The 113,037-nt window shown below is 66.7% G+C and carries 99 protein-coding genes (1 of these 99 only partly in view); 44 read left to right on the top strand and 55 right to left on the bottom strand.

Annotated elements, in window-relative coordinates:
- Nucleotide 1: 1 nt before the first annotated feature.
- The 3 genes from ACN9MV_RS06360 to ACN9MV_RS06350 all read left to right on the top strand — a co-directional run bounded on the left by ACN9MV_RS06360 (nt 2) and on the right by ACN9MV_RS06350 (nt 3,377).
- Complete coding sequence (locus tag ACN9MV_RS06360) at nt 2-358, top strand: cupin domain-containing protein (protein WP_426391626.1); 357 nt, start codon at nt 2-4, stop codon at nt 356-358.
- A 59-nt stretch (nt 359-417) separates the two neighbouring features.
- A complete protein-coding gene (locus ACN9MV_RS06355) occupies nt 418-1,416 on the top strand; it encodes a Bug family tripartite tricarboxylate transporter substrate binding protein (RefSeq protein WP_426391625.1) in 999 nt (332 codons plus the stop codon).
- A 122-nt stretch (nt 1,417-1,538) separates the two neighbouring features.
- Nucleotides 1,539-3,377 (top strand): phospholipase D-like domain-containing protein, encoded by a 1,839-nt coding sequence (locus tag ACN9MV_RS06350; protein ID WP_426391624.1) that lies wholly within the window; start codon nt 1,539-1,541, stop codon nt 3,375-3,377.
- On the opposite strand, the gene ACN9MV_RS06345 is transcribed toward ACN9MV_RS06350, so the two are convergent.
- Together ACN9MV_RS06345 and ACN9MV_RS06340 are read right to left on the bottom strand one after the other, a co-directional pair.
- On the bottom strand, nt 3,346-3,585 hold the full coding sequence (locus tag ACN9MV_RS06345) for a tautomerase family protein (protein WP_093048411.1): 240 nt from the start codon (nt 3,583-3,585) through the stop codon (nt 3,346-3,348). The genes ACN9MV_RS06350 and ACN9MV_RS06345 overlap by 32 nt on opposite strands.
- 41 nt (nt 3,586-3,626) lie before the next feature.
- Nucleotides 3,627-4,364: an SDR family NAD(P)-dependent oxidoreductase gene (locus ACN9MV_RS06340; protein ID WP_426391623.1), complete on the bottom strand. Its 738-nt coding sequence runs from the start codon at nt 4,362-4,364 to the stop codon at nt 3,627-3,629.
- 144 nt (nt 4,365-4,508) lie between these two features.
- On the opposite strand from ACN9MV_RS06340, the gene ACN9MV_RS06335 reads away from it, so the two are divergent.
- From ACN9MV_RS06335 to groL, 3 genes are all read left to right on the top strand, one after another.
- Nucleotides 4,509-5,459: a LysR substrate-binding domain-containing protein gene (locus tag ACN9MV_RS06335; RefSeq protein WP_426391622.1), complete on the top strand. Its 951-nt coding sequence runs from the start codon at nt 4,509-4,511 to the stop codon at nt 5,457-5,459.
- 176 nt (nt 5,460-5,635) lie between these two features.
- Nucleotides 5,636-5,926 (top strand): co-chaperone GroES, encoded by a 291-nt coding sequence (locus tag ACN9MV_RS06330; RefSeq protein ID WP_007835162.1) that lies wholly within the window; start codon nt 5,636-5,638, stop codon nt 5,924-5,926.
- Between the two features lie 29 nt (nt 5,927-5,955).
- The gene (gene groL / locus ACN9MV_RS06325; protein ID WP_093048403.1) at nt 5,956-7,608 is read left to right on the top strand and encodes a chaperonin GroEL; all 1,653 of its coding nucleotides are present in this window, start codon (nt 5,956-5,958) and stop codon (nt 7,606-7,608) included.
- A gap of 71 nt (nt 7,609-7,679) precedes the next feature.
- Here groL and xylB read toward each other — a convergent pair whose 3' ends face one another.
- From xylB to ACN9MV_RS06270, 11 genes are all read right to left on the bottom strand, one after another.
- Nucleotides 7,680-9,152: a xylulokinase gene (gene xylB, locus ACN9MV_RS06320; RefSeq protein ID WP_426391621.1), complete on the bottom strand. Its 1,473-nt coding sequence runs from the start codon at nt 9,150-9,152 to the stop codon at nt 7,680-7,682.
- Between the two features lie 29 nt (nt 9,153-9,181).
- A complete protein-coding gene (locus ACN9MV_RS06315; protein ID WP_093172560.1) occupies nt 9,182-10,138 on the bottom strand; it encodes an AraC family transcriptional regulator in 957 nt (318 codons plus the stop codon).
- Nucleotides 10,139-10,152: 14 nt separating this feature from the next.
- The gene (locus tag ACN9MV_RS06310) at nt 10,153-11,127 is read right to left on the bottom strand and encodes a carbohydrate kinase family protein (protein ID WP_426391620.1); all 975 of its coding nucleotides are present in this window, start codon (nt 11,125-11,127) and stop codon (nt 10,153-10,155) included.
- A 17-nt stretch (nt 11,128-11,144) separates the two neighbouring features.
- Nucleotides 11,145-11,816, bottom strand: a complete 672-nt coding sequence (locus ACN9MV_RS06305) for a transaldolase family protein (protein ID WP_426391619.1) — start codon at nt 11,814-11,816, stop codon at nt 11,145-11,147.
- Between the two features lies 1 nt (nt 11,817).
- Nucleotides 11,818-12,609: an L-iditol 2-dehydrogenase gene (locus ACN9MV_RS06300; RefSeq protein ID WP_426391618.1), complete on the bottom strand. Its 792-nt coding sequence runs from the start codon at nt 12,607-12,609 to the stop codon at nt 11,818-11,820.
- Nucleotides 12,606-13,994, bottom strand: a complete 1,389-nt coding sequence (gene dalD / locus ACN9MV_RS06295; protein WP_426393149.1) for a D-arabinitol 4-dehydrogenase — start codon at nt 13,992-13,994, stop codon at nt 12,606-12,608. The genes ACN9MV_RS06300 and dalD overlap by 4 nt, the downstream gene beginning before the upstream one ends.
- Nucleotides 13,995-14,076: 82 nt before the next feature.
- Nucleotides 14,077-15,117 (bottom strand): ABC transporter ATP-binding protein, encoded by a 1,041-nt coding sequence (locus ACN9MV_RS06290; protein ID WP_093172563.1) that lies wholly within the window; start codon nt 15,115-15,117, stop codon nt 14,077-14,079.
- 17 nt (nt 15,118-15,134) lie between these two features.
- Complete coding sequence (locus ACN9MV_RS06285; RefSeq protein ID WP_093075940.1) at nt 15,135-15,971, bottom strand: carbohydrate ABC transporter permease; 837 nt, start codon at nt 15,969-15,971, stop codon at nt 15,135-15,137.
- A gap of 13 nt (nt 15,972-15,984) precedes the next feature.
- Complete coding sequence (locus tag ACN9MV_RS06280) at nt 15,985-16,842, bottom strand: carbohydrate ABC transporter permease (protein ID WP_093048382.1); 858 nt, start codon at nt 16,840-16,842, stop codon at nt 15,985-15,987.
- A gap of 148 nt (nt 16,843-16,990) precedes the next feature.
- Entirely contained in the window at nt 16,991-18,301 is a 1,311-nt protein-coding gene (locus ACN9MV_RS06275) for an ABC transporter substrate-binding protein (RefSeq protein ID WP_093048379.1), read from the bottom strand.
- Between the two features lie 175 nt (nt 18,302-18,476).
- Nucleotides 18,477-19,406: a LysR family transcriptional regulator gene (locus tag ACN9MV_RS06270; RefSeq protein WP_176928685.1), complete on the bottom strand. Its 930-nt coding sequence runs from the start codon at nt 19,404-19,406 to the stop codon at nt 18,477-18,479.
- Between the two features lie 92 nt (nt 19,407-19,498).
- Between ACN9MV_RS06270 and ACN9MV_RS06265 the strand changes: the two genes are divergently transcribed.
- Both ACN9MV_RS06265 and ACN9MV_RS06260 read left to right on the top strand, forming a co-directional pair.
- On the top strand, nt 19,499-20,476 hold the full coding sequence (locus tag ACN9MV_RS06265) for a Bug family tripartite tricarboxylate transporter substrate binding protein (RefSeq protein ID WP_093075942.1): 978 nt from the start codon (nt 19,499-19,501) through the stop codon (nt 20,474-20,476).
- Between the two features lie 44 nt (nt 20,477-20,520).
- Complete coding sequence (locus ACN9MV_RS06260; RefSeq protein WP_426391617.1) at nt 20,521-21,582, top strand: 4-hydroxythreonine-4-phosphate dehydrogenase PdxA; 1,062 nt, start codon at nt 20,521-20,523, stop codon at nt 21,580-21,582.
- Between the two features lie 56 nt (nt 21,583-21,638).
- Here ACN9MV_RS06260 and ACN9MV_RS06255 read toward each other — a convergent pair whose 3' ends face one another.
- The 3 genes from ACN9MV_RS06255 to tal all read right to left on the bottom strand — a co-directional run bounded on the left by ACN9MV_RS06255 (nt 21,639) and on the right by tal (nt 24,623).
- Nucleotides 21,639-21,971 carry a DUF805 domain-containing protein gene (locus ACN9MV_RS06255; protein ID WP_093048371.1) on the bottom strand — a complete coding sequence of 111 codons (333 nt, stop codon included), beginning with the start codon at nt 21,969-21,971 and terminating at the stop codon, nt 21,639-21,641.
- Nucleotides 21,972-22,110: 139 nt separating this feature from the next.
- A complete protein-coding gene (pgi, locus tag ACN9MV_RS06250) occupies nt 22,111-23,664 on the bottom strand; it encodes a glucose-6-phosphate isomerase (protein WP_426391616.1) in 1,554 nt (517 codons plus the stop codon).
- A gap of 2 nt (nt 23,665-23,666) precedes the next feature.
- A complete protein-coding gene (gene tal / locus ACN9MV_RS06245; protein WP_093048365.1) occupies nt 23,667-24,623 on the bottom strand; it encodes a transaldolase in 957 nt (318 codons plus the stop codon).
- A gap of 242 nt (nt 24,624-24,865) precedes the next feature.
- On the opposite strand from tal, the gene ACN9MV_RS06240 reads away from it, so the two are divergent.
- Complete coding sequence (locus tag ACN9MV_RS06240; protein WP_093048363.1) at nt 24,866-25,534, top strand: lipocalin family protein; 669 nt, start codon at nt 24,866-24,868, stop codon at nt 25,532-25,534.
- On the opposite strand, the gene ACN9MV_RS06235 is transcribed toward ACN9MV_RS06240, so the two are convergent.
- The 4 genes from ACN9MV_RS06235 to ACN9MV_RS06220 are packed head-to-tail and all read right to left on the bottom strand — an operon-like array spanning nt 25,480 to nt 30,499.
- A complete protein-coding gene (locus tag ACN9MV_RS06235; RefSeq protein ID WP_093048360.1) occupies nt 25,480-26,142 on the bottom strand; it encodes an HAD family hydrolase in 663 nt (220 codons plus the stop codon). The two genes, ACN9MV_RS06240 and ACN9MV_RS06235, sit on opposite strands and share 55 nt — an antisense overlap.
- Nucleotides 26,143-26,154: 12 nt before the next feature.
- Complete coding sequence (locus ACN9MV_RS06230) at nt 26,155-27,207, bottom strand: ABC transporter ATP-binding protein (RefSeq protein ID WP_426391615.1); 1,053 nt, start codon at nt 27,205-27,207, stop codon at nt 26,155-26,157.
- 16 nt (nt 27,208-27,223) lie between these two features.
- Nucleotides 27,224-29,485, bottom strand: coding sequence for an ABC transporter permease (locus ACN9MV_RS06225; protein WP_426391614.1), 2,262 nt, complete (start codon nt 29,483-29,485; stop codon nt 27,224-27,226).
- Nucleotides 29,486-30,499, bottom strand: coding sequence for an ABC transporter substrate-binding protein (locus ACN9MV_RS06220; RefSeq protein WP_097200005.1), 1,014 nt, complete (start codon nt 30,497-30,499; stop codon nt 29,486-29,488).
- Between the two features lie 165 nt (nt 30,500-30,664).
- Between ACN9MV_RS06220 and zwf the strand changes: the two genes are divergently transcribed.
- Entirely contained in the window at nt 30,665-32,137 is a 1,473-nt protein-coding gene (zwf, locus tag ACN9MV_RS06215; RefSeq protein ID WP_093048351.1) for a glucose-6-phosphate dehydrogenase, read from the top strand.
- An 18-nt stretch (nt 32,138-32,155) separates the two neighbouring features.
- Here the strand turns inward: zwf and ygiD are convergent, their stop codons facing one another.
- The 10 genes from ygiD to ACN9MV_RS06165 form a co-directional block, all read right to left on the bottom strand.
- On the bottom strand, nt 32,156-33,076 hold the full coding sequence (ygiD, locus tag ACN9MV_RS06210; RefSeq protein WP_258351053.1) for a 4,5-DOPA dioxygenase extradiol: 921 nt from the start codon (nt 33,074-33,076) through the stop codon (nt 32,156-32,158).
- A gap of 75 nt (nt 33,077-33,151) precedes the next feature.
- Entirely contained in the window at nt 33,152-34,657 is a 1,506-nt protein-coding gene (gene mctP / locus ACN9MV_RS06205; RefSeq protein ID WP_426391613.1) for a monocarboxylate uptake permease MctP, read from the bottom strand.
- On the bottom strand, nt 34,657-34,836 hold the full coding sequence (locus tag ACN9MV_RS06200) for a DUF3311 domain-containing protein (protein WP_093075954.1): 180 nt from the start codon (nt 34,834-34,836) through the stop codon (nt 34,657-34,659). Before ACN9MV_RS06200 ends, mctP begins: the two co-directional genes overlap by 1 nt.
- Before the next feature lie 94 nt (nt 34,837-34,930).
- Complete coding sequence (locus ACN9MV_RS06195; RefSeq protein WP_093075955.1) at nt 34,931-35,926, bottom strand: ABC transporter ATP-binding protein; 996 nt, start codon at nt 35,924-35,926, stop codon at nt 34,931-34,933.
- Complete coding sequence (locus ACN9MV_RS06190) at nt 35,923-36,993, bottom strand: ABC transporter ATP-binding protein (RefSeq protein WP_093075957.1); 1,071 nt, start codon at nt 36,991-36,993, stop codon at nt 35,923-35,925. Before ACN9MV_RS06190 ends, ACN9MV_RS06195 begins: the two co-directional genes overlap by 4 nt.
- Before the next feature lie 25 nt (nt 36,994-37,018).
- Nucleotides 37,019-37,930: an ABC transporter permease gene (locus tag ACN9MV_RS06185; protein ID WP_093048339.1), complete on the bottom strand. Its 912-nt coding sequence runs from the start codon at nt 37,928-37,930 to the stop codon at nt 37,019-37,021.
- Nucleotides 37,931-38,001: 71 nt separating this feature from the next.
- Nucleotides 38,002-39,585: an ABC transporter substrate-binding protein gene (locus ACN9MV_RS06180; protein ID WP_093048336.1), complete on the bottom strand. Its 1,584-nt coding sequence runs from the start codon at nt 39,583-39,585 to the stop codon at nt 38,002-38,004.
- Nucleotides 39,586-39,616: 31 nt separating this feature from the next.
- Entirely contained in the window at nt 39,617-40,888 is a 1,272-nt protein-coding gene (locus tag ACN9MV_RS06175) for a M20 aminoacylase family protein (protein WP_426391612.1), read from the bottom strand.
- 1 nt (nt 40,889) lies between these two features.
- Nucleotides 40,890-41,870, bottom strand: a complete 981-nt coding sequence (locus ACN9MV_RS06170) for an ABC transporter permease (protein WP_093048330.1) — start codon at nt 41,868-41,870, stop codon at nt 40,890-40,892.
- Nucleotides 41,871-42,046: 176 nt separating this feature from the next.
- Entirely contained in the window at nt 42,047-43,309 is a 1,263-nt protein-coding gene (locus tag ACN9MV_RS06165; protein WP_093048327.1) for a porin, read from the bottom strand.
- Nucleotides 43,310-43,591: 282 nt separating this feature from the next.
- Here ACN9MV_RS06165 and coq7 point away from each other — a divergent pair, with 282 nt between their 5' ends.
- Nucleotides 43,592-44,221, top strand: coding sequence for a 2-polyprenyl-3-methyl-6-methoxy-1,4-benzoquinone monooxygenase (gene coq7 / locus ACN9MV_RS06160; RefSeq protein ID WP_307613824.1), 630 nt, complete (start codon nt 43,592-43,594; stop codon nt 44,219-44,221).
- 10 nt (nt 44,222-44,231) lie between these two features.
- Here the strand turns inward: coq7 and ACN9MV_RS06155 are convergent, their stop codons facing one another.
- A complete protein-coding gene (locus ACN9MV_RS06155) occupies nt 44,232-44,681 on the bottom strand; it encodes an OsmC family protein (RefSeq protein ID WP_007834112.1) in 450 nt (149 codons plus the stop codon).
- A gap of 271 nt (nt 44,682-44,952) precedes the next feature.
- Between ACN9MV_RS06155 and ACN9MV_RS06150 the strand changes: the two genes are divergently transcribed.
- On the top strand, nt 44,953-46,140 hold the full coding sequence (locus ACN9MV_RS06150; protein ID WP_093048321.1) for a porin: 1,188 nt from the start codon (nt 44,953-44,955) through the stop codon (nt 46,138-46,140).
- A 106-nt stretch (nt 46,141-46,246) separates the two neighbouring features.
- Here ACN9MV_RS06150 and ACN9MV_RS06145 read toward each other — a convergent pair whose 3' ends face one another.
- Nucleotides 46,247-47,377 carry a hypothetical protein gene (locus ACN9MV_RS06145; protein ID WP_093048317.1) on the bottom strand — a complete coding sequence of 377 codons (1,131 nt, stop codon included), beginning with the start codon at nt 47,375-47,377 and terminating at the stop codon, nt 46,247-46,249.
- A 50-nt stretch (nt 47,378-47,427) separates the two neighbouring features.
- Between ACN9MV_RS06145 and ilvA the strand changes: the two genes are divergently transcribed.
- The gene (gene ilvA / locus ACN9MV_RS06140) at nt 47,428-49,038 is read left to right on the top strand and encodes a threonine ammonia-lyase, biosynthetic (protein ID WP_093048314.1); all 1,611 of its coding nucleotides are present in this window, start codon (nt 47,428-47,430) and stop codon (nt 49,036-49,038) included.
- A 50-nt stretch (nt 49,039-49,088) separates the two neighbouring features.
- On the opposite strand, the gene ACN9MV_RS06135 is transcribed toward ilvA, so the two are convergent.
- Nucleotides 49,089-49,721, bottom strand: coding sequence for a type II secretion system protein N (locus ACN9MV_RS06135; RefSeq protein WP_093048311.1), 633 nt, complete (start codon nt 49,719-49,721; stop codon nt 49,089-49,091).
- A gap of 50 nt (nt 49,722-49,771) precedes the next feature.
- Here ACN9MV_RS06135 and gspG point away from each other — a divergent pair, with 50 nt between their 5' ends.
- The 19 genes from gspG (at nt 49,772) to ACN9MV_RS06040 (ending at nt 72,665) form a co-directional block, all read left to right on the top strand.
- A complete protein-coding gene (gene gspG, locus ACN9MV_RS06130; protein ID WP_093048308.1) occupies nt 49,772-50,212 on the top strand; it encodes a type II secretion system major pseudopilin GspG in 441 nt (146 codons plus the stop codon).
- Nucleotides 50,187-50,699, top strand: a complete 513-nt coding sequence (locus ACN9MV_RS06125; RefSeq protein WP_093048305.1) for a prepilin-type N-terminal cleavage/methylation domain-containing protein — start codon at nt 50,187-50,189, stop codon at nt 50,697-50,699. Before gspG ends, ACN9MV_RS06125 begins: the two co-directional genes overlap by 26 nt.
- Complete coding sequence (gene gspI, locus ACN9MV_RS06120) at nt 50,696-51,079, top strand: type II secretion system minor pseudopilin GspI (RefSeq protein ID WP_093048303.1); 384 nt, start codon at nt 50,696-50,698, stop codon at nt 51,077-51,079. The genes ACN9MV_RS06125 and gspI overlap by 4 nt, the downstream gene beginning before the upstream one ends.
- Nucleotides 51,079-51,765, top strand: a complete 687-nt coding sequence (locus tag ACN9MV_RS06115; protein ID WP_426391611.1) for a prepilin-type N-terminal cleavage/methylation domain-containing protein — start codon at nt 51,079-51,081, stop codon at nt 51,763-51,765. Before gspI ends, ACN9MV_RS06115 begins: the two co-directional genes overlap by 1 nt.
- Nucleotides 51,762-52,748, top strand: a complete 987-nt coding sequence (gene gspK / locus ACN9MV_RS06110) for a type II secretion system minor pseudopilin GspK (RefSeq protein WP_093048298.1) — start codon at nt 51,762-51,764, stop codon at nt 52,746-52,748. Before ACN9MV_RS06115 ends, gspK begins: the two co-directional genes overlap by 4 nt.
- A 126-nt stretch (nt 52,749-52,874) precedes the next feature.
- Nucleotides 52,875-54,086: a type II secretion system protein GspL gene (gene gspL / locus ACN9MV_RS06105; RefSeq protein ID WP_426391610.1), complete on the top strand. Its 1,212-nt coding sequence runs from the start codon at nt 52,875-52,877 to the stop codon at nt 54,084-54,086.
- Nucleotides 54,083-54,631 (top strand): type II secretion system protein GspM, encoded by a 549-nt coding sequence (gspM, locus tag ACN9MV_RS06100; protein ID WP_093075969.1) that lies wholly within the window; start codon nt 54,083-54,085, stop codon nt 54,629-54,631. The genes gspL and gspM overlap by 4 nt, the downstream gene beginning before the upstream one ends.
- A 22-nt stretch (nt 54,632-54,653) precedes the next feature.
- The gene (gene gspN / locus ACN9MV_RS06095) at nt 54,654-55,454 is read left to right on the top strand and encodes a type II secretion system protein N (RefSeq protein WP_426391609.1); all 801 of its coding nucleotides are present in this window, start codon (nt 54,654-54,656) and stop codon (nt 55,452-55,454) included.
- Nucleotides 55,455-55,459: 5 nt separating this feature from the next.
- Nucleotides 55,460-57,760 carry a type II secretion system secretin GspD gene (gene gspD / locus ACN9MV_RS06090; protein WP_354339170.1) on the top strand — a complete coding sequence of 767 codons (2,301 nt, stop codon included), beginning with the start codon at nt 55,460-55,462 and terminating at the stop codon, nt 57,758-57,760.
- Between the two features lie 16 nt (nt 57,761-57,776).
- Nucleotides 57,777-59,168, top strand: a complete 1,392-nt coding sequence (locus tag ACN9MV_RS06085) for a GspE/PulE family protein (protein WP_093048284.1) — start codon at nt 57,777-57,779, stop codon at nt 59,166-59,168.
- A gap of 18 nt (nt 59,169-59,186) precedes the next feature.
- Complete coding sequence (gspF, locus tag ACN9MV_RS06080; protein ID WP_093048281.1) at nt 59,187-60,425, top strand: type II secretion system inner membrane protein GspF; 1,239 nt, start codon at nt 59,187-59,189, stop codon at nt 60,423-60,425.
- Between the two features lie 124 nt (nt 60,426-60,549).
- Entirely contained in the window at nt 60,550-61,449 is a 900-nt protein-coding gene (locus tag ACN9MV_RS06075) for a 5'-nucleotidase (protein ID WP_056509256.1), read from the top strand.
- 201 nt (nt 61,450-61,650) lie between these two features.
- Entirely contained in the window at nt 61,651-61,827 is a 177-nt protein-coding gene (locus ACN9MV_RS06070; RefSeq protein ID WP_177142251.1) for a hypothetical protein, read from the top strand.
- A gap of 20 nt (nt 61,828-61,847) precedes the next feature.
- Nucleotides 61,848-64,133 carry a phosphocholine-specific phospholipase C gene (locus tag ACN9MV_RS06065; protein WP_426391608.1) on the top strand — a complete coding sequence of 762 codons (2,286 nt, stop codon included), beginning with the start codon at nt 61,848-61,850 and terminating at the stop codon, nt 64,131-64,133.
- A 108-nt stretch (nt 64,134-64,241) separates the two neighbouring features.
- Nucleotides 64,242-66,485: a phosphocholine-specific phospholipase C gene (locus ACN9MV_RS06060; RefSeq protein WP_426391607.1), complete on the top strand. Its 2,244-nt coding sequence runs from the start codon at nt 64,242-64,244 to the stop codon at nt 66,483-66,485.
- Nucleotides 66,486-66,612: 127 nt separating this feature from the next.
- The gene (locus tag ACN9MV_RS06055; RefSeq protein WP_179830479.1) at nt 66,613-66,786 is read left to right on the top strand and encodes a hypothetical protein; all 174 of its coding nucleotides are present in this window, start codon (nt 66,613-66,615) and stop codon (nt 66,784-66,786) included.
- Nucleotides 66,787-66,813: 27 nt separating this feature from the next.
- Nucleotides 66,814-69,072, top strand: a complete 2,259-nt coding sequence (locus tag ACN9MV_RS06050; protein ID WP_426391606.1) for a phosphocholine-specific phospholipase C — start codon at nt 66,814-66,816, stop codon at nt 69,070-69,072.
- A gap of 20 nt (nt 69,073-69,092) precedes the next feature.
- Entirely contained in the window at nt 69,093-70,487 is a 1,395-nt protein-coding gene (locus ACN9MV_RS06045; RefSeq protein WP_426391605.1) for an 8-oxoguanine deaminase, read from the top strand.
- Between the two features lie 168 nt (nt 70,488-70,655).
- Nucleotides 70,656-72,665 carry a lipoxygenase family protein gene (locus ACN9MV_RS06040; RefSeq protein WP_426391604.1) on the top strand — a complete coding sequence of 670 codons (2,010 nt, stop codon included), beginning with the start codon at nt 70,656-70,658 and terminating at the stop codon, nt 72,663-72,665.
- An 18-nt stretch (nt 72,666-72,683) separates the two neighbouring features.
- On the opposite strand, the gene ACN9MV_RS06035 is transcribed toward ACN9MV_RS06040, so the two are convergent.
- Genes ACN9MV_RS06035 through ACN9MV_RS06025 form a run of 3 tightly spaced genes read right to left on the bottom strand, consistent with a single transcriptional unit; the run spans nt 72,684 to nt 74,876 of the window.
- Complete coding sequence (locus ACN9MV_RS06035; RefSeq protein WP_426391603.1) at nt 72,684-73,970, bottom strand: c-type cytochrome; 1,287 nt, start codon at nt 73,968-73,970, stop codon at nt 72,684-72,686.
- A gap of 13 nt (nt 73,971-73,983) precedes the next feature.
- Nucleotides 73,984-74,691: a c-type cytochrome gene (locus ACN9MV_RS06030; protein WP_426391602.1), complete on the bottom strand. Its 708-nt coding sequence runs from the start codon at nt 74,689-74,691 to the stop codon at nt 73,984-73,986.
- Nucleotides 74,688-74,876 (bottom strand): DUF2970 domain-containing protein, encoded by a 189-nt coding sequence (locus ACN9MV_RS06025; protein WP_093050271.1) that lies wholly within the window; start codon nt 74,874-74,876, stop codon nt 74,688-74,690. Before ACN9MV_RS06025 ends, ACN9MV_RS06030 begins: the two co-directional genes overlap by 4 nt.
- Nucleotides 74,877-74,975: 99 nt before the next feature.
- On the opposite strand from ACN9MV_RS06025, the gene ACN9MV_RS06020 reads away from it, so the two are divergent.
- Nucleotides 74,976-76,394, top strand: coding sequence for a PLP-dependent aminotransferase family protein (locus ACN9MV_RS06020; protein ID WP_426391601.1), 1,419 nt, complete (start codon nt 74,976-74,978; stop codon nt 76,392-76,394).
- Here ACN9MV_RS06020 and ACN9MV_RS06015 read toward each other — a convergent pair.
- The 6 genes from ACN9MV_RS06015 to ACN9MV_RS05990 form a co-directional block, all read right to left on the bottom strand.
- Complete coding sequence (locus ACN9MV_RS06015) at nt 76,342-77,607, bottom strand: MFS transporter (RefSeq protein ID WP_426391600.1); 1,266 nt, start codon at nt 77,605-77,607, stop codon at nt 76,342-76,344. The genes ACN9MV_RS06020 and ACN9MV_RS06015 overlap by 53 nt on opposite strands.
- Before the next feature lie 301 nt (nt 77,608-77,908).
- Nucleotides 77,909-78,736, bottom strand: coding sequence for a phosphonoacetaldehyde hydrolase (gene phnX, locus ACN9MV_RS06010; protein ID WP_426391599.1), 828 nt, complete (start codon nt 78,734-78,736; stop codon nt 77,909-77,911).
- A 49-nt stretch (nt 78,737-78,785) separates the two neighbouring features.
- Complete coding sequence (locus ACN9MV_RS06005) at nt 78,786-79,925, bottom strand: TIGR03364 family FAD-dependent oxidoreductase (RefSeq protein ID WP_426391598.1); 1,140 nt, start codon at nt 79,923-79,925, stop codon at nt 78,786-78,788.
- Nucleotides 79,922-81,637, bottom strand: coding sequence for a putative 2-aminoethylphosphonate ABC transporter permease subunit (locus tag ACN9MV_RS06000; RefSeq protein WP_093075988.1), 1,716 nt, complete (start codon nt 81,635-81,637; stop codon nt 79,922-79,924). The genes ACN9MV_RS06005 and ACN9MV_RS06000 overlap by 4 nt, the downstream gene beginning before the upstream one ends.
- Nucleotides 81,638-81,639: 2 nt before the next feature.
- Entirely contained in the window at nt 81,640-82,719 is a 1,080-nt protein-coding gene (locus tag ACN9MV_RS05995; protein ID WP_426391597.1) for an ABC transporter ATP-binding protein, read from the bottom strand.
- Between the two features lie 31 nt (nt 82,720-82,750).
- The gene (locus ACN9MV_RS05990; RefSeq protein ID WP_093048250.1) at nt 82,751-83,785 is read right to left on the bottom strand and encodes a putative 2-aminoethylphosphonate ABC transporter substrate-binding protein; all 1,035 of its coding nucleotides are present in this window, start codon (nt 83,783-83,785) and stop codon (nt 82,751-82,753) included.
- Nucleotides 83,786-84,044: 259 nt separating this feature from the next.
- Here ACN9MV_RS05990 and ACN9MV_RS05985 point away from each other — a divergent pair, with 259 nt between their 5' ends.
- Together ACN9MV_RS05985 and ACN9MV_RS05980 are read left to right on the top strand one after the other, a co-directional pair.
- Complete coding sequence (locus tag ACN9MV_RS05985) at nt 84,045-84,605, top strand: phosphonate degradation HD-domain oxygenase (protein WP_093048247.1); 561 nt, start codon at nt 84,045-84,047, stop codon at nt 84,603-84,605.
- Between the two features lie 123 nt (nt 84,606-84,728).
- Nucleotides 84,729-86,522, top strand: a complete 1,794-nt coding sequence (locus ACN9MV_RS05980; protein ID WP_093172640.1) for an ABC transporter ATP-binding protein/permease — start codon at nt 84,729-84,731, stop codon at nt 86,520-86,522.
- Here ACN9MV_RS05980 and queC read toward each other — a convergent pair.
- Nucleotides 86,504-87,208, bottom strand: coding sequence for a 7-cyano-7-deazaguanine synthase QueC (gene queC, locus ACN9MV_RS05975; RefSeq protein ID WP_093048241.1), 705 nt, complete (start codon nt 87,206-87,208; stop codon nt 86,504-86,506). The genes ACN9MV_RS05980 and queC overlap by 19 nt on opposite strands.
- A gap of 84 nt (nt 87,209-87,292) precedes the next feature.
- Between queC and ACN9MV_RS05970 the strand changes: the two genes are divergently transcribed.
- From ACN9MV_RS05970 to ACN9MV_RS05955, 4 genes are all read left to right on the top strand, one after another.
- Nucleotides 87,293-87,703: a DUF2177 family protein gene (locus ACN9MV_RS05970; protein WP_093048239.1), complete on the top strand. Its 411-nt coding sequence runs from the start codon at nt 87,293-87,295 to the stop codon at nt 87,701-87,703.
- Nucleotides 87,704-87,889: 186 nt separating this feature from the next.
- Nucleotides 87,890-89,362, top strand: a complete 1,473-nt coding sequence (locus tag ACN9MV_RS05965; protein WP_426391596.1) for an alkaline phosphatase — start codon at nt 87,890-87,892, stop codon at nt 89,360-89,362.
- Between the two features lie 32 nt (nt 89,363-89,394).
- Entirely contained in the window at nt 89,395-90,927 is a 1,533-nt protein-coding gene (locus ACN9MV_RS05960) for an alkaline phosphatase (protein ID WP_426391595.1), read from the top strand.
- Nucleotides 90,924-91,637: a hypothetical protein gene (locus ACN9MV_RS05955; RefSeq protein ID WP_426391594.1), complete on the top strand. Its 714-nt coding sequence runs from the start codon at nt 90,924-90,926 to the stop codon at nt 91,635-91,637. The genes ACN9MV_RS05960 and ACN9MV_RS05955 overlap by 4 nt, the downstream gene beginning before the upstream one ends.
- 19 nt (nt 91,638-91,656) lie before the next feature.
- Here ACN9MV_RS05955 and ACN9MV_RS05950 read toward each other — a convergent pair whose 3' ends face one another.
- Both ACN9MV_RS05950 and ACN9MV_RS05945 read right to left on the bottom strand, forming a co-directional pair.
- Entirely contained in the window at nt 91,657-92,136 is a 480-nt protein-coding gene (locus ACN9MV_RS05950; RefSeq protein ID WP_307613850.1) for a DUF1854 domain-containing protein, read from the bottom strand.
- Nucleotides 92,133-94,418, bottom strand: coding sequence for an ABC transporter ATP-binding protein (locus tag ACN9MV_RS05945; protein WP_093075997.1), 2,286 nt, complete (start codon nt 94,416-94,418; stop codon nt 92,133-92,135). The genes ACN9MV_RS05950 and ACN9MV_RS05945 overlap by 4 nt, the downstream gene beginning before the upstream one ends.
- A 139-nt stretch (nt 94,419-94,557) precedes the next feature.
- Between ACN9MV_RS05945 and cphA (ACN9MV_RS05940) the strand changes: the two genes are divergently transcribed.
- From cphA (ACN9MV_RS05940) to ACN9MV_RS05920, 5 genes are all read left to right on the top strand, one after another.
- Complete coding sequence (gene cphA, locus ACN9MV_RS05940; protein WP_426391593.1) at nt 94,558-96,795, top strand: cyanophycin synthetase; 2,238 nt, start codon at nt 94,558-94,560, stop codon at nt 96,793-96,795.
- 58 nt (nt 96,796-96,853) lie between these two features.
- Entirely contained in the window at nt 96,854-99,421 is a 2,568-nt protein-coding gene (cphA, locus tag ACN9MV_RS05935; protein WP_093048222.1) for a cyanophycin synthetase, read from the top strand.
- A 151-nt stretch (nt 99,422-99,572) separates the two neighbouring features.
- On the top strand, nt 99,573-99,983 hold the full coding sequence (locus ACN9MV_RS05930) for a hypothetical protein (RefSeq protein WP_093076001.1): 411 nt from the start codon (nt 99,573-99,575) through the stop codon (nt 99,981-99,983).
- Between the two features lie 68 nt (nt 99,984-100,051).
- Nucleotides 100,052-100,543, top strand: coding sequence for a hypothetical protein (locus tag ACN9MV_RS05925; RefSeq protein WP_093048216.1), 492 nt, complete (start codon nt 100,052-100,054; stop codon nt 100,541-100,543).
- A gap of 134 nt (nt 100,544-100,677) precedes the next feature.
- The gene (locus ACN9MV_RS05920; protein ID WP_093048213.1) at nt 100,678-100,950 is read left to right on the top strand and encodes a hypothetical protein; all 273 of its coding nucleotides are present in this window, start codon (nt 100,678-100,680) and stop codon (nt 100,948-100,950) included.
- Between the two features lie 18 nt (nt 100,951-100,968).
- Here ACN9MV_RS05920 and ACN9MV_RS05915 read toward each other — a convergent pair whose 3' ends face one another.
- The 10 genes from ACN9MV_RS05915 to ACN9MV_RS05870 all read right to left on the bottom strand — a co-directional run.
- The gene (locus ACN9MV_RS05915; protein WP_426391592.1) at nt 100,969-101,886 is read right to left on the bottom strand and encodes a dihydrodipicolinate synthase family protein; all 918 of its coding nucleotides are present in this window, start codon (nt 101,884-101,886) and stop codon (nt 100,969-100,971) included.
- A 9-nt stretch (nt 101,887-101,895) separates the two neighbouring features.
- Complete coding sequence (locus ACN9MV_RS05910) at nt 101,896-103,644, bottom strand: IlvD/Edd family dehydratase (RefSeq protein WP_093076004.1); 1,749 nt, start codon at nt 103,642-103,644, stop codon at nt 101,896-101,898.
- A 27-nt stretch (nt 103,645-103,671) separates the two neighbouring features.
- Entirely contained in the window at nt 103,672-104,700 is a 1,029-nt protein-coding gene (yjfF, locus tag ACN9MV_RS05905) for a galactofuranose ABC transporter, permease protein YjfF (RefSeq protein ID WP_426391591.1), read from the bottom strand.
- Complete coding sequence (locus tag ACN9MV_RS05900) at nt 104,697-105,746, bottom strand: ABC transporter permease (protein WP_426391590.1); 1,050 nt, start codon at nt 105,744-105,746, stop codon at nt 104,697-104,699. The genes yjfF and ACN9MV_RS05900 overlap by 4 nt, the downstream gene beginning before the upstream one ends.
- Before the next feature lie 112 nt (nt 105,747-105,858).
- Entirely contained in the window at nt 105,859-107,382 is a 1,524-nt protein-coding gene (locus ACN9MV_RS05895) for a sugar ABC transporter ATP-binding protein (protein WP_426391589.1), read from the bottom strand.
- Between the two features lie 9 nt (nt 107,383-107,391).
- Nucleotides 107,392-108,603, bottom strand: a complete 1,212-nt coding sequence (mmsB, locus tag ACN9MV_RS05890; RefSeq protein ID WP_093076010.1) for a multiple monosaccharide ABC transporter permease — start codon at nt 108,601-108,603, stop codon at nt 107,392-107,394.
- Nucleotides 108,590-110,116 (bottom strand): multiple monosaccharide ABC transporter ATP-binding protein, encoded by a 1,527-nt coding sequence (gene mmsA / locus ACN9MV_RS05885; protein ID WP_093050256.1) that lies wholly within the window; start codon nt 110,114-110,116, stop codon nt 108,590-108,592. Before mmsA ends, mmsB begins: the two co-directional genes overlap by 14 nt.
- A gap of 41 nt (nt 110,117-110,157) precedes the next feature.
- A complete protein-coding gene (chvE, locus tag ACN9MV_RS05880; RefSeq protein ID WP_093048199.1) occupies nt 110,158-111,228 on the bottom strand; it encodes a multiple monosaccharide ABC transporter substrate-binding protein in 1,071 nt (356 codons plus the stop codon).
- Nucleotides 111,229-111,240: 12 nt separating this feature from the next.
- Complete coding sequence (locus ACN9MV_RS05875; protein WP_093048196.1) at nt 111,241-112,206, bottom strand: ABC transporter substrate-binding protein; 966 nt, start codon at nt 112,204-112,206, stop codon at nt 111,241-111,243.
- A 52-nt stretch (nt 112,207-112,258) separates the two neighbouring features.
- Nucleotides 112,259-113,037, bottom strand: the 3' portion of a protein-coding gene (locus ACN9MV_RS05870) for an aldehyde dehydrogenase family protein (RefSeq protein WP_426391588.1). Its footprint extends 676 nt past the window's final position; only the last 779 of its 1,455 coding nucleotides appear in the window; the start codon falls outside the window, past its right edge; the stop codon is at nt 112,259-112,261.

The raw sequence follows: 113,037 nt of genomic DNA, 5'->3' as shown, positions 1-113,037 counted from the left end.
CATGCACGTGACCCGTTTCAACGAAGCGCCGCACTACGAGGCGCCCAACCACTTCGACATGCGTTGCCTGCGCCTGCAGGGCAAGGAAGCCGGGCCCTCCACGCAGATGTGGATGGGCATGAGCCAGATCCTGCCCGGCGGCCACACCGGGCTCGACGGCTCGCCGATGGAAAAGCTCTACCTCGTGCTCGAAGGCCAGCTCCATGTGGTCGGTGAGCTCGACGGTGCGCACCAGGAAGACGTGCTCGAGCAGTACGACAGTTGCCGCTTCGCACCCGGCGAGAAGCGGCAGCTCGAAAACCGCAGCAACCGCCCGGTGCTGGTGGCGTTGGTGATGCCGAACGCGCCACCGGCCTAGCGCTCGCGCCGCCTTCGGTCATTCATTGCTCATCGAACAAATCAACGGAGACAAGACGCATGAAGAACAAGACATTCCCCTGGAGCCGCCGACAGGCACTCACCGTGGCCGCGGCGCTCGCGGCCTGCACGCTGGGCAGCAACGGCGCGCTCGCGCAGGGCGCATGGCCGGGCACGCAGCCGATCAAGCTGGTGGTGCCGTTCACGGCAGGCAGCGGCACCGACATCGTCGCGCGCCTCGTGGCGGAGAAGCTCGGGCCGGCGCTGGGCACGAGCGTGATCGTCGACAACAAGCCCGGCGCGGGCGGAACCCTGGGCGCGGCCATCACGGCCAAGTCACCGGCCAACGGGTACACGCTGCTGGTGCATTCAGCGGGGCACCTTGTGAACCCGTGGATCTACAAGGGCCTGTCGTACGACACGATCAAGGACTTCACTGGCATCACGCCGATGGCGAGCCTGCCCAACGTGCTGGTGACCGCGCCCGCGCATTTCACGAACGTGCAGGACTTGGTCGCGAAGGTCAAGGCAAAGCCGGGCAGCTTCAACTACGGATCGGCTGGCAACGGCTCGGCCACGCACATGAACGCGGAGGTGTTCCGCCTCGCGGCCGGGCTCGATGCGCAGCACGTGCCCTTCCGCGGCACGCCCGAAGCGATGACCGAGGTGATGTCGGGCCGCGTCGACTGGTTCTTCGCGCCGATGGTGTCGGCGCTGCCACTCATCAAGAGCGGCAAGCTGCAGGCGCTGGCCGTGGGAACCGCCCAACGCTCGCCCGCCTTGCCCGATGCCCCGACCACCGTTGAGGCCGGCGTGCCGGGTTCGGCGTATTTGTTCTGGGTCGGCCTCTTCGCCCCGGCAAAGACGCCGCAACCCGTGGTGGAGCGGCTTCAGGCCGAGGTCGCAAAGATCATGGTGTCGCCCGAGCTGAAAGAGCGGCTGGAGAAGCTCGGCGCCGAGCCGTTCACGATGCAGTCGGCACAGTTCAACAAGTTCATCGTCGACGAAACCGCCAAGGCGCAGCAGGTGGTCAAGGCTGCGAGCATCAAGGTGGACTGACACAGAAATACCATTGATGAGCCCGATCGATCCCGCGATACTCCCGCGCGGGAGGCGGCCGTGGCCAGCGCACTCTCGAAGTCGACATCCAATCGGCCGCTACCGGAACGTGGAGGGGACTCATGCAGAACGCCGTGGCTTTCGCCAACAACGAGGTGATCATGGTCGCGTGGAGCTACGGCAAGAAGCCGGATGGCTGCATGGGATTCGCGGTCTACCGCATCGACCAGCACGGCCGTGAGACGCCCCTGCCAGGCCAGGCGAGGTTCAAGGGCATCACACCCAAGAAATGGACCACCGAGGAACTTCCGATCCAGAAGTTCTACTGGAAAGATCCTTACGCGCGTCTCGAAGCCGAGAAGAACAAGAACAGGATCTTCCGCTACAAGATCGTGCCGCTGGAGGGCGCCCCGGGAAAGCTCCAGCCCATGGCGAAGCTGCCGATCCTGCTGACCAACGAGGTGGAGATCACCCCGGTGATCGACGACAAGCTGAGCGTCTACTTCAACCGCGGATTGATCTCCACGCAGCGCGTCGCGCGCGCGCTCGGCTCCAAGGACATGAAGGACTCGCTGATCGAGAAGGTCTTGGACCCCGGCGACAAGAGCAAGCTCCGCGAGAGCCTCTCGGGCGACATGATCGAGGCCATCCAGGAGTTTCTTGCGCGCGCCGACGGCAAGGGCAAGATCTACGCGGCGCTCTACGAACTCAAGGACCCGCAGCTGATCGGCTGGCTCGCAGGGCTGGGCGAACGCCTCCACATCGTCCTGGGCGACTCCAAGGAAGACGAGGAAGTGCTGGGCGAAGACGGCAAACCGGTGAAGGTGACCAGCCCCAAGACCGGCAAGACCAAGATCAAGACCGTGAAGGTCGATGGCAACGAGCAAGCGCGCGAAACCCTGACCGGCACCGCTGCGGAGATTCACAACCGCATCATGTCCAACGGCCATATCGCCCATAACAAGTTCCTGGTCTACGTCGACTCCAAGGGCAAGCCGAAGGCGGTGTTCACCGGCTCCACCAACTGGACGGCCACCGGCCTGTGCACCCAGACCAACAATTCCATCGTCATCGACAACGATGCGCTCGCCAAGCGCTATCTGGCGTACTGGAAAGAGCTCGCCAAGGACACCGACGAGGCCGCGGACGATCCGAAAGCCTTGCAGGGCGCCGCGCTTCGCAAGTGGGCGTCGAAGGGCTCGGCGCTGACACTGGACGACGGCGCGGCGGCTCACAGCTGGTTTTCGCCGAACACGCCGAAGGCGCGCGGCAAGAACCCGGCAACCGAGAAGCGCCCGCCGGACATGGAGGACCTTGCCCAGCTGATCGCGGGCGCCAGCCACTCCGTGCTCTTTCTCGCCTTCTATCCGGGCAGCCCGAGCATCGCGAACTGGACAGCCCAGGCCGCGAGCAAGAACAAGAAGCTGTTCGTGCGCGGATGCGTGACGAACAAGTCGGCCTCGGAAGGCTTCTATTACGAGCTCAAGGGCATGACTCCGCCCGCCAGGAAGAAGGGCGAGAAGAAACCGCCCGTGCTCCAGGATCCGCGTGTTTTCGGAGCTGAGGCGTTCGACTTCAAGGTGCCCGATGGCTGGAAGAAGGAAATCCTCAATGCCGGCTTCGCGATCATTCACGACAAGGTCGTGGTGATCGACCCCTTCGACGACGACTGCGTCGTTGCCACCGGCAGCCACAACCTGGGGCACAAGGCATCGTTCGACAACGACGAGAACCTGCTGATCGTGCGCGGCAACAAGAAGCTTGCGATGGCCTATGCGACCCGCATCCTGGACGTCTACGACCACTTCTCCTCCCGCTTCTGGTTCAAGCAGCTTGGCGGCCAGAAGGACGCGCTGGAACTCAAAAACACGCCGGAGGAATGGCTGGGCAAGTACTACGACAAGAAGGGCCGGCTCAAGAACCCGCAGCTCAAGTTCTGGATGGACGCGGCGGTGCAGTAGCAGCAAGCGTCTGCTCGCGGCGCACCTCGGTGATCGTGCGGCCGTGCTGGCCCCAGTTGTCGGTGTCGTATTCGTCGATCACGACAAAGGTCGAGGCAGGATCCTTGTTCAGGACGCGCACCATCATCTCGGTGGCCTCGGCGATCAGCTGCTTCTTCTGGTCGAGCGTGGTGCCTTCGCGGGTGATTTCGATGCGGATGTAGGGCATGGCGTTCTCCGGGGTTCGTTGTCGATGCTTCGCTGCTTCGCTCACCACTTGCCGGTGCCCATGCCGCCGTCCACGGGCAGCACGATGCCGGTCGTGAAGCTGGCGTCGCTCAGGTAGAGAACCGCGTCGACGATTTCCTGCACCGTGCCGATGCGGCCTGCCGGCTGCAGCGTGTTGAGGAAGCCGTGCATTTCCTTCGTGTACATCGGCGTGTCGACGATGCCCGGCGCCACCGCCGTCACCTGGATGTTGTGCGGCGCCAGTTCCAGCGCCAGCGCCTTCGTCGCCTGGTTGATGCCGCCCTTGATCAGCAGCGGCAGCACGGCCGGCACGGCCTGGTTGGGCTGCGAGGCAAGGCTTGCCGTGATACTGATGATGTGGCCCGCCTTGCGCTCGACCATGTGGCGGACTGCCGCCTGCGACGGATAGACGAAACCCTTCAGGTTGGTGCTCACCAGGGCTTCCAGCTCGTCCGGCGTGTACTGGATGAACGGCTTGGCGTTGAAGAATCCGGCGTTGTTGACGAGCACGTCCACGTGCCCGAAGCGCTCGATGGCACGCCGCACCAGCAGATCGCCGACGACGGGGTCGGCGACGTCGCCGGCAACGCCCAGGAAGTTGTCGGGCGAACCGAGCGACACGGATGCCTGTTGCAGGCGTTCGGCGCTGCGGGCGTTGCCGACGACGTTGTCGCCGCGCTGCAGGTACGCGCCGGCCAGGGCCAGGCCGATGCCGCTCGAGGCGCCGGTGATCACGATCGTCTTGGGTTGGGTCTTCATGATGGTTTCCTTTCGGGTGGTCAAAGCGGAGGCAGTTGGTTCAGGTTCATGGAGGCTCTCGCCTCTGGGATCTACTTTATTGACGCCCTTCAAGTTGATAAAGATGATCTAAGCATCTTTAGTCTTTACTCCATGTAATCAATCATGAATCGCCAGTTCGACGACTTGCTGCTGGGAAGCCTGGAGCTTTTCTGTCTTGCAGCCGAGCAAGAGGGGTTCACCGCCGCAGCCGCCGTTGCGGGCGTGACGCCCGCCGCCGTAAGCAGGACGGTGGGCAGGCTGGAAGAACGCCTCGGCGTGCGCCTCTTCCTGCGCACGACACGGCAGATACGGCTGAGCGAGGCGGGCCAGGCCTATTACGAGCAATGCCGCCAGGCGCTCAACCAGTTGGTGGAGGCCGAACGCCAGGTCAGCGGCCAGCAGATCACGCCAAGCGGCCTGCTGCGGATCAGCGTTCCCACCACCTACGGGCACTACCGGCTGCTGCCGCTGCTGCCGGAGTTCAGGGCGCGCTACCCGGACATCCGGGTCGAGGTTCACGTCAGCAACCGCAACATCGACTTCGCCGCGGAGGGGTACGACCTTGCCGTGCGTGTGCGCGCGCCAGCCGACTCGACCCTGGTTGCTCGCCATCTCGAGGACGCCGAACTCGTGCTCGTCGCAGCCCCGGACTACCTGCGCCGGCACGGGGAACCCCGGACCCTGGACGACCTGCAGACCCACGAATGCATCCAGTTCGAGCTGCCCAGCAGCGGCCGCACCATCCCCTGGCTGTGCCGTCAGGACGGCCAGGACATCGAAATGCTCACCTCCGGCGGCTACGCCTGCTCGGACGACGTCCTGGCCGGGGTTACGCTGGCCCGGCATGGCGCGGGCATCTTCCAGGCCTATCGCTTCGTGGTCGAGGAAGACTTGCGCCAGGGACGACTGGTCGAAGTGCTCAAGCCCTTCGGCGGCCGGTCCCGGCCCTACAACCTGCTGTATCCCAAGCTGCGGTTCGCGCCGCTGCGCGTGCGCACCTTCGTGGACTTCCTGATGGGCCACCGGGCGGATGCGGCGGGCGTGTCTGGCGGCGGCTTGGCGGGCCGGGCGTGAGATCCGTTACGCACCGGCGGCAGCCCCTGTCACTTGAAAGCCCACCGATTGCCCTTATGATTAGCACTCGCTGCTGATGAGTGCTAACAGCCCTCGCTTCCAGTCGATGGGCTGCCGGCCTCCGGTCCGGCACCCGACCACAAACCCGTTTCTTATCCATACATCCAGGAGATGCAATGAAACTTCGTCCTTTGGCCGATCGCGTGATCGTCAAGCGTGTTGACAGCGAAACCAAGACCGCCTCCGGCATCGTCATCCCCGACGCAGCCGCTGAAAAGCCCGATCAGGGTGAAGTCCTGGCCGTGGGCCCGGGCAAGCGCAACGACAAGGGCGAACTGGCCGCACTGACTGTCAAGGTCGGCGACCGCGTCCTGTTCGGCAAGTACAGCGGCCAGACCGTCAAGGTCGGCGGTGACGAATTGCTCGTCATGAAGGAAGACGACCTGTTCGCGGTCGTCGAGAAGTAATTCAAACATCCCATTCGGAGTAAACAAACATGGCAGCAAAAGACGTAGTCTTCGGCGGTGAAGCCCGCGCACGCATGGTCGAGGGTGTCAACATCCTGGCCAACGCAGTCAAGGTGACCCTGGGCCCCAAGGGCCGCAACGTGGTGCTCGAGCGCTCGTTCGGCGCCCCCACCGTCACCAAGGACGGTGTGTCGGTCGCCAAGGAAATCGAACTCAAGGACAAGCTGCAGAACATGGGCGCCCAGCTCGTGAAGGAAGTGGCTTCCAAGACTTCGGACAACGCCGGTGACGGCACCACCACCGCGACCGTGCTGGCACAAGCCATCGTTCGCGAAGGTTTCAAGCTGGTGGCTGCCGGCATGAACCCGATGGACCTGAAGCGCGGCATCGACAAGGCTGTCACGGCCCTGGTCGCCGAGCTGAAGAAGGCTTCCAAGCCCACCACCACGTCGAAGGAAATCGCTCAAGTCGGCTCGATCTCGGCCAACAGCGACGAAACAATCGGCAAGCTCATCGCTGACGCGATGGACAAGGTCGGCAAGGAAGGCGTGATCACTGTCGAAGACGGCAAGTCGCTGGACAGCGAACTCGACGTCGTCGAAGGCATGCAGTTCGACCGCGGCTACCTGTCGCCCTACTTCATCAACAACCCCGAGAAGCAATCGGCGCTGCTCGACAACCCCTTCGTGCTGCTGTTCGACAAGAAGATCAGCAACATCCGTGACCTGCTCCCCACGCTGGAACAAGTCGCCAAGGCTGGCCGTCCGCTGCTGATCATTGCCGAAGAAGTCGAAGGCGAAGCCCTGGCTACGCTGGTCGTGAACACGATCCGCGGCATCCTGAAGGTCGTGGCTGTCAAGGCTCCTGGCTTCGGCGACCGCCGCAAGGCCATGCTGGAAGACATCGCCATCCTGACGGGCGGCAAGGTCATCGCTGAAGAAGTGGGCCTGACGCTCGAAAAGGTGACGCTGGCCGACCTGGGCCAAGCCAAGCGCATCGAAGTGGGCAAGGAAAACACGATCATCATCGACGGCGCCGGTGCCGCTGGCGACATCGAAGCCCGCGTGAAGCAAGTGCGCGTGCAGATCGAAGAAGCCACGAGCGACTACGACCGTGAAAAGCTGCAAGAGCGCGTGGCCAAGCTGGCCGGCGGCGTTGCAGTGATCAAGGTTGGCGCCGCCACCGAAGTCGAAATGAAGGAAAAGAAGGCTCGCGTCGAAGACGCCCTGCACGCTACCCGCGCTGCAGTGGAAGAAGGCGTCGTGGCTGGCGGCGGCGTGGCTCTGCTGCGTGCCAAGCAAGCCGTGGGCGAGTCGGTCAAGGGCGACAACGCTGACCAGGAAGCCGGCATCAAGCTGGTGCTCAAGGCCATCGAAGCTCCCCTGCGCGAAATCGTGAACAACGCCGGCGGCGAAGCCTCGGTGGTGGTGAACGCTGTGCTGGCCGGCAAGGGCAACTACGGCTTCAACGCTGCGAACGACACGTACGGCGACATGCTCGAGCTGGGCATCCTGGACCCGACGAAGGTCACCCGCACCGCACTGCAGAACGCCGCTTCGGTGTCCTCGCTGCTGCTGACGACCGAAGCCATGGTCGCTGACGCGCCCAAGGACGAGTCTGGCGCTGGCGGCGGCATGCCCGACATGGGCGGCATGGGCGGAATGGGCGGCATGGGCATGTAATGCCCGGCTGAGCACTGCTCACCAAAAGAAGAAGGGCCGCGAAAGCGGCCCTTTTTTATTGCCTGTGCCAGTTACTGAAACTGGTCTCGCAGCGCCGCATAGAGCACCTGAAAGCGTGTGTGGCGCGCGCTATGCACAGCGGCTCCTTCGGTCGACGGAATCAACTGCTGCAGCACCGGCGGCAGCTTGCACACCTCGGCCACCGCGCCCCCATCGGCCAGCCACGCCAGCCGCGCTGCCCCCAACGCCCCGCCCGTCTCGCTGCCCGCATAGAGCGTCAGCGGCACCTGGAAGATATCGGCCAGCAACTGGCCCCACCACACGCTGCGTGCACCACCGCCCACCAGCGCCACTTCGCGCAGCGGCATGTCGGCCGGCAGCCGCAGGGTGTCGAAGCCATCGCGCAGCCCGAAGCTCACGCCCTCGACCACGGCGTAGGCGATTTCCGCCGGACCGTGTGCATGCGTCAGCCCGAACAGCACGCCCTGCGCATTGGGGTTGTTGTGCGGCGAGCGTTCGCCCGAGAGATACGGCAGGAACAGCGGGCAGCGCTCGCGCTGCGCCAGCGAGATGGACGCCGCCGCTTCGAGCAGCGCGGCTTCGTCGGCGAACCGGAAGGTCTTTGCCGCCCAACTCACCGCGCTCGCGGCCGAGAGCATTACCGACATCTGGTGCCAGCGCTTCGGCAACGCATGGCAGAAGGCGTGCATCGCCTGCGCGGGGTTCGGCAAGAAGCGGTCGGTCGACACGAAGACCACACCCGATGTGCCGAGCGACACAAAACCCTGCCCCGGCTCGACCAGCCCCATGCCGACCGCGCTGGCCGCGTTATCGCCAGCACCGCCGGCAATCAGCACCGCACCGCCGCCACCCACGCCCCAGCGCGCCGCAAGCTCGGGCTTGAGCTGCGCCGACACCTCGCTGCCCTCGACCAGGCGCGGCATGTGCGCACGCGTGAGCCCGGTGGCAGCGAGCAATTCATCGGACCAGTCGCGCGCACCCACGTCGAGCCACAGCGTGCCGGCCGCGTCCGACATCTCGCTGACCGCCTCGCCGCTGAGCATGAAGCGCAGCCAGTCCTTCGGCAGCAGCACGCGCGCAACGCGGCTGAAAACTTCGGGCTCGTGCTCACGCACCCACAGCAGCTTGGGCGCAGTGAATCCTGGCATCGCCAGGTTGCCCGCGATCTCGCCGAGCCGCGGTACGGCACGCGCAAGCGCTTCGCACTGCGCGCCACTGCGCCCGTCGTTCCAGAGAATCGCGGGGCGCAGCACCTGGCCCGCTTCGTCGAGCAGCGTGGCGCCGTGCATCTGGCCCGACAGGCCGATCGCACGCACCGCCGCAAGCTCTTCGGGATGCGACTTGCCGAGTGCGCGCATCGCCTCTTCGAGCGCATGCCACCACTGCTGCGGCGCCTGCTCCGACCACAACGGTTGCGGCCGTTCGACCGTGAGCGGTGCGCGGGCCACGCCCACGATGCGGTGGTCGTCGGCGAGCAAAAGCGCCTTGAGCTCGGACGTGCCGAGGTCGAGTCCCAGATACAAGATGAGCCCCCTGGTTTTCTGCTGCGTGCTCAGGAAGAGACGCCGCTGCCGAAGCGCGTGTCAGCCTGCCGGCGGAATTCGCTCGGCGTCATGCCCTTGATTTCAAGGAAGCGCCGGTTGAAGTTCGCCACGTTGTTGAAGCCCACCTGGTAGCAGATGTCGGTCACGTAGTGATCGGTCTGCATCAGCAGGTGGCAGGCGCTGTTGATGCGCACGCGGTTGACGAAATCGGTAAAGCTGTTGCCGGTGGAGCGCCTGAAGAAGCGGCTGAAGCGGCTCTCGCTCATGCCCAGCTCGGCCGCCACGTCCGACATCGAGATCGGGTCGGCCATGTTGTTGGTGATGCGGTTGACGATGCCGTTGATCTGGTCGACCTGCGCGTCGCCGTCCGCGCCCTGTGCGCCCTGCATCTGCACGCTCGACAGCAGCCGGTAGTCGGTGCATTGCGCCAGGTCGGCCATGAAGTCGAGGAACAGGCTCAGGCGCCGCACGCCGCGCGCGGCCTTGATGCTGTCCCAGTGCGCCTGCGCGTTCTCCGACATGCCGAAGAATTCGATGCCGTGGCGCGCCCGCTCCAGCAGGTGCATTACCTCGCGCAGCTCGGGAATCTGGGATGCCGCGTGCTCGATGGGCTCGTGTCGGAACTGGATCACCCGGTCGCGTCCCGCGGCGCCGCCTTCGGGCACGTCGAGCGAGATCCAGTTGTGCGGCAGCCGCGGCCCGCACAGCACCAGGTGCCCGGGCTGGAACGGCCCGATCCAGTCGCCGATGAAGGCCTTGCCCGATGTCTCGGTGATCAGGTGCAGCTCGTAGTCTTCATGGAAATGCCATCGCACCAGCGGGCTCGGAAAGCCGTGCGCGAGGCAGCGCACCAGGCCGGTTTCTTCGGGGGTCTCGTAACCCAGCGAGGGGGAACGCGTGAAGTCGCGCTCCAGCTCGGGCTGGCGCTGACGGGGAATCGAACGCTTTCGGGTGGTCGTCGTCATGATGGCAGCCCGGCTCAGGGCCGGGAAGCAGCAGCAACAGCGGTATTTTGTGCCTTCGCCAAGGCGGCGTGAACCGCCTCCAGCGTCGGTGGATCGGCACCCTCGCGGGTGCAGTTGAGGGCGGCGGCGGTGGCGGCAAAGCTCATCACTTCGCGCCATGCGTCGTCGCCCAGCTCGCCGAGCTGCGCCGGCCGCTCCACGCCATGCGCGAGCAGCGACACGGACAACCCGGCCGTGAAGGTGTCTCCCGCGCCGATGGTGTCGACCACGGTGACGCGCGGCGCGGCCACGGTCAACGGCTCGTGCCCCGTGCGCCAGAGCGTTGCGCCGTCGCCGCCGCGCGTGACGATCACGGCGCGCGCGCCGGCCTGCAGGCACTCGGCGGCCAGCGCGTCGACCTGCTGGCCGGGCGCGAGCAGCGCAGCGTCTTCGTCGCTGAGCTTGACCAGGTCGGCCATGGCGAACCAGCCGGTGACGCGCGCGCGGTACGCCGCCATGTCCGTGATCAGGCTGGGCCGTACGTTGGGGTCGAACACGATCACGCAACACTCCCTGCTCGCTGCGACGAGGTCGGTGATGCGCGTGGCGGCCGGGTCCTGCAGCAGCGAGATCGAGCCGAAGTGCAGGAAGCGGCAGTCCGCCGGCAACTGCGGCAGCGGCTCGGGCGCCCAGGTGGCGTCGGCACTGCCGCGTGTATAGAAGGCGTAGCGGTTGGTCTGCGGCGTGCGCTCGACAAAGGCCAGCGTCGAGGGTGCGTTGCTTCGCAGAATGAAGCTGGTGTCCACGCCGTTGCGTTGCAGGAAGCCCATCAGCCGTTCGCCAAAGAGGTCGGTCGACAACTGCGTGAGAAAACCGGTCGGCTGCCCGAGCCGCGCGCAGGCCACCGCGGTGTTGAGCGGCGAGCCGCCCTCGTGCCCGAGAAAAGCCAGGGTGCCCGCCTCGCTGGCGGTGAAATCGATGAGGGCTTCGCCCGTGAGTGCAATGCGCATGGTGTCTGGATTCTGGATCACGGCAAGGCGCGCGCATCGGCCAGGAAGCCGCGTTCGGCGGCCAGCGTGGCGGGATGGTCGAGCAGTTCGGCAAAAAGGCGCGGCGGGACGGTGATGGCCCCCACGCCGAGCCCCAGCAATGAAAGATAAGCCTCGCGCGAGCGGATGCTTGCTACCAGCAGCCGCGTGCCCGACGAGGGCCGCCGTGCGACCAGCGACTGCATCTGCCCGATCAGCGCCAGGCCGTTGATGCCGGAGTCATCGAGCCGCCCGAGGTATGGCGCTGCGTAGGCCGCACCCAGTTGCGCCGCGAAGTGCGCCTGCTCTGGCGCGTACACGGCTGTGAAGGTGACGGGTACGCCTTGCGCGATGAGCCGCGCACCGGCATCGAGGCCCTGGCGCGTGGCGGGAATCTTGATGACCAGTTGGCCGCTGTCGAATTGCGGGAGCAGTGCTTGTGCGTCTTCGAGCATGGCGTCGACTTCGCTCGAATACACCTGCGCCTGGACCTGGCGTGCGCCTAGTTCGATGCAGCGCTTGAGCAGGCCCGGCACTTCGGCGCGGCCGATGCCTGCGCGTTGCAGCAGCGTGGGGTTCGTTGTCACACCGTGCACTACGGGGTGCGGCAGGCAGGCCTGCAGCTCCGTCAGGTCGGCGCTGTCGAGGTACAGGTGGAAGTCTTCGCTCATCTCAGCTCATCACGTTACCGCCATCGACATTCAAAGTCTGCGCCGTGATGTAGCGCGCCTCGTCGCTGGCAAGAAATACCGCCGCCCCCGCGATGTCGCCCGGCACGCCCATGCGCCCGAGAGGCACCGCCAGCCCGACCTGCCGCTTCTTCTCTCCGGGCGGCAGCCCTTCGGCCTTGGCGAACAGGCTGTCGACATGGTCCCACATCGGCGTATCGACCACACCGGGCGCAATGCCATTGACGCGGATGCCGTGCGGCGCCATGGCCAGCGCGGCGCTCTGCGTGTAGCTGATGACGGCCGCCTTGGTCGCGCAGTAGTGCGACACCAGCGCCTCGCCGCGGCGCCCTGCCTGCGATGCCATGTTGATGACCGATGCACCCTGCGTGCCGGCCTCGACCATGTGGCGCAGCACGGCCTGCATCACGAAGAACATACCCTTCACGTTGACCGCGAAGAGCCTGTCGAATGACGCTTCATCGCTGTCGAGCAGCGGCGCCAGGTCGAACACTGCCGCGTTGTTGAACAGCGTGTGGATGGGTCCGAAGGCCACCTGCGCCTCGGCCAGCATGTGCGCGATGGCCTGGGTGTCGGTGACGTCGGCCGCGATGTAGGCGAGCTTGTCGGGGTGATCCTGCTGCAGCGCTCGCACGGCTTCGGGCGCGGCGATGGCGCGATCGATCACGGTGCAGCGCGCGCCTTCGGCGATGCAGGCCTGCGCCACGGCCAGGCCGATGCCGCCGCCCGCGCCGGTCAGCAGCACATGCCGGTCCTGAAGGCGCCCGCTCGTCATGGTCGGCTTTCCGCGGCAACGAAACGCGCAACGCGTTCGGCGGCCCGGCGCACGGCATCGATCAGCCGGGCGTCGGCGGCGATGTTTCCCCACAGGCCCGCGTCCGAGCACAGCGCAGCGACCGGGTCGGCCGCATCGCAGATCGCGTGAGCCACGGCCTCGTCCATGCCCTGGTCCTGATAGGCGTAGGGCAGCGCGCCCTTGTGCCAGCGCTGCAGGAACGCGAGGAACAGCGCCGGCAGCATCGCAACGCTGTCGACGGGCTGGCCCGCCGCCAGGCGCTCACGCACCGTCGGCGCGATGAAGCCCGGAATCTTCGAGAAGCCGTCCGCCGCCACTCGCTGGTTGGTGTCGCGGATGGCGGGGTTGCCGAAGCGGTCGAGCACCACGTCGCGGTACGCCGCGAGGTCGATCGGGCTCGGGCTCAGGCAGGGAATGACGTCGTCGGTGACGTAGTCGAACGCCATCTTGCGGATGGCCGCGTTGTGCGTGCCTTCGTGGATGAAGTTCAGCCCCACCAGCGTGCCCGCCCACGCAATGCAGCTGTGCGTGGCATTGAGGATGCGGATCTTGGCCTCTTCATAGGGCTGCACCGATTCGACCAGCTCCACGCCCACGCGGCCCCAGTCAGGGCGTCCGGCTGCGAAGTTGTCTTCGATGACCCACTGGATGAAGCTCTCGCCGGTAACGGCTGCCGCCTCGTCGCGGCCCGTGGCAGCCTTTACGCGCGCGCGCAGTTCGGGCGGCGGGCGCGGCGTGATGCGGTCGACCATCGCGTTCGGGCAGCGCGTGTTCGCGTTGACCCATGCCAGCAGATCGGCATCGCCCGCCAGCTCGATGAACTCCAGCAGCCCGGCGCGGAAGCGGTCGCCGTTGTGGCGCAGGTTGTCGCAGTTCAGCAGCGTGACCGGACCCGCGTTCGCGGCCTTGCGCGTGCGCAGGATCGCGCAAACTGCGCCGTAGATGGTCACTCCGTCGCCGCCGGCCTCGCCGCGACGCGCGCGTTCGACATCGGCCGCCAGGTCGCTGAACGACAGGTCGAGCTTGCTCTTGTCGTCGAGGTAGTAGCCCGCCTCGGTCACGGTGAACGACACGATGCGTGTTGACGGCGCCGCACCGCGCGCGATCACACCGGCCAGCGAGCGCTCCCACGGCAGCACTTCGCGGATGGCTTCGACCTCTTCGTAGCGGTACTCGCCTGCCGGGGACACGGTTTCGAGCGTGTAGCGCCCGCCCTGCGCCTGCAATGCAGCAACCACATCGGCCATGTCCGGCCGGATGTTGGCGCCCGAGAGCGACCAGCGGGTGTCGCCTGCGTCGATCAGCCGCTGCAGGTACACCGCCTGGTGGGCGCGGTGGAATGAGCCAAGGCCCAGGTGAAGCACCGTGAACTCCGTGAGAGCCGGTGGAATTTGCGCGATGGTCACGGGAATGTCCGTTGAAAAGACGGTAGAAGAAAAATGAAGGTCACGCGGCGACCGAACGGCCTTCGCGGTTGAAGAGATGCAGCACCGACGGGTCGAGCTCCACGGCCACGTCGTCGCCGGCCTGCAGCGGCGTGCGGTCGTTCTGCCGTGCGATGAGCGGCACGCCGCCCACGTCGACGTGGATGAGCGTGTCGGCGCCCAGCGCCTCGATCAGCTCGACGCGGCCCTGCACGTCGCTCACCGGCGCGCCCTGCTTCGGATGCACGCGCAGGCCCTCGGGCCGCACGCCCAGGAAGCCGTCGGCGGGCAGCCTGCCGCCGGTGGCGGCCGAGAAGCTGGGAATGGCATTGGCGGCCACCATGTTCATCGACGGCATGCCGATGAACTGCGCGACGAACTGGTTGGCCGGGTGGTCGTACAGCTCCAGCGGCGTGCCGACCTGCTCGATGAGCCCGTCTTTCAGCACCACCACGCGGTCGGCCAGCGTCATGGCCTCGACTTGGTCGTGCGTCACGTAGATGGTGGTCGCACCGAGTGCGCGGTGAAGCTTGTGGATTTCGACCCGCGTGTTGCCGCGCAGTGCCGCGTCGAGGTTCGACAGCGGCTCGTCGAACAGGAACACCTTGGGCGCGCGCACGATGGCGCGGCCGATGGCCACGCGCTGACGCTGGCCGCCCGACAGGTCCTTGGGCGTGCGGTCGAGGTACTGCGTGAGGTTGAGCGTCTTCGCCGCATGATCGACCTTGGTCTTGATCTCGCTCTTGGACACACCTGCGAGCTTCAGCGCGAACGACATGTTGTCGTACACGCTCATGTGCGGATAGAGCGCGTAGCTCTGGAACACCATCGCAAGGTCGCGCTTGCCCGAAGGCGCCCAGGTGATGTCCTTGCCGTCGAGCAGCAGGTTGCCGCTGGTGATGGGCTCGAGCCCGGCGATCAGCCGCAGCAGCGTCGACTTGCCGCAGCCCGAAGGCCCGACGAAGACTATGAACTCGCCCTTCTGGATCTGCAGGTCGACGCCCTTGATGATGTTGACTTCACCAAAGCTCTTCTTGATGTTCTTGAGTTCGAGGTAGGCCATGAGATGTCTCCCTTTCTTTACTTGACGGCGCCGAAGGTCAGGCCTTGGACGAGTTGCTTCTGGCTGAACCAGCCGAACACGACGATGGGCGCAATGGCCATCAGCGAGGCGGCCGACAACTTGGCCCAGAACAGGCCCTCGGGGCTGGAGTACGAGGCGATCAGCGTGGCCAGCGTGCCGGCCTTGGCGGAGGTGAGGTTCAACGCCCAGAAGGCCTCGTTCCAGCTCAGCACCAGGCACAGAAGGCCGGTCGATGCGAGCCCGCCCACCGACAGCGGCATCACGACGTGGCGGAACTCGGTCCAGAGGTTGGCACCGTCCATGCGCGCGGCCTCCAGGATCTCGGGCGGAATATCTTTGTAGGCGCTGTAGAGCATCCACACCATGATCGGCAGGTTCGACAGCGTGAACACGATGGTCAGCGCGGTGAGCGAATCCAGCATGCCCGCGGTCTGCGCGATCACGTAGATGGGCACCAGCGCGCCCACGGCCGGCATCATCTTGGTGGAGAGCATCCACATCAGGATGTCGCGCGTCTTCTTCGTGCGGAAGAAGGCCATCGAGTACGCGGCGGGCGCCGCGATCAGCAGGCCGAGGATGGTCGAGCCCAGGCTGGTGATGAGCGAGTTGCGCGCGTACAGCAGGTAGTCGCTGCGGCGCTGCACTTCGCTGAAGTTGCCGAGCGTGGGCTCGAAGATGAACAGCGGCGGCACGTGAATGGCCTGCAGCTCAGTCTTGAAGGCCGTGAGGAACAGCCAGCCGAGCGGAAAGAACAGCAGCAGCGTGACGGCCCACGCACCCACTGTGCGAATGGCCTGGGGCAGGAAGTTGCTGGGGGCTTGTTGTTGTTGCATGGCGTGTTGCTCCTCAGTCGAGGTTCTTGCCGATGATCCGGATGAGGAACACGGCCACGATGTTGGCCAGCACCACCGCGAACAGCGCGCCGGCCGAAGCCACGCCCACGTCGAAGTTCATGAGCGACTGCTTGAAGATCATGTAGGTCATGTTCGTGCTCTCGTTGCCCGGGCCGCCATTGGTGGTGATGGCAATCTCGGCGAACACGCTGAGCAGGAAGATCATCTCGATCATGATCACCACCGCCATGGGGCGCGCGAGGTGCGGAATGGTGAGATAGAAGAAGCGCTGGAACGAGCTCGCGCCGTCCATGCGCGCGGCTTCCATCTGCTCGCGGTCGAGCGACTGCAGCGAAGTGATGAAGATCAGGCAGGCAAAAGGCAGCCACTGCCAGGCCACCATGATGATCACCGACAGCAGCGGCACGTCGGTGAGCCAGTCGACCGGCTGTGCGCCGAAGGCACGCCACACGTCGGCCAGCACGCCGTAGATGGGGTTCATCATCATGTGCTTCCACAGCAGCGCATTGACCGCAGGCATGACGAAGAACGGCGAGATCAGCAGCACCCGCACGATGCCGCGCCCCGGAAAGGGCTCGTTCACCAGCAGCGCGAGCAGCACGCCGAACACCACCGTGATGACGATCACGCTGCCGATCAGCAGCAGCGTGTTCCACGTGGCCGGCCAGAAGTCCGGGTCGGTGATGAAGTAGTGAAAGTTCTCGATGCCCGCGAAGGTGCGTTCACCGGGCTGCATGAGGTTGTAGTTGACGAACGAGAAGTACAACGTCATCACGAGCGGCACGATCATCCAGAGGAAGAGCGTGAGCACCGCGGGCGCCATGAGGGCGCGGGGCAGGAGTCTTTTCATGAGGTATCCCTTCTTGTGGTCCCTGGCTCCTTCCCCCGCTGGGGGAAGGCTGGGATGGGGGCTGCCCGATCAGGCGCGGCACCGAACGATGCGCCGCGAGCCCCCACCCCTACCCTCCCCCAGCGAGGGAGGGAGCAAGCCCGAAGACTTACTTGTAGTACCCGGCCTTCTTCATCTCACGCTCGGCTGCGGTCTGCGAAGTCTTCAGCGCCTGGTCCACAGTGACCTTGCCCGACAGCGCCGCGCTCATCTGCTGGCCCACCGCCACGCCGATGGCCTGGAACTCAGGAATGGCCGCGTACTGCACGCCGACGTACGGCGACTTCGGCAAGGTGCTGTCGGTGAGGTTCGCGCTGTCGATCGCCTTCTTCTCTGCAGCGGCGAACTTGGCGACCTTCTGGAACTCGGGGTTCGCATAGGTCGACTTGCGCGTGCCTGTGGGCACCGAGGCCCAGCCGGTTTCCTTGGCCACGAGGTTGATGTATTCCTTGGAGGTGGCCCACTTGATGAACTTCTGCGCCGCGTCGTCCTTGGTCGAGCTGGCCGGAATGGCGAGGTTCCACGACCACAGCCAGTTGGCGCCCTTCGGCGTGGAGGCGGTCGGTGCCTGCGCGAAGGCCACCTTGTCGGCCACCTTCGACTGCTTCGGGTCGCTGATGAACGAGGCCGCGATGGTCGCGTCGACCCAGGCCGCGCACTTGCCTTCGTTGAAGAGGGCAAGGTTCTCGTTGAAGCTGTTGGCCGATGCGCCCGGAGGGCCGTCCTTCTTCATCATGTCGACGTAGAAGGTGATCGCGTCCTTCCAGGCCTTGGTGTCGATCTGCGGCTTCCACTGCATGTCGAACCACTGGCCGCCGTTGGTGTTGACCAGCGTGGTCAGGAAGGCCATGTTGTCGCCCCAGCCCGGCTTGCCGCGCAGGCACATGCCGTACACGCCCGCCTTCGGGTCGTTGGCCTTGTCGGCGAACTCCTTCACCTGCGCCCAGGTCGGCTGGTCGGAGAACTTCACGCCCACCTTGTCGGCCAGGTCCTTGCGGTACATGAGCATCGAGCTCTCGCCATAGAAGGGCGCGGCGTAGAGCTTGCCGTCGGTCGACAGGCCGTCGCGGATGGCGGGCAGCAGATCGTCGATGTCATAGGCGGCATCGGTGGCAATGGGCTTGAGCCAGCCCTTCTTCGACCAGATCGGCGTTTCGTACAGGCCGATGGTCATCACGTCGAACTGGCCGCCCTTGGTGGCGATGTCGGTGGTCACGCGCTGGCGCAGCGTGCCTTCTTCCAGCGTGACCCACTTGAGCTTGATGTCGGGGTTCGCTTTTTCGAAGAAGGGCGTGAGCTTCTGCATCTCGATCATGTGGCCGTTGTTCACGGTCGCGATCACGAGTTCGGTGGCGGCCTGGGACACGACGCCCGAGCCGATGAGTGCGAGGACGAGGCCCGCTTTCAGAAAACGCTTCATGTTGTCTCCTAGAGGTGAGCGACGCCCTCTTGTCGGGTCGCCGTGGCCGGATTCTGGAGAAACGCGCTTGCAGTTTTGGTACTTCGACAGCCACCACCAGTACTTTCATGCACCAGTTGGCTAGTGAATTCCCTAGTTGATGCAATACAGCATGGAAAACAGCATCCCAAAGGCCTCAGGCGCCGCCCAGCAGCTGACGGCGGAACTGTGCGGCCGCCGGCGACAGCGCCCGGTCTTCCCGCGTGATCAGGCAGATCGGCGGCACGCGCACCGGCAGCTCCACCGGCACGGTGCGCAGCACGCCCAATCGGGCGTAGTGGTTGGCCTGCGAGGCGGGCATCACGGCCGCCATATCGGAGTTCTCGAGCAAGGCGGTAATGGCGATGGGCGATGCCGTTTCGATGATGTCGAGCCGGGCCTGGATACCGGCCTCGCGCATCGCCGCCTCGAAGCGCCCGCGCTGCGGCGAGCCCGGCGGCTGCAGCACCCACGACCAGTTCGCCATGCCGGCCAGCGTGACGGTGGCGCGCTCGAACACCGGGTGCGCGGTGCGCACCACGACCACCATCGACTCGCCTAGCAGCGGCACGCTCGCGTACTTCGCCTCGTCATGGCTCTCGGTGAGACGGCCCAGCACGAGATCGACGTCGCCCTGCTCCAGCTGCGCCTGAATCACGTCGCTGGTCTCCACCACCACCGACACGGCCACCTGCGGATGGCGGCGGCGGTACTCCACCAGCGCTGGCGCCAGCAGTTCGGGCACAGCACCCGGCACGCTGCCCACGCGCAGGGCGCCGCTCAGGCCCGAGCGCAGGGCCAGCATCTCCTCGCGGGCGGTGCCGAAGTCGCTGAGCACGCGGCGCGCGTAGCGGATGAGGATGTCGCCGTAGGGCGTGGGCTCCATGCCGCGCGCCAGGCGCTCGAAGAGCTTCTCGCCGAGTGAATCTTCGAGTTGCTGCAGCAGCTTGGTGGCGGCAGGCTGGCTGATGTTCATGGCCTCGGCCGCCCGGCCGAGGTGGCGATGGGCATCGAGCCGGGCCAGCAGCAACAGCTGGCGCGGCCGCACGTGGAGCATCAGCGAGGCATCGGTCAGTCCGGAGGTCATATGCAAAAGTATATGGAGCTTCAGGCTTTTACGATTGGATCGCGAGGGAGAAGCTCCGTACGCTCGGGCTCATTACAAGCAGGAGACACCCGATGAAATTTCCCTCTCTCGCCCGCGCGGCGGGGCTGGCTGCAGCCGCCCTGCTGGCCGTGTCAGCGGCCGGTGCGCAGTCGAGCTACCCCGACAAGCCGATGCGCATCATGGTCGGCGCCTCTCCCGGCGGCGGCACCGACATCCTGGCGCGCGTGCTGGCCGACAAGTTCTCGCCCGCGCTCAAGCAAACCGTGGTGGTCGAGAACCGGCCCGGCGCCTCCAACACCATTGCCGGCGAACTCACCGCCCGCGCGCCGGCCGACGGCGCCACGCTGCTGCTGGCCACCAACACGGCGCAGGCTGTGGCGCCGCACATCCTCAAGCTCAAGTACGACCCGCTCAAAGACCTGCAGCCCGTGGGCCTGGTGGCAGTGATGCCCAACGTGCTGGTGGTGTCGGCCAGCTCGCCCTACAAGTCGGTGAAGGACCTGGTGACGGCCATGGCGGCCAAGCCGGGCGGATTCAAGTACGCCTCGTCGGGCATCGGCAGCACGCAGCACGTGGGCGGCGAGGCCTTCAACCTGGCCACCGGCATGAAGTCGATCCACGTGCCCTACAAGGGCAGCTCGCAGGCGCACATCGACATCATCGCGGGCGAAGTCGACATGATGTTCGACAGCACCTCCTCGGCCATGGGCCAGATCAAGGCCGGCAAGTTCCGCGCATTGGCCGTGAGTGCGCCGCAGCGCTCGCCCGAGCTGCCCGACGTGCCCACGCTGGCCGAGCAGGGCGTCAAGGGCGCCGACGTGTCCACCTGGTACGGCCTCTACGTCACGGCCGGCACGCCGCGCCCCGCGGTCGAGCGGCTGAGCGCCGAGCTCACGCGCACGCTGAAGCTGGCCGACGTGCAGACGCGCATCAAGGCCCTGGGCGGCGAGCCCGGCGCGCTCACCGGCGAGCCCTTCGCGGCAATGAACAAGCAGGAATTCGACCACTACGGCCAGCTCGTGCGCGACGCCAATATCAAGGCCGAATGAACCGGCCCGCTCCCTTTTCATTCAACTCGCATCCGAGCCACACCATGTCCACCACTACCAAGACCTCGAGCGTGATCTCCGCCAAACCCCGCATCGTCGTGCTGCTGGGCGACCCCAGCGGCGTCGGCCCCGAAATGGCCGTGAAGCTGCTGGGGCGCCAGCGCAACCTGGACGCCGCGCGCGTGCTGCTGATTGCCGACCCGATCGTGCTGGCCGCCGGCGAGCGCGCGGCGGGCGTGAAGCTGGACCCGCTGCAGGTCGAGAACCTCGACGCGCTGCGCTTCGAAGACGGCCGCCCCAGCCTGCTCACGCGCGACTGGATGGAGGGCCTTGAGCCGGTGCTGGGTGAGTCGAATGAACAGTCTGGCCGGGCCTCGTTCGAGGCGCTGGAGCTGGCCACGCTGGCGGTGCGGCGCGGGCAGGCCGAAGGCATTCTCTTTGCGCCGCTCAACAAGCATTCGCTGCGCCTGGGCGGCCTCGTGCATGAAGACGAGCTGCGCTACATGCAGGAGCGCTTTGCGGTGACGGGCTTCGTCTGCGAGTTCAATCTCACAGGATCGCTCTGGACCTCGCGCGTGACCTCGCACATTCCGCTGAAGGACGTGGCGAGCCACATCACCGTGGAAGGCGTGAGCGACGCCGTGAAGATCATCGCGTCGGCGCTGCGCCGCGCGGGCGTGGCGCATCCGCGCATCGCGGTGACGGGGCTCAACCCGCACGCGGGCGACGGGGGCTCCATCGGCATGGAAGAAATCGAGATCATCGCGCCCGCCGTCGAACAGCTGCGCGCCGAGGGCTTCGACGCGCGCGGCCCGTTCTCGCCCGACACGGTGTTCATCGGCGCACGGCGCGGCGACGTCGATGCGGTGGTGTCGATGTACCACGACCAGGGCCAGATCGCGATGAAGCTCATGGGCTTCGAGCAGGGCGTGACGCTGCACGGCGGCCTGCCGGTGCCGGTGGCCACGTCGGCCAGCGGCAGCGCCTTCGACATCGCGGGCCAGGGCATTGCGAAGATCGAAGGGCTGCAGCAGGCCTTCGACCTGTGCGTGCGCATGGCGAGCGGCGCGCCGGCGCGCACGGCCGCACAGGCAGTAACTGCGTGAGTCTCTCGGCAGGACCAAACAAAAAGGGCCGCTTGCGCGGCCCTTTTTTTAAAAACTCAGGCGGTCGGTGGTTCGCCGTAGCTGTTCGACTCGGGTTGCGTCGGCTGCACGTAGAAATAGATCAGCACGAGGTTGACGAGCGGAATGAGCGCCAGCAGCAGAAACCAGCCGCTCTTGCCGATGTCGTGCAGGCGGCGCGCTCCCACGGCCAGCGCGGGCAGCAGCAGGGCCAGGGCCGCGATGCCGTACACGAACCGATGGATCAGGCTTGCCACGATGAGAATGACCAGCTGTCCAAGCACGAACCACCAGAACTCCGAGCGCGAGGCGCGCCCGCTGAAATCCACGTACTTGTTCAGACAGGTCTTGACCGCTGTTTGAAAATTCATTGATCGACTCCTCTTGATTGGTCCCAGGGAAATTTCCCCGGGCCATCATATAGATGCGTCTTTCAACGGCAAACTCGGCTAGAAGCGATAGCTGGCCTGCAAACAAACGGGTTATGAATTGGCTTGCCAGCGGCCCGATTCAGCTGCCCAGCCGCTTCAGCAGGCCCGCGGTCGATGCATCGAGCCCCATGACATCGCCCGATGCGAGGCGCGGTTCGATGTCCTTTGCGAGTACCTTGCCGAGCTCCACGCCCCACTGGTCGAAACTGTTGATACCCCACAGCGCACCGCTGGTGAACACGCGGTGCTCGTACATCGCGAGGAAGGCACCCAGCGATTCGGGCGTGAGCTTTTCGAACACGAAGAAGGTGCTCGGCCGGTTGCCCGGAAAGTTCTTGTGGCCGCCCTCGTCGAGCTTGCCCACCATCAGCGCCTGCGCCTGCGCGAGCGCATTGGCCAGCAGCTTGGGGTGATGGCCTTCGAGGTCGTGAGAGGCATCGCGCACCGCCACGAACTCGAGCGGGATCACGTCTGTGCCCTGGTGCAGCATCTGGAAGTAGGCGTGCTGCCCGTTGGTGCCGGGCTCGCCCCACAGCACAGGCGAAGTGCCGAAGGCCACCGGCTTGCCGCTGGCATCGACCTGCTTGCCGTTGCTTTCCATCTCGAGCTGCTGCAGGTAGGCCGGCACACGCTTCAGTGCGCTGTGGTACGGCGCGATGCTGCGGCTCGTGAACTTGTGGAAGTTGCGATACCAGACGTCAAGCAGGCCCAGCCGCACCGGAAGGTTCTGCGCGAGCGGTGCCGTGCGGAAGTGCTCGTCCATTGCATGCGCGCCCGCCAGCAGCCGGCGGAAGCCGTCGGCGCCGATGGCCAGCGCAATCGGCAGGCCGATTGCCGACCACAGCGAATAGCGGCCGCCCACCCAGTCCCAGAAGCCGAAGGTGGTGTCGATGCCGAACTTCTTCGCCGCTTCCACATTGGTGGTGAGCGCCGCGAAGTGGCCCGCGATGTCGGTGCCACCCGATTGCTCGTACCAGCGCTTGGCAGAAAGCGCGTTGGTCATCGTCTCGGCCGTGGTGAAGGTCTTCGAGGCAATGAGGAACAGCGTGTGCTCGGGCGCGAGGCCCTGCAGCACGCCCGCCAGCTCATGGCCGTCGACGTTCGAGACGAAGTGAAAGCGCTTGCCCGGCGCGGCGAATTCGGCCAGCGCCAGCACCGCCATCTGCGGGCCGAGGTCGGAGCCGCCGATACCGATGTTGACCACGTCGGTGATCGTGTGGTCGGTGCGCACCCTCTCGGCATAGGCCAGCATCGCGTCGAGCGTGGCGTGCACTTCGCGCAGCTCGTGCGCGGTCTTCGGGCCGGTCTGCGCATCGGCCGGCGCGCGCAGCAGCGTGTGCAGCACGGCGCGGTCTTCGGTGTTGTTGATGTGCTCGCCGGCGAACATGGCGTCGCGGTGAGCCTCGAGGCCGCACTCGCGGGCCAGCTCGAACAGCAGCTCTTCGGTGCGCGCGTCGATCAGGTTCTTCGACAGGTCGGCGAAGACATACGGCGCCTCCTGGCTGAAGCGGGCGAAGCGGCCTGCGTCGTCGACGAAGGCATGGCGCACGTCGAACTGGCGGCCCGCGATTTCGAAGCTGGACTGCAATTGCGCCCAGGCCGGCGCGCGATCGCAGCGAAGGGTCATGGCCATGTTTACTTGCCGCTTTCCTGCATGAGCTTTTCGAGCTTCACGGCGTCGGCCGCGAAGGCGCGGATGCCTTCGGCGAGCTTCTCGGTGGCCATGGCGTCTTCGTTCAGGGCAAAGCGGAAGCCCGCCTCGTCGTAGCTGACCTTGGCGACGTCGCCGCCAGTTGCAGCCTTGGCGTCGAGCGCGTGCTGCAGCGGCTCGTTGCTGGCGGCCAGCTCGGCCAGCAGCTCGGGGCTGATGGTCAGCAGGTCGCAGCCGGCGAGCGCCTGGATCTGTCCCACATTGCGGAAGCTCGCACCCATGACTTCGGTCTTGATGCCGTGCTGCTTGTAGTAGTTGAAGATTTCGCGCACCGACTTCACGCCGGGGTCGTTCGCGCCAGCGCTCGCAGCCTCGTCCCACTTGGCGCCGGCCGACTTCTTGTACCAGTCGTAGATGCGGCCCACGAAGGGCGAGATGAGCTGCACGCCCGCAGCGCCGCAGGCCACGGCCTGCGCGAACGAGAACAGCAGCGTGAGGTTGGTGCGAATGCCCTTCTGCTCCAGGGCACGCGCCGCCTCGATGCCTTCCCAGGTGGAGGCGACCTTGATGAGCAGGCGCTTTTCGGTGTCGATGCCTTCGGCCTTATAGAGCGCCACGATGCGCTCGCCGCGCGCAATGGTCGCGGCCGTGTCGAAGGACAGGCGGGCGTCGACTTCGGTCGACACGCGGCCCGGGATGATCGAGAGGATTTCGGTGCCGAAGCGCACCAGCAGGCGGTCGATGACCTCGTCGAGCGGCTTGCCCGCGTGCTTCTTCACTGTCTCGTCGAGCAGCGGCCGGTATTCGGGCTTCTGCACGGCCTTGAGGATCAGCGAGGGATTGGTGGTCGCGTCCTGTGGCTTGGAAACGCTGAGCTGCTTGAAGTCACCGGTGTCGGCGACGACGGTGGTCCATTGGCGGAGGGCATCGAGTTGGTTCATGAAATCATTATCCAGTGCGGGTTGTGACAAGTCCTGCACGCAGTTGCGCGTCGGCCGATGTTTTCATGCGCACCGTAGCACGGGTTTTCACGCGGCTCCATCGGCCTGATGCCCGTGTGGTTGTCTCCGCTGTCCGGCCTCCCCGCCCTACACCGCCTGTGGTCCGTGGCTGACGGGCGCGTGCCCGGGCCTTGGCTAGCCTGAGTTTTACGCCGAATGTCTTCATCCCTCAGGAGTGCCTCATGACCCCTCGCACGCGCGCCGACGCCACCACCGTCCGGCCTTTCGACGACCGCCGCACCAGCAACGCGATCGGCGCAATGGCCACGGCCTTCGTCGTGGGCGGCGTGGCCACCTGGTTCGCCATGGACGCGGCGCGCACCGCACGCGCCCGGCCAGCCGGCCCGGCTGACGGCGCACCGCTGATGCGCGCGCCGCTGCAGGTGGTGGCGCCGGTCGATCTGCAGCGCTATGCGGGCATCTGGCACGAGCAGGCCCGCCTGCCGAACCGCTTCCAGAAACAATGCGCCGGCCCCGTCGTCGCCGAATACACCCCGCAGCCTGGGGGTGCCGTGCAGGTGCTCAATCGCTGCGTGCGGGAAGACGGCAACTTCGACGAGGCCGTCGGCGCTGCCCGCGTGGTGCCGGTGGCAGGCCAGCCTGGCGCAGGGCGCCTCCAGGTGCGATTTGCGCCAGCGTGGCTCGGCTGGCTGCCGATGGTCTGGGGCGACTACTGGATCCTGAAGCTCGACCGCGACTATCAGGTTTCGCTGGTCGGCACGCCCGACCGCCAATACCTGTGGGTGCTGTCGCGCGCGCCACGCCTCGACGAGGCCGTGCTGCGCGCGGAACTGGACTACGCCCGCAGCCTGGGGTTCGACACCGACAAGGTGGTGCTCACCGGCAGGTAGCGCTGCAGCTGCGACGGCAGCACGGCCGGCGCGGTGCAATGAATGGCGTGCCAGCCGAAGGCGCGCGCCGCCTCCACGTTGGCGGCCGAATCGTCGATGAACACGGTCTGTGCCGGATCGAGGCGGTAGCGCATCGCCAGCACTTCGTAGATCTCGCGTTCGGGCTTGAGGAACTTCACGTCCCCCGAGAACACGCCGCCGTCGAAGCGCTGCATGAAGGCGTGCTTGCGCTCGATGGCGCGGGCGTACGGCGCGGGCATGTTCGACAGGTAGTACAGGCGCAGCGGCTGGCCGGCTTCGCGGTGGGCGATCAGCTGTTCGAGCATGTCGACCGTGACGCCGATGGGCTCCAGCCGCTCGCCCAGCCCTTCGAGCATGGTGTGAAGCGGCTCGGCCGGCAGCGAAAGCCGCGCCGTCATGCGGGCGATGGCGTCGTCCAGCGTGCGGGTGCCGCAGTCGAAACCCGTCCAGTCGTCGTGATGGAAAAGCGCCCTGCCCAAGGCGGCCGCGGCGGCTTCAGTGGGTGCGTGTTGGGAGAGATGGGCCTGTACCAGCCGTGTGGGCTCCCATGCGAACAGCACGGCGCCCAAGTCGAAAACCACGTTCATGGCGCCATTGTTTCATGCGCCGGGCACCACGCTCACGCCATGGGCTCCCAGGGACAGCGTGGCCTGCGCGCCGGCAGCCAGCGGGCGGGACAGGTCGGTCGACACCACGAAGACCGGCCCCAGGGTGGTGTCGAAGCCGTATTCGTAGAAGCTGCCAAGGTAGGCGGCCTTGCGCAGCGTGGCCGGAAGGCCGTCCGCCGCGCCAATGGCGCCGATCTGCCAGGCTTCGGGCCGCACCGCCACCTTCACCGTGCCGGGCGCCACCGCGTAGCGCGGCTGCAGGCGCAGCGGGCCGAGCGCCACGCTGCCGTCGGCTTGCGCCGTGGCGGGAAACACCATCGCCTCGCCCATGAAACCGGCGACGAACTCGCTCTCGGGCCGCCCGTAGAGTTGCTCGGGCGTGCCGCGCTGGGCGATCACGCCGTGGTCCATCACGATGATCTGGTCGCTCACGGCCAGCGCCTCGCTCTGGTCGTGCGTGACGTAGGCCACCGTGAGCTTCAGCCGCTGCTGCAGCGAGCGGATTTCCTCGCGCATCTCGCGGCGCAGCCGGGCATCGAGGTTCGACAGCGGCTCGTCGAACAGCAGCACCGCCGGTTCGAGCACCAGCGCACGCGCCAGCGCCACGCGCTGCTGCTGGCCGCCCGAAAGCTCGCTGGGCAGGCGCTCGTCGAAGCCGACCAGCCCCACGCCCCGCAGCGCCTCGCGCGCCCGCGACGTGGCCTCGTCTTTCTTCACGCCGCTCATGCGCAGGCCGTAGCTCACGTTCTCGATCACGTTCATGTGCGGGAACAGCGCGTAGCTCTGGAACATCATGCTGACGTTGCGCTCGGCCGGGCCGAGCGTGGTGACGTCTCGCCCGCCCATGAAGATCGAGCCCGCGGTCGGCGATTCGAGCCCCGCGATCATCCGCAGCGTGGTCGTCTTGCCGCAGCCCGAGGGCCCGAGGATGGTGGTGAGCGTGCCCACCGGCACTTCGAAGCTGATGCCCTTGACGGCCAGCGGCGCGTTCTTGTCGGCGCCGTAGCGCTTGGTGACGTTGCGGAATTCGATGCCGTTGCTCATGGATTCTTCTCTCGTTTCAATGCACGGGCGCGGGCACAACCGGCACACCCGCCTTGCGCCGCCCAAGCTTGCGCTCCCCAACCACCCACTGCACCAGCGCAATGGCCAGCGACATCAGGATCATGAGCACCGTGCAGTACGCCAGCGCGATGCCGTAGTCGCCGTTGCCGACGCGGCCGATGATGTAGGTGGTGGCCAACTCGTTCTCCGCCGTGACCAGGAAGATCACCGCGCTCACCGTCGTCATGGCGCGCACGAAGCTGTAGACCAGCGCGGCCACCAGCGCGGGCTTGAGCAGCGGCAGCACCACCTTGAAGAGCGTCTGCGAGGTCGAGGCGCGCAGCATCAGCGAAGCCTCGTCGAGCGAGCGGTCGAGCTGCTTGAAGGCCGCCGTGCCGGCCCGCACGCCCACCGGCAGGTTCCGGAACATGAAGCACAGCACGATGATGAGCCCCGTGCCCGTGAGCTCGAAAGGCGGCACGTTGAAAGCCAGGATGTAGCTCACGCCCAGCACCGTGCCCGGAATCGCAAAGGCCAGCAGCGCGCCGAACTCGAACAGCCCCTGCCCCCTGAACTCGTTGCGCGCCAGCAGCCATGCAATCAGCAGGCCCAGCGCCGCGGTAATGGGCGCCGAGATGCCCGCCAGCTTGAGCGTGGTGATCAGCGAGTTCCACGCCGTACCCGCCCACACCAGCCCGAACTGCCCCCACTCCAGCGCGAAGGCGTTCTTGAAGTGGTTCAGCGTGAAGCTGTAGTCGCGTCCCCAGGTCTGCACGAAGCCGCCCGCGAAGGCGAACAGGTACACCACGGCGGTGAACGCGATCCACGGCAAGGCGATGCAGTAGATGGTGCGGCGCACGCCGTCGGGCAGCGCCATCGCGATGCCTGCGTCGCCCTTGCCGCTCACGGTGGTGTAGTTCTGCTTGCCCAGCACGCCGCGCTGCAGCGCGAACACGCCGAGCGCGAACAGCGTGAGCACCCAGGCCAGCGAGGCCGCACGGCCCTGGTCGTACTGCGCGCCGACGATGGCAAAGAAGATGTCGGTCGACAGCACCGAGAACTGCCCGCCCACCACCACGGGGTTGCCGAAGTCGGCAATGCTCTCGATGAAGCCCACCAGGAAGGCGTTGGCCAGCCCCGGCTTCAAGAGCGGCAGCGTGATGGTGAAGAAGGTGCGGCGGCGGTCGGCGCGCAGCATTTGCGCGGCTTCCTCGAGGCTGGGCGCAATGCCCTGCACCACGCCGCGCATGATCATGAAGGCGATGGGCGTGAACGCGAACAGCTGCGCCACCAGCACGCCCGGCATGCCGTAGAACCAGCGCGTGGGCTCGATGCCGAACACGTTCTCCAGCACCTGGTTGACGATGCCGGCGCGGCCGAACAGCAGGATCAAGCCGAGGCCCACCACGAAGGGCGGCGTGATGATCGGCAGCAGCGCCAGCACCCGCAGCGCGCCCTGCCCGCGCTTGCTGCCGCGCTCGGCCATCAGCGCCATCAGCGTGCCGAGGAAGGTGGTGCCGGCCGCCGCGAGCAGGGCCAGCACCAGCGTGTTCCACGCCACGCCGCAGCGCACGCCGCCGGAGAGGCAGCCAAGGCCCCAGATGCGCTCGGTGAACACGCGCGCGACGAACGCGGTGATCGACCACTGCCCGTCCTCATTGAAGAACGCACCGGACAACGCCTTGCTCACCGGATAGGCAATGAACAGCGCCATCAGCACGCCGCAGCCGATGACCGCGGCAGACACGAACAGGTCGCCCTTGAAGAGGCCCAGCCGCGCAATGCCGAAGGCCGCCAGCAGCACCAGCGCGGTGAGCGCCACGAAGCCGCCCGCGCCGATGCCGAACTGGTTGATGGCCAGCTCGCCGAACTGCGCGTTGAGCGCCGCAAAGCTCCAGCCCCGCGCGCCGATGGCAAAGCCCGTGACGGCAAGCCCGATGGCACCGATCGCGCCGCCCGCCAGCAGCCAGCGCCCTTGTGCCCGCCCCGCCGGCAGCCACGCGCCTACGGCGCACATCACAAGCCCCGCAAGGCCGATGAAGAGCCAGCTGCGGCCCTGCGTAGCCGCCTGCATCAGGCCGTTGGCACCCTCCGCCTGACCGAAGACCTGCGGAACGGCCTCGTACCAGGTGGCATCCTGGATCGCATACCAGGGCAGCAGCAGGTACGCCGCAAAGCCCAGCGCGACCCACGCCCAGATCCAGCGCCGCGAGCGCCGGATGGCAGCCAGCGACGCCGGATTGACCGGCGCGCCTTCAGCGACTGAACGCGCTTCCACTTAGCGCGGCAGCGAATTGACGTCTTTTTCCCAGCGCGCAATCAGGCGGCGGCGTTCGGCGCTGGCACCGTACTTGGCGTAGTCGTAGTTGATGAACTTGATCTTCTTGAAATCGGGAATGCGCGGGTCGAGCTTTGCATTCACGTTGCTCGGCAGCTGGAACTGCTTGTTGGCGGCGCCCAGCTCCTGCGCGGCGGGCGTCAGTGCCCATTCGTAGAACTTCTTGGCGGCGTCGAGGTTGCGCGCGCCCTTGATGATGCTCATGGAGCCGATCTCGGCGCCCGTGCCATCACTCGGCGTGATGGTCTCGACCGGAAAGCCCTGCATCTTCTCGCCAGGGCCATCGTGCACGAAGCTGATGGAGATCGCGGTTTCGCCGCGTGCCACCGCCTTGATCGGACCGGTGCCCGAGCGGGTGTACTGGCCCACATTCTTGTGCAGCGCCTTGAGGTAGTCGAAGGCCTTGTCCTCGCCCATCATCTGCACCAGCGTGGCGATCATGGTGTAGGCCGTGCCGCTCGATGCGGGGTTGGCCACCTGGATGTCGCCCTTGTATTCGGGCTTGAGCAGGTCGGCCCAGGTCTTGGGCACTGGCAGCTTCTTCTTGGCCAGCAGCTCGGGGTTGTAGCCGAAGCCCAGCGGGCCCGAATAGATGCCGACCGTCTTGTAGCCCGACTGCTTGGCCTGCTGCTGGGCCCAGGGATGCAGCTGCGACAGCGTGGGCGACTTGTATTCGAGCGTGAGCCCCTGCTCGGCCGCCTGCAGGTGCGGATCGCCGGTGCCGCCGAACCAGATGTCGGTCTTGGGGTTGTCCTTCTCGGCAATCAGCTGGGCCAGCGCTTCGCCCGAGCCCTTGAGCGCCATGTTGATGCGCACGCCGGTGGTTCGGGCATAGACGGTGGAAATCACGTTGCACCACTCGGCCTGGACCGAGCAGATCACGTTGACGGTCTGGGCCGACGCGGCGGCCGACAGGCCGAGCAGCGCGGCTGCGGTGAGAATCTTGCTCTTCATTGGGTCCCTCCACCTCTGTGCAATAAAAAAAGGCCTCGCGGCCATGGGGCAGCGTAGCTTTAGTACAGGTCTCTCGAATCGGTACAAGTACCATCGCGACTGGCGCATGTCGCATCAGCGACGCATGCAGCCTGCCTCGGCACTCAGACAAAGGAAAGTTTTCTCATGAGCTTCGATCTCGTTCTGTTCGGCGGTACTGGCGATCTCGCGTGGCGCAAGCTGATGCCCGCGCTGTTCCAGGCATTCCGGCACGGCAGTCTGCCACCTGACGGCCGCATCGTCGGCGTGGCGCGGGACGACCTGTCGGACGACCAGTACCGGGAGCTGATCCAGTCGCGCTTCAAGGCGGTCGAAGGCGCCAAGCGGCCTTCGCCGGAGGAATTCGAGAAGTTCGCCTCCATGCTGCACTACCTGCGCATGGACCTCTCGAAGCCCGACGACTATGCCCGCCTGGCGAGCCTGCTCAACCAGCGCGACGCCAAGACGGTGGTGATGTACGTGGCCACGGCGCCCGCGCTCTTCACCCAGGTGGTCGAGCAGATCGCGGCGGCCGGGCTCAACGGTTCCAGGACCCGCATCGTGCTTGAGAAGCCGCTGGGCCACGACCTGGCTTCCAACCGCGCCATCAACTCCGCCGTGGGCAAGGTGCTCGAAGAAAAGCAGGTCTTTCGCATCGACCACTACCTCGGCAAGCCTTCGGTGCAGAACCTGTTCGCCATGCGCTTCGGCAATGCGCTGTTCGAGCCCATCTGGCGCCGCGAGCACATCTCCAACATCCAGATCACCATTGCCGAAGACCTGGGCGTGGAAAAGCGCGGCGCGTTCTACGACCAGACCGGCGCACTGCGCGACATGGTGCAGAACCACGCGCTGCAGCTGCTGTGCGCCGTGGCCATGGAGCCGCCGATCAACTCGCACGCCGACGCCATCCGCGACGAAAAGCTCAAGGTGCTGCGCGCCCTCAAGCCCTGGACGCCCGAGAGCCTGGGCCTGCACACGGTGCGCGGCCAGTACACGGCCGGCACGGCCTACGGCGAGCGGGTGCAGGGCTACCGCGACGAGCCGGGCGTGAACCCGGACAGCCGCACCGAGACCTTCGTGGCGCTGCGCACCGAAATCGCCAACTGGCGCTGGGCCGGCGTGCCCTTCTACATCCGCACCGGCAAGCGGCTGGCTTCGCGCGACGCGCGCATCGAGGTCAACTTCAGGCCCACGCCGCATGCCATCTACCGGGCACCGGCGGGCAACGTCAACAAGCTGGTGATCAACCTGCAGCCCAAGGACGGGCTGGAGCTTCACATGCTCGCGCAGGCGCAGGACAACCGGCAGCGCACCAACGGCAACCAGAGCGCGGCCGCGCAGCTGGCGCCGGTGCAGCTCGACCTCGACTTCGACAAGCGCTTCGGCGCCGAACGCGTGGGCGCCTACGAGCGCCTGCTGCTCGACGTGATCGACGGCCGCCTGAACCTGTTCGTGCGCAGCGACGAGCAGGAAGAAGCATGGCGCTGGGTCGAGCCGCTGATCGACAGCTGGGAATCGGACGGCGGCCCGCGCCCCTATGCGGCTGGCACCTGGGGCCCGAGCGCGTCCAGCGCGATGATTGCGCGCGACGGCTTCGCCTGGGGCGAAGAGCAGTAACGCCTGCCCCGGTCGCGCTCAGCCGAACTGCAGGCAACGCATGCTGAGCGTGCCCGACTGGAATCCCTCGTAGACCGTCTTCGCGCGCTCGCCGCTCCCGGCGGCGCCGAGGGCGTAGAGAAACGGGTAGTAGTGATCGGGCATCGCCACGGCGGTCGATGCGCCTTCCAGCTTCGCGTAGTCGACCAGTGCGCGGTCGTCGCGGCCCGCAAGTGCAGACTTCACCGCATCGTCGAACGACTGCGCCCATGGCCGGCTTGCGCTGGGCCCGTCGGGCGTTCCGCGGTCGGTGGCGCGCAGGTTGTGCACCACGTTGCCGCTGCCCATCACCAGCACGCCCTTGTCGCGCAGCGCGGCGAGGTCGCGGCCCACCGCGTAGTGGAAGGCGGCCGGCTTGTCGTAGTCGATGCTGAGCTGGAACACGGGAATGTCGGCCTTGGGGTACAGGTGCTTCAGCACCGACCACGTGCCGTGGTCGAGGCCCCATTGCTCGGTCGCGATCACCGGCGTCTGCTTCACCACGCCGACGGTCTCCTGGGCAAGCGCGGGGTGACCCGGCGCCGGGTATTCGATGTCGAACAACGCCTGCGGGAAGCCGCCGAAATCGTGGATCGTCTTCGGCTTCGCCTGCATGCCGACACCGGTGGCGCCGCGGCTGAGCCAGTGCGCCGACACGCTGAGGATGGCCGAGGGCCGGGGCAGCTCGCGGCCCCATGCCGAGAGCCGACGCGTGAAGGCGTTGTCGCTGATGGCGTTCATCGGCGAGCCATGGCCGATGAAGATCACCGGCATGCGGCGAGAAGCTCCACCAGCAGGTGCGTCGGCGGCTTGCACGCTGCAGGCCAGCGAGGCCAGCACCGCAGTCGCGCCAAGGGCGGTGCCCATCAGGAAGCCGCGGCGGCCCAGTTCGGAGGTTGCAAGCGTTGTCGTCATTGGCATGGCGGCACTCTGCAACAGTTTTCGGCGCAAGGCGGTGCCTTTGCGCACACTTTTTCGAAGATCGATGGTTCTGGCCTACTTCCTCGCGAGCACAGGCGCCTCGCGCAGCGGCGCTCCCTTGACCACGAGTTGCACCACCACCGCGACCACGATGTTCAACACCAGCGCCGCCAGCCCGGTGTAGAGCGTGTAGCTGCCATCGCCGATCACGAAGGTGTGCACCGGCTTGATGCCGTCCGAGAACGCCAGCCAGCTGCCGCCGAGCAGCCCCACAGCCCAGCCCGCCAGCAGCGCCGGTGCACGGAACCAGCCGAAGAACAGGCCGAACACCACCGCCGGGAAGGTCTGCAGGATCCACAGGCCGCCCAGCAGTTGCAGGTCGAGCGCGAACTGCGTGGGCAGGAACAGGATGAACACCAGCGCCCCCAGCTTGACCACCAGCGACACGATCTTCGCGACCTTGGCCTCGCCCGCCGGCGTGACGTCAGGCCGCACATAGGCCTTCCAGAAATTGCGCGTGAACAGGTTGGCCGCACCGATCGACATCACCGCCGCAGGCACCAGCGCACCGATGGCAATGGCCGCAAACGCGAAGCCCGCGAACCACGACGGGAGCAGCGCATTGAAGAGCGCCGGCACCACGTCGTTGTTGCTCTTCACCGTGAGATGGGCTGCATAGGCCATGTAGCCCAGCAGCGCGATGAGCCCCAGCAGCACCGTGTACGCCGGCAGGAAGACGGCATTCTTGCGGATGGTGTTGGCGCTCTTGGCCGCGAAGATGCCGGTGAGCGTGTGCGGGTACATGAAGGCCGCGAGCGCCGAGCCCAGCGCCAGGCTCGCGTACGGCAGGTACTGCGCCGGCTTGAGCGTGAGCCCCGTCGCGCCGCCCTTGGCCGCGAAGGCATCGCCCGCCGCGTGGAACACGCTGCCGTAGCCGCCGAGCTTCATGGGCACCAGCACCACGGCCACCAGCACCACGATGTAGATCATCAGGTCCTTCACGAACGCGATGAGCGCCGGCGCGCGCAGCCCCGCCGAGTAGGTGTAGAGCGCCAGGATCACGAAGGCCGCCGCCAGCGGCAGCTCGCCCGTGAGCCCCAGCGCCTTGATGACCACCTCCATGCCGACCAGTTGCAGCGCGATGTAGGGCATGGTCGCGACCACGCCGGTCACGGCAATGGCCAGCTCCAGCGCGCGCGAGCCGTAGCGCCCGTACACCACGTCGGCGGCAGTCACGTGCCCGGCCTTGTGCGCGGCATGCCAGAGCTTCGGCATGATGATGAAGACGATCGGGTACACGAGGATGGTGTACGGCAGCGCAAAGAAGCCGTAGGCACCCACGGCGTACACCAGCGCCGGCACGGCGATCACGGTGTAGGCGGTGTAGAAGTCGCCGCCCACCAGGAACCAGGTGATCCAGGTGCCGAAGTTGCGCCCGCCCAGGCCCCACTCGTCGAGGTGCGCGCCCTTGCCCTTGGCGCCGCCGCTCTGCCAGCGCGAGGCCCAGAAGCCCATCACGGTGACCAGTACGAAGAAGAAGACGAAGACCGACAGCGCGGTCCAGTTGATCTGGCCGTCCATCATTCGTCTCCCTCTTCATACCCGCTGCGGTAGACGATCCAGATCAGCAGCGCGGTGATCGGCACCCACAGCAGCTGGTACCAGTAGAAGAAGGGAAAGCCGAACAGCTCCGGCAAGGGGCTGTTGTAGAACGGCAGCCACAGAAGCCCGATGAAGGGCAACAAGAGCAAGGCCCACATGTGCTGTTCTCCTTGGTGTGATTTTTACGAAAGCACCAAGGAGTTATAGACCTGAAGCCGAACACGCGGCGCCGACCCGGATTAAGCGGCCGTGCTAGATGCGGCCCTCCTCGGCCGCATGGCAAGCGACTTGCACGCCCTTGATGCTCAGCAGCTTCGGGCGCTCGGAAGAACAGCGCGCATTCGCATGCGGGCAGCGCGGATGAAAGGCGCAGCCCGTGGGCGGGTTCAGCGGGTTCGGCACTTCGCCCTGCACCGGCGTGCGCTGGCGCCCCGTGTGCTTCATCTGCGGAATGGCATCGAGCAGCATGCGGGTGTATGGATGCTGCGGCGCCGAGAACAGCTTCTGCTTGTCGGCCACCTCGACCAGCCGGCCCAGGTACATCACGCCGACCTGGTCGGCCACGTGGCGCACCACGGCGAGGTTGTGCGAGATGAAGAGATAGGTCAGGCCCTGCTCGCGCTGCAGGTCCTTCATGATGTTGAGCACCTGCGCCTGCACGCTCACGTCGAGCGCCGAGGTGGGCTCGTCGCACACCAGGAACTCGGGCTGCGTGGCGAGCGCGCGCGCAATCGAGATGCGCTGGCGCTGGCCGCCCGAGAACTGGTGCGGGTACTTGCTCATGTCCAGCGGCGAGAGGCCGACCGACTTGAGCAGTTCGCCCACGCGCTCGCGCAGCGCGGCCTTGTCGCTGATGATGTCGTGCTCGCGCAGCGGCTCGCCGATGATGTCTTCCACGATCCAGCGTGGGTTCAGGCTCGCGTAGGGGTCCTGGAAGATCATCTGGATGCGGCGGCGCAGCTTGCGGCCTTCGGGGGTCTTGAACGCGGCGTGCGCGTCCTGTCCGTCGAACTGCAGGCCGCCGCGCGTGGGCGCGTAGAGGCCCACCAGCAGGCGCGCCACGGTGCTTTTGCCGCAGCCCGATTCGCCTACCAACGCCAGCGTCTTGCCGCGCTCGATGGAAAAGCTCACGCCGTCGACCGCGTGCAGCAGCACGCGCGGCTTGCGTTCGAGCACGCGGTTGAGCCAGGGCGGCGAGACGTCGAAGGTGCGAGCGAGGTCGTGCGCGACCACGAGCGGTTCGCTCATCGCGTCACCTCCACGATGGGTTCGGCCGCTTCGGGCGTGGCGCGTTCGCCGGCCGCCAATGCGTCGTGATGCCTTGCCGCAATCTCGGCCTGGCCGGCATGCGGATCGGCCGCATCGTGCAGCCAGCAGGCAGCGCGCGTGGCGCCGGCATGCATGAGCTCGGGCCGCTCGACGAGGCATCGCGCAAAGGTGCGCGGGCAACGCGGGTTATAGGCACAGCCGGTGGGAATGGCGTTGAGCCGCGGCATTGCACCGTCGATCTGGTTGAGCCTCTCGCGGTCGCTCGTCATGTCGGGAATCGATGCCATCAGGCCCGAGGTGTAGGGGTGCGCAGGCTGGTGGATCACTTCGTGCACCGGGCCGATTTCGGCAATGCGGCCGGCATACATCACGGCCACGCGGTCGCAGGTTTCGGCGATCACGCCCATGTCGTGCGTAATCAGCATCACCGCTGCGCCGCGGTCCTTGCAGACCTGCTTGAGCAGTTGGATGATCTGCGCCTGGATCGACACGTCGAGCGCGGTGGTCGGCTCGTCGGCCACGATCAGCTTCGGCTCAGCCGCAAGCGCCAATGCGATCACCACGCGCTGCCGCATGCCACCCGAGAACTGGTGCGGGAAGTGGTCGATGCGCTGCTCGGCGGCGGGAATGCCGGTGTCCTGCAGCAGGCCGATGGCCCGCTTGCGCGCTTCGCTCTCGGTCACGGGCAAGTGGGCGCGAATGGTTTCTATCAGCTGCCGGCCCACGGTGTAGAGCGGGTTCAGCGAAGTCAGCGGGTCCTGGAAGATCGCGCCGATCTTGCGGCCGCGAATGGGCCGCATCGCGTCGAAGCCGAGGTTGTCGATGCGCTGGCCCTCCAGCAGGATCTCGCCGCCGGCCACACGGCCCGGCGGTTCGAGCAGGCCGATGATGGCCGCGCCCGTGAGCGACTTGCCGGCGCCCGATTCGCCCACCACGCCGAGGATTTCGCCGGGCGCGATGTCGAATGAAATGCGGTCGAGCGCACGCAGCGTGCCGCGGCGGTGCGGAAATTCGACGACGAGGTCTTTGACCTGGAGCAGCGTCATGGTGGCGTTCTCCTTATCTTTCTCTTCAGCGCAGACGAGGGTTGAGCGCGTCGCGCAGCCAGTCGCCAAGCAGGTTCACGCTGAGTGCGATCAGCACCAGCATCAGGCCCGGAAACACCGTGATCCACCATTCGCCCGAGAACAGGTACTGGTTGCCGATGCTGATGAGCGTGCCCAGCGAAGGCGAAGTCGGCGGCACGCCGACGCCGAGGAACGACAGCGTGGCCTCGGTGATGATGGCCGTGGCCACCTGGATCGTGGCCAGCACCATCACCGGCCCCATCACGTTGGGCAGCACGTGGCGCAGCATGATGCGCATCGGTGCCACGCCGGTGACGCGCGCGGCCTGCACGTATTCCTTGTTGCGCTCCACCAGCGTGGAACCGCGCACCGTACGCGCGTACTGAACCCAGCCGGTCAGCGAGATGGAAATGATCAGCACGCCGAAGGCGAGCGACTCGTGCGCGCCGGGAAAGAGCGCGCGGCCGACGCCGGCAATGAGCAGCGCCACCAGGATGGGCGGAAACGACAGCATCACGTCGCACACGCGCATGAGGAACGAGTCGAGCCAGCCGCCGAAGAAGCCGGCGAGCAGGCCCAGCACCACGCCGACCGCCACCGACAGCACCACCGACACCAGGCCGACGATCAGCGAGATGCGTGCGCCGTAGATGACGGCCGAGAGAATGTCGCGGCCCTGGTCATCGGTGCCCAGCAGGTACTTGGCCGAACCTTCGGCGCTCCATGCGGGCGGCAGGCGCGCGTCGCTGAGCTCGAGGGTGGCGAGGTCGAAGGGGTTGTGCGGCGACACCCATCCGGCGAACACCGCGCAGACCACGCAGACCAGCGCGATCAGCGCCGCGCCAATGGCCACGGGCGATGTGCGAAAGCTGTAGCCGACATCGCTGTCGAGCCAACGGGCGAGTGTTTTTTTCATCGTGAGGCAAAAGGAATGGGCCCGCAAGAAGCGGGCCCATGGTCAGGCCGCCTTGCGGGCGGCCAGCGGGATCACGGCTTGATGCTCATCCACTTGAAGTACATGAAGTTGTCGGCCAGTTGCACCAGCTCGACCTTCTTGCTCACGCCCCAGGCCAGCGACTGCTGATGCAGCGGCAGGTGGCCGATGTCGTCGGCGTGCATCTTGAACGCCTCCTTGATCAGCTCGTTGCGCTTGGCCTTGTCGCTCTCGGACTGGATCTTCTTGGTCAGCTCGTCGAGCTTGGGGTTGCAGTACGCACCCAGGTTGAACTGGCCGGTGCCCTTGTCGTCGGGGCAGGAGGTGAGCGAGCTCAGCGCGTTGTGCGAGTCGTAGGTGGTCGGGGTCCAGCCCAGCATGTAGAAGCTGGTGTCGCGGCGCAGCACCTTCGGGAAGTAGGTGCCCTTGGTTTCAGCCACGAGATTGATCTTGACGCCGATCTTCGCGAGGTTGGAGGCAACGCTCTGGCAGATCTGGCCGTCGTTCACGTAGCGGTCGTTCGGGCAGTTCAGCGACACCTCGAAGCCGTTCGGATAGCCGGCTTCGGTCAGCAGCTTCTTGGCGGCCTCGACGTCGTAGGGCAAGCGCTTGTCCTGTTCGGCAGTCCAGCCGTTGATGCCGGGGCCGACCAGGAGGCCGGTGGGCTTGGAGGCGCCGCGCATCACGGTCTTCTGGATGCCGACGATGTCGATGGCCTGGTAGAAGGCCTGGCGAACGCGCTTGTCCTTGAACGGGTTCTTGCCCTTGATGTTCGAGTACTGCAGCTCGTCGCGCTTCTGGTCCATGCCCAGGAAGATGGTGCGCATCTCGGGGCCGGTGATCACGCGGGCGTTGGGCGCGGCGTTGATGCGGGCGATGTCCTGCACCGGCACGGGCTCCATCACGTCGACTTCACCCGAGACCAGTGCGGCCACGCGGGTGGCCGGGTTGGCGATGGGCGTGAAGATGATCTCCTGCGCGTTGCCGTCGATCTTGCCCCAGTAGGTGCCGTTGCGCGTGAACACGGTGCGCACGTTGGGCTGGCGTTCGCGCACACGGAACGGGCCGGTGCCGTTGGCCTTGAACGAGGCGGTGTTCTCGATGCCCTTGCGGCGATCCACCGGCTTGGTGGCCTGGTTTTCCTCGCACCACTTCTTGCTCATGATCATGGTGAGCGAGATCACGTCGGGCAGGATGGGGAAGGGGCCGTTGGTTTCGATTTCGACGGCGAGGTCGCCGACCTTGCGCACGGCCTTGATGTCGCTCAGCGTGGCGCGCAAGTCGGAGCCGTCGCCCTGGGCGCGCGCAAAGCTGAACACCACGTCGTCGGCGGAGAACGGGGTGCCGTCGTGGAAGGTCACGCCCTTGCGCAGTTCGAAGCGCCAGACGTTCGGCGAGGTCTGCTTCCAGCTGGTGGCCAGCAGCGGTGCAAGGCTCAGGTCCTTGTTGCGGCCCACGAGGGTTTCATAGACGTTGGCGGTCACGCTCAGCTGTAGCGATTCGTTGAGCGAGTGCGGGTCCAGCGATAGCGCGTCCCCCTGGTTCGCGATGCGGATGGTCTGCGCGCCGGCGACCATGCTGACGGCGCTCAGGGCGCACAAAACGGCGGCCGCAGCCACACTTTTCTTGAAACTCATGGGAACACTCCTCGGGTTGGAATCAAACACATCACGTCGCCGCGGTAGCGGCGGCTCTCCCTGGCTGCGCACCGCGGGTAACGGCAAGCGGCATGCCCTGCTCGATCAGGCCGGCATGCAGCGCGGCGCCAAGCGGCAGGATCTCGTCATTGAAGTCGTAGCGGCTGTTGTGCAGGTAGGCGCCATCGCGCACGTCCTGGCCGATGCGCAGGTAGGCGCCGGCTTTCTTCTGCAGCATGAAAGAGAAGTCTTCGGCGCCCATGCTGGGCTCCATGCTGCGCTCGACATTCTTCGCACCCACCAGCGACTCGGCCACATCGGCCGCGAACATGGCCTCGGGCGCGGTGTTGATGGTGGCGGGGTAGATGCGCTCATATTTGATGCTGGCGCTGGCGCCGAAGCCCGAGGCAATGGCCGCGCACAGCTCGTTCAGCCGCTGCTCGATCTGCGCCTGCACGCGCGCGCTGAAGGTGCGCACGGTGCCGACCAGCGTGGCCTCGCCCGGCACCACGCTCATCGCGCCGAGATCGCCGGCCTGCATCGCGCAGATGCTGATGACGGCGGCGTCGATCGGGCGCACATTGCGCGAGACGATGGTCTGGGCAGCCGTAATGATGTGCGCCGCGACGATCACGGGGTCGACGGTCTGGTAGGCGTGCGCGCCATGGCCGCCCTTGCCCTTGATGCTGATGGTGATGCGGTCGGCCGCGGCCATCATCGCGCCGCGGTTGATGCCGACGGTGCCGGCCGGCATGGCGGGCCAGTTGTGCATCGCGTAGACGGCGTTGACCGGGAAGCGGTCGAACAGGCCGTCCTCGATCATCACGCGCGCGCCGGCGCAGCCCTCTTCGCCGGGCTGGAAGATGAGCACGGCGGTGCCGTCGAAATCGCGCGTCTCGGCCAGGTAGCGCGCGGCGCCGACCAGCATGGCAGTGTGGCCGTCGTGGCCGCAGCCGTGCATGAGGCCCTCGCTGGCGGAGCGCCAGCCGAAGTCGTTGTCTTCGCGCATGGGCAGCGCGTCCATGTCGGCGCGCAGGCCGATCATGCGGCCGCTGGCCGTCGAACGACCGCGGATGACGCCGACCACGCCGGTCTTGCCGATGCCCTCGTGAATCTCGTCGACATCGCAGGCGCGCAGGGCCTCGCGCACGCGGCCGGAGGTGTAGACCTCCTCGAAGCCGAGCTCGGGGTGTGCGTGCAGGTCGCGGCGGAAGGCCGTGATCTCGGGATAGAAGTTCGCGATGTGCGCGAATGCGCGGCCGGAGGCCTTGAGGCGCGGGGCCTCTGCTGTCGCTGTCGTCATGTCAGTGCCCTCCCGCCTTGCCAACGCGCAATCGCGGATCGACCACGAAGTACAGCAGGTCGACCACGAGGTTGATCACCACGAAGATCAGGGCAATGAGGCACAGGTAGGCTGCCATCACCGGAATGTCGGCGAAGGTCACGGCCTGGATGAACAACAGGCCCATGCCGGGCCACTGGAACACCGACTCGGTGATGATCGCGAAGGCAATCAGGCCGCCGAGCTGCAGGCCGGTGATGGTCATCACGGGCACCAGCGTGTTCTTGAGCGCATGGCCGAAGTGGATGGCGCGGTTCGTCAGGCCCCGCGCGCGCGCGAACTTGATGTAGTCGGTGCGCAGCACCTCGAGCATCTCGGCGCGCACCAGCCGCATGATCAGCGTGAGCTGGAAGATCGCCAGCGTCACCGCCGGCAACACGATGTGCTGCCAGCCGTCGGCACTGAAGAGGCCGCTGGTCCACCAGCCGAGCTTCACGGTCTCGCCGCGCCCGAAGCTCGGGAACCACCCCAGCGTCACGGCGAAGACGAGGATCAGCAGGATGCCGATCAGGAAGGTGGGCAAGGACACGCCGAGCAGCGACACGGTCATGAACACCTGGCTCATGAAGGTGCCGCGGCGCAACGCGGTGTAGACGCCCATCGGAATGCCGATGAACAGCGCCAGCACGGCCGCGACGAGCGCGAGTTCAAGCGTGGCGGGGAAGCGCTCGCCGATGAGTCGCGACACCTTCGCGCCCTGGCGCAGGCTCAGGCCGAACTCACCTTGTGCAGCGTTGACGAGGAAGTGCCAGAACTGCACGAAGAAGGGCTGGTCGAGCCCCAATGCGGCGCGCAGTTCGCGGATCTGCTCAGGCTTGGCGTCCTGCCCCAGCAGGAACACGACGGGGTCGCCGACGTATTGGAAGAGGAGAAAGGCGATGAACGCGACCGCGATCATCACGATCACGGCCTGGATCAGGCGGCGCAGTACAAAGGCAATCATTCATCGAGCGGAGTGAACGGGGCATGCTAGCAGTGCAAGGTGCGTGCCCGCACGGTGGTTCCCCGGGGGTGCGCCTCGTGGTTTCCCCAAGAGTGTCCAGACGAAAAAAAGCCACTCGACTTTCGTCGAGTGGCTTTCGAGCTTTTGATTCGAAGCTGGCTTACGCCAGCGTCAAATTAGAAAGCGTGACGGATACCGAAGTCGTAGCCGGTGGAGCTCTTCGGGGTGAAGGCGCCAGCCGTGTTGTTGTAGAAGGCCGGGCCGCCAACCGTCAGGCCAGCACCGTTCTTGTTGCTGACGCGAGCGATCGTTGCGTACAGAGCCGTGCGCTTCGACAGGTTGTGCACGTAGCCCAGAGCCAGCTTGTTAGCCTTCGGATCGGGGTTGTTCACACCGAACGGGTTGAACGGCAGGTTGTTGTCGTACTTGACGTGCGACCACGAAGCGCGGATCAGGCCAGCACCGACCGGCACGGTAGCGCCGAGCAGGTAACCAGTCACGTCGACGTCAGGACGACCACCAGCCAGCGGCGTCACTTCGTAGTCAACCTTGTTCTTGACCTTCGACAGTTCACCGAACAGCTTCACGGGACCGAAGTCATACGAAGCGCCCAGGTTCAGCGTGTTGGTCTTGGTGGTCGTGCCGGCGTAGTAGTCGTCACCCACGGTGCTGCTGCCATAAGCCAGCGCAACGTCCAGAGGACCGTTGGCGTAGCCGAAGCGGCCACCGACGTAACGGCCTTGACGCTGGCTGTTGGCCACGTTAGGCGTGAAGATGCCCGAGTCGTACTTGGTCTTTTCAGCAAAGCCGTACTGCACTTGACCGTAGAAACCACCCAGGTTCGGCGGCAGGAAGTAGCCAACGACGTTGCTTGCGCGAACGTAGTTGCTGGAGCCGACGTTCGTGGCGGCGCCGGTCGAGGCTGCGGGGGTGCCGAAGGCGCCGAGCAGAGCGCTGGACGAGAAGATCAGGTTGGTGCCAACGCCGTTGGTGCCGAACGGATCGAACACGGTGTCGTTCCAGAACGTGGCGGTGTAGTCACGACCCAGGCGAACTTCACCGAAACCACCCGACAGGCTCACGGTCGCACGACGAGCAAACGTCGCGACGCCTTCTTGGCCGTCGTCATTGGTGATCGGGGCTTCGAGCCAGAAGCTGGCTGCCAGGCCGCCACCGAGGTCTTCCGTACCACGGAAGCCCAGGCGGCTCGAGTTGTAACCCGAGTTAGCCAGAGCCGTGCGGCTGGTCTTGACCGAACCTTGGTTCAGGTACGTGGGGATACCGAAAGCGTTGGGGAACACGGTCGCGCGGTTGTCGCGGGCGGTGTTCGAATAGCCGCTGATCGACGCGTCGACCACACCAAACAGCGTGACGGACGACTGAGCCGAGGCAACACCGGCAACAGCCAGGGCAGCCAGAGCAACTAGAGATTTTTTCATTGCAAGTTTCTCCAAGGTTAAACATAGGGCTCCGGTGCGAAGGGCTCACCGTGACTGGCACTTTTGTGCTCCCACCGGACCCCGGGCCAACCTCCTTTTGGGAAGTTGATGCTATTGCACCAGAGCCGCTGCGGCAGGGCAAAACAATTCGCCCGAAATCTTGGATGGCTCGCGCGTTTCGTTGCACGCTTGCAACAAAGGACTTAGACCCCTCTGCACACCACTATGTGAAATATGACGAGGCTCCGGCATGGCATTTCGCATGTGCGTTCAAATAGCCACATGACGCTCATGATCGACCCTGTTCTGACCGCGGCAGACGCGGCATTGCGCACGCTTTTTGCCCGCCCCCATGCCACGCGGGCGACGCCCGTCCCCTCACAGGCACCGGGTGAAATGAGTGAAGCGGAACGTCGGGAAGCCGGCGCGCTGATGCGGGTGAATCATGTGGGTGAAGTCTGCGCACAGGCGCTTTACACAGCCCAGGCAGCGGTGACACGCGATCCTGCGCTGCGCGCCCATTTCCTCGAAGCGGCGCACGAGGAAACCGATCACCTGGCCTGGACCCGGCAACGCCTTGACGAGTTGGGGGCGCGCCCGTCGATCCTGAATCCTCTCTGGTACGCAGGCGCTTTCAGCCTCGGCCTCGTCGCGGGCCGCCTCGGAGACCCATTGAGTCTGGGATTCGTCGCAGAGACGGAGCGTCAGGTGGAGGCCCACCTGGACAGCCACCTCGATCGCCTTCCGTCCGGAGACAGCGCATCCAAGGCAGTGGTCGAGCAGATGAAGCTAGACGAAGCCCGTCATGCGTCGCAGGCTGTCGACGCCGGCGCGGCGGAGCTCCCGGCACCGGCCAAGGCCCTGATGCGCGTGGCTTCCCGCGTGATGACCACGCTGGCGCACCGCATCTAGGCCACTTGGCTCAGGTTTCGATCAGGTCGAAACTGGTGGTGATTTCGGCTGTCTTCGCCAGCATGATGCTGGCGGAGCAATACGTTTCGTGACTCAGTGCGATTGCGCGCTCCACGGCTGAGGCCGGAATTCCCTTGCCCGCCACGGTGAAGTGCATGTGGATCTTCGTGAAGACCTTGGGGTCCTTTTCGGCGCGCTCGCTGGTCAGCTTGACGCTGCAGCGCTCGACGCGATGGCGTCCGCGCTTCAGTATGAGCACGACATCGTAGGCAGTGCATCCCCCGGTGCCGGCAAGAACGGTCTCCATCGGCCGCGCCGCGAGGTTCTGTCCGCCGTTCTCGGGCTTCGCGGCATCCGGTGCGCCATCCATCATCAGGACGTGGCCGCTGCCCGTCTCGGCAACGAAGCCCATGGCCGATCGCGTGCCTGCGTCACCGGTCCAACTTACTGTGCATTCCATGGTTTTCGGAGTTCCAGGTCTGGGATGTCGGGCAAAAATGCACGCCGACATCCATTTGTGTGTGGGAAAAGCATCACTCGCTTGTTGCAACGCAACAAACAGTCGATATACTTTATTTCATTGCGCAAACGTATGCGCACCCAGTTGTCTCCTCCACCCTTCCAATTGGTGGATTTAGCCCCGAGCTGCAAAGCTCGGGGCTTTTTTCTTTCCAGGCCACCCTCACCGGCCTTGCCGCCACTCTAGTTTTCGCACCGAAAGGGCAGTTGCTCTGGCTGCCCTGGCTGTTGCCGGTGTTGCCTCGGCTCAGTCGTCCGTCACGCTGTTTGGTGTGGTCGACGCGTCGATCAGCGGTTACTCGTCCAGTTCGCGCGACCTGAGGCCCACGAATCTGGGCAGCGTGAAGGTCAGCCGCACGGCGCTGGCCAACTCGGGTTACAACTCGAGCCGCCTGGGCTTCCGTGGTACGGAAGATCTGGGTGGCGGCCTGGCAGCCAGCTTCTGGCTCGAAGCCCCCATCACCAATGACGACGGCGCCACCGGCCTCGCAACCTTCGTTCGTCGCTCGACCGTGAGTCTGTCGGGTGGTTTCGGCGAACTCCGCCTGGGTCGCGACTACACCCCGACGTTCTGGAACGACACCGTCTTCGATCCGTTCGGCACCAACGGCGTTGGCTCCAACCTGATCAACACGGCCAACGGCTTCAACGCCGTGACCTACGGCGCCAAGGACACCGGCGGCTTCGGCGGCAACCAGAACTACTCTCGCGCCAGCAATTCGATCGGCTACTTCCTGCCACCGAACCTTGGCGGCTTTTACGGCCAGGTGATGTATGCGTTCCACGAGAACGACAAGTACAGCAACGGCGGCTTCACCCCGGCGGACAGCTCAACCTCGAAGAGCCGCGCAGGCCGTTACATCGGTGGTCGCTTCGGCTACGCAAACGGTCCTCTGGACGTCGCAGTGGCCTACGGCAACAGCACGGTTGGCGATCAGTACTACGCTGGCACCACTGACTCGGTAAACATCTTTAACCTGGGTGCCTCGTATGACTTCGGCCCCGTGAAGCTGTTCGGCGAACTTTCGCGTGCCGAGAACTCGCGTGACTACAAAAACCGGCCGATCGCCGGCGGTCGTCCCGACGTCGATCTGAACGGCTATCTACTTGGCCTGACTGTGCCAGTTGGTGCAGGCCTGATCCGAGCGTCCTACTCGGCTGTCAAGTACGACGACAACCTGTCGGCCACCCGACGCGACCCGAAGGCCAACAAGCTGGCACTTGGTTACGTGCACAACCTGTCGAAGCGCACGGCCCTTTACGCCACGGTTGCTCGCGTGAGCAACAAGAACGGCGCGGCATTGACAGTGGGTGGCCCGGCTTTCTACAACGCGGCTGCTGGCGTGTTCACGCCGAAGACCTCGACGGGCTACGACTTCGGCATCCGTCACGCGTTCTGATCTTCCTCGTTTGATCCCGATGCTGGCTCTTGCCAGTTCGAATCAGCAAAGCCTCAAGTCGCCCGGCTCACGCCGGGCGGCTTTTTGTCCTTTCTCTCTCTTTTTCTCAGCTCGCCCGGCTACGCCGGCTTTGCAGCAGCCCCACATTCATTTCTCCGCTCAACACCGATGCGTAGAAACGCTCGACCATATTGACGCTCGTGCGCGCATTGCGTGCCAAGGTCAGCATGTCGATCCCTTGCCCGTACAAGAGCCGCAGCGTGATCGCGGTATGACGCAGGCAGTAGAGCGTCCTCGACTGGCCCAGTGGCCCTTTCTCAAGCCCTGCCTTTTCGAGCACCCAGTGAAAGAAGAAGTTGAGCACCGCCAGCGCATGCTCGCGGTTCTTCAACTGCGGCAGGAAGATGTAGTCCTCCGCTCCGCCATACCCATGCTCGCCACGATAAGCGAGCAAGCATTCATAGACCCGCACCGCAGGACACAGACTCACGATGGGCTGACTGTGCCGCTTGGTCTCCGGCAGGTTCATCCGAAGATAGACGTGCTTGCCGCGCACGACCTCGATATGCCTGTGCTTCATGAGCTTGATGTCGCTCGGACGCACGAAGGTGTTCACCATCCAGCGGATCAGCCAGGGCAACTCGTCCGGCATGACGAGCAGCTCGCGCGCAATCCAGAAACGTTCTCCGGCCGCGAGTTGATCGAGCACCGGATGCGAGTGCCCGCGCAAGCTGCGCGCGGTCTTGATGATCGTCCGGTACTCCGCAACGCTGAAGCTGCCGCGCGGCTGGCTGCGCACCTTGACCTTCGGAAAAGGAGGCGCATCGCGAAGTACACCGATGTGCACGCCGTGCATCACCACCTTGCGCAACAGCACCAGGTACTGGGCAATCGTCGTGCTGGTGAAGCCCTGCTCTCCGAGGTGATCGATCAAGCGTTGCGCGTCGGCGGTTGCAAACGACTGCGCCGACACGTCGCCGAGCAACGGAACGATGTGCGCACGCAATCTGTTGCCCATCACCTGCCATGTGGCACGCCCAATTTCTTTTCGCTGAACGCGCGCAGCCTCCGCCTGCATCAGCCCTTTCGAAAGGTCACTGACAGAAATTGATAACAGATTCTGCTCATTTGTAAATTGATTGGCGGTCGGATGAATCGCGGGATAGGTGCGTCCAAAAAATCCCGAATCATTTGCAGCTGGGGCTTTGCCGAAGAGGTTTATGACATTTGTGTCCATGTCATATCTCGCATGCAATCCCGATGCCTCTTATCATCAACAGTTAGCAAATGAAAACTCCCATGGAAAAAATCGTGCGCAATGCGCCTGTTAATCCGGCGCTCACGCCCGCCGACTATCTCAGAAAAATACTTAATGCTCGGGTCTATGACGTTGCCGTCGAATCCGCGCTCGAGAAGGCGCGCGCGCTCAGCGAACGGCTCGGCAACACCGTGCTGCTCAAGCGCGAAGACCAGCAACCGGTCTTCAGCTTCAAACTGCGCGGCGCCTATAACAAGATGGCACATCTGAGTGCTGCTCAATTGGCAAGCGGCGTAATTTGCGCATCGGCTGGAAATCACGCGCAAGGCGTTGCATTGGGTGCGCGCAAGCTCGGCACGCGCGCGGTGATCGTGATGCCGGTGACCACGCCCAAACTGAAAATCGATGCGGTGCGTGGTTTCGGCGGCGAAATCGTGTTGCATGGCGACAGCTATTCGGATGCCTATCTGCACGCGCTCGAATTGCAGGCGCAGCAAAACCTGACCTTCGTGCATCCCTTCGACGACCCCGATGTCATCGCAGGCCAGGGCACCATCGCAATGGAAATCCTGCGACAGCATCAAGGCCCGCTCGATGCGGTGTTCGTCGCAATCGGCGGAGGCGGGTTGATCTCCGGCGTGGCCAACTACATCAAGGCCGTGCGACCCGAGATCAAGGTGATCGGCGTGCAGATGAACGACTCCGACGCGATGATGCAATCGGTCGCGGCTCATCAGCGCGTGAACCTGCCCGACGTTGGCCTGTTCTCCGACGGCACGGCGGTCAAGCTGGTCGGAGAGGAAACCTTCCGCATCGCCAGCGAACTGGTCGACGAATACATCGCCGTCGACACCGACGCCGTGTGCGCCGCCATCAAGGACATCTTCGTGGACACGCGCAGCATCGTCGAGCCGGCCGGTGCGCTGGCGGTCGCGGCCATCAAGGAATACGTTGCCCAGCACGGTCGCCACGGCGAGACCTATGCAGCCATTCTGTGCGGCGCCAACATGAATTTCGACCGGCTGCGCTTCGTTGCCGAACGCGCCGAAGTCGGTGAAGAGCGCGAGGCGTTGTTCGCCGTCACCATGCCCGAAGAGCGCGGCAGCTTCCGCCGCTTCTGCGAGCTGATCGGCGAGATGCCCGCGAGCGACGCCGAAGCCACGGGCGGCGGCGCACCTCGCAACGTGACCGAGTTCAACTACCGCATAAGCGATGCAGCCAAGGCGCATGTGTTCGTCGGTCTCACGACCTCGGCGCGCGGCGAGTCGGCCTTCATCGCGCGGACCTTCGACGAGCACGGATTCAACACGCTCGACCTCACCCACGACGAGCTTGCGAAGGAGCATCTGCGACACCTCGTGGGCGGACGTACTGGCCTCGCGCATGACGAGCGCCTGCTGCGCTTCGTGTTTCCCGAGCGTCCCGGCGCGCTGCTCAAGTTCCTGAGCCTGATGCAGCCGAACTGGAACATCAGCCTGTTCCATTACCGCAACCAGGGCGCCGACTACGGCCGCATCCTCGTGGGCCTGCAGGTGCCCGCCGGCGAAGGCGCCGAGTTCGACGCCTTCCTCGAAACGCTGGGCTATCCCTACGTCGAGGAAACGGCCAACCCGGCGTACCGGCTCTTTCTGCAGGCCTGAAAAAGCAGAAACCGGCTCAAGGCCGGCTTCGATCGTTCAACTGTCCGCTGCTACTGCGCGGGCGCCTGTTGCGGCGGCGGTGCCATAGCAGCAGGTTGCGACAGCGGGCCACCCGGTTGCTGCTGTTGCTGCGGCAACTGCGGCGGAGCCACCACAGCTGGCATCGTCGCAGGCAGAGGCCCGGTCGGCGCAGACATAGGCACTGCCGGCAGCCCGGGGCTGGAAACGCTGATCGGCGCACGCACCGGCAATTGCAGCGTGAACGCCGCCGGGCCGTCGGCCTGCGTGCCGATGGTCGCCGAGCGCAGGCCCACCGACTGCAGCACGTAGTTGTCGCCGACCGACGAGCCGACACGGAACGGCCGCGGCGGCTTGCCGTCGATGGAGATCAACGCGGCCCCCTGCTTCGAAGGGTCGGCCACCACACCCGACAGCGCAAAGCGGCTGGCCGCCTCGGGCGCCACCTGGGCCGTGCGTGACGCAGGCAGCACGCCCAGCAGCCGGGCCACCGCATCCGAATCGGCCGTCACCGAAGGCCGCGGCATCGTCGCGGCCGCCGCCACGGCGTCGGTCGGCGAAGCCAGGCGCAGCGCCCAGAACACCGCGGCACCGGCCGCCAGCGCCCAAAGCCCCGTCGTTGCAAGTGGGGCATGCCAGCGAGCGGCTGAGTAGGGACTTGTCATGGCTGCGGATTATCATGCAGCGCGCTTTCCGAATCATGTCCGCCCAAGCTATGAACAAATTCCTCCGTGCCGCCACCCGCACCGCCCAACGCGGCTTCACGCTGATCGAACTGATGGTCGTGCTGGTCATCATCGGCGTGCTGGCGGCGCTCATCGTGCCGAACGTGATCGAGCGCGCCGACGACGCCCGCGTGACGGCCGCCCGCACCGACATCAACAACCTGATGCAGGCGCTCAAGCTCTACCGCCTGGACAACCAGCGCTACCCCACCGCCGAGCAGGGCCTGCAGGCGCTGCTCACGCGCCCGACCACCGGTCCGGCCGCACCCAACTGGAAGGCCTACGTCGAGAAGCTGCCCAACGACCCCTGGGGCCATCCGTACCAGTACATGAACCCGGGCATCAAGGGCGAGATCGACGTGCTCTCGTTCGGCGCCGACGGCCAAAGCGGCGGCGAGGGCAAGAATGCCGACATCGGCAGCTGGCAATAGCGGCTCGGGCGCGCTGCGCCGCAACCGGTATCCACGCCCCCACATCCACCCGGCCCGCGGCTTCACGCTGCTGGAACTGATCGTGGTGATCGCCATCATCGCGATCGCCACCGCCGCCGTCAGCTTCGCAATACGCGACACCAACGCCGCCAAGCTCGATCGCGAAGCCGACCGGCTCGCCGCCCTGCTCGAATCGGCCCGTGCCCAGTCGCGCGCCAGCGGCATCGTGGTGCGGTGGCGGCCCGTCGAAGGCAGCTTCGTGTTCGACGGCCTCCCGCCTGGCGCATTGCCCGCCAACTGGGCCGCCGAGGGCATCACAGCTCAGGCCTCTCTCGCCAACGGCACGCTGGTTCCCGCGCTGCAGCTCGGGCCCGATCCGATCATCGCGGCGCAGCAGGTCATGCTCTATTCCGCCGGCCCGCCCGCGCGCGCGTTGCGCATCGCGACCGACGGGGTGCGCCCCTTCACCGTATCGGCCGTGCAATGAGCGCGCGACGCCCTGCCCCGTCCTCTCGCATCGCCGGCTTCACGCTGATCGAAGTGCTGATCGCGCTCGGCATCGTCGCGCTGGCGCTGGCCGCGGGTTCGCAGGCCACGATGTCGCTCACGCGCAATGCGCAGCGCCAGTCCGATCTCGTGCTGGCCGACCTGTGCGCCGAGAACGAACTCGCCAAGGCCCGCCTGTCGCGGCAAATGCCGGCAATCGGCGACTCGGGCTCCATCTGCCTGCAGGCCGGCGTCTCGTTCAACGTGACCACTTCGACCACGTCCACGCTGAACCCAAATTTCCGGCGCGTCGACGTGCAGGTGCGCGACGAAGCCGACGCGCCGATCCTGCGCATCTCCACCATCGTGGGGAGGTACTGATGCTCGTCTCCAGGTCCCGCGGCTTCACGCTGATCGAACTGCTCGTCGCCATCGCGGTGATGGCCCTGCTCTCGCTCATCAGCTGGCGCGGGCTCGACAGCATGTCCCGCGCCACCACGCAGAACCAGCAGCGCGCCGACGCCGTCCTCACGCTGCAGGCCACGCTCGCGCAGTGGGGCGCCGACCTCGACGCCGTGACCACGCTCGCGCAGACCCGACCGATCGACTGGGACGGCCGAGTGTTGCGGCTCACGCGCCGTGGCAGCGACGACGCGGCGCCTTCGGTGCAGGTTGTGGCCTGGATGCTGAAGTCCGGCTCCGACGGCGTGCGCTGGCGGCGCTGGCAATCGCAGCCCTTCACCACGCGCGGCGAATGGCAGCAGGCCTGGAACTTCGCAGGCGCCTGGGCACAGGACGGCGGCGCGAGCGCGACCGGAGGCGGCTACAGCGACGTGCCGCTGGTGCCAGCCAGCAACTGGCAGCTCTATTTCTTCCGCGACAACACCTGGGTGCCGGCCAGCCAGCTGCCTACCGTCGCGCCCAACCCCAACAACCCCGCGGGCCCCGTCGTCGCCATGCCCGACGGCGTGCGCCTCGTCATCACGCTGCCGCCCGGAGACGGCCTCTCGGGCACGCTCACGCGCGACTGGGTCAAGCCGACCGTCGGATCGGCGAAATCATCATGACGGCAACAAAGAAGCGCCAGTCCGGCGCCGCCCTGCTCGCCGCGATGCTGACCGTGATGCTCGTGGCCACCTTCGCCGCCGCGGCGCTGTGGCAGCAATGGCGCGCGGCCGAAGTCGAAGGCGCCGAGCGCGCACGCGTGCAGGCTGCCTGGGTGCTGGTCGGCGCGCTCGACTGGTCGCGCCTGATCCTCAGCGAAGACGGCCGCACCGGCGGCCCCGACAACCTGGCAGAGCCCTGGGCCGTGCCGCTCGAGGAGGCGCGGCTCACGAGCTTCCTGGCCGCCGACAAGAACGTGTCGAGCGACAGCCTCGAAGGACTGCCCGACGCCTTCCTCTCGGGCCGCATCGTCGATGCGCAGTCCAAGCTCAACGTGCTGTCGCTGGTCGACAACGGCAAGCCGGTGCCCGCCAGCGTCGCCACCTTCACCCGGCTGTTCAACCTGCTGGGCCTGCCGGCGTCGGAGCTCAGCCGGATGACCACGGGCCTGGTGGCCGCCCTTGCCACGGGCACCGCGACCGACGGCAGCGACGGCGGCGATCCCAGCGCCGCGCCGCTGATGCCGCAGCAGGTCTCGCAACTGGTGTGGCTGGGCCTGTCGCCCTCAACCGCCGCCGCGCTCGAACCGTACGTGACGATCCTGCCGGTGAAGACCACGCTCAACCTCAACACCGCGAGCGCCGAAGCCATCAGCGCCAGCATGGAGTCGCTCAATATCGCCAGCGCGCGCCAACTTGTGGAGCGCCGCACGCGCGCCTTCTTCAAGGACATTGCCGCCGCCAACGCCGCGCTGCCCAGCGGCAGCGCGCCCTTCAATGCAGCGCAGCACGGCGTGGGCACGCAGTACTTCGAGGTCTACGGCAGGCTGCGGCTGGAGCGCACCTACGTCGAGGAGCGCTCGCTTCTACAGCGCAACGGTGTCACGGTAACGACGATCTGGCGCACCCGCGGCGCCGGCGCAACGGACACTACGGTCAAACCCTGATTTCGATGCCCTATTTGTAGACAAAAAGCCTTCGAACGCGCATGGCGTCTGCGCAACACGCTATCGAAACAAGAGCGTCAGCCTGTCAGACGCGCACCTACAATCACCGGCTTTTCCAAGATCCACATGACTCCCCTGCTGCTCATTGCCCCCCTCCCTCCGGCCGATGCCGCGGGCGAGTACGACTGGGCCCAGGCAGGCGACGACGGCATTGCATTGCGCAACCAGGGCCGTGCGTTGCTGGCGCTCCTGCCCTCGAGCGCCGAGGTCATGCTCGGCATTCCTTCCGTCGCGCTCTCGTGGCACCGCGTCACGCTGCCCAAGGGCAGCATGGGCAGCGCGTCGAAGCTGCGCGCGGTGCTCGACGGCCTGCTCGAAGAACACCTGCTCGACGAACCCGAAGCCCTGCACTTCGCGCTCGAACCCGACGCCAAGGCCGGCGCGCCCGTGTGGGTCGCGGCCTGCAATCGCATCTGGCTGCGCAGCGTCGTGCAAGGGCTCGAAGCGGCCGGCCGTCGCGTGGTGCGCATCGTCCCTGAATTCGCGCCGCAGCCGGTCGACGGCCCGCCGCTGCTGCTGGTCACGGGCGAGCCCGAGGCGCCGCAGCTCACGGTGTGCGACGCCGACGGCGTGGTCTCGCTGCCGCTGGCCGGCGCGGGGCTGGCCCTGTCGGGCGGCCTGCCGCTGGACACCGCCGTCATCACCACCGAACCCGCCGTGGCCGAAGCGGCCGAGCAGTTGCTCGAGCGCCGCGTGCCCATCGTGCAATCGCCGCAGCGCTGGCTGCAGGCCGCGCGCACGCCCTGGGAGCTCGCGCAGTTCGACCTCGCCGCAACCGGCCGCGCACGCGCCGGCAAGAAATTCGCATCGGTCCTGCAAACGCTGCGCTATGCGCCCGAGTGGCGCGCCGCGCGCTGGGGCGTGGTCGTTCTGCTGCTGACCCAGCTGATCGGACTCAACGCCTGGGCCTGGAAGGAGCGCAGTGCGCTCGAATCGAAACGGCAGGCCGCCAAGGCCATGCTGACCCAGACCTTCCCCTCGGTGAAGATCGTGGTCGACGCGCCGGTGCAGATGCAGCGTGAAGTTGCCGCATTGCAGCAGGCCGTGGGCGACGTGGCGGGCAGCGACTTCGAACCCATGGTCGGCGCGCTCGCCGCCAACCTGCCGCCCGGCAAGGTGCCGAGCGCGGTCGACTACAGCGCCGGGCAGCTGCGCCTGCGCGGCCTCGGGCTGCAGCCGTCGGAGGTCTCGCAGATCACCGGCGCGCTGGCGCCGCGCGGCTACAACGTGCGTACCGAAGGCGACCTCCTGCTGGTGCAGGCCGAGGCCAACCGATGAATTTCAGCGAACAGCTCAAGGCCCACTGGGCCACCCTGGAGGTACGCGAGCGCCGCATGGTCTACGCCGCCGCCGCGCTCGTGGCACTGGCCTTGCTTTGGTGGATTGCGCTCGCCCCCGCGCTGCGCACGCTGGCCGCGGCACCGGCCGAACATGCGCAACTCGATGCGCAGTTGCAGCAGATGGCCACCTTGCAGAACCGCGCGAAGGCACTGCAATCGCAGCCGCGCCTGAACCGCGACGACGCGCTGCGTGCGCTCGAGACCTCGGTGCGCGACAGCTTCGGCGCCGGCAACGCGCAGCTCGTGACGACCGGCGGCGACGGCGCTGCCGCCGTCTCGCTGCGGTCCGCGCCCGCTGCCACCGTCGCCCAATGGCTCGGCCAGGCCCGCGGCAACGCGCATGCCGTGCCGCGCGAAGTCCACCTGACCCGCGCGCCGACCGCAGCGCCGGCCACACCGTCGCCCGGCGCAAAGGACGCGCCGAAGACGCCGCAGGTCCGCTGGGACGGCACCGTCGTCATGGCGCTGCCCGCGGCGCGATGAGCGCGATGAGCAACAGGCCCGCATGCTGACCCGCCCTCAGATCTCCGAACCCCGGCCGCACCGCGGCTGGCGCTGGGCCCTGCTCGGCATCACGGTCGGCGCGCTGCTGGCGGTGGTGCTGTTCGCGCCGGCGCGCTGGCTCGCGGCGGCGCTGTCGAACTGGAGCCATGGCCGCCTCGTGCTGGCCAACCCGCGCGGCACCGTCTGGAACGGTACAGCCGCCGTGGTCTTCGCCAGCGGCGCCGGCGGCGCGCAGGCGGTGTCGCTGCCCGGCCTGCTGCACTGGCGCATGCGCCCGGGCTGGAGCGGCATCGCCGCCAGCCTCGACCTGCCCTGCTGCGCCGCGCAGCCGCTCGAACTCAAGGCCAGCCCGCGCGCCGGCGGCATGCAACTCGCATGGCAGGACAGCCGCTCGCGCTGGCCCGCCACCCTGCTCACCGGCCTGGGCGCGCCCTGGAACACGCTCAAGCTCGAAGGCGCGCTCGACCTGTCCACCAAGGCCTTCTCTATGCAGTGGGACGGCCCCGCGCTGCGCGTTGCAGGCCAGGCCACGCTCGACGCCACCGATGTTTCCTCCAGCTTGTCGACCCTGCGGCCGATGGGCAGCTACCGGCTCTCACTCGAAGGCGGCACCCGCCCCACGCTGCTGCTCAGCACGCGCGAGGGCAGCCTCGAACTGAACGGCAGCGGCAGCTGGAACGGCACTTCCTTCCGCTTCAACGGCGAAGCCAGTGCCGCCCCCGGCCGCGAAGACGCGCTTTCCAATTTGTTGAACATCATCGGACGGCGCGAGAACGCGCGTTCGATCATCACCCTGGGTTGATCCTCATGATGAAGCCACTGTTTTCGACCGGCACCGTCGCACTCGCCGTACGCGTGCTGATCGCCGCCACGTTCCTGCAGGGCGCCCCCGCCGCGTTCGCGCAGACCGGCGATGCGCCGCGCCGCGGCGAGCCGATAACGCTGAACTTCTCCAACGCCGACATCGAGGCCGTGGCCCGCACCATGGCGGTGGTCACGGGCCGCGACGTGGTGGTCGACCCGCGCGTCAAGGGCACGATGAACCTCGTCACCGACCGCGCCATCCAGCCAGCCGCCGCCTTCAACCAGTTCGCCTCGGCGCTGCGCCTGCAGGGCTTCGCGGTGGTGGAAGCCGACGGCCTCTACAAGGTGGTGCCCGAGGCCGACGCCAAGCTGCAGAGCAGCACCGTCAACACCTCCATCAGCGCCACGGCGTCCAGCGGCAGCAACCAGATCGTCACGCAGATCTTCCGGCTCAACTACGAGTCGCCGAACAACCTGCTGCCGGTGCTGCGCCCGCTGATTCCGCCGAACAACACCATCAACGTGAACCCGGGCAACAACTCGCTCGTGATCACCGACTACGCCGACAACATGCGCCGGCTGGCGCGCATCATCGCGTCGCTCGACGTGCCGAATGCGTCCGACATCGAGGTCATCCAGCTCAGGCACTCGGTTGCCACCGACATGGTGCCGCTGGTGCAGCGCCTGGTCGACGGCGGCGGCTCCGGCGCCCCGGGCGGCGCCGCACCCGGTGCGACCGATGCGTCGTTCCGCACCACGCTCATGGCCGACCCGCGCAGCAACTCGTTGATCTTGCGCGCGGCCAACCCGGCACGCGTGGCGCTGGTGCGTACGCTGGTCGAGAAGCTCGACCGCCCGCCGACGGAAAGCAGCAACGGCCTGGCCGGCAACATCTACGTGGTCTACCTGAAGAACGCCGACGCGGTGCGCCTCGCGGCCACGCTGCGCGCCGCGATGGCGGCGAACCAGCAGAACACCACGCCAGGCGCTGCCGGTGCCGCGGGTGGCGGCGCGGCGCCCCAGCAGAGCGCGCCGCAGGCCATGCAGGTGAACCTGAACAGCGGCGGCAACCAGAGCGGTGGCTCGGCCGCCGCCAACGCGCCGCTCAACAACGCCAACCAGCCCTCGACCGGCGGCCAGATCCAGGCTGACCCGACGACCAACTCGCTGATCATCACCGCGCCCGAGCCGCAGTACCGCCAGATGCGCGCCGTGATCGACAAGCTCGACGGCCGGCGCGCGCAGGTCATGATCGAGGCGCTGATCGTCGAGGTCAACGCCACCAAGGCGGCCAAGTTCGGCGTGCAGTGGCAAAGCGCGCTGGGCAACAACGCCGTCATCGGCACCAACTCCACCCTCAACGGCGGCAACATCCTGGCTCTGACCCAGGCGCTGGCCACCAAGGATGCCTCCGGCCTTGCAACGTCGATCCAGCCCGGCCTGAACCTCGGCATTGCCGGCAAGATCGGTGGCCAGTACATCCTGGGCGCGGTGGCGAATTTCTTCAGCAACGATAACGACGCCAACGTGCTCTCCACGCCCAACCTGCTGACGCTGGACAACGAAGAAGCCAAGATCGTCATCGGCCAGAACGTGCCGTTCCCGACCGGCTCCTACGCCAGCACCTCGGGCTCGGTGGGCGTGAACCCGTTCACCACCGTCGAGCGCAAGGACGTCGGCCTCACCCTGCGCGTGCGTCCGACCATCAACGAGAACGGCACCGTGAAGATGACGATCTTCCAGGAGATCTCGAACGTCGCGCCCGGCACCACCACCGACCCCAACGGCCCCACCACCAACAAGCGCTCGCTCGAATCCAGCGTGCTGGTGGAAGACGGCGGGCTCGTCATGCTCGGCGGCCTGCTGTCGGACACCTACGGCACCAACACTGAAAAGGTGCCGTTCGCCGGCGACATCCCGGTGGTCGGCAACCTGTTCAAGAGCGAGAACCGCTCGCGCGTCAAGAACAACCTGATGATGTTCCTGCGCCCGGTGGTGATGCGCGACGCCACGGCGACCGAAGCCTTCGCATTCGATCGCTACGACCAGATCCGTGGCCTGCAGCAGGCGACCCAGCCCAACACCGACAACGTGATGCTGCGCAACGTGAATGCCGCGCCCGTGCTGCCGGAGTCGCCGCCGTTGGGCACCAGCAGCAACAGCCGGGGCGGTCTGCGCGAGCAAGGCACCCAACTGATCCCGCCGCCCGCGCTGCCCGCCGACAACCGCAAGCTGGCGCCGAGCTCCCTGCGCGGCGCATTGCCGCCGACCGCCGACCCGGTGACCTCGCGCGAACTGCCTTGATACTGCCTTGATGTCCATGCGCTACCCCCTGCCCTACGCCTTCGCACGCAGCCAGCAGCTTTTGCTCGAGGAGACCGACGACGGCCGCTACACGCTGTGGATGTCGAGCCACCCGGCGCGCAGCGCGGTCGGCGAGGTGTCGCGCAAGTACGGCGTGCAGGCCTTCGAGGTGCTGGCCGACGGCGCGCTGGCGCAGCGCATCAGCGCGGCCTATGCGCAGGGCGAGTCGAGCGCCGCCGCGGTGGTGAGCGAGGTGCAGAACGACGCCGACCTCTCGCGCATGATGCAGGAGCTGCCCGCGGTCGAAGACTTGCTGGCAAGCGCTGGCGACGCGCCCATCATCCGCATGCTGAACGCGCTGCTCACGCAGGCCGCGCGCGACGGTGCGAGCGACATCCACATCGAGCCCTACGAGCGCACCTCGTCCGTGCGTTTTCGCATCGACGGCACGCTGCGCGAGGTGGTGCAGCCCAATCGCGCGCTGCACGCCGCGCTGATCTCGCGCCTGAAGATCATGGCCGACCTCGACATCTCCGAAAAGCGGCTGCCGCAGGACGGACGCATCTCCTTGCGCATCGGCACGCGCGCGGTCGACGTGCGGGTGTCGACGCTGCCGAGTGCGCATGGCGAACGCGCAGTGCTGCGTCTCCTGGACAAGAGCGAATCGAAGCTCACGCTCGAATCGGTGGGCATGCAGGGCGACACGCTGGAGCGCTTCGAAAAGCTCATCTCGCAGCCGCACGGCATCATCCTCGTGACCGGCCCCACGGGCTCGGGCAAGACCACCACGCTGTACGCCGCGCTGGCCCGGCTCGACGCGAGCCGCAGCAACATCATGACGGTGGAAGACCCCATCGAGTACGAGTTGCCGGGCGTGGGCCAGACGCAGATCAACGCCAAGATCGAACTCACCTTCGCCAAGGCCCTGCGCGCGATCCTGCGGCAGGACCCTGACGTCATCATGATCGGTGAAATCCGCGACTTCGAGACCGCGCAGATCGCCATCCAGGCCTCGCTGACCGGTCACCTGGTGCTGGCCACGCTGCACACCAACGACTCGGTCAGCGCCGTCACGCGCCTGACCGACATGGGCGTGGAGCCTTTTCTTCTGAGCTCGTCTCTGCTCGGCGTGCTCGCGCAGCGCCTCGTGCGCAAGGTGTGCACGGTGTGCGCCGGCGCGGGCTGCGAAGTGTGCGGCCAGACCGGCTATCAGGGCCGCACCGGCATCTTCGAGCTGCTGGTGGCGGACGAAACCGTGCAGGGCCTGATCCACAGCAAGGCGGCCGAGAGCGAACTGCTCAAGGCCGGCGCGCGCGGCGGCCTGCGCCTGATGCGCGAAGACGGCGAACGGCTGGTGCAGGCTGGCGTCACTTCGCGCGCCGAACTGCTGCGCGTCACGCGAGACTAAGCCGCCCCGGCGCTCCCCATGCCCGCCTATTCCTTCGAAGCCATCGACGCCAGCGGCCAGAGCCGCGAAGGCGTGCTCGAGGCCGACACCGCACGCAGCGCGCGCAGCCTGCTGCGGGCGCAGGCGCTCATTCCGCTGTCGGTCAAGCCGGTCGGAAGCGACCACGTGAACGGCACCGGCCAGCGCAGCACCCTCAGCCGCTGGCTCGGCGGCGGCAAGCGCGTCTTCAATTCCACCGGCCTCGCGGTGTGGACGCGGCAGCTCGCGGGCCTCGTCTCGTCGGGCCTGCCGCTGGAACGCGCGCTCACGGCACTCACCGACGAAGCCGAGTCAGAGCAGCAGCGCAACCTTGTCGCGTCGCTGCGCGCCGAAGTCAACGCGGGCTCGCCGTTCGCGCGTGCGCTGTCGGCACATCCGCGCGAGTTCTCGCCCATCTACACGGCCGTGATCGGCGCCGGCGAACAGAGCGGCAATCTCGGCCTCGTGCTCGACCGCCTTGCCGACGACCTCGAAGAACGCCAGGCGCTGCAGCAGAAGCTGATCGGCGCGGCGCTGTACCCGGCCATCGTCACGCTGGTGGCGATCGTGATCGTGATCTTCCTCGTGAGCTACGTGGTGCCGCAGGTGGCGCAGGTTTTTGCGGGCACCAAGCGCTCGCTGCCCTTTCTCACCACCGTGATGCTTTCGCTGAGCGCGGGCGTGCGCAACTATGGCTGGTGGATGCTGTGCGCCGTCGTGCTCGCGGCCATCGGCGCGCGGCTGGCGCTGGCCCAGGAGGCCTTCCGCCTGAAGTTCGATGCCGTCTGGCTCAAGCTGCCGCTGGTCGGAAAGCTCGCGCGCGGCTACAACGCAGCGCGCTTCGCGAGCACGCTCGCCATGCTGGCCACGGCAGGCGTGCCGATCCTGCGTGCGCTGCAGGCGGCTTCCGAAACGCTGAGCAACCGCGCCATGCGCGCCGACGCGCTCGACGCACTGGTGCTGGTGCGCGAAGGCGCGCCGCTGGCCTCGGCGCTGGCGCAGAAGAAGCGCTTTCCGGGCCTGGTGTCGATGTTCGCGCGCCTCGGCGAGCAGACCGGCACCCTGCCGCTGATGCTCCAACGCGCGGCCAACCAGCTCAGTGCCGAAGTGCAGCGCCGCGCGATGCATCTGGCAACCATCCTGGAGCCGCTGCTCATCGTGGCGATGGGCGGGGTGGTGATGCTGATTGTTCTGGCCGTGATGCTGCCTATCATCCAGCTGAACCAGTTCGTGAAATGAAGCACACCCCCAGGCTTGCCCACTTCGTGTGGCCTCCAACCCCCTTGCCGGGGGCGGTGCGGCCGCTTCGGGCGGCCGTGCGCGGCGCACCTGCTGGAATAAGTCAGGTCCATGGGGAAACGCCATGCCTGTGACTCTCGAAGACAAGCTCGTGGTCGCGATCTCCTCGCGTGCCCTGTTCAACCTCGAAGAAGAAAACAAGATCTTCGAGGCCGGGGACAACGAGGGCTACATGAAGCTGCAGCTCGACCGCATCGACGTGCCGGCCGCGCCGGGCATCGCGTACTCGCTGATCCGCAAGCTGCTGCGCTTCAACGAAGACGGCGTGCAGCGCGTCGAGGTCGTGATTCTTTCGCGCAACGACCCGGTCTCGGGCATGCGCATCTTCAAGTCGAGCGCGGCCGCCGACATCAAGCTGCAGCGCGGCGTGTTCACGCAGGGCCGCCCGCCGTTCGGCTACCTGCGCCCGCTGCGCGCGCACCTGTTCCTGTCGGTCAACGCGCAGGACGTGCGCGAGGCGCTCATCGCGGGCTTTCCGGCCGCGCGCGTGCTGGTCGAATCGGTAAAGGCCAGCGACGCCTGGCCGAACGAAGTGCGCATTGCCTTCGACGGCGATGCGGTGCTGTTCTCGGACGAGGCCGAGCGCGTGTTCCAGGCCGAAGGGCTCGACGCCTTCCAGGCCCACGAGCTCAGCAAGGCCGACCTGCCCTTGCCCGAAGGGCCGTTCAAGCCGCTGCTGATGGCGCTGCATCGGCTGCAGATGGCCGGCAATGCGCAGATGCGCATCCGCACCGCGCTCGTCACGGCGCGCAGCGCGCCGGCGCACGAGCGCGCGATCCGCACGCTCATGAAGTGGAACATCCGCGTCGACGAGGCCATGTTCCTCGGCGGCCTGCCCAAGGGCGAGTTCCTGCGCGAGTTCGAACCTGACTTCTTCTTCGACGACCAGACCGGTCATGTCGATGCGGCCTCGCGCCACGTGCCCGCCGGGCATGTATCGAGCGGTATCAGCAACGAGCCCTGAGCGCTGCGCTTGAACGCGGCGCCAGGCCGCGCTACGCCGTCATTTCGCCGATCCTGACGCTGCCTTGGGCAGTGCGTTGTCACGCGCCTGACTTCTCTGCGTCATCCCAAGTTAACCAGTCGGTAACGGGTTATCCCTAGTCTCGTGGCCCAGGTGCGCCCCTCACGCGCCTTCCAGAACCACATAACAAAGGACCGATCCATGCGACTTCTTTTTCTCCGCACGCGGCTTGCGCCCGTGCTGTTCCTGGCCTGCGTGCTCTCTGCGTGCGGTGGTGGCAGCGGTGGCGGCGGCTTCTTCGGCGGCACGCCGACGACGCCGACCACACCCACCCCGCCCGACAACACTCCGAAGCCCGAGATGCGCTGCGCGCCCTGAGCGCCGCCAGGAACCACTCAATGACCTCCCGCCGCAAATTCCTCACGGGCACAGCCACGACTGGCGCTGCCGCCCTCGCGCTCTCTGCCTTTCCGCCGAGCATCCGCCGCGCGCTCGCCATTCCGGCCAACAACAAGACCGGCACCATCCAGGACGTCGAGCACGTCGTGATCCTGATGCAGGAGAACCGCTCGTTCGACCACTACTTCGGCATGCTCATGGGCGTGCGCGGCTTCGGCGACCGCTTCGCCATTCCGCTGATCGGCGGACGCCGCGTGTGGGAGCAGAGCGACGCCGACGGCAAGGTGGTGCTGCCGTATCACCTCGACCAGACCCTGGGCAACGCGCAACGCGTCAGCGGCACGCCGCACAGCTGGCTCGACGCGCAGAACGCCTGGGACGGCGGCCGCCTCAACCAATGGCCGAAGTACAAGGCCACCGGCACGGCGCCCTTCACGCAATCGATGGGCTATCTGCAAGAGGCTGAACTGCAGTTCCAGTACGCACTGGCCAACGCCTTCACCGTGTGCGACAGCTACCACTGCGGCATGCACACCGGCACCAACTCCAACCGCCTGTTCCACTGGAGCGGCACCAACGGCCCCTCGGGCCAGACCAGTGCCGGCGTGGCGGGCGTCGCCTCGGTGGACAACACCTGGGAGAACCTGCGGTTTCCATGGGACCCCACCGACAACCCCGGCGTCGATTCGACCACCTTCGGCTGCAACTGGAAGACCTACCCGGAGCGCCTGCAGGACGCCAAGGTCAGCTGGATCGTCTACCAGAACCTGCCCGACAACTTCACCGACAACCCGCTGGCCGGCTTCCAGCAATACCGGGTGGCCAACAAGGCTTCAGGCAAGAACAACGAGCGCTACGACGGCGACGCCAGCCCGCCCGTGGGCACGACGCTGCCGGCCTACGACCCCGCCAGCGACGACGCGGGCAACCCGCTCTACAAGGGCATCGCCAACACCATGCCCGACGGCGGCCTGCTCGGCGCGTTCAAGCAGGACGTGGCCAGCGGCAAGCTCGCGCAGGTGTCGTGGATCGTCGCTCCCGCCGATTACTCCGAGCACCCCGGGCCTTCGAGCCCCGTGCAGGGCGCCTGGTACATCCAGCAGGTGCTTGATGCGCTCACCGCATCGCCCGACGTGTGGAGCAAGACGGTGTTCATCGTCAACTTCGACGAGAACGATGGCTACTTCGACCACATGCCGTCGCCTTCCGCGCCGTCGATCAACCCCGACAAGAGCGCGGCGGGCAAGACCACGCTCGGCGACGCCGATGTCGCGTTCGAGCGCTACAACCACCCGCTGGTGACCGGCACGCCCAGCGGCGTGCCCCAGCCGGACGGCCGCGTCTACGGCCCCGGCCCGCGCGTGCCGATGTACGTCATCTCGCCATGGAGCCGCGGCGGCTGGGTCAACTCGCAGGTGTTCGACCACACCTCGGTGCTGCGTTTTCTTGAAGCGCGATTCGGCGTGAAGGAAATGAACATCTCGCCGTTCCGCCGCGCGATTGCCGGCGACCTGACCAGCGCCTTCAACTTCGCAACGCCCAACAGCGAAGTGCTGCCCACGCTCGCGGGACGCAAGACCCAGGCCGAAGCAGATCAGTTGCGCCTCGACCAGGAAGCACTGGCGCAGGTGCCGCTGCCCTCCACGCCCGCGCTGCCGCGCCAGCCCACCGGCACCCGCCCCTCGCGCGCCCTGCCGTACGAACTGCACACCAGCGCCAAGGCCGACGTGGTCAACGGCAAGCTGCAGCTGCTGTTCTCCAACACCGGCAAGGCCGCGGCCGTGTTCCATGTGTACGACAAGCTGCATCTCGATCGCCTGCCGCGCCGCTACATGGTCGAGGCCGGCAAGATGCTCGACGACACCTGGGCCGCGATGACCGATGACGGCGGCGCCTACGACCTGTGGGTGCTCGGGCCCAACGGCTTCCATCGCCACTTCAAGGGCAACCTCAACGCACTGCGCACCAGCAATGCGACGCCCGAGGTGCGCGTGTGCTACGACATCGCCAACGGCAATGTCTACCTGAGCATGCGCAACGACGGCAAGACGGCGTGCCGGTTCACCATCAACGCCAAGGCCTATCGCAACGATGGGCCATGGACCGCGACGGTGAACGGCGGCGCCAGCGTCGACCAGCACTGGGAGCTTGCGAGCAGCGGCCAGTGGTACGACTTCGCAGTCACGTGCGATGCAGATCCGGCCTACTACCGCCGCTTCGCAGGCCGTGTCGAAACGGGCAAGCACACGGTGAGCGACCCGGCCATGGGCATGGCCGACCTCTGAGCGCCGATACATTCCGATGAGAGGATGAGCGCAAGCACCTCGTGCCTGCGCTCATCATCACGGCCTGTGCCCCTGACCCCGTCCATGAAGAACCACAACAACACACCCATGACATCACGCCGCAAATTTCTCACCAGCACCGCCACCACGGGCGCCGCCGCCCTCGCGCTCAGCGCGTTCCCACCCAGCATTCGCCGCGCGCTGGCCATACCGGCCAACAACGCCACTGGCACCATCAAGGACGTCGAGCACATCGTCATCCTGATGCAGGAGAACCGCGCCTTCGACCACTACTTCGGCACGCTCATGGGCGTGCGCGGCTTCGGCGACCGCTTCACCATTCCGCTTCCTGCTGACCGCAAGGTCTGGCAGCAGCTCGACGACGCCGGCAACGTGGTGCTGCCCTATTACCTCGACAGCACGAAGGGCAGCGCCCAGCGCGTGTCGAGCACGCCGCACACCTGGGTCGATGCGCACAACGCCTGGGATGGCGGGCGCATGTACCAGTGGCCGCGCTACAAGAAGGCCGGCAAGACGCCATTCATGCAGTCCATGGGCTACCTGAAGGAAGCCGAGCTGCCGTTCCAGTTCGCGCTGGCCAATGCCTTCACGATCTGCGACGACTACCACTGCGCGATGCACACCGGCACGCACGCCAACCGCTCCTTCCACTGGACCGGCACCAACGGCCCCACCGGCGCCAACGTGGCCTACGTGAACAACGTCAATGCCTGGAGCTCGACCGGCCCGTCGACCGAAGGCTACGAATGGAAGACCTACGCCGAGCGGTTGCAGGAGGCCAACGTCAGCTGGATGGTCTACCAGAACATTCCCAACAACTACGGCTGCAACCCGCTGCTGGGCTTCAAGCCCTACCGCAAGGCGAACGAAGCCTCGGGCAAGCCGGTGAGCACCTCGCTGCCGCAAGGCGCGTCGCCGGCCTACGCGCCCGGCGACGACGTGGGCAACCCGCTCTACAAGGGTACGGCCAACACGCTGCCGGTGGCCGATCAGGCCGCCTTCGACGCGGGCGCGATCATGGATGCGTTCCGCGCCGACGTGAAGAACGGCCGGCTGCCGCAGGTGTCGTGGGTGATTCCGCCCGACGTGTATTCCGAGCACCCCGGACCTTCGAGCCCGGTGCAGGGCGCCTGGTACATCCAGCAGGTGCTGGACGCGCTCACCGCCGTGCCCGAGGTGTGGAGCAAGACGGTGCTCTTCGTGAACTTCGACGAGAACGACGGCTACTTCGACCACGTGCCCTCGCCCTCCGCGCCTTCGCCCAACCCCGATACATCGACGCTCGCGGGCAAGAGCACGCTGCCTGCGCAGGACATGAGCTACGAGTACTTCACGCACCCCGCGCCGCCCGGCATTCCCACCGCCCAGCCCACGCCCGACGGCAACGTGTACGGCCCCGGCATGCGCGTGCCGATGTACGTCATCTCGCCATGGAGCCGCGGCGGCTGGGTCAACTCGCAGGTGTTCGACCACACCTCGGTGCTGCGCTTCGTCGAGGCGCGCTTCGGCGTGAAGGAGGACAACATCAGCCCGTTCCGCCGCGCGGTGTGCGGCGACCTCACGAGCGCCTTCAACTTCGCGACGCCCAACACCGAGGTGCTGCCGGTGCTCGCGGGCAGCCGCACCAAGGCCGAGGCCGACAAGGTCCGCGCCGACCAGGACGTGCTGCCGCAGGTGGTGCCGCCGGCCAACGCGCAATTGCCGCAGCAGGCCACGGGCATGCGGCCCTCGCGCGCCTTGCCCTACGAACTGCACACAAGTGCCAAGGTCGACGCGACCGGCGGCAAGCTGCAGCTGCTGTTCGCCAACACCGGCAAGGCCGCGGCAGTCTTCCACGTGTACGACAAGAAGCATCTCGATCGCCTGCCGCGCCGCTACATGGTCGAGGCGGGCAAGACGCTCGACGACACCTGGACGCCCGCCGCCGGAGACAACGGCCTCTATGACCTGTGGGTGCTCGGTCCCAACGGCTTCCATCGACAGTTCAAGGGCAATGTGAATGCGTCGGGCACGAGCAACGCTGCGCCCGAAGTACGCGTGTGCTACGACATCACCAACGGCAATGTCTACCTGAACATGCGCAACGACGGCAAGGCGACTTGCAAGTTCACCATCACCGCCAAGGCCTACCGCACAGACGGCCCGTGGACTGCGAGCGTGAACGGCGGCGCCAACGTAGACCAGCACTGGGAGCTTGCGAACAGCGGCCAGTGGTACGACTTCGCAGTCACCTGCGACGCCGACCCGGCCTACTACCGCCGCTTTGCCGGCCGCGTGGAAACCGGCAAGCACACGGTAAGCGACCCCGCGATGGGCATGGCCGACCTCTGAGCCTCGCCATGCATCGATGACGAGGCGTGGAGCGCGCAATGCGCGCTTACACCTCGGCATCGAAGGGTTCATCTCGATGTCACCCGGGCTTCCTAGCCTCGGCGCACAACATCGAGAGGATCTCCCCATGCGATTCATCACTTCGCGCACGCATCTCGCGTGCGCGCTGCTCTTCATTGCCTGCACGTTCTCCGCATGCGGCGGCAGCGACGGTGGCGGCTTCGCCGGCCTGCCCACACCGGACACCACGACACCCCCACCGGATACGGGCGTCAAGCCCGAAAAGCGCTGCGCTCCCTGATCGCCCGAAGAACCACAACAAGCTGCCATGAATTCACGCCGCAAATTCCTCACCGGCACGGCCACCACCGGCCTTGCCGCCCTCTCGCTCAGCGCCTTCCCACCCAGCATCCGCCGCGCACTCGCCATTCCGGCCAACAACAAGACCGGCACCATCCAGGACGTCGAGCACATCGTCGTGCTGATGCAGGAAAACCGCTCCTTCGACCACTACTTCGGCACGCTGCCGGGCGTGCGCGGCTTCGGTGACCGCTTCACCGTTCCACTGCCGGGTGGGCGCAACGTGTGGCAGCAGAGCGATGCCGATGGCAAGCTCGTGCTGCCCTACCACCTCGACCAGACCAAGGGCAACGCCCAGCGCGTGAGCGGCACGCCCCACGAGTGGCTCGACAGCCAGGAAGCATGGGACGGCGGCCGCCTCTCCCAATGGCCGCGCTACAAGACCAGCGCAGCCATGGGCTACTTCAAGGAAGCGGAAGTGCCGTTCCAGTTCTCGCTGGCCAACGCCTTCACGCTCTGCGACAGCTACCACTGCGCCATGCACACCGGAACGGACGCCAACCGCTCCTTCCACCTGACGGGCACCAACGGCTCGACCGCGCAGAACGTTGCCTTCGTCAACAACGAGTGGGACTGGCTCGACGGACGCGCTTCTGCCGTGAACACCGGCTACACGTGGAAGACCTACGCCGAGCGGCTCGAAGACGCAGGCGTGAGCTGGATCTGCTACCAGAACATGCCCGACGAATGGGGCGACAACATGCTCGGCGCCTTCCGCCAGTTCAGGCGCGCCAACCGGGCATCCCCTTTCCCGGTCTCCAGCGGCGGCGCCCCCAACTCGCCCTATTCCAACAGCGGCCAGGCAACGCCCTATCACGCCTACGACCCCGCCAGCGACAACCCTGGCAACCCGCTCTACAAGGGCATCGCTAACACCTTGCCGGGCAACAAGCCGGAGGAGTACCTGGATGCGTTCCGCAGCGACATCAAGGCCGGCCGCCTGCCGCAGGTGAGCTGGATCAACGCCCCCTCCATCTATTGCGAACACCCCGGCCCATCCAGCCCGGTGCAAGGCGCCTGGTTCCTGCAGGAAATACTGGACGCGCTGACAGCCGTGCCAGAGGTCTGGAGCAAGACCGTGGTGCTGGTCAACTTCGACGAGAACGACGGCTACTTCGACCATGTGCCGTCGCCGTCCGCGCCATCGCTGATCAACCCCATCGACTCCAGGAGCGCCGCCGCGGGCAAGACGACGCTCGCCGATGCCGACCTTGTGCACGAGTACTTCACGCAGCAGCCACCGGAAGGCAGCAGTTCGCAGCCTGCACCCGACGGCCGCGTGTTCGGCCCCGGCCCGCGCGTGCCGCTGTACGTTCTCTCGCCATGGAGCCGCGGCGGCTGGGTCAACTCACAGGTGTTCGACCACACCTCGGTGCTGCGCTTCATCGAAGCGCGCTTCGGCGTGAAGGAGCCGAACATCTCGCCCTACCGCCGCGCCGTGTGCGGCGACCTCACGAGCGCCTTCAACTTCGCGACGCCCAACAGCGAGGCCCTGCCCACGCTCACCGGCCGCAAGAACAGGACCGAGGCCGACAAGCTGCGCCTCGACCAGGAAGCGCTGACGCAGGTGCCGCTGCCGCTCGATCCGCAGTTGCCGAAGCAGCCCACCGGCACGCGCCCCTCGCGCGCCCTGCCCTACGAACTGCACACCAGCGCCAAGGCCGACGTGGTCAACGGCAAGCTGCAGTTGCTGTTCCTCAACACCGGCAAGGCGGCTGCCGTGTTCCACGTCTACGACAAGCGCCACCTCGACCGCCTGCCGCGCCGCTACATGGTCGAAGCGGGCAAGAAGCTCGACGACACCTGGGCCGCAATGGCCGACGACGCCGGCCTCTACGACCTGTGGGTGCTCGGTCCCAACGGCTTTCACCGTCACTTCAAGGGCAACCTCAACACGCTGCGCGCAGGCGATGCGGCACAGCCCGAGGTGCGCGTGTGCTACGACATCGCCAACGGCAACGTCTACCTGAACATGCGCAACGACGGCAAGGCCGCGTGCAAGTTCACCATCGTCGCCAAGGCCTACCGTACAGACGGGCCGTGGACCGCGACGGTGAACGGCGGCGCCAACGTAGACCAGCACTGGGATCTCGCAGCCAGCGGCCAGTGGTACGACTTCGCCGTCACCTGCGATGCCGACCCGGCCTACTACCGCCGCTTCGCCGGCCGCGTCGAAACCGGCAAGCACACGGTGAGCGATCCGGCCATGGGCTTGCCCGACCTCTGAGCCCCGGCAAGAATGCCGGCATGCTGATGATTCTTCGACATGCCGACGTTCTGCTCACCATGGACGCCGCCCGGCGCGAGATCGCCGACGGCGCCGTGGTGTGCGACGGGCCCGCGGTGGCCTGGGCAGGCCCCACGGCCGACCTTCCCATCGCGTATCACGACGCTCTGCGCAACGGCCAGGCCGAGGCCATCGACATGCACGGCCATGTGGTGATGCCGGGCCTGGTCAACACGCACCACCACATGTACCAGAGCCTCACGCGCGCCGTGCCCGAGGCGCAAGACGCCGAACTGTTCGGCTGGCTCACCAACCTGTACCTGCTGTGGGCGCGCATCACGCCCGAGATGATCCGCGTGTCGACGCAGACCGCGATGGCCGAGCTGATGCTCTCCGGCTGCACCACCACCAGCGACCATCTCTACCTGTTTCCCAACGGCTCGAAACTCGACGATTCGATCGAGGCGGCCGATGCCATGGGCATGCGCTTCCACGCGGCGCGCGGCAGCATGAGCGTGGGCCGCAGCGCAGGCGGCCTGCCGCCCGATGAGGTGGTAGAGACCGAAGAAGCCATCCTGCGCGATAGCGAACGGCTCATCGGCCGCTGGCACGACGCGTCGCGCCATTCGATGCGCCGCATCGTGCTCGCGCCGTGTTCGCCGTTCTCGGTGTCGCGCGACCTGATGCGGCTTTCGGCCGAGCTGGCGCGTGAGCGCGGCGTGTCGCTGCACACGCACCTGGCCGAGAACGACAACGACGTGGCCTATTCGCGCGAGAAGTTCGGCATGACGCCGGCCGAGTACGCCGAAGACCTGGGCTGGGTCGGCCGCGACGTGTGGCACGCGCACTGCGTGAAGCTCGACGAGGCCGGCATCGCGCTGTTCGGCCGCACCGGCACCGGCGTGGCGCACTGCCCCTGCTCCAACATGCGGCTGGCCTCGGGCATCGCGCCCATCGGCGCAATGCGCCGCGCGGGCGTGCCCGTGGGGCTGGGCGTGGACGGCAGCGCGTCGAACGACGGCGCGCACATGCTGGGCGAAGCACGGCAGGCCATGCTGCTGCAGCGCGTGGGCTACGGCCCGGCGGCGATGACGGCGCGCGAGGCGCTGGAAATCGCCACGCTGGGCGGCGCGCGCGTGCTGGGGCGCGACGACATCGGCGCGATCGCGCCCGGCATGTCGGCGGACATCGTCGCCTTCGACATGCGCGGCGTGGCGCATGCGGGCGCGGGGCACGACCCGGTGGCTGCGCTGGTGTTCTGCACGCCGGGTTCGGTGTCGCTGAGCGTGATCAACGGGGCGGTCCGCATCCGCGACGGCGGCTTTACCGGGCTGGAGCTGGCTCCGCTGCTGGCAAGGCATCGCGACCTTGCACGCACGCTCTACGACGGCGCGCGGCACCCGCACACGGCCTGAGCTCCCCGGCAGCGCCGGTTGAGTGCCTTCGAGCCCTAGGCACCAACCCTTATTGCCAACGCCAGAGCCCCTCCGCAGAATCCGCCCACTGAATAGAACGACCGTTCTATTCAGTGGCCGAGCACGCCATCGGCCTTCCCAAGATTCACAACAACAGGGAACTCCCCGATGAAGCGCAGAGACATCCTCAAATGGTCCGCCTCGGCGGGCGGCCTGGGCCTGCTGGCCGGCAAACCATCCACCGCATCGGCCGCCCTGCCGGTGCTCAAGCCCACGCTGCCGCAGAAGATCGACCCGATCAGCGCCACGCTGCGGCGGCTCGAACTGGTGGGACGGCAGACAACTTACCTCTGGACCGAATCGCACATCAACCTGGCCGGCGTGCCGATGGGCGCGGTGGTACCCCCGGGCGAACTGCCGGCGCTCGAACACCAGCTCAAGACCATTGCGAAGGCCGTGGAGGCCGTCACCAATTTCGCGGCCTCGTTCGCCACCAGCGCGCTGGCCTCGGGCAGCCTGCAGTCGCTCGACAACCTGCGCACGCGCCTGGCTGGCCTGCAGGCCAGCTTCGATCAGCTGCTGGCCGCCAACGGCGGGCTGGCGACGCTGCCGGCCACGGTGCTGAGCCTGCTGGGCACGCTCACCGGCACGGCGGGCGACATCGCCACGCAGCTCAAGCAGATACACCACGACCTGCTGTCGCAAGGCCCGCTGGGTGCGCTGAACGGGCCGAAGACGGTGGCGCAGTACGACGCGCTGTTCGTCACCATCGAGAAGCCGGCCATCTCGCAGCTGCTGCACGACAACGACCTGTTCGCGGCCATGCGCGTGTCCGGGCCCAACCCGATGCTGATCCAGAGAGCGACGGCGCTGCCGGCGAAGTTTCCGCTGAGCGACGCGCAGTACCGGCAGGTGATGGGCGCCGGCGACAGCCTCGCCGATGCGGCCGCCTCCGGCCGGCTCTACCTGCTCGACTACGAAGGCCTGGGCGACATGGCGCCGGCAGGCCCGCAGGTCAAGCCGCTCACCGGCACTGCCTTCATCCACATGCCCATTGCACTGTTCGCGCGGCCGAAGACCGGCCGCTCGCTGGTGCCGGTCGCGATCCAGTGCGGGCAAGACCCGACGCTGAGCCCGATCTTCCTTCGCGTGGACGACACCGCCAACGCCGAGGCCTACTGGGCATGGCAATCGGCAAAGACCGCGGTGCAGGTGGCGGACTTCAACTACCACGAGATGTTCGTGCACCTGGGCCGCACGCACCTGATGTCGGAGGCCTTCGCGATGGCCACGCAGCGCCAGTTCGCGACCGCGCATCCGCTGAGCCGGCTGCTGTCGCCGCACCTGGAGGGCGCGATGTTCATCAACGAGTTCGCGACGCTGATCATCATGGCGCCGCTGACCACGGGCGACGTGATCCTCACCGCGCCCATCGAGACGCTGCAGCGCGAGTGCGGCCGTGACCGGCTGGCCTACGACTTCTACGACCGCATGATGCTGCCCAACGACCTGCGCACGCGCGGCGTGGACGACACGGCGGCGCTGCCCGACTACCCGTACCGCGACGACGCGCTGCTGGTTTGGAACGCCATCGCGCAATGGGTCGGCGACTACGTGGCCACCTACTACCTGAGCGACGCCGATGTCACCGGCGACTACGAGCTCAAGGCCTGGGCCACCGAGCTCGCGACCAGCGGCAAGGTGCACGGCTTCCGGCCGATCACCACGCGCGCGCAGCTCGCGGACGTGCTGACCGCGATCATCTTCAACGCCAGCGCGCAGCATGCGGCGGTGAACTTCCCGCAGTACTCGGTGATGACCTATGCGCCCTTCAGCGCTGGCGCGGGCGGCGTGCCGGCGCCGACAAGCAGTGCGGGTCAGAACGAAGCAAGCTGGTCGCAGATGCTGCCTTCGCGGCTGGCGGCGCAGGAGCAGATCCTGCTGTTCCACATCCTCGGCGGCGTGTACTACCGGCCATTGGGCGAGTACAAGGACAACATGTTCCCGCATCTGCCAGTGCTGCTCGACCCTGCCATCGCCGGGCAAGGCGGGCCGCTGGAGCGCTTCCGCAACGCGCTCGTCGGCATCGAGAACACCATCCGCCAGCGCAACACCACGCGCACGCGGCCTTACGAGCACCTGCTGCCGAGCCGCATTCCTTCTAGCACGAACATCTGAAGAAAGCGCGGGCGTCGCTCAGCGACGCATGGTGTCCAGCTGCGTGACGGGCGCGCTGTCGTTGCCCCACGAACCGCGCACGTAGGTGAGCACGGCCGCGACCTCGGCCGCATCCAGCGTCTGGCCGAACGGCGGCATGCCGTAGGGTCGCGGATTGCCGGGGGTCGAGGGCAGGAAGCCGCCGTGTGCGATCACCTGGATCAGGTTGGTGGGCCGCGCCATGTTGACGGCGCGGTTGCCCGCGAGCGGCGGGTAGGCGCCCGCCGCGCCCTGCCCCTGGTCGCCGTGGCAGTAGGCACAGCGCTGGTCATAGATCTTCGCGCCGCGCGTCATGGTGCCGGCATCGCGGCGGATGGGGGCCTTCGCGACAACGGCATCGGCCTCGGGCTTCGGTGCGTCGGGCAGGTCCTTCAGATAGCTCGCCATGGCCGTCAGGTCGGCTTCGCTCAGGTACTGCGTGCTGCGGAACACCACGTCGGCCATCGGACCCATGACCGAACCGCGCGGCGCGACACCGCTCTTGAGCAGCGCCACCACGTCGGCCGCGGGCCAGTCGGCCACGCCGGCTTCATGCGGATCGTTGAGCGAAGGTGCGTACCAGTTCTCGACAGCGATGAGACCGCCCGAAAGGCCCAGCTTGGTTTCGGTCGCACCCAGCGAATTGCGACTGCCGTGGCAGGCGATGCAATGGCCCAAACCGTTGACCAGGTAGGCACCCCGGTTCCATTCGGCCGGCTTGCCGGCATTGGCCACGAAGGGCTCGGGCTTGAACGACAGCACGCGCCACACGGCCAGTGCCGCCTGCGTGTCGTAGGGGAAGCGCAGCCGGTGCGCCTTGTTGAGCTCGGCTGCGGGCGGCACGCTGCGCAGATAGGCGTAGATCGCGTCCGAATCCTCGCGCGTCACCTGCGTGAAGTTGGGGTACGGAAACGCCGGGTACAGCAGCCGCCCGTCCTTGCTGCGGCCGTTGTGCATCGCGCGCCAGAAGTGCGCGCTGCTCCAGCCGCCGATGCCGGCCTTGTCGTCGGGCGTGAGGTTGCTCGAATAGATGGTGCCGAAGGGCGTTTCGATCGGCAGGCCGCCCGCATAGGGCTGGCCGCCGCGCGTGGTGTGGCAGCCCGCGCAGTTGCCGGCCAGCGCGAGGTAGCGTCCGCGCTCGACCAGTTGCGGCGTGGCGGCGAAGGCTTCGGCTTGCGCGGGCAGCGGGTCTTCGCCGCGCAGGTTCATGGCCACGATGCCGCCGGCGGCGGCTGCGCCGAGCACGATCAGCGCCAGCAGCGTCCAGGCCAGGTGTCGGAGTTTCATGGGCGCTGCTCCGTCACTTCGGCATGCCGCCGCAAGTCACCGGCAGCGGCGCGGGCAGCGAGGCCGCGGGCTTCGTGTCGGCCGGCATCGGCTGCACCGCCAGCCAGCTCGCAACGGCGTTGATGTCGGCGGTGCTCATGCGCCGGCCGATGTCAGCCATGCAGTCGGGCGGCAGCGCATGCCGCTCGTTCGTGAGCCATGCGCCGAGCTGCGAAGACACATAGAGCCGCGGCAGCCCCAGCAGCCCCGGAATGGCCGGCTGCACGCCCGTGAGCGCCGCGCCGTGGCACTGCACGCAGGCGGGTATGCCGCGCGCCGCATCGCCTTCGCGCACGAGCTGGCGGCCGCGCTGCAGCTGTTCGGGCGTTGCGTCGCTGGTGGGGGAAATCGGCGGATAAGGCAGCTGCAGCCCGGCAAAGTACTCGGCCATCTCGCGCAGGTACGCATCCGACAGGTGCTGCACCATGTACGCCATGTCGCTGTTGAAGCGCCGGCCGTCCCTGAAGCTCACGAGCTGGTTGAACAGGTAGCCGGCCGGCTTGCCCGCCAGCCGCGGAAAGTAGCCCGCGTTGGTGGTCGCGCCCTCGCGGCCATGGCAGGCGATGCAGGCGGCCACGCGCTGCTCGATGGTGTCGGGCACCGTGGCCGGCGTCGCGGCGCCCGCCATGCCCTGCACGGCGAGCAGCAGCCCGGCAACGACGAGGCGAATGTGCAGCTTCATGTACCGGCAGCGTAGTGCGCCAGCGCCAGCAGCCCCGCGATCAGCAGCAGCACCATCACGAATGCCACGCCGATCAGCGGCAGGATGCCGACTTGCGCAGTCCGCTTGTCAGCGTCGGCACGGCGGCCACCCAGCCCGATGAAACTCCAGAGAACGGCGCGCACCGCGCGCATGAGATTCGACATGGAGTCGAGTGTGGCCCAGTCGGGCCAGAAAAAACAGATGCAGATCCGCACCAATTGACCGGTGCAGATAAAGTGCTGCCGAATGAAGAACACCCCACGATGAAGCGATATGAAGCCCTGGCCGCAGACATCGAGGCCTCGATCCGCAACGGCACCCTGAAGACCGGCGACCGCCTGCCCTCCGTGCGCCACACCGGGCAGAGCCGCGGGGTCAGCGCATCGACCGTGTTCCAGGCCTACTACCTGCTGGAGGCGCGCGGCCTCGTGCGCGCACGCGACCGCTCGGGCTACTACGTGACTGGCGGCGGCCTTCGCGATGCGCCGCCCGAGTCCACCCACACCTCGCGCCCGGCAGACGGGCCGCTGTCGCTCGACGTGAGCGACAAGGTGTTCGACATCCTCGAGGCCAGCATGTCGCGCAAGGTCGTGCCCTTCGGCTCGGCCTTTCCGAGCCCCTTGCTGTTTCCGCTGGCGCGGCTCGGGCAGTTCATGGCCGCCAGTGCCAAGTCGCTCGACCCATGGAGCACGGTGGACGACCTCACGCCAGGCAGCGCGGCGCTGCGCCGGCAAATCGCGCTGCGCTACCTGGCCGACGGCATGCCGGTGCCGGCAGACGAAATCGTCATTACCAACGGCGCACTCGAAGCGCTCAACCTCTGCCTCGCGGCGGTCACGCGGCCGGGCGACGCGGTGATCGTCGAGTCGCCAACTTTCTATGCCGCGCTGCAGGCGCTGGAGCGCATGGGCCTGCGGGCCATCGAGGTGCCGACGCATCCGGGCGAAGGCATCGACCTCGAAGCGCTGGAGCTGGCCATCGCGGCGCACAAGCCCACCGCGTGCTGGCTAATGACCACCTTCCAGAACCCGCTGGGCAGCCTGATGCCCGATGCGAAGAAGAAGGCGCTGGTGGAGCTGCTCGCGCGGCACGAACTGCCGCTGATCGAGGACGACGTGTATGCCGAGCTCTACTTCGGCGAGCGGCGTCCCGCGCCAGCCAAGGCCTTCGACACACAGGGGCTGGTGCTGCACTGCTCGTCGTTCTCGAAGTGCCTGGCACCCGGCTATCGCATCGGCTGGACCTCGGCCGGCCGCTTCGCGCGCAAGGTCGCGCGGCAGAAGCTCACGACCACGCTCAGCACCTCGGCGCCCGCGCAGCTGGCGCTAGCTGGCTATCTCGAAAAAGGCGGGCTCGACAAGCATTTGCGCAAGCTGCGGCAGACGCTGGCGATGCAGCAGGCCACCTTCGCGCAGGCCGTGGGCCATTACTTTCCGCCGGGCACGCGCGCCACGCGGCCGCTGGGCGGGTACTTCCTGTGGGTCGAGCTGCCGGCGCGCGCAAACGCGCTGGAGATTCACCGCAAGGCGCTGGAGCTCGGCATCAGCGTCGCGCCCGGGCCGATCTTCTCGGCCACGCGCGCCTTCGCCAACTGCCTGCGGCTGAACTACGGCCACCCGTGGGGTGCGCTCAGCGAGCAGGCGATGCAGACACTCGGCCGGCTGGCTGCCGAAGCGTCCTGAACAGCAGGAAGGCCGCGATGCTCACGTTCACCAGGTTCCAGCCAATGCCGTTCAGAAAGGCCGCGTGGTAACTGCCCGTGAGGTCGAATACCTTGCCCGACATCCACCCGCCCAGCGCCATGCCGAACAGCGTGAACATCAGCACCGTGCCCACGCGCGCGCCCGCCTCCTTCGGCGGAAAGTGCTCGCGCACGATGATTGCGTACGATGGCACGATACCGCCCTGGAACAGCCCGAACAGCGCCGAGATCACGTAGAGCGGCACCAGCCCGTCGAAGGGCAAAAACAGCAGCAGTGCCACGCACTGCAGCAAGCCGCCAAGCAGCAGCGTGCGCAGCCCGCCGATGCGGTCGCAGATGGCGCCCGACACCAGCCGGCTCACGATGCCGAAGCCCAGCATCAGCGACAGCATCATCGCGCCCTGCGCCGGCCCGTAGCCCAGGTCGCCGCAGTAGGCCACGATGTGCACCTGCGGCATCGCCATCGCCACGCAGCAGGCCACGCCTGCCACGCACAACAGGCTCTGTGCCGCACCCATGCTCAGGCCGAAAGGCCGCGTCATGTCGCGCACCGCGGCCCTGTTCGAAGTGTTGGCGGGCGGTGCATCAGCCAGGGCAGGCGGCCGCGCGCGGAAGAACAGGGCAAGCAGTGCCATCGTCAGCCCGCAGAAGATGCCCATGCCGATGTAGGTCTGGCGCCAGCCCACCGTTTCGACGAAGTGCTGCGCGATCGGCGGCCACACCGCGCCCGCAAGGTAGTTGCCGCTCGCGCACACCGCCACCGCGATGCCGCGCCGCTTGACGAACCACAGCGAGGTGTCGGCCACCAGCGGCGCAAAAGCCACCGAGCTGCCGAGCAGGCCGACCAGTAGCGCCTGCGCGATGGTGAAGGACACGATGCCGCCAGAGAGGCCAGTCGCGATGTACCCCGCACCGAGGAACACGGAGCCCATCAGCAGCGGCCGCATCACGCCGACGCGGTCGGCCAGCTTGCCCATCAGCACGCCGCCGAAGCCGAAGCCCAGCATCAGCAGCGTGTAGGGCAGCGAGGCGTCGGCACGCGCGACGCCGAACTCGGCCTGCACCGCGGGCAGCATCACCGACACCACGTACATGCCGCTGCTGCCGACCGTCATGACCAGCAGCGTGAGGCCCAGGCGCACCATGGCGTAGCGTGAATCCGCCTGATGGGTGGTTGTCTCGTTTGTCTTCATTTTTGTCTCCGCGACGAGGATACCCCGTGACGCGGAAACGCGAGGCACGCGCAGAGCCCGGTGGTGTCAAACCACCTTCAGGCTCGGCATTGGCTCAGTGTGCGAATGGCGCGGGTGTGGCGACAAAGCTCATCGAAGCCTTCGGCATGGGGCCACCCGGCTTCGGCCTGTCGTCGCACGCGGCCGTCAGCAGGCCCACGCAGAACAGAAGAAGAACAAGGCTTGTGCTTCTCATCATGGCGGGCATGCTATGCCCGCGAAGGCGTGCGTCAAGTCGGACGCTGCCGCTTCTGGCTACAGGTCAGGCGACGACAGGCCGCTCGCCGCGCTGCAGCCGGCGTTCGATGTCTTCCAGCACCTGCGGCAAGTCGGCCACGCTGTCGATCACGTAATGCGCGCCGGCCGCTTCGAGTTCGGCGGTGGCGCGTGCGCGACGTTCTTGCTGCTGGCCTTCATCGAGCGCCTGCCATTCGGCCAGCGTGAGACCGTTCACGTTGCCGCTGACGGCCACGCCCACAGCCCAGGCGCCCGCGTTGAGCCCTTCCTGCAGGCCAACGCCGGTGTCGTCGACCTTCACCACGGTGTGCGGCGGCCACACACCGAGGTCGGCGAAGCAGCGGTACATCATGAGCGGCGACGGGCGGCCTTCGGCGAGGTCGCCGCCGCACACGAGGATGTCGGGCGCATAGCCGCCGGCCGCGGCGATGGGCGCGACCACTTCCATGATCGGGCGGTTGTAGCCGGTGGTCGAACCGATCTTCAGGCCGCGCTGGCGCAGCACGCCGACGGCCTCGAGTGCGCCCGGAATGAAGTCGGCATGGTCGCGTGCGCTGGCTGCGTTCATGGGCGTGAAGATTTCATACAGCTTGTCGGCATCGGCGTCGTTGAACGCATGGCCGTGCTTTGCTTCCCACTGGGCATTGATGCGCGGCAGCGTGCCCAGCGCCTTGATGTGGTCCCACTTGGCCACTCCCATCGGTCCACGCGCCTCGGCGATGGTGATGTCTATGCCGAACTGCTCGAACAGCTTCACGAAGGCACCCATGGGGGCACAGGAGCCGAAATCGAGGATGGTGCCGGCCCAGTCGAAGACGACGGCCTGGAGCTGGGAGTGGTTGTGGGCGTTCATGGCGGCTGAGATGAAGAGGTTCGGAAGGAAGGCAACGGCCCTGCAGCCATCACCAGGCGTTGAAGACGTCGTGCGCGATGCCGAAACCGGTGCTCGCACCGCTGCCGCTGGTGACCAGCACCACGCGCGTGGCGTCGTCGGGCGCGTCGATCACGCAGGGCGTGGTCTTCGATGAGGGGTACACGCCGGTCCAGCGCTCGGTGATCTGCGCGGCCTCGAGGTTCAGCGTGCTGCGCAGGTGGCGCAGGATGAGCTGGTCGACCTCCTCCATCGCGAAGGGCTCGGGCGCGTCGGCGTAGTGGTGCGAGTCGCCAACCACCAGCGAGCCGTCGGCGCTCTGCACCACGATCAGATGGATGCCATGAGCGAGCGATGCGGCCTCCTCCTGCTGCAGGCGTGCGCGCAGCGCAGCGGCTTCGGGCAGCGTGCTGTAGCCCTCGTAGCGCACGAGGCTCAGGTCCGACATTACCGAGCCGGGCAGACGGAAGCCCGCTTCAGGCTTCACGCGCAGCATCTGCAGGCGGCACAGCGTGAGGTCGTGCGCGGCAATACGGCCAGCGAACAGGCCGTGCAGGTCGGTGTTGGTGCAGACCACCACGCGCTCGGCATGCAGCGTGCCGAGCGAGGTACGTACGCGGGGCGTTTCGACTTCGAGCACGGCTTCGCTGAAACGGAAGGTCACGCCGTGCGCCTCGGCCAGCCATTTGGTCAGCAGGCCGATGGCGGTGCGCGATTCGACGCGCAGTTCGTGCGGGCTGAAAAGCACCGAGCGCGCACCCGCCAGGCTCAGCGCCGGCGCCTTGGCCTGCGCATCGGCGGCGTCGAGCAGTTCGCAGCCCTTGCCCATCGGCGTGCGCATGAAGGCTTCGAGCACGTCGTGCGCCTCGGGGCGATAGGCCGCGAGCCAGAGGTTGCGGTGCACGACCTCGATGCCGGCCTGCGGCGCGACCTCGTTCCACACACCGCGCGAATGCATCGCGCGGCGCCACATGTCGCCCGGCGCCTGGCCGGTGATGGTGATGAAGCCGAAGTTGCGGATCGAGGCGCCGATGCAGGCTGCGTCGCGCTCGACTACGCAGACCTTGAGGCCGCGCTGCACGGCGCTGTAGGCGTGGGCCAGGCCGACGATGCCGGCACCGACCACGATGAGATCGAAGCCGTCCGGGTTGTGTGCGGGGGCAGCGATCACCGTTGTCTCCAGGCCTGGGTGCGCTTGAGCGCCCACTGCCCGGCCAGCGCGAACACGCCTCGGCCGATGGCGGCAGTGAGCATGATCAGCGAAGCCATGGCGGCGGCGGGCGCGACGTCGCCGGCGTCGTCCATGTTGAGCACGGCGATGGCTGCGAGCGTAGTCTGCGGCGAGTAGAGGAACACGACGGCCGACACTGTCGTCATTGCGTTGACGAAGAAATAGCCGCCCACGTTCAGCACGGTCGGCAGCGCCACCGGCAGGTGCACGCGCCACAGCGTGCGCCAGAACGGCACGCCCATCGACTCGGACACCAGCTCGTATTCGCGGTCGAGCTGGCGCAGCGCCGTGAGCGAAGTCAGGTGCGCCACCGAGAAGAAGTGCGCCACCGTGCACACCACGAGGATGGTCATGCTGCCGTAGATGGCACGCAGCGGGTTCGAAGGCGAGATGAAGAAGAAGATGTAGCCCACACCAAGCACCAGCCCTGGCACCGCGAGCGGCAGGTTGGCCAGCAGGTTCAGCAGTTCGCGCAGCAGGCCGAAGTGGCGCGGCTTCTCGACGAAATAGGCCGAGATGAAGGTGATGAATGCACCCGCCACTGCCGCGCACACGGCCAGCCGCAGCGAGTTGAAGTAGCTGCCCCAGCCGCCCCCGTCCATGTTGCTGAAGTCGTAGTTCTTGAACGACGGCACGAGGTTGTAGGGCCAGAAGGTGGCCAGCGAGGCGAACACCGCCATGCCGATCATCACGAGGATGCCGCAGGCCGTGAGCACGCAGAAGGCCAGCAGTGCGCGGTCGCGCACCTTCATAGGCTCGGGCTGATAGGGCGTGGCACGCGCCGACAGCGCCGCCGCCTGCTTGCTGCGCACGTGGCGCTCGACCAGGAACGACAGCACAGCCGGAATCAGCAGCACGAGGCCGACCACAGCGCCCATCTGGAAGTTCTGCTGCCCGACCACCTGCTTGTAGATGTCGGTCGCGAGCACGCCGGTCTGGCCGCCCACCACCTTCGGCACGCCGAAGTCGGTGATGACCAGCACGAACACGACCATCGCGGCCACGATGAGGCCATAGCGCGAGGCCGGCAGCGTCACCGTGCGGAAGATGCGCCAGCGCGAGGCGCCCAGCGTCTGCGCGGCCTCGTAGAGCCGGCCGTCGGAGGTAGCCATGGCGGTGGTGAGGATCAGCAGCGCATGCGGCAGCGTCCAGAACACCGAGCCGAGCACGATGCCCAGCGGGCCATAAATGGACGCGCCGCCCAGCAGCCCTTTGAACAGGCCCTGGTTGCCGAACAGGTAGACGAGGCTGATCGCGGGCAGCAGCGAAGGCGCGAGCAGCGGCACCAGCGCCACCGCGCGCAGCAGGCCCTTGGCCGGCATGCAGGACAGCGTGAGCCCGTAGGCGTACACGTAGGCGATGCCCGTGCAGATCACGGCGCTGAGGGCCGCGAGCCCCAGGCTGTTGAAGGCCGACTGCACCAGCGCCGGGTTGTCGAGGTAGCGCGCGAAATTGGCAAGGCCCACGAACGCGCCCGCGTGGTCGAAGAAGCTCTGGCCGACCAATGCGCCGACCGGCAACGCGACGATCACCACCAGCAGCAGCACGACCAGCAACACGGCCGCGCCCGTCAGCCAGCGCTCGCGGTCGAATGCGCTGCCACGCGCCACCACCACCGGCACAACGGCGATGGCGTCGGGAGAACTGCTCATGCTCAGTTCGCCAGGACCGACAGCGCGTTCAGGGGCAACTGGATATGCACCATGCTGCTAGGCACCAGCGGATCGCTGCCGCCGCCGCGCGCATCGGCGGGCAACTCGGCCTCGATCTCGATGCCCAGTGGCTCGCAGGCCAGGCGGGCCGAGGTGCGGTTGCCGAAGAACTCGGTGTCGAGCAGGCGTGCCGCAAAGCTGTTGGCGCCGAGCTCGGTGCCGAAGCGCTTCACGACCACGTGCTCGGGCCGGATGCCCACGGTTGCCTGCGAACCGACGCTGAGGCTGCCGGGCGCACAGAACAGCTCACTGTCGCGCACGCGCACCTTGCCGTCGGCCAGCACGGTGGCCGGCAGCATGTTCATGCGGCCCACGAAGCCCGCCACGAAGCGGGTACGCGGCTGGCGATACAACTCGTCGGGCGTGCCCGCCTGCTCGATGCGGCCGTTGTGCATCAGCACCACGCGGTCGGCCATCGAGAGGGCTTCTTCCTGGTCGTGCGTGACCATGATGGTGACGATGCCCAGGCGCTTCTGCAGCGCACGGATTTCGCTGCGCAGGCTGGCGCGCACCTGCGCGTCGAGCGCGGAGAGCGGCTCGTCGAGCAGCAGCAGGCGCGGGTTGGGCGCAAGCGCACGCGCCAGTGCAATGCGCTGCTGCTGTCCGCCCGAGAGCTGGACGGGGTATTTGTCGGCATGCGCGGCCAGACCGACGAGGTCGAGCATCTCGCGCGAGCGCTTGGCCATCTCGCGGGCCAGTGCGCCCGTGGGGTGCAGGCCGTAGGCGATGTTCTGCGCGGCCGTCAGGTTGGGGAACAGTGCGTACGACTGGAACACCACGCCGAATCCGCGCGCCGCGGGCGGCAGGCCCGCGATGTCCTGGCCGCCGAGCAGGATCCGGCCGCTGTCGGCGCGCTCGATGCCGCAGACAATGCGCAGCAGCGTGGTCTTGCCGCAGCCCGAGGGGCCGAGCAGGCACACGAACTCGCCGGGCTCGATGTCGAGATCGATGCCGTCGAGCACGCGTGTGGCGCCAAAGGACTTGCCGATGCCGCGAAGGGAAAGAAAGCTGCTGCTCGTCATGACCGGGTACCGCTTGGCTTCAACGACAGGATCAAAGCGGCTTCTTTTCCGACTTGGACTCGTAGCGCTTCGACCATTCCGTCAGGATGCGGTCGCGGTTGGCTGCCGCCCAGTTGAAGTCGTTCTTGGCGAGCAGCTTCTCGACGTCGCCCGGCACGAATTCAAGCTTTTCCTGGATGCCCGGCAGCGCGAGCACCGCGAAGTTCTTGGCATACAACTCGTTGGCCTGCTTGGTCACGGCCCAGTCGGCGAGCGCCTTGGCTGCGTCCTGCTTCTTGCTGGTCTTCATGATGCCGGTGGCTTCCATGTCCCAGCCCAGGCCTTCCTTCGGCAGCACGATGTCGATGGGAGCGCCGTCGCGCTTGGTCTTGTTGGCGCGGTATTCGAAGGACATGCCGAGCGCGAACTCACCGGCGCCGGCCTGGCGGCAGGGCTTGCTGCCCGACTGGCTGTAGATGCCGATGTTCTGGTGCAGCGCGTCCATGTATTTCCACGCCTTTTCTTCACCCATCATCTGGATCCAGCCGGACACCATCAGGTAGCCGGTGCCCGAGGCGGCCGGGTTGGGCATGGTGATCTGGCCCTTGTAGACCGGGTTGGTCAGGTCGGCCCAGCTGGTGGGCTTGGGCAGGTTCTTCTTCTGCGCTTCGGCGGTGTTGAAGCAGATGGCCGAGGACCACACGTCCATGCCGACCCACTTGGGCGGGTTGGCCGCATCGCGCATGGTCGGCTTGATGGCGTCGAGGCCCTTGGGCGCGTAAGGCTGGAGCATGCCTTCCTTGTCGAGCAGCATCAGCGAGGTGGCGGCCAGGCCCCACACCACGTCGGCCTGCGGGTTGGCCTTTTCGGCCAGCAGCTTGGCGGTGACGATACCGGTCGAGTCGCGCACGAACTTCAGCTCGATGCTCGGGTTCTCCTTTTCGAATGCGGCCTTGTAGGCCTGCACCTGGTCGGCTTCGAGCGCGGTGTAGACCAGCAGCTCGGTGCGGCCCTGGGCCGATGCGGCAAAAGCCAGCGAGAACAGGGCGGCCGGCACGAAGGCCCAGCGGAGTTGACGATGCAGCATGGTGGAGGTTCTCTTGGGAAAAGTAGAAAGGACGCGATGCGGGACACACGGGCAGGCAAGCGAAAGTACGCAAGTGCCGTTCAGCGATGCGGGCGATGCTGGCACCGGCATGTGACAAGAATTTGTCAGATGCCCCAGAAACACCTAAATACCCATAAATACACCCTAGGCCGGCGATGTCGCGGCGGCTTCGTCATCCGCATGTCATTGCGTCGCGTCAAGCTGCCGGAGTTATTCCCTGTGTTTTCGCTTCGCTTTCATGACACTCGACCTTGCCGAGATCGCCCGCCTGTTCGCCGAACGCGGTGGAGTCGCGTACGCGGGCGAGCCCGTGTCCCAGCTGGAACACGCGCTGCAATGCGCCTGGCTCGCGGAACAGGCCGGCGCGAGCGATTCACTGGTCACCGCCGCGCTGCTGCATGACCTGGGCCACCTGCTGATCGCCGAGCACCAGACGCTATCGCAGTCTCCTACCCAACTGGGCATCGACGACCGCCATCAATACATCGCACTACCACTGCTGCGCGGCGCCTTCGACATCGAAGTGCGCGAGCCGATCCGCCTGCATGTGGACGCCAAGCGCTACCTGTGCGCGACGCGGCCCGACTATTTCTCGAAGCTCTCGCCCGATTCGGTGCGCAGCCTGGCCCTGCAGGGCGGCGTGATGGACGCGGAAGCGGCGCAGCGCTTTGCCACGCACCGCTGGTCGGGCGACGCCGTGCGGCTGCGGCTCTGGGACGAAGAGGCGAAGGCGCAAGGGCTGCAAACGCCGCCGCTGGCGCACTTCCTGGCGACGGCGGCCAGGGTCATGTTGCACTGACGGGCCTGTTTTTCGGAGGCTGGGCAAGGTTTCAGGCCGATTTCAGGCCGGATTAAGAAACTCTTGTCTACGATGGTTTCTTCATGATGACCGGCGCCGCACGGGCGCCTGCGAGGAAACCACATGTCTTCATCCGTCACCGCGCGCGCAAGCACGTTCATCCAGGTACTGCGCCGCGTCTTCTCGCTCGCGGCGCCCTACTTCCGGTCCGAGGAGAAATGGCGCGCGCGCGCCATGCTGCTGGCCATCGTCGCGCTCAACCTCTTCTATGTATATGTGGCGGTGCTGGGCAACCAGTGGTACGGGCGCTTCTACGACGCGCTGCAGAACAAGGACGTGACGACCTTCTGGCGCGAAGTGCGCGTGTTCGGCTGGATCGCCTTCTTCAACATCGCGGTGCAGGTGCTGAAGTTCTACATAACCCAGCTGCTGCAGCTGCGCTGGCGCACCTGGATGACGCGCAGCTACCTGTCGCGCTGGATGGCGGACCGCACCTTCTATCACCTGGAACTCGCGCGCTACGCCAACAAGGACGGCCACACGCCGGACAACCCCGACCAGCGCCTCCAGGAAGACATGCAGATCTTCACCAGTTCCACGATGACGCTCTCGATGGGCCTGTTGAACGCCGTCGTCACGCTCCTGAGCTTCATCGGCCTGCTCTGGGGGCTGTCGGGCAATTTCTCGTTCACGTTCAGCGGCACCACCTACCAGATCGTCGGCGCGATGGTTTGGCTGGCACTGGGTTATTCCATCGTCGGCACCGTCGTCACGCATTTCATCGGCCGTCCGCTGATCGGGCTGAACTTCAAGCAGCAGCGCTATGAGGCCGATTTCCGGCATCACCTCGTGCGCGTGCGGGAGTACAGCGAAGCCATCGCACTGGACCACGGCGAGAAGGTCGAGCGCGGCCAGCTCGACCTGCGCTTCGGCGATGTGCTGCGCAACTACCTGCTGCTGATCAAGCAGCAGAAGAACCTCGTCACCTTCACCTCGTTCTTCGGGCAAGCGGCGGTGATTTTTCCGTTTCTCGTGGCGGCGCAGCAGTACTTTGGCGGCGCGTTCCAGCTCGGCCACCTGATGCAGATCGGCTCGGCCTTCGGCAAGGTGCAGGAGTCGCTCAGCTGGTTCGTCGACAACTACGACAGCGTGGCCGTCTGGCGCGCCACCACCGACCGTCTCACCAGCTTCGACGACAGCATGACGGCCCATGCCTCGCGGGACGACGCCCTGCAGCGCGCGCCCTCGGAGATGCTGCAAACCGACGACCTCGCAGTCGCGCTGCCGAACGGCACGCCGCTGCTTGCCGGCGCCGCGCTGGCGGTGAAGCCCGGTGACAGCGTGCTGCTGCAGGGGCCCTCGGGCAGCGGTAAGTCGACGCTGTTCCGTTCGTTCGCGGGCATCTGGCCGTTCTCGAAGGGCAAGCTGCAGGTGCCCGACAACGTCGCCTTCATGCCCCAGCGGCCCTACGTGCCCGACGGCAAGCTGCGCGATGCGCTGACCTACCCCAACCCCGCATCGAACTTCAGCGACGACCAGCTGCGCCAGGCCCTGACCGACGCGCTGCTGCCCGACCTCGTGAGCCGCCTTGACGACAGCGACGCCTGGAGCCAGAAGCTCTCCGGCGGCGAGCAGCAGCGCCTGGCCATCGCGCGGGTACTGCTCAAGAAACCGGCATGGCTGTTCGCCGACGAGATCACCAGCGCGCTCGATGCGCAGGCCGAGAGCGTGCTCTACAAGCGGCTCGCCGCCACGGTGCACGCCGCCGGCGGAGCGATGGTGTCGATCGCGCACCGCGCGGCCGTGGGCGACTTCCACAACCAGCGATGGACGCTGGTGCCGCAGGAAGACGGCGCCGCTGGCGGCGCACGCTACCGGCTGAACACCTCAGCGGGGGTTCAGCCCGCCGCGGCGTAGCGCTCCCAGCCCTTCTTGCGCAGGTCGCAGGCGGGGCACTCGCCGCAGCCGTAGCCCCAGGCCTGGCGGTGCACGCGGTCGCCGAGGTAGCAGGTGTGGGTCTCTTCCACGATCAGGTCGACCAGCGGCTCGCCACCCAGGCGGTGCGCCATGGTCCAGGTCTCGGCTTTGTCGATCCACATGAGCGGCGTCTCGATGACGAGGCGGCGCTCCAGCCCCAGCGACAGCGCGAGCTGCATCGCCTTCATGGTGTCGTCGCGGCAGTCGGGATAGCCCGAAAAGTCGGTCTCGCAGACGCCGGTGACGATCACCTGCAGCCCGCGCCGGTAGGCCAGCGCGCCGGCGAGCGTAAGAAACAGCAGGTTGCGCCCGGGCACGAAGGTGTTGGGCAGGCCGTCGGCCTGCATGGCGAAGGCGACCTCTTCGGTGAGCGAGGAGCCACCGAGCTGCGCCAGCGCTGCAAGCGTGAGCACATGGTCTTCGCCCAGGCGCGGCGCCCAATCAGGGAAGCGCTCGCGCATCTTCGAGAGGATGGTGCCGCGCACGTCGAGCTCGACGCGGTGGCGCTGCCCGTAGTCGAAGCCCAGGGTTTCGACGCGCTGGTACTTCGAGAGCGCATCGGCGAGGCAGGTGGTCGAGTCCTGGCCGCCGGAGAACAGAACGAGGGCGGTGGTGTGCAGGGGCATATCCGTCGGCGGCGGTGCATGCCGCCGTAGTCCAAAGGCGCGATTTTCGCAGGCTGCCCCGGGGGCGTGGATACGATCTCCCACATGAACGCCAAACACCTGCTTGCATGGGTCGCCACTTTCGCGGTGCTGCTGGCGCTCGACGTGCTCTGGCTCGGCTTCGTCGCCAAGAACATGTACCAGCAGGCCATGGGCGATCTGATGTCGCCGAATCCGCGGCTGGGCTTCGCGGCCCTGTTCTACCTCACCTACCCCGTCGGCCTGCTGGTGTTCGCGATCGTGCCCGGCCTGCGGGCACGCGGCGTGACGCGGGCGGCGCTGCTGGGCGGGCTGTTCGGCCTGTTCTGCTACGGCACCTATGACCTCACCAACCTCGCTGTGATCCGCGACTGGCCGCTTGCGCTGTCGTTCATCGACATGGCATGGGGCACGCTTGTGAGCGGCCTTGCCGCGGCAGCCGGCGCAGCGGCGCTGCGCTGGTTCGCGTCGCGCTGAGTAGTCGCCTCAGCTAGCCGGCGTGCGTGACGCGCCGAAGACAGTTCGCGCCTTTATTTCGACAAGAGCGCTGAACTTTCATTCGGCTTTCAACTCGTCACGGCCGGGTCATCTGACGTCTTTAGATTTCACCTCCAGAAATGGTGCACGCCCGGTGCACCGGTCAAACAACCACCCGAGGGAATCATGACCCAACGCTTCATTGCCCCGGCGCTGCTGGGCGCCTCACTACTGCTGTCCGCTTGCGGCGGCAGCAACAACAACGGCGTCGTGTTGCCGTTCATTCCGCCGACGACCACCCCGCCGCCGGCCGCGCAGGCACCCAAGAACGTCCTGTTCTTCCTCGGCGACGGCATGGGCATCACCACCATGACCGCCGCACGCATCTACAAGGTCGGCGAAGACGGCGACCTCACGATGGACACGCTGCCCGAGACGGCCTTCGTCCACACCTATTCGAACGACGCGCAAGTAACCGACAGCGCCCCCTCGATGTCGGCCTACATGACCGGCGTGAAGATGAACAACGAAGTCATCTCGATGAGCCCCGAGACCAAGGCCGCCGACGCCTCCGGCAAGGCCTACCAGGTCAATTTCGACAGCACCTGCCCCTCGGGCAACGGCCAGGCCGTTGAAACGCTGCTGGAGCAGAGCAAGGCCAAGGGCTACGCAACCGGCGTGGTGACCACCACCCGTATCACCCACGCCACGCCTGCCGCCACGTACTCGCACGTGTGCCACCGCGACGCGGAAAACACCATCGCCGCCGCGCTCGTGCCGGGCGGCGCGGGCTACAACGGCAAGCTGGGTGACGGCGTCGACGTGTTCTTCGGCGGTGGCACCGACTACTTCATCGCCAAGGAAGCCGGCGGCAAGCGCAACGACAAGCGCGATCTGATCGCCGAGCTGAAGACCGCCAAATACAGCTTCGCCGCGAACAAGACCGAGTTCGACAAGCTGCCGGCCGACGGCGCCACCAAGATCGCCGGCCTCTTCACCAAGAGCCACATGGCCTACGACCTCGACCGCGACGCCACCAAGGAGCCGAGCCTGGCCGAGATGACCGGCAAGGCCATCGACGCACTGGCCGCGCGCAAGAAGGGCTTCTTCCTGATGGTGGAAGGCGGGCGCATCGACCACGCGCTGCACGCCACCAACGCGCGCCGCGCACTGCAGGACACCGGTGCCTTCGACGACGCCATCAAGCTCGCGCTCGACAAGATGCAGGCCATCGATCCGGGCCTGAAGAACACGCTGGTGGTTGTCACGGCCGACCACGACCACACGCTGCAGCTCAACGGCTATGCCGCGCGCACCGGCAAGACCGAAGCGGGCAAGCCCGGCGTGCTGGGCCTCGTGAAGGACTACGTCGACACCAGCAAGACCAGCAAGGACGTGGATGGCAACCCATACACCATCATCGGTTTCGGCAACGGCCCGCGCCGCCTCGCCACGCGCGGCCCGATATCCGACGCCGAGCTGGAAAACAAGGACTACCGGCAGGAAGCCGTGGTGCCGATGGATGCGGCCAGCGATTCCGAAACCCATGGCGGTGCCGACGTGTTCCTCGGTGCGCAGGGCTTGGGCGCCGACAACTTCGCCGGCGTGATCACCAACACCGACGTGTTCGGCCTCATCAAGAAGGCGGTCGGCCTGTGAAGGGCAGCGAGCGCTCATCGACGAACACAACCATGAACACGACCATGAACCGCATCACCCGCAACACCCGCCTGGCAGCCGCCCTCGTCTGCGCCGCCGCCGGCACCCTGGCCGGCACCGCGCACGCCGCCGGCGAAGCCAAGAACGTCATCTTCTTCCTCGGCGACGGCATGGGTCCCGTCACGGTGACCGCCGCGCGCATCTACAAGGGCGAGAAGCAACTGGCCGCCAAGCCCGGCTCGCTGGTGAGCCCCGAGCGCGCCAACCTCGTCATGCAGTCGCTGCCGTACGCGGCGCGCGTGAAGACCTTCTCGCTCGACGGCCAGACCACCGACAGCGCGCCCTCCATGGCCGCCTACATGACCGGCGTGAAGATGCGCAACGAGGTGATCTCGATGTCGGGCGACACCACCGCCGTCGACAGCACCGGCAAGCAGTACATCAACGGCGAGGACACGACCTGCCAGCCGACCAACGGCAAGGCCGTCGACACGCTGCTCGAACTCGCCAAGGCCAAGGGCCGCGCGGTGGGTGCGGTGTCGACCACGCGCGTCGGCCATGCCACGCCGGCCACCACCTACTCGCACATCTGCAACCGCAACGGCTACAACACCATCGCCGAGCAGAGCGTGCCGGGCCACGCCAACTACAACCCCAAGCTGCTCGACGGCATCGACGTGCTGATGGGCGGCGGCCAGCGCAACTACCTGCCGGTCGCGACCAACCCCAGCAGCAAGCGCACCGACGGCGCCGACCTGGTGGCTGCAATGAAGGCCAAGGGCTACACCTACGTCGACACCGGCACCAAGCTCAAGACCGTCGACACGGCGGCCACCAGCAAGCTGCTGGGCCTGTTCTCGCAGAGCGAAATGGCCTACGAGCTCGACCGCGTGAAGCAGAGCCTCGACCAGCCCAGCCTGTCGGACATGACCGAGAAGGCGCTCGGCGTGCTCAGCAAGAACGACAAGGGCTTCTTCCTGATGGTCGAAGGCGGCCGCATCGACCATGCGCTGCACGGCACCAATGCCAAGCGTGCGCTGGAAGACACGCTGGCCTTCGACACCGCCATCCAGACCGCGCTCGACTACATGGAGAAGAAGGACCCGGGCCTGAAGAACACGCTGGTGGTGGTCACGGCCGACCATGACCACGCCATTGCCTTCAACGGCTATCCGAAGATCGGCAACCCGATTCTCGGCAAGGTCAACAGCTACTCCGACGGCAAGCTGGCAAAGGCGACCGATGGCAAGCCCTACACCACGCTGGTGTTCGGCAACGGCGGCCGGCCCAACGCGACGGGCTCCAGCCAGGTCAACGCGGAAGACGGCAACAAGCCGTGGATCGCACCGGCCCGTGCGACTTCGCGCGACGACCAGACCGCGATGGACACCGAGGACGACAACTTCCTGCAGGAAGTCGGCATCAATCTCGGCACGCCCGGCGCGGAAACCCATGGCGGCGGCGACGTGATGCTGTTCGCCGGCGGCGCGGGCTCGAAGATCTTTAAGGGCACCGTGGAGAACATCAAGGTGTTCAACAAGGTCAAAGAGGCGGCAGGTCTGTGAGCGTTCCCTCGACGCTCAAGACGCTGCTGGCGGCTGCGGCCCTCTCAGTGCTTCCGCTGGCAGCCAGCGCCGCCGGCGATGCTGAGGCGCCCGACCAGAACCTGCGCATCCAGCACCATGTGCTGACGATCGGCAAGGACGGCGTTCAGCGCGAAAGCCGCTACGCCGACCTGATGTTCCGCCGCGCCGGCACGGTGTGGATCGAGCGCGAGCTGCCGCCCGCGCTGCGCGCCGACCACGACCACGAGGCCAGCGAAGGCAAGGTGCACATCGGCCACTCGCATGCCGACAACACCGCGGCGCCACTGTGGCTGCGCCGCGATGCGGCCGGCAAGGTGCAGGTCGGCATGGTGCTGCGCCAGCAGCGCAAGCTGATCGAGGTCGACAAGGCCAACTACGGCAACGTGGGCTACGGCGGCTCGTGGGCAAATGCCTACTGGCTGGTCGACCCCGCCAGCCTGCCGCACATGAAGGCGCTGGGCACGGCCGGCAGCAAGGGCGTGCAGCGCTACGAGGTGCAGCAGGGCGAGAGCACGCTGCGCATCGACTGGGACGTGGCTGGCCGCTACGCCCGCAAGATCGAGCAGCGCAATGCGCACGGCACCTCGCTCAACGTGATGACGGCTTCGGCCATCCCGGCGCCGAAGACGCTGCCATGGCAGATCGCCGACGCCTATGAGCGCGGCGAGTACTCCGACCTGCTGGACTGATCGAACCGGGCCGGGCGCCTCAGAGGAAGCGCTCGAGCAGCTTGCGCGAGGCCCGGTCGAGCGTCTTCACGTCGGGAATGCGGAACTGCACGCCGTGCGCGCTCGCAATGAGCAGCGCACCGCCTTCGAGCCGGCGGATGTCTTCCTCGGCCTTCAGCACGAAGGTGGTGTCGCCGCGGTCGGTGCTGACGGTCCAGGTGCTGGGCACGCCGAAGCTCGACACGCCGTGCAGGCGCAGCAGCGTGGGCGCGAAGTCGCGCACTGCGAGCTCTTCTTCCAGCAGCGTCCTGGCCTGCGCTGGCAGTTGATCGACGCTGTCGATCCAGACCAGTTCGCGCCCTTCGCTGCCGACCAGCGAAATGCCATGGCCGGGCGCGCTCAGCGGAAAGGCCCGCACAGGCACGACGCCCACATGGCACTCGCCCTGCGCGTCGGTCAGCACCAGGCGACCGAAGGCATCGCGTTCGAGTTCGAAAGATGGGGTGTTGTGCTCGGTCATGCGTCCCCCGCGGGATGAGCTGCGTGGCTGATAGCCAGCGGCGCCTGCGCGTTGGCGCGCTCGTCGGCGGCTCCTTCGCTCGCATCGTCGTCGCCCTGGCGCAGTTGCGCCTGGTAGAGCCGCCAGTAGGCGCCCTGCTTCGCCATCAGGGCATCGTGCGGTCCCACTTCGACCACCTCGCCACGGTCCATGACCACGAGCCGGTCGGCCTTGCGCAACGTCGACAGGCGGTGCGCGATGGCGATGGTGGTGCGGCCCTGCACGAGGTTGTCGAGCGCCTTCTGGATTTCCTTCTCGGTCTCGGTGTCCACTGCCGAGGTGGCCTCGTCGAGGATCAGGATGCGCGGGTCGATCAAGAGAGCGCGCGCGATGCTGATGCGCTGGCGCTCGCCGCCCGACAGCCCCTGCCCGCGCTCGCCGACCAGCGAGTCGTAGCCGTGCTGCAGCCGCAGGATGAAGTCGTGTGCGTGAGCCGCACGGGCCGCGGCGACGACTTCCTCGCGCGTGGCGTCGGGCTTGCCGTAGGCGATGTTCTGCGCGATCGTGCCGAAGAACAAAAACGGCTCTTGCAGCACCAGCCCCACGTGGCGGCGGTAGTCGGCCACGGCGAAGCGGCGGATGTCGGTGCCGTCGACCTTGATGGCGCCGTCGGTCACGTCGTAGAAGCGGCAGATCAGGTTGACCAGCGTGCTCTTGCCCGAGCCGCTGTGGCCCACGAGGCCGATCATCTCGCCGGGCTCGATCACCAGGTCGAGGTCGTGGATCACCGCGCGCGAGCCGTAGCGAAAGCCCAGCCCGCTCATCTCGATGCGGCCCTGCACCCGCTCCACCTTCACCGGGTTGGCCGGCTCGGGCACGTTGCTCACGTGGTCGAGGATGTCGAAGATGCGCTTGGCGCCGGCCGCGGCCTTCTGCGTGACCGAGACGATGCGGCTCATCGAGTCGAGTCGCGTGTAGAAGCGGCCGATGTAGGCGATGAAGGCGGTGAGCACACCCACCGTGATGCTGCCGCGCGCCACCTGCCAGATGCCGAAGGCCCAGACCACGAGCAGGCCGATTTCGGTCAGCAGCGACACGGTCGGCGTGAACAGCGACCAGGTGCGGTTGAGCTTGTCGTTCACCTGCAGGTTGTAGGCGTTGGCAATGCGAAAGCGCTCGGCTTCGCGGCGCTCCTGCGCGAAGGCCTTGACCACGCGGATGCCGGGAATGGTGTCGGCCAGCACGTTCGTCACCTCGGACCAGACGCGGTCGATCTTCTCGAAGCCGGTGCGCAGGCGGTCGCGCACGACGTGGATCATCCAGGCGATGAAGGGCAGTGGCACCAGCGTGACCACGGCCAGCAGCGGGTTGATGGAAAACAGGATGGCCGCGGTCATCACGATCATCAGCACGTCGTTGGCGAAATCGAGCGCGTGCAGAGACAGGAAAACGTTGATGCGGTCGGTTTCCGAGCCGATGCGCGCCATCAGGTCGCCGGTACGCTTGCCGCCGAAATAGTCCAGCGGCAGGGTCAGCAGGTGTTCGTAAGTGGTGGTGCGCAGGTCGGCGCCGATGCGCTCGGACACCAGCGCCAGCAGGTAGGTGCGCGCCCAGCCCAGCCCCCAGCCGACCAGCGCCGCGATCAGCAGGCCGCCCAGGTACAGGCCCACGCGCATGGTGTCGATCTTCTGCCCGTTCTGGAACGGAATCAGGATGTCGTCCATCAGCGGGATGGTCAGGTACGGCGGCACCAGGGTGGCGGCGGTGGAGATCAGGGTCAGCAGAAACCCTGCAATCAGCTGCTTGCGGTAGGGCTTGGCGAAGCGGCCCAGGCGCAGCAGTACCCAGGTCGAGGGGGGGGTCTGGAGCTCGGTGTCGGCGGGTTCGTCGCCATCGGCGACCTCGATGACTTCGGGTGTCTCCTTGGCGACACCAGCCATGCGCTGGCCGAAAAGCTTGAGCAGCCGCAGGGCCGCGGCCTGCCCGGCCAGGGTGTAGCGCCAGCGGCCCAACCGGCCTGCAGGCCCCGTCAGATCTAGTGTTCCAACGCCTGAGTGGTCGGACAGGCGCAGTTCGAGGGCCGCGTCTGTTAGTGGCCACTCACGCCATTCGCCGCCCGGTTCGAGCGCGATCAGCCTCTGGTCAGTCAGGGCCACTAGGGCGGAAGCGAAGCGAAGTTGGTCGTCGAGGTCAACCGACAGTATTACCAGAACGTTTTCCGCGACTGCGAGCCGGTTTTTCAGCGCGTCTGAAGCCGCCTCTGTTTCGCCCTCCCGGGTGCCGACTGGATCGTGATGTTGCATTGTGTTTCTTTGACTCTTGCCCGTCGCGGGCCGCATGGACCGCGTCATGGCGCCCTTCGTCGGGCGCCGATTCTGACTGATCGCCATGGGCGCGCTTGAAGGCGCCGTGGTGCTCGGCCAAAGCACATCGAACGTTTGCATGACCCGTTTCGACGACATCCGACTGCTGCGCATCAACTATTTGCGTGGCCCCAACCTCTGGACCTACCGTCCGGTGCTCGAAGTCTGGCTCGATCTGGGCCAACTGGAAGATTACCCCTCCAACAAGATCGACGGTTTCACCGACCGCCTGACCGGCCTGCTGCCGGCGCTCATCGAGCACCATTGCGGCGTGGGCGAGCGCGGCGGCTTCATCCAGCGCCTGACCGAAGGCACCTGGTCGGGCCACGTGCTCGAACACGTCGTCATCGAACTGCTGAACCTGGCCGGCATGCCCACGGGCTTCGGGCAAACCCGCAGCACCTCGGAGCACGGCGTCTACCGCATGGTGTTCCGCGCGCGTGACGAGCAGGTCGCCCGCGTGGCGCTGGCCGAGGGCCACCGCCTGCTGATGGCGGCCATCAACAACGACCCGTTCACCGCCGCCGACGTGCAGAAGGCTGTCGACGCGGTCAAGGCCAAGGTGGAAGACTGCTACCTCGGCCCGAGCACCGCCGCCATCGTGGCCGCCGCCACCGACCGCGGCATTCCGCACATGCGCCTGAACAGCGGCAACCTGGTGCAGTTGGGCTACGGCGCCAACCAGCAGCGCATCTGGACCGCCGAGACCGACTACACCAGCGCCATCGGCGAATCGATCGCCAGCGACAAGGAACTGACCAAGTCCCTGCTCGCAAGCTGCGGCGTGCCCGTGCCCGAAGGCCAGGTGGTCGCCAATGCCGAAGAAGCCTGGGAAGCCGCCGAGGACATCGGCCTGCCGGTGGTCGTGAAACCCTCCGACGCCAACCACGGCCGCGGCGTGTCGCTCGAGCTGACGACGCGCGAAGAAGTCTTTGCCGCCTTCGCGGTCGCCGAGCCCGAGGGCAGCGACGTGATGGTCGAGCGCTTCATCCGCGGCCACGAACACCGCCTGCTGGTGGTGGGCGGCGAGGTGGTGGCGGCCGCGCGCGGCGAGATCATCACCGTGACCGGCGACGGCCAGGCCACGGTGCGCGAACTGATCGAGAAACAGCTCAACAGCGACCCGCGCCGCGGCGCCGAAGAAGAGTTTCCGCTCGACGTGATCGTGATCGACACCGACGCCAAGCTGCAGCTCGAACTCAAGCGCCAGGAACTGGACGCCAACGCCGTGCCGGCCGCCGGCCGCGTGGTCACGATCCAGCGCAACGGCAACATGGCCAACGACTGCACCGACCAGGTCCACCCCGAAGTCGCGCACGCCGCCGTGCTGGCCGCGCGCGTGGTGGGCCTCGACATCGCCGGCATCGACCTCGTGGCGCAAGACATTTCCAAGCCGTTGGGCCCGCAGCGCGGCGCGATCGTCGAAGTCAACGCCGGCCCCGGCCTGCTGATGCACCTGAAGCCGGCCGTCGGTTCGCCGCGCCCGGTGGGCCGCGCCATCTGCGACCACCTGTTCCCCAACGACGCACCCGGGCGCATTCCCGTGGTCGGCGTGGCCGGCTCGCGCGACACCGCCGTGCTGGCGCGCCTCGTGGCCTGGCTGATCGGCCTGGGCGGACGCCACACCGGCCTCGCCTGCCGCGACGGCCTGTTCCTCGAACGCCGCCGCGTCGATGCACGCGACAGCGCCAACTGGGACGCCGGCCACCGCCTGCTCGTGAACCGCGCCGTGCAGGCCGTGGTGATCGAGAACGGCGCCGAGACCATCCTGCGCGACGGCCTTTCTTATGACCGCTGCGAAGTCGGCATCGTCACCGACCTCGAAGGCTCTGAAACGCTGACCGACTACGACATCACCGAGAGCGACCAGATGGTCAAGGTGCTGCGCACGCAGGTCGACGTGGTGCTGTCCGAAGGCACCGCCGTGCTGAACGCGGCCGACCCGCGCGTAGCCGGCCTCGCGCCGCTGTGCGATGGCGCCGTCATTCTTTATTCGGCCGACTCGCAGGCCGCCGACCTCACCGCGCACCAGACCGCCGGCGGCAAGGCCGTGCTGGTGCGGCAAGACCGCGTGGTGCTGGCCAACGGCAGCAGCGAATCGTTCCTGCCGGGCCTCGGCCGGCTGACCGTGTGGCGCGCCACTCATGCCGGCGTGAGCCTCGAAAGCCTGCTGGCCGCCGTGGCCGCGGCCTGGGCCATGGGCATTCCGCTGAACCTGATCGGCGCTGGCGTGGAGGCCTTCGAGGCCGACCTGCAGGCGGCGCTGGCCTCGCTGCAGCTGTCTCAGACCCAGCCCCTCCAAACCCAATTCGCCTGAGCGTTGCACCCGCATCGCCTCGCTCCCGCCTCGTCAAGACCGTAGCCCTCGCAGCCCCATGAAAGTCACCCGCATCCGAGCCCTTCGCGGGCCCAATCTCTGGAGCCGCCACACCGCCATCGAGGCAGTCGTGGCCTGCGAAGGCGACGAGAACGCCATCAGCAAGCTGGCCGGTTTCGAGGCGCGCCTGCGTGCGCGCTTCCCCACCATCGGCGAGCTGCACCCGATGGTGCTGGGCCAGCCGCTGGCGCTGGCCCACGTGCTCGAGAACGCCGCCGTGGCGCTGCAGGCCCAGGCTGGCTGCGCAGTCAACTTCGGCCACACCTCGCAAACCGTGGAAGACGGCGTCTACCAAGTCGTGTTCCAGTACAGCGAAGAAGCCGTCGGCCGCCGCGCGATCGAAGTGGCCGAGCAGCTCATCGCCGCCGCCCTGACCGACACCGCCTTCGACGCCAACGCCGCCATCACCGAGTTGCGCGACCTCGACGAATCCGAGCGCCTGGGCCCGAGCACCGGCTCCATCGTCGATGCCGCCGTGGCACGCGGCATTCCGTACCGCCGGCTCACCAGCGGCAGCCTCGTGCAATTCGGCTGGGGTTCGAAACAGCGCCGCATCCAGGCCGCTGAGGTCGACAGCACCAGCGGCGTGGCCGAATCGATCGCGCAGGACAAGGAACTGACCAAGCAGCTGCTTAACGCCGCTGGCGTGCCCGTTCCGCTGGGCCGGCCCGTGAGCAGCGCCGAAGACGGCTGGGCCGCCGCCAACGAGATCGGCCTGCCGGTCGTGGTGAAGCCGCAGGACGGCAACCAGGGCAAGGGCGTCACGGTCAACATCAACTCGCGCGAAGAACTGTTCGCGGCCTACGACTCGGCCGCCGCCTACGGCGAGGTGATGGTCGAGAAGTTTCTCCCCGGTTTCGACTTCCGCCTGCTGGTGGTGGGCGACCGCCTCGTGGCCGCCGCGCGGCGCGACCCGCCGCAGGTGATCGGCGACGGCAGCTCCACGGTTCGCCAGCTGGTCGATACCGTGAACCTCGACCCGCGCCGCGGCGAGGGCCATGCCACCTCGCTCACCAAGATCCGCCTCGACGACATTGCCATCGGCCGGCTCGAAGCCCAGGGCCTCGCGCCCGACAGCGTGCCCGCGCGCGGCCAGCGCGTGGTGCTGCGCAACAACGCGAACCTTTCCACCGGCGGCACCGCCACCGACGTGACCGACACCGTGCACCCTGAAGTTGCGGCGCGCGCCGTCGATGCGGCGCAGATGGTCGGCCTGCACATCTGCGGCGTCGACATGGTGTGCGAGAACGTGCTGCGCCCGCTCGAAGAGCAGCACGGCGGCGTGGTCGAAGTGAATGCCGCGCCCGGCCTTCGCATGCACATCTCGCCTTCGTTCGGCCGCGGCCGCGCGGTCGGCGAAGCGGTGATGGACACCCTCTTCGCCCATGGCGACGACGGCCGCATTCCCGTGGTTGCCGTCACCGGCACCAACGGCAAGACCACCACCGCGCGCCTCATCAACCATCTGCTCGCGTCGAGCGGCCTGCGCACCGGCATGACCAACACCGACGGCGTGTACGTCGACGGCCGCCAGACCGACAGCGGCGACTGCAGCGGCCCCAAGAGCGCGCGCAACGTGCTGATGCACCCCGACGTGGATGCGGCCGTGTTCGAAGTGGCCCGCGGCGGCGTGCTGCGCGAAGGCCTCGGCTTCGACCGCTGCCAGGTGGCCGTGGTCACCAACATCGGCAGCGGCGACCACCTGGGCCTGAACTACATCACCACCGTCGAAGACCTCGCGGTGCTCAAGCGCGTGATCGTGCGCAACGTGGCGGCCGACGGCTACGCGGTGCTCAACGCGGCCGACCCGAACGTCGCTGCCATGGCGGCCGGCTGCCCCGGCCACGTGATCTTCTTCACCGCCGACCGCATGCACCCGGTAATGGCCACGCACCGCGCGCAAGGCAAGCGCACCGTGTACGTCGACCAGGACACGCTGGTCGCAGCCGAGGGCTCGTGGCGCGAACGCATCGCGCTGCGCGACGTGCCCATCACGCGCGGCGGCACCATCGGCTTCCAGGTCGACAACGTCATGGCCTCCGTGGCCGCGGCCTGGGCCGTGGGCCTGGACTGGGACACCATCCGCAGCGGCCTTGCGAGCTTCATGAACGACGCGGCCGGCGTGCCCGGGCGCTTCAACGTCATGGACTACCGCGGCGCCACCGTGATCGCCGACTACGGCCACAACACCGACGCCATGCGCGCACTGGTGTCTGCCGTGGACACGATGCCGGCGAAGAAGCGCTCGGTGGTGATCAGCGGCGCGGGCGACCGGCGCGATTCGGACATCCGCGACCAGACGGCCATCCTCGGCCAGGCCTTCGACGACGTGATCCTCTATCAGGATGCGGCGCAACGCGGCCGCGCCGACGGCGAAGTCATGGCGCTGCTGCGCCAGGGCCTGCAGGGCGCGGCTCGCACGCGCTATATCGACGAGATCCGCGGCGAGTTCGTGGCAATCGATACGGCATTGGCGCGGCTACAGCCCGGCGACCTGTCCTTGATCCTTGTCGACCAGGTCGAGGAAGCGCTCGCTCACCTGGCACAGCGCATCGCAGCGGGCTGAAGCCCCGCTTGCCGGACACGTCCCACATGCAGGGGCGCGTCCGGCCCAGTCCATGGGTGCGGCTGTCCCACAGACCGCAGGCCCTGACCGGCACCAGACTGTGGCTCCGGTCACGCACCTCCCGGAGGGCGTGGCTTCACCAGGAGCCCGCATGACAACAACAGTTCGTTCGATCCTCTCTGCCACGGCCCTTTTCGCCGCCAGTGGTTTCATCGTTTTCGGCGCACAGACGGCCAGCGCACAGGCACCGGGCTCCGAAGCCCGCATGCAAAAGGAACGCGCCACCTGCGACGGCGTGCAGCAGGACCGCGCCGCGTGCCTGCGCGAAGCCGGCGCCGCCCGCCAGGAAGCCGGACGCAGCGGCCTCACAAGCCCCAGCCCCGCCCGCGAGCAGGTCAACGCCCTCGCCCGCTGCAGCGAACTACCCGCCGTCGAACAGCCCGACTGCGAGGCCCGCATCAAGGGGGGAGCACGCACCACCACCGAAGGCAGCGTGATGGGCGGCGGCGTGATCCGCGAAACCGTGACGCCCCTGCCGCCGCAGACCCTGCCGGCACGTTGACTGAACCCGGCCTCCTGCGGGAGGTCGAACATTTCCCTGGTTTTTCAGCTCGCTTCAAGGAGTCATCCATGAAAAGCACTACTCGCAACACTCGTTCAATGCTCTTCGCCGTGCTCGCCGTTGGCGCTCTGGCGGCCTCCACCGCTGTCTCGGCCGCGTCGCCGCGCCGTGGTGAAGCGCCCGGTATCTACCAGCAGGAACTGGCCGTCTGCGGCCACAACCAGCAAGACCGCGCTGCCTGCATCCGCGAAGCCGGCGCCGCACGCCAGGCAGCCGCCCAGGGCGGCCTGACCAGCGCACCCGACTACCGCGCCAATGCGCTCGCGCGCTGCGGCCTGCAGCAGCAGCCGGATGACCGCGCCGCCTGCGAGGCCCGCGTGCTGGGCAGCATGGGCAACACCCAGGCCAACGTCGACGGCAGCGTGATGGGCGGTGGCGTGATCCGCGAATCGGTCACCACCATCGTGATGCCCGCGCCGGCCATGGCACCGGAGCCGATGCCCATGCCTCGGCCGATGCCTCGCCCGATGCCCCAACCGATGCCCGCGCCCCTGCGCTGAGTGAGCTTTGCACCGGAGGCGTCGCCAACCCGCGCGGTGGGCTGGCGATGCCCCTACTGTCACAGTACTGTCACAAAAGGCAGTTGCACGCTAGCTATAGTTCTCGGTCCCTGCCTACCGAGGAATCCTTTCCCATGAATGCCATCAAGGTCGCTCGCCGATTCATCGAAACGGACCCGGCCAACGAATCGGCCAAGATCCTGGCCCAACTCGTGTTGGCTCTAGAGTCCGAACGCAGCTTCGAACTGGTCACGCTTTACAACCTCGACTACAAGAGCTTCCAGCTCGCAATGGACATCCTGAAGGAATGGCGGCTCGACCGCTACTACGCCAGCAAGTCCAAGCTGTTCGATCTGTCGCTGCAGGTCAGCGAACTCGAAAAGAACAGCAGCACCCCCGAGGCCTGAGCGGCCTCTTTCCCCGTCCTACTTCCCCCAGCGCAGCACCATCGGATCGAGCCGCTTCGCGGTTTCGATCAGGCCGGCACGCGTGTCGGGGTGCATCGCCGGCAACGGGTGACGCGGCGCTTCGCAGGCGATCACCCCGCCCTCCTTCATCAGCGATTTGCAAGCCAGCAGGCCCGCCTGCCGGTTTTCGTAGTTGATCAGCGGCAGCCACTGCTGATATAGCGCGAAGGCCTTGTCGCGGTCGCCTGAACGGTGCGCCTCGATGATCGGCCGGATGCCGTCCGGGTAGCCGCCACCGGTCATCGACCCGGTCGCGCCGGCGTCGAGGTCGGGCATCAGCGTGATGGCCTCTTCGCCGTCCCACGGGCCTTCGATGGCGTCTCCGCCCAGGCGGATCAGTTCGCGCAGCTTCGCGGCCGCGCCGGCGGTCTCGATCTTGAAATACGCGACATGCTCGATCTCCTTGGCCATGCGCGCAAGGAACGGCGCCGACAGCACCGTGCCGCTGGCCGGCGCGTCCTGGATCATGATCGGAATGCCCACCGCGTCCGACAGCCCCGCATAGAACCCGAAGATCTGCGGCTCCGGTACGCGGAAAGTCGCGCCGTGGTACGGCGGCATCACCATCAGCATCGCAGCGCCCATGTCCTGCGCGCGGCGGCTGCGTTCGGCGCACACCTTGGTGCTGTAGTGCGTGGTGGTCACGATCACCGGCACGCGGCCTTTCACGTGTTCGAGGATGGTTCGCGTGAGCACTTCGCGCTCTTCGTCGGAAAGCACGAACTGCTCCGAGAAATTGGCGAGGATGCACAGGCCGTCCGAGCCCGCGTCGATCATGAAATCGACGCACCGCTTCTGGCTTTCGAGGTCGAGCGCGCCCTGTTCGGTGAAGGTGGTGGGTACCACCGGGAAAATGCCGCGGTATCTGGGTGTCATGACGATGAATCAGTGTGAATGGCGGGGAACGGCCGAGCCTCTGCAGCCGACCAGAAAATCGAAGTCGCAGCCTTCGTCGGCCTGCAGCACGTGGTTGACGTAGAGCTTCTGGTAGCCGCCGCCGCGCGTGCTCATCGGCTGTGCGTCGGAGGCGGTCAGCGACGCCAGGCGCGACGCCAGCTCTTCGTCGCTGATGTCGAGATGCAAGCGCCCCGCATCGCAATCGAGCTCGATCCAGTCGCCGTCGCGCACCGCCGCAAGCGGCCCGCCGTCCGCCGCCTCGGGCGCGACGTGCAGCACCACAGTGCCATAAGCCGTGCCGCTCATGCGCGCGTCCGAGATGCGCACCATGTCCTTGATGCCCTGGCGCAGCAGCTTCGGCGGCAGCCCCATGTTGCCGACCTCGGCCATGCCGGGGTAGCCCTTGGGGCCGCAGTTCTTCATCACGAGGATCGAGCTGGCGTCGACGTCGAGGTCTTCATCGACGATGCGCGCCTTGTAGTGCTCCAGGTTCTCGAACACCACCGCCTTGCCGCGGTGCTTCAGCAGCTCCGGCGTCGCGGCCGAGGGCTTGAGCACCGCGCCGCGCGGCGACAGGTTGCCGCGCAGGATGCGGATGCCGCCGTCGGCGATCAGCGGGTTGCTCAGCGGGCGGATCACTTCGTCATCGAGACTGGGCGCCTCGCGCACGTTGTCCCAGATCGACTGGCCGTTGACGGTGAGCGCATCGGGGTGCGGCAGCAAACCGTTCTCGCCGAGCCGGCGCAGCACGGCGGGCAAACCGCCGGCGTAATAGAACTCTTCCATCAGGAAGCGCCCCGAAGGCATCAGGTCGACGATGGTCGGCGTGTTGCTGCCGATGCGCGTCCAGTCTTCCAGCTCCAGATCGACGCCGATGCGCCCCGCGATCGCCTTCAGGTGAATCACCGCATTGGTCGATCCGCCGATGGCCGCATTCACGCGAATGGCGTTCTCGAAAGCCTCGCGCGTGAGGATCTTCGACAGCGTGAGCCCCTCCTTCGCCATCTGCACCGCGCGCATGCCCGACATCTGCGCGAGCACATAGCGCCGCGCATCGACGGCCGGAATGGCTGCGTTGTGCGGCAGCGAAGTGCCCAGCGCCTCGGCCATGCAGGCCATGGTCGAGGCCGTGCCCATGGTGTTGCAGGTGCCCGCCGAGCGCGACATGCCGCCTTCGGCCGAGAGAAACTGGTGCAGGTTGATCTCGCCCGCCTTCAGCGATTCATGCAGCTGCCACACGGCCGTGCCCGAGCCGATGTTCTTGCCTTCGAGCTTGCCGTTGAGCATCGGTCCGCCCGTGACCACGATGGCTGGGATGTCGCAGCTCGCCGCGCCCATCAGCAGCGCGGGCGTGGTCTTGTCGCAGCCCGTGAGCAGCACCACCGCATCGACCGGGTTGCCGCGGATGGCTTCTTCCACGTCCATGCTCGCGAGGTTGCGCGTGAGCATCGCGGTGGGCCGCAGGTTCGACTCGCCGTTGGAGAACACCGGAAATTCGACCGGGAAACCGCCCGCCTCCGAGATGCCGCGCTTCACGTGCTCGGCGATCTTGCGGAAGTGCGCGTTGCACGGCGTGAGCTCCGACCAGGTGTTGCAGATGCCGATGATCGGCCGGCCATCGAACTCGTGGTCCGGAATGCCCTGGTTCTTCATCCAGCTTCGGTACATGAAGCCGTTCTTGTCGGCCGACCCGAACCATTCGGTCGAGCGCAGTTTCTTCGGAGGGGTGTCCGGCATGCGAGGTGTCCTGGGAAAAATTGAAAGTCAGCGCCGGGGTGCGCGCGAGGTAAAGAAGCGTTGCAGCAGGCAGAACACGAACAGCAGCGCACCGACGACGATGCGCGTCCACCACGAGCTCAGCGTGCCGTCGAATGAAATGAGCGTCTGGATGATCCCGAGCATCAGCACGCCGAACAGCGTGCCCGCCACATAGCCCACACCGCCCGTGAGCAGCGTGCCGCCGATCACCACCGCTGCGATGGCGTCGAGCTCCAGCCCTATCGCGTGCAAGCCGTAGCCAGAGAGCATGTAGAAGGTGAAGATCACCCCCGCCAGCGCCGAGCAGAAGCCCGAGAGCGTGTACACGCCAATGAGCGTGCGGCGCACCGGCAGGCCCATCAACATTGCCGAATGCTCGCTGCCGCCAATGGCGTAAACCGCGCGGCCGAAGGGCGTGCAGTGCGCAATGAAAATCGCCGCCAGCAGCACCACGATGGCGATCACCGCGCTGATCGACACCGAGGCCTCGCCCCAGATGGGAATGCGGATCTGCGAGACCTCCGAGTAGAACTCGTTGGTGATGCTGATCGAGTCGATGCTGATGAGGTAGCACAGCCCGCGCGCCAGGAACATGCCTGCCAGCGTGACGATGAAAGGCTGCAGCCGGAAGCGCTCGATAAGCAGCCCCATGAATGCGCCGAAAGCCGTGCCCATCACCAGCACCAGCGGAATCACGATGCCCGGGCTCCAGCCGTGCTTCTCGACCAGCGAGGCCGACACCATGGTGGTGAGCGCGATCACCGAGCCCACCGACAGGTCGATGCCGCCCGAGAGGATCACGAAGGTCATGCCCACGGCCACGACGATCAGGAAGGCGTTGTCGATCAGCAGGTTGAGGAACACCTGCGCAGAGAAGAAGCCGTCGTAGAAAACAGACCCCAGCGTGGCCACCAGCACGAACAGCGAGATCGTCGCCGCCAGCGGCAGGTACTTGGGGTTGAGCCCCCTCTTGCTGCCTCTCCCGCGCGCGGGAGAAGACTGGGGTGAGGGTGTCGCATCAATCACCGCGCTCATACCTTCGCCCCTTCATGCGCCGGCCGCTGCACCAGCGACCGCACTTCCGCCCTGAACTCGGGCGACTGCAACAGCATCACCGCAAACACCACGCCGGCCTTCACCACCAGGTTGATCTCCGGCGGCACCCCCAGCGAATAGATCGCATAGGTCAGCGTCTGGATGATGAGCGCGCCGATCACGCTACCCACCAGGCTGAAGCGCCCACCAGTCAGCGCAGTGCCGCCCAGCGTCACCGCCAGGATCGCATCGAGTTCGATCAGCTGGCCTGCGTTGTTGCCGTCCGCGCTCTTCACGTTGGAGCTGATCAGCAGCCCCGCCACGCCCGCGCAAGCACCACAGAAGGCGTAGGCACCAACAATCAGTCGCCGTGCCTGCACGCCCGCCACACGCGCCGCCGTCGGGTTGATGCCCACAGCCTGAATGAACAACCCCAGCGCCGTGCGCGTGATCGCCAGATAGAGCAGCACGAACACCGCCGCCACGATGAACAGCGAGAACGGCAGCCCCAGCAGATAGCCGCTGCCCAGGAAGAAGAAGGGCTTGTAATAGATCGTGATGATCTGACCGTCGGCAATCAGCTGCGCAATGCCGCGCCCGGCCACCATGAGGATCAGCGTCGCGATGATCGGCTGCATGCCGACCTTGGCCACCAGCAGACCGTTCCACAGCCCGCACAGCAGCGCGATGCCGATGGCCGCGAGGATCGCGAGCGACATCGGGAACCGGCTCACGTCATTGGCCACCGAGCCGCCGATCATCCAGGCCGCAAGCGCCGCCGCGATGGCCACCACTGCACCCACCGAGATGTCGATGCCGCGCGTGGCGATCACCAGCGTCATGCCCAACGACACCAGCACGAGCGGTGCTGCGCGGTTGAGGATGTCGATCAGGCTGCCGTAGAGATGGCCTTCTCGCCATTCGAGATGCAGGAAGCTGGAGTTGAAGGCTGTGTTGACTGCGAGCAGGAGCAACAGCGTGATCAGTGGCCACGCAAGTCTGTGGCGCATTGCGTTCGCCAGGCGGTTGTGGTTTTTTTCGGCCATGGTCAGTTGCTCCGGCACGCGTTGTATTCGGGGCGTGTGTGAATGACACCGGGTGCTCCCCTCCGCGAATGTCTCCCGTCGACGTGATCGCGCCCCAAGGACAGGAGGTTGTTCATGCCGCAGCAATCATTTCGTAGACCTCGTCCTCGGAAGAGCCGCCCGGCAGCTCTCCTACCTTCTTCCGGTCCCGCAACACCACGATGCGATGTGCCACCCGCACCACCTCGCTCATCTCCGACGAGATGAAGATCACCGCCATGCCCGCCTTCGCGAGCCGCAGGATCTCTTCCATGATTTCCTGCTTGGCCGCCACATCGATGCCGCGCGTGGGCTCGTCGAGAATCAGCAGGCGCGGCTCGGTCGCGAGCCAGCGCGCGATCATCGCCTTCTGCTGGTTGCCGCCGGAGAGCAGGCCGATGGGGGTCTCGACACTCGCGGTCTTGATGCCGAGCGACTTGACGAAGCGCTCGGCCATCTCGGTCTGCTCGGCGTGCGACAGGAAGCGCCGCGTGCCCAGCCGCGCCTGCAAGGCGAGTGCAATGTTCTCGCGCACCGACAGTTCTGCAACGATGCCGTCGGTCTTGCGTTCCTCGGGGCACAGCGCTAGGCCTTCGCGGATCGCATCGGCCGGATTCGAGAAACTGACAGCGCGGCCATCAACCTTGAGCACGCCACGGTCCGGCGACTCCAGCCCGAACAGCAGCCGCGCGAGTTCCGTGCGTCCCGCGCCCAGCAGCCCCGCGATACCAACGACCTCACCGGCACGCACGCGCAAGTCGGTCGCCTGCAGTTGCCCCGCCTGACCTAGCCCTTCGGCCTGCAGCAAAGCCGGTGCCGCTTCATCGAACGCAGGCAACGCAGCAGGCCGTGCCGATTGCGCCGCCAGCTCACGCCCGAGCATCGCGGCAATCAGCGCCTGCGGCCCGAGATCGGCCACGCGCCACTCCCCGATCCAGCTGCCGTTACGCAGCACCGTGATGCGGTCCGACACCGCGTACATCTGGTTGAGGAAGTGCGTCACGAAGACGATGGCCAGTCCCTCGCCGCGCAGCCTCCGCAGCACTTCGAACAGCTTCTCCACTTCGTCGTCGTCAAGGCTCGACGTCGGCTCGTCGAGGATCAGCACTTTCGACGACACGCCCAGCGCTCGCGCAATCGCCACCATCTGCTGCACCGCCACCGAGTAGCTCGACAGCAGCCGCGTCACGTCGATGTCGAGCCCGATGCGCGCCAGCAGTTCTTCGGCGCGCCGGTTCACGCAAGCCCAGTCGATGCGAAAGCCTTGTGCCACGCCGCAGCGCGGATAGCGCCCCGCGAACACGTTCTCCGCCACCGACAGATTCGGGCACAGGTTCACCTCCTGGTAGACCGTGCTGATGCCCAGCTTCTGGGCCTCCAGCGGCGAATGCGGGTGAATCTGCTGGCCGTCGAGGAATATCTCGCCACCGCTCGACGGCAGCACGCCCGTCAGCACCTTGATCAGCGTCGACTTGCCCGCGCCGTTCTGTCCCATCAGCGCGTGGATCTCGCCCGGGTACAACCGCAACTGCACATCGCGCAGCACCGGAATGCCGCCGAACTGCTTGTGGATACCCTTGAGCTCCAAGACGGGCGAGAGAGTGTCGTCGTCAGCCATGTACAGCCGTCACTTGTTCTTGTTGTAGACGTCGATGAACACCGCCGCCAGCAGCACCAGCCCCTTGATGACTTGCTGGTAGTCGATGCCGATGCCCAGGATCGACATGCCGTTGTTCATCACGCCCATGATGAAGGCGCCGATCACCGCGCCCATCACCCGGCCCACGCCGCCCGAGGCCGATGCGCCGCCGATGAAGCAGGCCGCGATCACGTCGAGCTCGAAGCCCAGGCCCGCCTTGGGCGTGGCCGTGTTGAGCCGCGCCGCGAACACCAGGCCCGCCAGCGCCGCCAGCGCACCCATGTTCACGAAGGTGAGGAACGCGAGCCGCTGCGTCTTCACGCCCGACAGTCGCGCCGCCTTCTCATTGCCGCCCAGCGCATAGATGCGCCGGCCGATGGTCGTGCGGTTGGTGACGAAGTCGTACACCACGATCAGCACCGCCATCACGATCAGCACATTGGGCAGGCCCTTGTAGGTCGAGAGCAGGTAGCTGAAGAACAGGATGATGGCCGCGAAGAACAGGTTCTTCACCAGGAAGAAGGCATACGGCTCCTGCTCCATGCCGTGCGCCGCCAGCTTGGCGCGCCCGCGCAGCTTGAAGAACACCAGCGCCGCGGCGGCCAGCGCGCCCACCACCAGCGAGGTGGTGCGCAACGCATCGCCACCCAGCGGATCAGGAATGAAGCCCGAGCTGAGCCGCTGGAACTCCACCGGGAACGGCCCCACCGACTGCCCCGCCAGCAGCGCCAGCGTGAGCCCCTTGAACACCAGCATGCCCGCGAGCGTGACGATGAACGAAGGGATTTTGCGGAACGCCACGAACCAGCCCTGCGCCGCACCGATGACGGCGCCGGCAAGAATGCTCACGATGGCCGTGGGCACGAAGTGCCACTCGTACTCCACCATCAGCACCGCAGCCAGCGCGCCGATGAAGCCGCACACCGAGCCCACCGACAGGTCGATGTGCCCCGCCACGATCACCAGCAGCATGCCCAGCGCCATGATGACCACGTAGCTGTTCTGCAGCAGCAGGTTGGTGAGGTTCAGCGGCCGCAACAGCGTGCCGTCGGTCAGCACCTGGAACAGCACCATGATCGCGACCAGCGAGATCAGCATGCCGTATTCGCGCAGGTTGTTCTTCAGGAAGCCGACGTGCAGCTTCGGCGCTTCGGAAGCGGGAATGGCGGCCTTCACCGCGTTGACTTCAGGCTGCGACATGAACCGAACTCCCCGCACTCACGATGGCATGCATGATGCGTTCCTGCGAGGCCTCGGCGGCCGGAAACTCGGCGACGAAGCGCCCCTCGTTCATCACGTAGATGCGGTCGCACATGCCGAGCAGTTCCGGCAGTTCCGAAGAAATCATGAGAATGCCTTTGCCCTCGCTCGCGAGCTGGTCGATGATGGTGTAGATCTCGTACTTGGCGCCCACGTCGATGCCGCGCGTGGGCTCGTCGAGAATCAGCAGCTCGGGCTTGGTGAAGAGCCACTTGCTCAGCACCACCTTCTGCTGGTTGCCGCCAGACAGGTTGACCACCAGCTGCTCGACGCCCGAGCAGCGGATGTTGAGCGCCTTGCGGTACTCGTTGGCCACCTTGAATTCGCGCCCGTTGTCGATCACCGAAGACTCGGAGATCGCATCGAGATTCGCCAGGCTGATGTTCTTGCGGATGTCTTCCTCCAGCACCAGCCCCAGGCCCTTGCGGTCTTCGGTGACGTAGGCGATGCCGTGGTCGATGGCCTTGCGCACCGTGCTCACGTCCACCTGCTTGCCATGCATGAACACCGAGCCGCTGATGCGCTGCCCGTAGGACTTGCCGAACACGCTCATGGCCAGCTCGGTGCGTCCCGCGCCCATGAGGCCCGCAATGCCGACGATCTCGCCCTTGCGCACGTTCAGGCTCACGCCCTTGATCTGCTCGCGGTCGGCATGCAGCGCATGGTGCACGCGCCAGTCGCGCACCTCGAACACGGTCTCGCCGATCTTCGGGTCGCGCTGTGGATAGCGGTGCGCCATGTCGCGCCCAACCATGCCGCGGATGATGCGGTCTTCGCTGATCGCCTGCCTTGCGCAGTCCATCGTCTCGACCGTGGCACCGTCACGCAGCACGGTGATCGAATCGGCCACCTTGGCGATTTCGTTGAGCTTGTGCGAGATGAGGATCGACGCGATGCCCTGGCGCTTGAGCTCCAGCAGGAGCATCAGCAGCGCATCGCTGTCGTTCTCGTTCAGGCTGGCGGTGGGCTCATCGAGTATCAGCAGCTTCACCTCCTTGGCCAGCGCCTTGGCGATTTCCACCAGCTGCTGCTTGCCCACGCCCAGGTCGGTCACCAGCGTGGTCGGCGGCTCCTTCAGGCCCACCTTGGCGAGCAGCTCGCGCGTCTTTGCGTACGCGGCAAACCAGTCGATCACGCCGCCGCTGGCAATCTCGTTGCCCAGGAAGATGTTCTCGGCAATGGACAACAGCGGCACCAGCGCCAGCTCCTGGTGGATGATGATGATGCCCAGCTTCTCGCTGTCGGCAATACCCCGGAAGCGGCGCAGCTCGCCCTCGAAATGGATCTCGCCGGTGTACGAGTCGCACGGGTAGACGCCGCTGAGCACCTTCATGAGCGTCGACTTGCCCGCGCCGTTCTCTCCGACCACTGCGTGGATCTCCCCGGCGCGCACGCTGAGGTTGACGTTGCTCAGCGCCTTCACGCCGGGAAACGTCTTGGTGATGCCACGCATCTCGAGGATTGCACCAGCATCGGCGATGCTGCTTTCGATGCTCACTTGATCTGGCTTTCCTTGTAGTAGCCGCTGTCGACCAGCACCGTCTTCCAGTTCGACGCATCCACGCTCACCGGCTTGAGCAGGTACGAGGGCACGACCTTGATGCCGTTGTTGTAGGTCTTGGTGTCGTTCACCTCGGGCGTCTTGCCCGAGAGCATGGCGTCGACCATGGCCACCGTGACCTTGGCCAGCTCGCGCGTGTCCTTGAACACGGTTGAAGTCTGTTCCTTGCGCAGGATCGACTTGACCGAGGGCACCTCGGCGTCCTGACCCGACACGATGGGCATCGGCTGCGAGCCCGAGCCGTAGCCCACGCCCTTGAGCGACGACAAAATGCCGATGGACAGGCCGTCGTACGGCGACAGCACCGCGTCGACACGGTCCTTGGTGTAGTAGGCCGACAGCAGGTTGTCCATGCGCGCCTGCGCCACCGCACCGTCCCAGCGCAGCGTGCCGACCTTGTCCATGCCCATCTGCTTGCTGCGCACCACCAGCTTGCCGCTGTCGATGTAGGGCTTGAGCACCGAGAGCGCGCCGTTGTAGAAGAAGAAGGCGTTGTTGTCGTCGGGCGAGCCACCGAACAGCTCGATGTTGAACGGGCCCTTGCCGCTCTTGAGCCCCAGCGCCGCCTCGATCGACTGCGCCTGCAGCACGCCGACCTGGAAGTTGTCGAAGGTGGCGTAGTAGTCGACGTTCTTCGAACCCTTGATGAGCCGGTCGTACGCGATGACCTTCACGCCTTTGTCGGCCGCCTTCTGCAGCACGTCGGACAGCGTGGTGCCGTCGATGGCCGCGATGACCAGGACCTTCGAGCCCTTGGTCACCATGTTCTCGATCTGCGCGAGCTGGTTCGGGATGTCGTCGTCGGCGTACTGCAGGTCGGTCTTGTAGCCCTTGTCCTTGAAGTACTTGACCATGTTGGCGCCGTCGGCAATCCAGCGGGCCGACGACTTGGTGGGCATCGAGATGGCGATCAGGCCCTTGTCCTGCGCGTTGGCCAGCGGCGTGAAGCCGACGATGGCGAACGCGATGCCCGCGAGAGAGGCTTTGAGGAATTTGCGTTTCATGGGTGTGGGCTCTCAGTACTTGCGATTGGGAAACTCTTTCGCGGCAACTTCCATCGGGAAGATGCCCTCGACCGTCACGATGCGCTTGGGCAGCGTCTTGCCGTCCTTGATGTCCTTCACGGCCTGCATCAGCTGCGGCCCGAGCAGCGGGCTGCATTCGACCGACACATTGAGCTTGCCGGCGATCATGGCTTCGAAAGCGCCCTTCACCCCGTCGATGGAGATGATGGTGATGTCCTTCGCCGGCTTCAGGCCGGCTTCCTCGATGGCCTGGATCGCGCCGATGGCCATGTCGTCGTTGTGCGCGAACAGCACATTGATCTTCTTGCCCTCGGCCTTCAGGAAGGCTTCCATCACTTCCTTGCCCTTGGCGCGCGTGAAGTCGCCTGTCTGCGAGCGGATGATCTTGAACTTCGGGTCGGCCTTGATGATTTCCTCGAAGCCCTTCTTGCGGTCGATGGCCGGCGCAGAGCCCACGGTGCCCTGCAGCTCGACGATGTTCACTTCGCCCTTCTGGTCCTTCATCTTCTCGACCAGCCAGCGGCCCGCCTTGCGGCCTTCCTCGGTGAAGTCGGAGCCCATGAAGGTCACGTAGAGCGAGTCGTCCTTGGTGTTGACGGAGCGGTCGGTCAGCACCACCGGGATCTTGGCGGCCTTGGCCTCGCGCAGCACCGTTTCCCAGCCCGACTCGACCACTGGCGAGAACGCGATGACATCCACCTTCTGCGCGATGTACGAGCGGATGGCCTTGATCTGGTTTTCCTGCTTCTGCTGCGCATCGGAGAACTTGAGATCGATGCCCGCCTCCTTGGCTGACGACTTGATCGACTCGGTGTTGGCGGTGCGCCATTCGCTCTCGGCCCCCACCTGCGCAAAGCCGAGCACCAGTTTTTTCTGCGCAAGCGCAGAGATGGGCAGCATGCCACTGAGGGCAGCGGCGGCGAGCGCGGTGTTGAGGGTGCGGCGATTCATGGTCATGGAATGTCTCCTTCTGTTGACTTGCTTGTTGAGAACCGTTTTTCGTCGCGGCTCAGGCCAGCATGTAGCCGGTCTTCACCGTCGTGTAGAACTCCGCGGCGTGGCGCCCTTGTTCGCGCGGCCCGTAGCCCGACCCCTTGCGGCCGCCGAAGGGCACGTGGAAGTCCACCCCCGCGGTCGGCAGATTGACCATCGTCATGCCGACCACGGCATGGCGCCTGAAATGCATCGCGTGCTTCAGCGAATTGGTGCAGATGCCCGCGCACAGGCCAAAGGGCGTGTCGTTGCACAGCGCGAGCGCTTCGTCGTAGTCGTCGGCGCGCAGCACGCAGGCCAGCGGGCCGAAGATTTCCTCGCGCGCGATGCGGTGCGAGGGCTTGGCCAGGAACAGCGCGGGGCTCATGTAGTGGCCGACGGTGGCGCGCTCCAGCGCTTCGCCGCCCCACACATGCTCGGCGCCTTCTTCGCGCGCCACGTCGACCCAGGCGAGGTTCTGCGCCAGGCGTTCTTCGTCGGCCACCGGGCCGATGTCGACGCCGCGCTCCAGCGCGTGGCCGATCTTCAGTGTCTTGAGCCGCTGGCGCAGCTTTGCGACGAAGGCGTCGTGCACCGCCGCTTCGACGATGAGCCGGCTCGACGCGGTGCAGCGCTGGCCTGCCGAGAAGTACGCGCCCTGCACCGCGCAATCGACGGCGCGGTCGAGGTCGGCATCGGCCAGCACCACCAGCGCGTTCTTGCCGCCCGTCTCCAGCTGCACCTTGGCGCGCCTCGCTGCAGCGGCCTGCAGGATGCGCTCGCCATTGGTCATGGAGCCCGTGAAGCTCAGCGCAT

Source organism: Variovorax sp. R-27 (genome assembly GCF_049913215.1).
Taxonomy (GTDB): domain Bacteria; phylum Pseudomonadota; class Gammaproteobacteria; order Burkholderiales; family Burkholderiaceae_C; genus Variovorax.
This window is presented reverse-complemented; position numbering and strand designations above follow the sequence as displayed.

Excerpts from the sequence above, each read along its gene's own strand:
- ACN9MV_RS06360 (WP_426391626.1), top strand. The coding sequence starts at position 2 with ATGCACGTGACCCGTTTCAACGAAGCGCCGCACTACGAGGCGCCCAAC.
- ACN9MV_RS06355 (WP_426391625.1), top strand. The coding sequence starts at position 418 with ATGAAGAACAAGACATTCCCCTGGAGCCGCCGACAGGCACTCACCGTG.
- ACN9MV_RS06350 (WP_426391624.1), top strand. The coding sequence starts at position 1,539 with ATGCAGAACGCCGTGGCTTTCGCCAACAACGAGGTGATCATGGTCGCG.
- ACN9MV_RS06345 (WP_093048411.1), bottom strand. The coding sequence starts at position 3,585 with ATGCCCTACATCCGCATCGAAATCACCCGCGAAGGCACCACGCTCGAC.
- ACN9MV_RS06340 (WP_426391623.1), bottom strand. The coding sequence starts at position 4,364 with ATGAAGACCCAACCCAAGACGATCGTGATCACCGGCGCCTCGAGCGGC.
- ACN9MV_RS06335 (WP_426391622.1), top strand. The coding sequence starts at position 4,509 with ATGAATCGCCAGTTCGACGACTTGCTGCTGGGAAGCCTGGAGCTTTTC.
- ACN9MV_RS06330 (WP_007835162.1), top strand. The coding sequence starts at position 5,636 with ATGAAACTTCGTCCTTTGGCCGATCGCGTGATCGTCAAGCGTGTTGAC.
- groL (WP_093048403.1), top strand. The coding sequence starts at position 5,956 with ATGGCAGCAAAAGACGTAGTCTTCGGCGGTGAAGCCCGCGCACGCATG.
- ACN9MV_RS06315 (WP_093172560.1), bottom strand. The coding sequence starts at position 10,138 with ATGACGACGACCACCCGAAAGCGTTCGATTCCCCGTCAGCGCCAGCCC.
- ACN9MV_RS06310 (WP_426391620.1), bottom strand. The coding sequence starts at position 11,127 with ATGCGCATTGCACTCACGGGCGAAGCCCTCATCGATTTCACCGCCAGC.
- ACN9MV_RS06305 (WP_426391619.1), bottom strand. The coding sequence starts at position 11,816 with ATGAGCGAAGACTTCCACCTGTACCTCGACAGCGCCGACCTGACGGAG.
- ACN9MV_RS06300 (WP_426391618.1), bottom strand. The coding sequence starts at position 12,609 with ATGACGAGCGGGCGCCTTCAGGACCGGCATGTGCTGCTGACCGGCGCG.
- ACN9MV_RS06290 (WP_093172563.1), bottom strand. The coding sequence starts at position 15,117 with ATGGCCTACCTCGAACTCAAGAACATCAAGAAGAGCTTTGGTGAAGTC.
- ACN9MV_RS06285 (WP_093075940.1), bottom strand. The coding sequence starts at position 15,971 with ATGCAACAACAACAAGCCCCCAGCAACTTCCTGCCCCAGGCCATTCGC.
- ACN9MV_RS06280 (WP_093048382.1), bottom strand. The coding sequence starts at position 16,842 with ATGAAAAGACTCCTGCCCCGCGCCCTCATGGCGCCCGCGGTGCTCACG.
- ACN9MV_RS06275 (WP_093048379.1), bottom strand. The coding sequence starts at position 18,301 with ATGAAGCGTTTTCTGAAAGCGGGCCTCGTCCTCGCACTCATCGGCTCG.
- ACN9MV_RS06270 (WP_176928685.1), bottom strand. The coding sequence starts at position 19,406 with ATGACCTCCGGACTGACCGATGCCTCGCTGATGCTCCACGTGCGGCCG.
- ACN9MV_RS06265 (WP_093075942.1), top strand. The coding sequence starts at position 19,499 with ATGAAATTTCCCTCTCTCGCCCGCGCGGCGGGGCTGGCTGCAGCCGCC.
- ACN9MV_RS06260 (WP_426391617.1), top strand. The coding sequence starts at position 20,521 with ATGTCCACCACTACCAAGACCTCGAGCGTGATCTCCGCCAAACCCCGC.
- ACN9MV_RS06255 (WP_093048371.1), bottom strand. The coding sequence starts at position 21,971 with ATGAATTTTCAAACAGCGGTCAAGACCTGTCTGAACAAGTACGTGGAT.
- pgi (WP_426391616.1), bottom strand. The coding sequence starts at position 23,664 with ATGGCCATGACCCTTCGCTGCGATCGCGCGCCGGCCTGGGCGCAATTG.
- tal (WP_093048365.1), bottom strand. The coding sequence starts at position 24,623 with ATGAACCAACTCGATGCCCTCCGCCAATGGACCACCGTCGTCGCCGAC.
- ACN9MV_RS06240 (WP_093048363.1), top strand. The coding sequence starts at position 24,866 with ATGACCCCTCGCACGCGCGCCGACGCCACCACCGTCCGGCCTTTCGAC.
- ACN9MV_RS06235 (WP_093048360.1), bottom strand. The coding sequence starts at position 26,142 with ATGAACGTGGTTTTCGACTTGGGCGCCGTGCTGTTCGCATGGGAGCCC.
- ACN9MV_RS06230 (WP_426391615.1), bottom strand. The coding sequence starts at position 27,207 with ATGAGCAACGGCATCGAATTCCGCAACGTCACCAAGCGCTACGGCGCC.
- ACN9MV_RS06220 (WP_097200005.1), bottom strand. The coding sequence starts at position 30,499 with ATGAAGAGCAAGATTCTCACCGCAGCCGCGCTGCTCGGCCTGTCGGCC.
- zwf (WP_093048351.1), top strand. The coding sequence starts at position 30,665 with ATGAGCTTCGATCTCGTTCTGTTCGGCGGTACTGGCGATCTCGCGTGG.
- ygiD (WP_258351053.1), bottom strand. The coding sequence starts at position 33,076 with ATGCCAATGACGACAACGCTTGCAACCTCCGAACTGGGCCGCCGCGGC.
- mctP (WP_426391613.1), bottom strand. The coding sequence starts at position 34,657 with ATGGACGGCCAGATCAACTGGACCGCGCTGTCGGTCTTCGTCTTCTTC.
- ACN9MV_RS06200 (WP_093075954.1), bottom strand. The coding sequence starts at position 34,836 with ATGTGGGCCTTGCTCTTGTTGCCCTTCATCGGGCTTCTGTGGCTGCCG.
- ACN9MV_RS06195 (WP_093075955.1), bottom strand. The coding sequence starts at position 35,926 with ATGAGCGAACCGCTCGTGGTCGCGCACGACCTCGCTCGCACCTTCGAC.
- ACN9MV_RS06190 (WP_093075957.1), bottom strand. The coding sequence starts at position 36,993 with ATGACGCTGCTCCAGGTCAAAGACCTCGTCGTCGAATTTCCGCACCGC.
- ACN9MV_RS06185 (WP_093048339.1), bottom strand. The coding sequence starts at position 37,930 with ATGAAAAAAACACTCGCCCGTTGGCTCGACAGCGATGTCGGCTACAGC.
- ACN9MV_RS06180 (WP_093048336.1), bottom strand. The coding sequence starts at position 39,585 with ATGAGTTTCAAGAAAAGTGTGGCTGCGGCCGCCGTTTTGTGCGCCCTG.
- ACN9MV_RS06175 (WP_426391612.1), bottom strand. The coding sequence starts at position 40,888 with ATGACGACAGCGACAGCAGAGGCCCCGCGCCTCAAGGCCTCCGGCCGC.
- ACN9MV_RS06170 (WP_093048330.1), bottom strand. The coding sequence starts at position 41,870 with ATGATTGCCTTTGTACTGCGCCGCCTGATCCAGGCCGTGATCGTGATG.
- ACN9MV_RS06165 (WP_093048327.1), bottom strand. The coding sequence starts at position 43,309 with ATGAAAAAATCTCTAGTTGCTCTGGCTGCCCTGGCTGTTGCCGGTGTT.
- coq7 (WP_307613824.1), top strand. The coding sequence starts at position 43,592 with ATGACGCTCATGATCGACCCTGTTCTGACCGCGGCAGACGCGGCATTG.
- ACN9MV_RS06155 (WP_007834112.1), bottom strand. The coding sequence starts at position 44,681 with ATGGAATGCACAGTAAGTTGGACCGGTGACGCAGGCACGCGATCGGCC.
- ACN9MV_RS06145 (WP_093048317.1), bottom strand. The coding sequence starts at position 47,377 with ATGGACACAAATGTCATAAACCTCTTCGGCAAAGCCCCAGCTGCAAAT.
- ilvA (WP_093048314.1), top strand. The coding sequence starts at position 47,428 with ATGAAAACTCCCATGGAAAAAATCGTGCGCAATGCGCCTGTTAATCCG.
- ACN9MV_RS06135 (WP_093048311.1), bottom strand. The coding sequence starts at position 49,721 with ATGACAAGTCCCTACTCAGCCGCTCGCTGGCATGCCCCACTTGCAACG.
- gspG (WP_093048308.1), top strand. The coding sequence starts at position 49,772 with ATGAACAAATTCCTCCGTGCCGCCACCCGCACCGCCCAACGCGGCTTC.
- ACN9MV_RS06125 (WP_093048305.1), top strand. The coding sequence starts at position 50,187 with ATGCCGACATCGGCAGCTGGCAATAGCGGCTCGGGCGCGCTGCGCCGC.
- gspI (WP_093048303.1), top strand. The coding sequence starts at position 50,696 with ATGAGCGCGCGACGCCCTGCCCCGTCCTCTCGCATCGCCGGCTTCACG.
- ACN9MV_RS06115 (WP_426391611.1), top strand. The coding sequence starts at position 51,079 with ATGCTCGTCTCCAGGTCCCGCGGCTTCACGCTGATCGAACTGCTCGTC.
- gspK (WP_093048298.1), top strand. The coding sequence starts at position 51,762 with ATGACGGCAACAAAGAAGCGCCAGTCCGGCGCCGCCCTGCTCGCCGCG.
- gspL (WP_426391610.1), top strand. The coding sequence starts at position 52,875 with ATGACTCCCCTGCTGCTCATTGCCCCCCTCCCTCCGGCCGATGCCGCG.
- gspM (WP_093075969.1), top strand. The coding sequence starts at position 54,083 with ATGAATTTCAGCGAACAGCTCAAGGCCCACTGGGCCACCCTGGAGGTA.
- gspN (WP_426391609.1), top strand. The coding sequence starts at position 54,654 with ATGCTGACCCGCCCTCAGATCTCCGAACCCCGGCCGCACCGCGGCTGG.
- gspD (WP_354339170.1), top strand. The coding sequence starts at position 55,460 with ATGATGAAGCCACTGTTTTCGACCGGCACCGTCGCACTCGCCGTACGC.
- ACN9MV_RS06085 (WP_093048284.1), top strand. The coding sequence starts at position 57,777 with ATGCGCTACCCCCTGCCCTACGCCTTCGCACGCAGCCAGCAGCTTTTG.
- gspF (WP_093048281.1), top strand. The coding sequence starts at position 59,187 with ATGCCCGCCTATTCCTTCGAAGCCATCGACGCCAGCGGCCAGAGCCGC.
- ACN9MV_RS06075 (WP_056509256.1), top strand. The coding sequence starts at position 60,550 with ATGCCTGTGACTCTCGAAGACAAGCTCGTGGTCGCGATCTCCTCGCGT.
- ACN9MV_RS06070 (WP_177142251.1), top strand. The coding sequence starts at position 61,651 with ATGCGACTTCTTTTTCTCCGCACGCGGCTTGCGCCCGTGCTGTTCCTG.
- ACN9MV_RS06065 (WP_426391608.1), top strand. The coding sequence starts at position 61,848 with ATGACCTCCCGCCGCAAATTCCTCACGGGCACAGCCACGACTGGCGCT.
- ACN9MV_RS06060 (WP_426391607.1), top strand. The coding sequence starts at position 64,242 with ATGACATCACGCCGCAAATTTCTCACCAGCACCGCCACCACGGGCGCC.
- ACN9MV_RS06055 (WP_179830479.1), top strand. The coding sequence starts at position 66,613 with ATGCGATTCATCACTTCGCGCACGCATCTCGCGTGCGCGCTGCTCTTC.
- ACN9MV_RS06050 (WP_426391606.1), top strand. The coding sequence starts at position 66,814 with ATGAATTCACGCCGCAAATTCCTCACCGGCACGGCCACCACCGGCCTT.
- ACN9MV_RS06045 (WP_426391605.1), top strand. The coding sequence starts at position 69,093 with ATGCTGATGATTCTTCGACATGCCGACGTTCTGCTCACCATGGACGCC.
- ACN9MV_RS06040 (WP_426391604.1), top strand. The coding sequence starts at position 70,656 with ATGAAGCGCAGAGACATCCTCAAATGGTCCGCCTCGGCGGGCGGCCTG.
- ACN9MV_RS06035 (WP_426391603.1), bottom strand. The coding sequence starts at position 73,970 with ATGAAACTCCGACACCTGGCCTGGACGCTGCTGGCGCTGATCGTGCTC.
- ACN9MV_RS06030 (WP_426391602.1), bottom strand. The coding sequence starts at position 74,691 with ATGAAGCTGCACATTCGCCTCGTCGTTGCCGGGCTGCTGCTCGCCGTG.
- ACN9MV_RS06025 (WP_093050271.1), bottom strand. The coding sequence starts at position 74,876 with ATGTCGAATCTCATGCGCGCGGTGCGCGCCGTTCTCTGGAGTTTCATC.
- ACN9MV_RS06020 (WP_426391601.1), top strand. The coding sequence starts at position 74,976 with ATGAAGCGATATGAAGCCCTGGCCGCAGACATCGAGGCCTCGATCCGC.
- ACN9MV_RS06015 (WP_426391600.1), bottom strand. The coding sequence starts at position 77,607 with ATGAAGACAAACGAGACAACCACCCATCAGGCGGATTCACGCTACGCC.
- phnX (WP_426391599.1), bottom strand. The coding sequence starts at position 78,736 with ATGAACGCCCACAACCACTCCCAGCTCCAGGCCGTCGTCTTCGACTGG.
- ACN9MV_RS06000 (WP_093075988.1), bottom strand. The coding sequence starts at position 81,637 with ATGAGCAGTTCTCCCGACGCCATCGCCGTTGTGCCGGTGGTGGTGGCG.
- ACN9MV_RS05995 (WP_426391597.1), bottom strand. The coding sequence starts at position 82,719 with ATGACGAGCAGCAGCTTTCTTTCCCTTCGCGGCATCGGCAAGTCCTTT.
- ACN9MV_RS05990 (WP_093048250.1), bottom strand. The coding sequence starts at position 83,785 with ATGCTGCATCGTCAACTCCGCTGGGCCTTCGTGCCGGCCGCCCTGTTC.
- ACN9MV_RS05985 (WP_093048247.1), top strand. The coding sequence starts at position 84,045 with ATGACACTCGACCTTGCCGAGATCGCCCGCCTGTTCGCCGAACGCGGT.
- ACN9MV_RS05980 (WP_093172640.1), top strand. The coding sequence starts at position 84,729 with ATGTCTTCATCCGTCACCGCGCGCGCAAGCACGTTCATCCAGGTACTG.
- queC (WP_093048241.1), bottom strand. The coding sequence starts at position 87,208 with ATGCCCCTGCACACCACCGCCCTCGTTCTGTTCTCCGGCGGCCAGGAC.
- ACN9MV_RS05970 (WP_093048239.1), top strand. The coding sequence starts at position 87,293 with ATGAACGCCAAACACCTGCTTGCATGGGTCGCCACTTTCGCGGTGCTG.
- ACN9MV_RS05965 (WP_426391596.1), top strand. The coding sequence starts at position 87,890 with ATGACCCAACGCTTCATTGCCCCGGCGCTGCTGGGCGCCTCACTACTG.
- ACN9MV_RS05960 (WP_426391595.1), top strand. The coding sequence starts at position 89,395 with ATGAACACGACCATGAACCGCATCACCCGCAACACCCGCCTGGCAGCC.
- ACN9MV_RS05950 (WP_307613850.1), bottom strand. The coding sequence starts at position 92,136 with ATGACCGAGCACAACACCCCATCTTTCGAACTCGAACGCGATGCCTTC.
- ACN9MV_RS05945 (WP_093075997.1), bottom strand. The coding sequence starts at position 94,418 with ATGCAACATCACGATCCAGTCGGCACCCGGGAGGGCGAAACAGAGGCG.
- cphA (WP_426391593.1), top strand. The coding sequence starts at position 94,558 with ATGACCCGTTTCGACGACATCCGACTGCTGCGCATCAACTATTTGCGT.
- cphA (WP_093048222.1), top strand. The coding sequence starts at position 96,854 with ATGAAAGTCACCCGCATCCGAGCCCTTCGCGGGCCCAATCTCTGGAGC.
- ACN9MV_RS05930 (WP_093076001.1), top strand. The coding sequence starts at position 99,573 with ATGACAACAACAGTTCGTTCGATCCTCTCTGCCACGGCCCTTTTCGCC.
- ACN9MV_RS05925 (WP_093048216.1), top strand. The coding sequence starts at position 100,052 with ATGAAAAGCACTACTCGCAACACTCGTTCAATGCTCTTCGCCGTGCTC.
- ACN9MV_RS05920 (WP_093048213.1), top strand. The coding sequence starts at position 100,678 with ATGAATGCCATCAAGGTCGCTCGCCGATTCATCGAAACGGACCCGGCC.
- ACN9MV_RS05915 (WP_426391592.1), bottom strand. The coding sequence starts at position 101,886 with ATGACACCCAGATACCGCGGCATTTTCCCGGTGGTACCCACCACCTTC.
- ACN9MV_RS05910 (WP_093076004.1), bottom strand. The coding sequence starts at position 103,644 with ATGCCGGACACCCCTCCGAAGAAACTGCGCTCGACCGAATGGTTCGGG.
- yjfF (WP_426391591.1), bottom strand. The coding sequence starts at position 104,700 with ATGAGCGCGGTGATTGATGCGACACCCTCACCCCAGTCTTCTCCCGCG.
- ACN9MV_RS05900 (WP_426391590.1), bottom strand. The coding sequence starts at position 105,746 with ATGGCCGAAAAAAACCACAACCGCCTGGCGAACGCAATGCGCCACAGA.
- ACN9MV_RS05895 (WP_426391589.1), bottom strand. The coding sequence starts at position 107,382 with ATGGCTGACGACGACACTCTCTCGCCCGTCTTGGAGCTCAAGGGTATC.
- mmsB (WP_093076010.1), bottom strand. The coding sequence starts at position 108,603 with ATGTCGCAGCCTGAAGTCAACGCGGTGAAGGCCGCCATTCCCGCTTCC.
- mmsA (WP_093050256.1), bottom strand. The coding sequence starts at position 110,116 with ATGCGTGGCATCACCAAGACGTTTCCCGGCGTGAAGGCGCTGAGCAAC.
- chvE (WP_093048199.1), bottom strand. The coding sequence starts at position 111,228 with ATGAAACGCAAATTCCTCAAAGCCTCTCTCGCGGGCATCGCGTTCGCC.
- ACN9MV_RS05875 (WP_093048196.1), bottom strand. The coding sequence starts at position 112,206 with ATGACCATGAATCGCCGCACCCTCAACACCGCGCTCGCCGCCGCTGCC.